The 112,455-nt window shown below is 63.5% G+C and carries 113 protein-coding genes, 4 tRNA genes and 1 rRNA gene (1 of these 118 only partly in view); 38 read left to right on the top strand and 80 right to left on the bottom strand.

Going from position 1 to position 112,455, the window contains the following annotated elements:
- Positions 1–1,020, bottom strand: partial view of a UDP-N-acetylmuramate:L-alanyl-gamma-D-glutamyl-meso-diaminopimelate ligase gene (gene mpl, locus CAG41_RS13365; RefSeq protein ID WP_085585949.1) — the 5' portion only. 330 nt of this gene lie to the left of the window's left edge; 1,020 of the gene's 1,350 nt are visible here — the first part of the coding sequence; the start codon lies at positions 1,018–1,020; its stop codon lies beyond the left edge, outside the window.
- A gap of 93 nt (positions 1,021–1,113) precedes the next feature.
- Positions 1,114–3,030, bottom strand: a complete 1,917-nt coding sequence (locus tag CAG41_RS13360) for a sigma-54-dependent Fis family transcriptional regulator (protein WP_085707085.1) — start codon at positions 3,028–3,030, stop codon at positions 1,114–1,116.
- A gap of 328 nt (positions 3,031–3,358) precedes the next feature.
- On the opposite strand from CAG41_RS13360, the gene CAG41_RS13355 reads away from it, so the two are divergent.
- The 9 genes from CAG41_RS13355 to CAG41_RS13315 all read left to right on the top strand — a co-directional run bounded on the left by CAG41_RS13355 (position 3,359) and on the right by CAG41_RS13315 (position 12,670).
- The gene (locus CAG41_RS13355; protein WP_085585945.1) at positions 3,359–4,879 is read left to right on the top strand and encodes an aldehyde dehydrogenase family protein; all 1,521 of its coding nucleotides are present in this window, start codon (positions 3,359–3,361) and stop codon (positions 4,877–4,879) included.
- Positions 4,880–5,081: 202 nt separating this feature from the next.
- Positions 5,082–6,452 (top strand): ethanolamine permease, encoded by a 1,371-nt coding sequence (gene eat / locus CAG41_RS13350; protein ID WP_085585943.1) that lies wholly within the window; start codon positions 5,082–5,084, stop codon positions 6,450–6,452.
- 106 nt (positions 6,453–6,558) lie between these two features.
- Positions 6,559–7,953 (top strand): ethanolamine ammonia-lyase subunit EutB, encoded by a 1,395-nt coding sequence (locus tag CAG41_RS13345; RefSeq protein ID WP_085585941.1) that lies wholly within the window; start codon positions 6,559–6,561, stop codon positions 7,951–7,953.
- Positions 7,954–7,958: 5 nt separating this feature from the next.
- Positions 7,959–8,783, top strand: coding sequence for an ethanolamine ammonia-lyase subunit EutC (gene eutC / locus CAG41_RS13340; protein ID WP_085586016.1), 825 nt, complete (start codon positions 7,959–7,961; stop codon positions 8,781–8,783).
- A 116-nt stretch (positions 8,784–8,899) separates the two neighbouring features.
- A complete protein-coding gene (locus CAG41_RS13335; protein WP_085585939.1) occupies positions 8,900–9,361 on the top strand; it encodes an N-acetyltransferase in 462 nt (153 codons plus the stop codon).
- A 256-nt stretch (positions 9,362–9,617) separates the two neighbouring features.
- A complete protein-coding gene (locus CAG41_RS13330; protein WP_085585937.1) occupies positions 9,618–10,274 on the top strand; it encodes a DedA family protein in 657 nt (218 codons plus the stop codon).
- A gap of 4 nt (positions 10,275–10,278) precedes the next feature.
- A complete protein-coding gene (locus CAG41_RS13325) occupies positions 10,279–11,091 on the top strand; it encodes a zinc-dependent peptidase (protein WP_085585935.1) in 813 nt (270 codons plus the stop codon).
- 100 nt (positions 11,092–11,191) lie between these two features.
- Positions 11,192–11,719, top strand: a complete 528-nt coding sequence (ppa, locus tag CAG41_RS13320) for an inorganic diphosphatase (RefSeq protein WP_085585933.1) — start codon at positions 11,192–11,194, stop codon at positions 11,717–11,719.
- A gap of 207 nt (positions 11,720–11,926) precedes the next feature.
- Positions 11,927–12,670 (top strand): helix-turn-helix transcriptional regulator, encoded by a 744-nt coding sequence (locus CAG41_RS13315; protein ID WP_085585931.1) that lies wholly within the window; start codon positions 11,927–11,929, stop codon positions 12,668–12,670.
- 935 nt (positions 12,671–13,605) lie between these two features.
- Here the strand turns inward: CAG41_RS13315 and CAG41_RS13300 are convergent.
- On the bottom strand, positions 13,606–14,418 hold the full coding sequence (locus tag CAG41_RS13300) for a YfaP family protein (protein ID WP_085585921.1): 813 nt from the start codon (positions 14,416–14,418) through the stop codon (positions 13,606–13,608).
- A 3-nt stretch (positions 14,419–14,421) separates the two neighbouring features.
- The gene (locus tag CAG41_RS13295) at positions 14,422–15,846 is read right to left on the bottom strand and encodes a DUF2300 domain-containing protein (protein ID WP_371917480.1); all 1,425 of its coding nucleotides are present in this window, start codon (positions 15,844–15,846) and stop codon (positions 14,422–14,424) included.
- Here CAG41_RS13295 and CAG41_RS29165 point away from each other — a divergent pair.
- Positions 15,745–16,050 (top strand): hypothetical protein, encoded by a 306-nt coding sequence (locus tag CAG41_RS29165; RefSeq protein WP_371917479.1) that lies wholly within the window; start codon positions 15,745–15,747, stop codon positions 16,048–16,050. The genes CAG41_RS13295 and CAG41_RS29165 overlap by 102 nt on opposite strands.
- Here CAG41_RS29165 and CAG41_RS13290 read toward each other — a convergent pair.
- The 4 genes from CAG41_RS13290 to CAG41_RS13275 are packed head-to-tail and all read right to left on the bottom strand — an operon-like array spanning position 16,043 to position 23,784.
- Positions 16,043–20,617, bottom strand: a complete 4,575-nt coding sequence (locus tag CAG41_RS13290; protein ID WP_085707083.1) for an alpha-2-macroglobulin — start codon at positions 20,615–20,617, stop codon at positions 16,043–16,045. The genes CAG41_RS29165 and CAG41_RS13290 overlap by 8 nt on opposite strands.
- A complete protein-coding gene (locus tag CAG41_RS13285; protein WP_371856128.1) occupies positions 20,614–21,279 on the bottom strand; it encodes a DUF1175 domain-containing protein in 666 nt (221 codons plus the stop codon). Before CAG41_RS13285 ends, CAG41_RS13290 begins: the two co-directional genes overlap by 4 nt.
- Complete coding sequence (locus CAG41_RS13280; protein ID WP_085585912.1) at positions 21,249–22,955, bottom strand: DUF2138 domain-containing protein; 1,707 nt, start codon at positions 22,953–22,955, stop codon at positions 21,249–21,251. The genes CAG41_RS13285 and CAG41_RS13280 overlap by 31 nt, the downstream gene beginning before the upstream one ends.
- A gap of 37 nt (positions 22,956–22,992) precedes the next feature.
- On the bottom strand, positions 22,993–23,784 hold the full coding sequence (locus tag CAG41_RS13275; RefSeq protein WP_085585910.1) for a YfaP family protein: 792 nt from the start codon (positions 23,782–23,784) through the stop codon (positions 22,993–22,995).
- Between the two features lie 467 nt (positions 23,785–24,251).
- Between CAG41_RS13275 and CAG41_RS13270 the strand changes: the two genes are divergently transcribed.
- The 4 genes from CAG41_RS13270 to CAG41_RS13255 all read left to right on the top strand — a co-directional run bounded on the left by CAG41_RS13270 (position 24,252) and on the right by CAG41_RS13255 (position 29,396).
- The gene (locus tag CAG41_RS13270; protein ID WP_085585908.1) at positions 24,252–24,494 is read left to right on the top strand and encodes an exodeoxyribonuclease VII small subunit; all 243 of its coding nucleotides are present in this window, start codon (positions 24,252–24,254) and stop codon (positions 24,492–24,494) included.
- Positions 24,491–25,378, top strand: coding sequence for a (2E,6E)-farnesyl diphosphate synthase (ispA, locus tag CAG41_RS13265; protein ID WP_085656265.1), 888 nt, complete (start codon positions 24,491–24,493; stop codon positions 25,376–25,378). Before CAG41_RS13270 ends, ispA begins: the two co-directional genes overlap by 4 nt.
- A gap of 91 nt (positions 25,379–25,469) precedes the next feature.
- Positions 25,470–27,368, top strand: coding sequence for a 1-deoxy-D-xylulose-5-phosphate synthase (gene dxs, locus CAG41_RS13260; RefSeq protein WP_085585904.1), 1,899 nt, complete (start codon positions 25,470–25,472; stop codon positions 27,366–27,368).
- Positions 27,369–27,512: 144 nt separating this feature from the next.
- Positions 27,513–29,396, top strand: a complete 1,884-nt coding sequence (locus tag CAG41_RS13255) for a TonB-dependent receptor domain-containing protein (RefSeq protein ID WP_085707082.1) — start codon at positions 27,513–27,515, stop codon at positions 29,394–29,396.
- Positions 29,397–29,550: 154 nt separating this feature from the next.
- Here the strand turns inward: CAG41_RS13255 and CAG41_RS13250 are convergent, their stop codons facing one another.
- The 12 genes from CAG41_RS13250 to nrdR form a co-directional block, all read right to left on the bottom strand.
- The gene (locus CAG41_RS13250; RefSeq protein WP_085694682.1) at positions 29,551–30,351 is read right to left on the bottom strand and encodes a cobalamin-binding protein; all 801 of its coding nucleotides are present in this window, start codon (positions 30,349–30,351) and stop codon (positions 29,551–29,553) included.
- Positions 30,351–30,770, bottom strand: a complete 420-nt coding sequence (locus CAG41_RS13245) for an MFS transporter (protein ID WP_085633564.1) — start codon at positions 30,768–30,770, stop codon at positions 30,351–30,353. Before CAG41_RS13245 ends, CAG41_RS13250 begins: the two co-directional genes overlap by 1 nt.
- A complete protein-coding gene (gene ribA / locus CAG41_RS13240) occupies positions 30,767–31,384 on the bottom strand; it encodes a GTP cyclohydrolase II (protein WP_085585896.1) in 618 nt (205 codons plus the stop codon). The genes CAG41_RS13245 and ribA overlap by 4 nt, the downstream gene beginning before the upstream one ends.
- 141 nt (positions 31,385–31,525) lie before the next feature.
- On the bottom strand, positions 31,526–32,272 hold the full coding sequence (locus CAG41_RS13235) for an ABC transporter substrate-binding protein (protein ID WP_085638965.1): 747 nt from the start codon (positions 32,270–32,272) through the stop codon (positions 31,526–31,528).
- Positions 32,273–32,300: 28 nt separating this feature from the next.
- Entirely contained in the window at positions 32,301–32,804 is a 504-nt protein-coding gene (locus tag CAG41_RS13230; RefSeq protein WP_085585892.1) for a phosphatidylglycerophosphatase A, read from the bottom strand.
- Positions 32,801–33,766, bottom strand: coding sequence for a thiamine-phosphate kinase (gene thiL, locus CAG41_RS13225; protein WP_085633563.1), 966 nt, complete (start codon positions 33,764–33,766; stop codon positions 32,801–32,803). The genes CAG41_RS13230 and thiL overlap by 4 nt, the downstream gene beginning before the upstream one ends.
- Positions 33,767–33,783: 17 nt before the next feature.
- Complete coding sequence (gene nusB / locus CAG41_RS13220) at positions 33,784–34,284, bottom strand: transcription antitermination factor NusB (protein WP_085585888.1); 501 nt, start codon at positions 34,282–34,284, stop codon at positions 33,784–33,786.
- Positions 34,281–34,757 carry a 6,7-dimethyl-8-ribityllumazine synthase gene (ribE, locus tag CAG41_RS13215; RefSeq protein ID WP_003228649.1) on the bottom strand — a complete coding sequence of 159 codons (477 nt, stop codon included), beginning with the start codon at positions 34,755–34,757 and terminating at the stop codon, positions 34,281–34,283. The genes nusB and ribE overlap by 4 nt, the downstream gene beginning before the upstream one ends.
- A 91-nt stretch (positions 34,758–34,848) precedes the next feature.
- Positions 34,849–35,940, bottom strand: coding sequence for a bifunctional 3,4-dihydroxy-2-butanone-4-phosphate synthase/GTP cyclohydrolase II (gene ribBA, locus CAG41_RS13210; protein WP_085585886.1), 1,092 nt, complete (start codon positions 35,938–35,940; stop codon positions 34,849–34,851).
- 31 nt (positions 35,941–35,971) lie between these two features.
- Entirely contained in the window at positions 35,972–36,637 is a 666-nt protein-coding gene (locus CAG41_RS13205) for a riboflavin synthase (RefSeq protein WP_085633561.1), read from the bottom strand.
- A gap of 47 nt (positions 36,638–36,684) precedes the next feature.
- The gene (gene ribD, locus CAG41_RS13200) at positions 36,685–37,815 is read right to left on the bottom strand and encodes a bifunctional diaminohydroxyphosphoribosylaminopyrimidine deaminase/5-amino-6-(5-phosphoribosylamino)uracil reductase RibD (protein WP_085633559.1); all 1,131 of its coding nucleotides are present in this window, start codon (positions 37,813–37,815) and stop codon (positions 36,685–36,687) included.
- Complete coding sequence (nrdR, locus tag CAG41_RS13195) at positions 37,812–38,276, bottom strand: transcriptional regulator NrdR (protein WP_007906838.1); 465 nt, start codon at positions 38,274–38,276, stop codon at positions 37,812–37,814. The genes ribD and nrdR overlap by 4 nt, the downstream gene beginning before the upstream one ends.
- Before the next feature lie 128 nt (positions 38,277–38,404).
- Between nrdR and CAG41_RS13190 the strand changes: the two genes are divergently transcribed.
- From CAG41_RS13190 to trxA, 3 genes are all read left to right on the top strand, one after another.
- A complete protein-coding gene (locus CAG41_RS13190) occupies positions 38,405–38,869 on the top strand; it encodes a YbaY family lipoprotein (protein ID WP_085585880.1) in 465 nt (154 codons plus the stop codon).
- The gene (locus tag CAG41_RS13185; RefSeq protein WP_085585878.1) at positions 38,866–39,519 is read left to right on the top strand and encodes a methyltransferase; all 654 of its coding nucleotides are present in this window, start codon (positions 38,866–38,868) and stop codon (positions 39,517–39,519) included. Before CAG41_RS13190 ends, CAG41_RS13185 begins: the two co-directional genes overlap by 4 nt.
- 68 nt (positions 39,520–39,587) lie before the next feature.
- Entirely contained in the window at positions 39,588–40,460 is an 873-nt protein-coding gene (gene trxA / locus CAG41_RS13180; RefSeq protein ID WP_085585876.1) for a thioredoxin, read from the top strand.
- A 4-nt stretch (positions 40,461–40,464) separates the two neighbouring features.
- Here the strand turns inward: trxA and CAG41_RS13175 are convergent, their stop codons facing one another.
- Positions 40,465–40,818: a hypothetical protein gene (locus CAG41_RS13175; protein ID WP_085585874.1), complete on the bottom strand. Its 354-nt coding sequence runs from the start codon at positions 40,816–40,818 to the stop codon at positions 40,465–40,467.
- A gap of 134 nt (positions 40,819–40,952) precedes the next feature.
- Between CAG41_RS13175 and CAG41_RS28825 the strand changes: the two genes are divergently transcribed.
- The 8 genes from CAG41_RS28825 to CAG41_RS13130 all read left to right on the top strand — a co-directional run bounded on the left by CAG41_RS28825 (position 40,953) and on the right by CAG41_RS13130 (position 47,244).
- Complete coding sequence (locus CAG41_RS28825) at positions 40,953–41,534, top strand: PAAR domain-containing protein (protein WP_256575572.1); 582 nt, start codon at positions 40,953–40,955, stop codon at positions 41,532–41,534.
- A complete protein-coding gene (locus CAG41_RS13160) occupies positions 41,531–42,481 on the top strand; it encodes a CHAP domain-containing protein (RefSeq protein WP_085633553.1) in 951 nt (316 codons plus the stop codon). The genes CAG41_RS28825 and CAG41_RS13160 overlap by 4 nt, the downstream gene beginning before the upstream one ends.
- Complete coding sequence (locus tag CAG41_RS13155; RefSeq protein ID WP_085707081.1) at positions 42,478–43,044, top strand: hypothetical protein; 567 nt, start codon at positions 42,478–42,480, stop codon at positions 43,042–43,044. The genes CAG41_RS13160 and CAG41_RS13155 overlap by 4 nt, the downstream gene beginning before the upstream one ends.
- A gap of 157 nt (positions 43,045–43,201) precedes the next feature.
- Positions 43,202–43,795, top strand: a complete 594-nt coding sequence (locus CAG41_RS13150) for a DUF2796 domain-containing protein (protein WP_085633549.1) — start codon at positions 43,202–43,204, stop codon at positions 43,793–43,795.
- 29 nt (positions 43,796–43,824) lie between these two features.
- Positions 43,825–44,535 (top strand): ABC transporter ATP-binding protein, encoded by a 711-nt coding sequence (locus CAG41_RS13145; protein ID WP_085585865.1) that lies wholly within the window; start codon positions 43,825–43,827, stop codon positions 44,533–44,535.
- Between the two features lies 1 nt (position 44,536).
- Positions 44,537–45,802: an FtsX-like permease family protein gene (locus tag CAG41_RS13140; protein WP_085633547.1), complete on the top strand. Its 1,266-nt coding sequence runs from the start codon at positions 44,537–44,539 to the stop codon at positions 45,800–45,802.
- An 11-nt stretch (positions 45,803–45,813) separates the two neighbouring features.
- The gene (locus CAG41_RS13135; protein WP_085585861.1) at positions 45,814–46,332 is read left to right on the top strand and encodes a DUF3299 domain-containing protein; all 519 of its coding nucleotides are present in this window, start codon (positions 45,814–45,816) and stop codon (positions 46,330–46,332) included.
- Positions 46,333–46,545: 213 nt separating this feature from the next.
- The gene (locus CAG41_RS13130; RefSeq protein WP_085585859.1) at positions 46,546–47,244 is read left to right on the top strand and encodes an OmpW family protein; all 699 of its coding nucleotides are present in this window, start codon (positions 46,546–46,548) and stop codon (positions 47,242–47,244) included.
- Positions 47,245–47,488: 244 nt separating this feature from the next.
- Here the strand turns inward: CAG41_RS13130 and CAG41_RS13125 are convergent, their stop codons facing one another.
- Positions 47,489–48,418, bottom strand: coding sequence for an NAD-dependent epimerase/dehydratase family protein (locus CAG41_RS13125; RefSeq protein WP_085585857.1), 930 nt, complete (start codon positions 48,416–48,418; stop codon positions 47,489–47,491).
- The gene (locus CAG41_RS13120) at positions 48,411–49,295 is read right to left on the bottom strand and encodes a sugar nucleotide-binding protein (RefSeq protein ID WP_085707080.1); all 885 of its coding nucleotides are present in this window, start codon (positions 49,293–49,295) and stop codon (positions 48,411–48,413) included. Before CAG41_RS13120 ends, CAG41_RS13125 begins: the two co-directional genes overlap by 8 nt.
- A 298-nt stretch (positions 49,296–49,593) precedes the next feature.
- Here CAG41_RS13120 and CAG41_RS13115 point away from each other — a divergent pair, with 298 nt between their 5' ends.
- From CAG41_RS13115 to CAG41_RS13095, 5 genes are all read left to right on the top strand, one after another.
- On the top strand, positions 49,594–53,883 hold the full coding sequence (locus tag CAG41_RS13115; protein ID WP_085694688.1) for a DEAD/DEAH box helicase: 4,290 nt from the start codon (positions 49,594–49,596) through the stop codon (positions 53,881–53,883).
- 130 nt (positions 53,884–54,013) lie between these two features.
- Positions 54,014–55,219 carry an MFS transporter gene (locus CAG41_RS13110; RefSeq protein ID WP_085656272.1) on the top strand — a complete coding sequence of 402 codons (1,206 nt, stop codon included), beginning with the start codon at positions 54,014–54,016 and terminating at the stop codon, positions 55,217–55,219.
- Positions 55,220–55,564: 345 nt separating this feature from the next.
- On the top strand, positions 55,565–56,362 hold the full coding sequence (locus CAG41_RS13105) for an endonuclease/exonuclease/phosphatase family protein (protein ID WP_085638987.1): 798 nt from the start codon (positions 55,565–55,567) through the stop codon (positions 56,360–56,362).
- Positions 56,359–57,642 (top strand): cardiolipin synthase ClsB, encoded by a 1,284-nt coding sequence (gene clsB, locus CAG41_RS13100; protein WP_085585847.1) that lies wholly within the window; start codon positions 56,359–56,361, stop codon positions 57,640–57,642. The genes CAG41_RS13105 and clsB overlap by 4 nt, the downstream gene beginning before the upstream one ends.
- Positions 57,639–58,622 (top strand): lysylphosphatidylglycerol synthase domain-containing protein, encoded by a 984-nt coding sequence (locus CAG41_RS13095; protein ID WP_085707079.1) that lies wholly within the window; start codon positions 57,639–57,641, stop codon positions 58,620–58,622. Before clsB ends, CAG41_RS13095 begins: the two co-directional genes overlap by 4 nt.
- Positions 58,623–58,688: 66 nt before the next feature.
- On the opposite strand, the gene CAG41_RS13090 is transcribed toward CAG41_RS13095, so the two are convergent.
- From CAG41_RS13090 to CAG41_RS13075, 4 genes are all read right to left on the bottom strand, one after another.
- Positions 58,689–59,447 carry a S9 family peptidase gene (locus CAG41_RS13090; RefSeq protein WP_085585843.1) on the bottom strand — a complete coding sequence of 253 codons (759 nt, stop codon included), beginning with the start codon at positions 59,445–59,447 and terminating at the stop codon, positions 58,689–58,691.
- Positions 59,410–60,546 (bottom strand): DUF3182 family protein, encoded by a 1,137-nt coding sequence (locus tag CAG41_RS13085; RefSeq protein ID WP_085694689.1) that lies wholly within the window; start codon positions 60,544–60,546, stop codon positions 59,410–59,412. The genes CAG41_RS13090 and CAG41_RS13085 overlap by 38 nt, the downstream gene beginning before the upstream one ends.
- Before the next feature lie 175 nt (positions 60,547–60,721).
- Complete coding sequence (locus tag CAG41_RS13080) at positions 60,722–64,105, bottom strand: hypothetical protein (protein ID WP_085707078.1); 3,384 nt, start codon at positions 64,103–64,105, stop codon at positions 60,722–60,724.
- A gap of 42 nt (positions 64,106–64,147) precedes the next feature.
- Positions 64,148–65,143 (bottom strand): GlxA family transcriptional regulator, encoded by a 996-nt coding sequence (locus CAG41_RS13075; protein WP_085585837.1) that lies wholly within the window; start codon positions 65,141–65,143, stop codon positions 64,148–64,150.
- A 101-nt stretch (positions 65,144–65,244) separates the two neighbouring features.
- Here CAG41_RS13075 and CAG41_RS13070 point away from each other — a divergent pair, with 101 nt between their 5' ends.
- From CAG41_RS13070 to CAG41_RS13040, 7 genes are all read left to right on the top strand, one after another.
- Positions 65,245–65,799, top strand: a complete 555-nt coding sequence (locus CAG41_RS13070; RefSeq protein WP_085585835.1) for a cysteine hydrolase family protein — start codon at positions 65,245–65,247, stop codon at positions 65,797–65,799.
- A gap of 153 nt (positions 65,800–65,952) precedes the next feature.
- Positions 65,953–66,621: a YjfI family protein gene (locus CAG41_RS13065; RefSeq protein ID WP_085585833.1), complete on the top strand. Its 669-nt coding sequence runs from the start codon at positions 65,953–65,955 to the stop codon at positions 66,619–66,621.
- A gap of 17 nt (positions 66,622–66,638) precedes the next feature.
- Positions 66,639–67,337, top strand: a complete 699-nt coding sequence (locus tag CAG41_RS13060) for a PspA/IM30 family protein (protein WP_085585831.1) — start codon at positions 66,639–66,641, stop codon at positions 67,335–67,337.
- Between the two features lie 215 nt (positions 67,338–67,552).
- Positions 67,553–68,203, top strand: coding sequence for a DUF2491 family protein (locus tag CAG41_RS13055; protein ID WP_085585829.1), 651 nt, complete (start codon positions 67,553–67,555; stop codon positions 68,201–68,203).
- A gap of 13 nt (positions 68,204–68,216) precedes the next feature.
- A complete protein-coding gene (locus CAG41_RS13050) occupies positions 68,217–68,642 on the top strand; it encodes a DUF350 domain-containing protein (protein WP_085707077.1) in 426 nt (141 codons plus the stop codon).
- A 17-nt stretch (positions 68,643–68,659) separates the two neighbouring features.
- Positions 68,660–69,349, top strand: coding sequence for a DUF1190 domain-containing protein (locus CAG41_RS13045; RefSeq protein WP_085707076.1), 690 nt, complete (start codon positions 68,660–68,662; stop codon positions 69,347–69,349).
- A 2-nt stretch (positions 69,350–69,351) separates the two neighbouring features.
- Positions 69,352–70,509, top strand: a complete 1,158-nt coding sequence (locus tag CAG41_RS13040; protein ID WP_085707075.1) for a glutathionylspermidine synthase family protein — start codon at positions 69,352–69,354, stop codon at positions 70,507–70,509.
- A gap of 102 nt (positions 70,510–70,611) precedes the next feature.
- Here the strand turns inward: CAG41_RS13040 and CAG41_RS13035 are convergent, their stop codons facing one another.
- Positions 70,612–71,136, bottom strand: coding sequence for a single-stranded DNA-binding protein (locus tag CAG41_RS13035; RefSeq protein WP_085585822.1), 525 nt, complete (start codon positions 71,134–71,136; stop codon positions 70,612–70,614).
- Positions 71,137–71,145: 9 nt separating this feature from the next.
- Entirely contained in the window at positions 71,146–72,543 is a 1,398-nt protein-coding gene (locus tag CAG41_RS13030) for an MFS transporter (protein WP_085585820.1), read from the bottom strand.
- Between the two features lie 191 nt (positions 72,544–72,734).
- Here CAG41_RS13030 and uvrA point away from each other — a divergent pair, with 191 nt between their 5' ends.
- The gene (gene uvrA / locus CAG41_RS13025; protein ID WP_085585818.1) at positions 72,735–75,569 is read left to right on the top strand and encodes an excinuclease ABC subunit UvrA; all 2,835 of its coding nucleotides are present in this window, start codon (positions 72,735–72,737) and stop codon (positions 75,567–75,569) included.
- Between the two features lie 63 nt (positions 75,570–75,632).
- Here the strand turns inward: uvrA and bfr are convergent, their stop codons facing one another.
- The 51 genes from bfr to rrf all read right to left on the bottom strand — a co-directional run.
- Complete coding sequence (bfr, locus tag CAG41_RS13020) at positions 75,633–76,097, bottom strand: bacterioferritin (RefSeq protein WP_085585816.1); 465 nt, start codon at positions 76,095–76,097, stop codon at positions 75,633–75,635.
- Between the two features lie 149 nt (positions 76,098–76,246).
- Entirely contained in the window at positions 76,247–77,701 is a 1,455-nt protein-coding gene (locus CAG41_RS13015; RefSeq protein ID WP_085585814.1) for a catalase, read from the bottom strand.
- Positions 77,702–77,940: 239 nt separating this feature from the next.
- Complete coding sequence (rplQ, locus tag CAG41_RS13010) at positions 77,941–78,327, bottom strand: 50S ribosomal protein L17 (protein WP_007955635.1); 387 nt, start codon at positions 78,325–78,327, stop codon at positions 77,941–77,943.
- 42 nt (positions 78,328–78,369) lie between these two features.
- Positions 78,370–79,371, bottom strand: a complete 1,002-nt coding sequence (rpoA, locus tag CAG41_RS13005; RefSeq protein WP_003186012.1) for a DNA-directed RNA polymerase subunit alpha — start codon at positions 79,369–79,371, stop codon at positions 78,370–78,372.
- Positions 79,372–79,393: 22 nt separating this feature from the next.
- Positions 79,394–80,014 (bottom strand): 30S ribosomal protein S4, encoded by a 621-nt coding sequence (gene rpsD, locus CAG41_RS13000; protein WP_011063772.1) that lies wholly within the window; start codon positions 80,012–80,014, stop codon positions 79,394–79,396.
- Between the two features lie 18 nt (positions 80,015–80,032).
- Positions 80,033–80,422, bottom strand: a complete 390-nt coding sequence (rpsK, locus tag CAG41_RS12995) for a 30S ribosomal protein S11 (RefSeq protein WP_002555466.1) — start codon at positions 80,420–80,422, stop codon at positions 80,033–80,035.
- Positions 80,423–80,452: 30 nt separating this feature from the next.
- Entirely contained in the window at positions 80,453–80,809 is a 357-nt protein-coding gene (gene rpsM, locus CAG41_RS12990) for a 30S ribosomal protein S13 (RefSeq protein WP_003186020.1), read from the bottom strand.
- A 130-nt stretch (positions 80,810–80,939) separates the two neighbouring features.
- Positions 80,940–81,056 carry a 50S ribosomal protein L36 gene (rpmJ, locus tag CAG41_RS12985; protein ID WP_002555468.1) on the bottom strand — a complete coding sequence of 39 codons (117 nt, stop codon included), beginning with the start codon at positions 81,054–81,056 and terminating at the stop codon, positions 80,940–80,942.
- A 27-nt stretch (positions 81,057–81,083) separates the two neighbouring features.
- Positions 81,084–82,412, bottom strand: coding sequence for a preprotein translocase subunit SecY (gene secY / locus CAG41_RS12980; protein WP_003228718.1), 1,329 nt, complete (start codon positions 82,410–82,412; stop codon positions 81,084–81,086).
- Entirely contained in the window at positions 82,413–82,850 is a 438-nt protein-coding gene (rplO, locus tag CAG41_RS12975; RefSeq protein ID WP_003228720.1) for a 50S ribosomal protein L15, read from the bottom strand.
- A 3-nt stretch (positions 82,851–82,853) separates the two neighbouring features.
- Positions 82,854–83,030, bottom strand: a complete 177-nt coding sequence (gene rpmD / locus CAG41_RS12970) for a 50S ribosomal protein L30 (RefSeq protein WP_026144795.1) — start codon at positions 83,028–83,030, stop codon at positions 82,854–82,856.
- 2 nt (positions 83,031–83,032) lie between these two features.
- Positions 83,033–83,533, bottom strand: a complete 501-nt coding sequence (gene rpsE, locus CAG41_RS12965) for a 30S ribosomal protein S5 (RefSeq protein WP_085585812.1) — start codon at positions 83,531–83,533, stop codon at positions 83,033–83,035.
- Positions 83,534–83,536: 3 nt separating this feature from the next.
- Entirely contained in the window at positions 83,537–83,887 is a 351-nt protein-coding gene (rplR, locus tag CAG41_RS12960; RefSeq protein ID WP_085585810.1) for a 50S ribosomal protein L18, read from the bottom strand.
- A gap of 10 nt (positions 83,888–83,897) precedes the next feature.
- The gene (gene rplF, locus CAG41_RS12955) at positions 83,898–84,431 is read right to left on the bottom strand and encodes a 50S ribosomal protein L6 (protein WP_085585808.1); all 534 of its coding nucleotides are present in this window, start codon (positions 84,429–84,431) and stop codon (positions 83,898–83,900) included.
- Positions 84,432–84,443: 12 nt separating this feature from the next.
- Positions 84,444–84,836 (bottom strand): 30S ribosomal protein S8, encoded by a 393-nt coding sequence (gene rpsH / locus CAG41_RS12950; RefSeq protein WP_003228724.1) that lies wholly within the window; start codon positions 84,834–84,836, stop codon positions 84,444–84,446.
- 208 nt (positions 84,837–85,044) lie between these two features.
- The gene (gene rpsN / locus CAG41_RS12945; protein ID WP_022641375.1) at positions 85,045–85,350 is read right to left on the bottom strand and encodes a 30S ribosomal protein S14; all 306 of its coding nucleotides are present in this window, start codon (positions 85,348–85,350) and stop codon (positions 85,045–85,047) included.
- Positions 85,351–85,363: 13 nt separating this feature from the next.
- Complete coding sequence (gene rplE / locus CAG41_RS12940) at positions 85,364–85,903, bottom strand: 50S ribosomal protein L5 (protein WP_022641376.1); 540 nt, start codon at positions 85,901–85,903, stop codon at positions 85,364–85,366.
- A gap of 20 nt (positions 85,904–85,923) precedes the next feature.
- Positions 85,924–86,238 carry a 50S ribosomal protein L24 gene (rplX, locus tag CAG41_RS12935; RefSeq protein WP_003186046.1) on the bottom strand — a complete coding sequence of 105 codons (315 nt, stop codon included), beginning with the start codon at positions 86,236–86,238 and terminating at the stop codon, positions 85,924–85,926.
- Between the two features lie 11 nt (positions 86,239–86,249).
- On the bottom strand, positions 86,250–86,618 hold the full coding sequence (gene rplN, locus CAG41_RS12930; protein WP_024778329.1) for a 50S ribosomal protein L14: 369 nt from the start codon (positions 86,616–86,618) through the stop codon (positions 86,250–86,252).
- Positions 86,619–86,641: 23 nt separating this feature from the next.
- Positions 86,642–86,908 carry a 30S ribosomal protein S17 gene (rpsQ, locus tag CAG41_RS12925; RefSeq protein WP_003194644.1) on the bottom strand — a complete coding sequence of 89 codons (267 nt, stop codon included), beginning with the start codon at positions 86,906–86,908 and terminating at the stop codon, positions 86,642–86,644.
- A 2-nt stretch (positions 86,909–86,910) separates the two neighbouring features.
- Positions 86,911–87,102 carry a 50S ribosomal protein L29 gene (gene rpmC / locus CAG41_RS12920; RefSeq protein WP_002555481.1) on the bottom strand — a complete coding sequence of 64 codons (192 nt, stop codon included), beginning with the start codon at positions 87,100–87,102 and terminating at the stop codon, positions 86,911–86,913.
- Entirely contained in the window at positions 87,102–87,515 is a 414-nt protein-coding gene (rplP, locus tag CAG41_RS12915; protein ID WP_003228729.1) for a 50S ribosomal protein L16, read from the bottom strand. The genes rpmC and rplP overlap by 1 nt, the downstream gene beginning before the upstream one ends.
- A 12-nt stretch (positions 87,516–87,527) precedes the next feature.
- A complete protein-coding gene (gene rpsC / locus CAG41_RS12910; RefSeq protein ID WP_003176422.1) occupies positions 87,528–88,214 on the bottom strand; it encodes a 30S ribosomal protein S3 in 687 nt (228 codons plus the stop codon).
- A 13-nt stretch (positions 88,215–88,227) separates the two neighbouring features.
- Complete coding sequence (gene rplV / locus CAG41_RS12905) at positions 88,228–88,560, bottom strand: 50S ribosomal protein L22 (protein ID WP_003304070.1); 333 nt, start codon at positions 88,558–88,560, stop codon at positions 88,228–88,230.
- An 11-nt stretch (positions 88,561–88,571) separates the two neighbouring features.
- Positions 88,572–88,847, bottom strand: a complete 276-nt coding sequence (gene rpsS / locus CAG41_RS12900; RefSeq protein ID WP_085585806.1) for a 30S ribosomal protein S19 — start codon at positions 88,845–88,847, stop codon at positions 88,572–88,574.
- Between the two features lie 16 nt (positions 88,848–88,863).
- On the bottom strand, positions 88,864–89,688 hold the full coding sequence (rplB, locus tag CAG41_RS12895; protein WP_011063775.1) for a 50S ribosomal protein L2: 825 nt from the start codon (positions 89,686–89,688) through the stop codon (positions 88,864–88,866).
- 14 nt (positions 89,689–89,702) lie between these two features.
- Positions 89,703–90,002: a 50S ribosomal protein L23 gene (rplW, locus tag CAG41_RS12890; protein WP_002555488.1), complete on the bottom strand. Its 300-nt coding sequence runs from the start codon at positions 90,000–90,002 to the stop codon at positions 89,703–89,705.
- Entirely contained in the window at positions 89,999–90,601 is a 603-nt protein-coding gene (rplD, locus tag CAG41_RS12885; RefSeq protein WP_007924200.1) for a 50S ribosomal protein L4, read from the bottom strand. The genes rplW and rplD overlap by 4 nt, the downstream gene beginning before the upstream one ends.
- Positions 90,602–90,613: 12 nt before the next feature.
- Positions 90,614–91,249, bottom strand: a complete 636-nt coding sequence (rplC, locus tag CAG41_RS12880) for a 50S ribosomal protein L3 (RefSeq protein WP_085585804.1) — start codon at positions 91,247–91,249, stop codon at positions 90,614–90,616.
- Between the two features lie 80 nt (positions 91,250–91,329).
- Entirely contained in the window at positions 91,330–91,641 is a 312-nt protein-coding gene (gene rpsJ / locus CAG41_RS12875; RefSeq protein ID WP_003186070.1) for a 30S ribosomal protein S10, read from the bottom strand.
- A gap of 156 nt (positions 91,642–91,797) precedes the next feature.
- Positions 91,798–92,991 carry an elongation factor Tu gene (gene tuf, locus CAG41_RS12870; protein ID WP_085585788.1) on the bottom strand — a complete coding sequence of 398 codons (1,194 nt, stop codon included), beginning with the start codon at positions 92,989–92,991 and terminating at the stop codon, positions 91,798–91,800.
- Positions 92,992–93,021: 30 nt separating this feature from the next.
- Positions 93,022–95,154: an elongation factor G gene (fusA, locus tag CAG41_RS12865; RefSeq protein ID WP_085585802.1), complete on the bottom strand. Its 2,133-nt coding sequence runs from the start codon at positions 95,152–95,154 to the stop codon at positions 93,022–93,024.
- Between the two features lie 30 nt (positions 95,155–95,184).
- A complete protein-coding gene (rpsG, locus tag CAG41_RS12860) occupies positions 95,185–95,658 on the bottom strand; it encodes a 30S ribosomal protein S7 (RefSeq protein WP_016772941.1) in 474 nt (157 codons plus the stop codon).
- Positions 95,659–95,766: 108 nt separating this feature from the next.
- Positions 95,767–96,138: a 30S ribosomal protein S12 gene (gene rpsL, locus CAG41_RS12855; RefSeq protein WP_003186084.1), complete on the bottom strand. Its 372-nt coding sequence runs from the start codon at positions 96,136–96,138 to the stop codon at positions 95,767–95,769.
- Positions 96,139–96,354: 216 nt separating this feature from the next.
- A complete protein-coding gene (rpoC, locus tag CAG41_RS12850; RefSeq protein ID WP_085585800.1) occupies positions 96,355–100,554 on the bottom strand; it encodes a DNA-directed RNA polymerase subunit beta' in 4,200 nt (1,399 codons plus the stop codon).
- 63 nt (positions 100,555–100,617) lie between these two features.
- Positions 100,618–104,691 carry a DNA-directed RNA polymerase subunit beta gene (gene rpoB / locus CAG41_RS12845; protein WP_085585798.1) on the bottom strand — a complete coding sequence of 1,358 codons (4,074 nt, stop codon included), beginning with the start codon at positions 104,689–104,691 and terminating at the stop codon, positions 100,618–100,620.
- A 218-nt stretch (positions 104,692–104,909) separates the two neighbouring features.
- Complete coding sequence (gene rplL, locus CAG41_RS12840; RefSeq protein ID WP_085585796.1) at positions 104,910–105,281, bottom strand: 50S ribosomal protein L7/L12; 372 nt, start codon at positions 105,279–105,281, stop codon at positions 104,910–104,912.
- Between the two features lie 80 nt (positions 105,282–105,361).
- Positions 105,362–105,862 (bottom strand): 50S ribosomal protein L10, encoded by a 501-nt coding sequence (gene rplJ / locus CAG41_RS12835; RefSeq protein ID WP_085585794.1) that lies wholly within the window; start codon positions 105,860–105,862, stop codon positions 105,362–105,364.
- Positions 105,863–106,059: 197 nt separating this feature from the next.
- Positions 106,060–106,755: a 50S ribosomal protein L1 gene (gene rplA, locus CAG41_RS12830; RefSeq protein ID WP_085585792.1), complete on the bottom strand. Its 696-nt coding sequence runs from the start codon at positions 106,753–106,755 to the stop codon at positions 106,060–106,062.
- Positions 106,755–107,186, bottom strand: coding sequence for a 50S ribosomal protein L11 (rplK, locus tag CAG41_RS12825; RefSeq protein WP_003176435.1), 432 nt, complete (start codon positions 107,184–107,186; stop codon positions 106,755–106,757). Before rplK ends, rplA begins: the two co-directional genes overlap by 1 nt.
- Before the next feature lie 117 nt (positions 107,187–107,303).
- Entirely contained in the window at positions 107,304–107,837 is a 534-nt protein-coding gene (gene nusG / locus CAG41_RS12820) for a transcription termination/antitermination protein NusG (RefSeq protein WP_007957598.1), read from the bottom strand.
- Between the two features lie 9 nt (positions 107,838–107,846).
- A complete protein-coding gene (gene secE / locus CAG41_RS12815; RefSeq protein ID WP_085585790.1) occupies positions 107,847–108,215 on the bottom strand; it encodes a preprotein translocase subunit SecE in 369 nt (122 codons plus the stop codon).
- A 45-nt stretch (positions 108,216–108,260) separates the two neighbouring features.
- Positions 108,261–108,336: transfer RNA gene (locus CAG41_RS12810), tRNA-Trp, on the bottom strand.
- 53 nt (positions 108,337–108,389) lie between these two features.
- Positions 108,390–109,583 (bottom strand): elongation factor Tu, encoded by a 1,194-nt coding sequence (tuf, locus tag CAG41_RS12805; protein WP_085585788.1) that lies wholly within the window; start codon positions 109,581–109,583, stop codon positions 108,390–108,392.
- An 83-nt stretch (positions 109,584–109,666) separates the two neighbouring features.
- Positions 109,667–109,742 (bottom strand) — tRNA-Thr (locus tag CAG41_RS12800).
- A gap of 26 nt (positions 109,743–109,768) precedes the next feature.
- Positions 109,769–109,842 (bottom strand) — tRNA-Gly (locus CAG41_RS12795).
- Positions 109,843–109,867: 25 nt separating this feature from the next.
- Positions 109,868–109,952: transfer RNA gene (locus tag CAG41_RS12790), tRNA-Tyr, on the bottom strand.
- Between the two features lie 143 nt (positions 109,953–110,095).
- Entirely contained in the window at positions 110,096–110,533 is a 438-nt protein-coding gene (locus CAG41_RS12785; protein ID WP_085585786.1) for a hypothetical protein, read from the bottom strand.
- A gap of 7 nt (positions 110,534–110,540) precedes the next feature.
- Positions 110,541–111,290, bottom strand: a complete 750-nt coding sequence (locus CAG41_RS12780; RefSeq protein ID WP_085633527.1) for a pantothenate kinase — start codon at positions 111,288–111,290, stop codon at positions 110,541–110,543.
- A complete protein-coding gene (gene birA, locus CAG41_RS12775; RefSeq protein WP_085586008.1) occupies positions 111,280–112,233 on the bottom strand; it encodes a bifunctional biotin--[acetyl-CoA-carboxylase] ligase/biotin operon repressor BirA in 954 nt (317 codons plus the stop codon). Before birA ends, CAG41_RS12780 begins: the two co-directional genes overlap by 11 nt.
- A gap of 133 nt (positions 112,234–112,366) precedes the next feature.
- Positions 112,367–112,455 (bottom strand): 5S ribosomal RNA (gene rrf, locus CAG41_RS12770); the annotation flags it as partial.

Raw genomic sequence — 112,455 nt, 5'->3', positions numbered from 1 at the left:
GGTGGTGGCGATGGCGGTCGGATGGTGGGCGAAGTCATCGTAGATGGTGATGCCGCGCACCTCGGCGACCTTCTCCATCCGGCGCTTGACGCTCTTGAACGCGCTCAGGCCGGCGATGGCCATCGACGGCACCACGCCGACATGGCGGGCGGCGGCGAGGGTCGCCAGGGCGTTGGCGACGTTGTGCTGACCGGTCAGCTCCCACTCGACCACGCCTTGGGACTGGCCGTCGAACATCACTTCGAACGCCGAACCGTCGTCCTTGAGCAGCTTGACCTGCCACTGGCCGCCGGCGCCGGTGGTCTGCACCGGCGTCCAGCAACCCATCTCGATCACCCGCTGCAACGCAGGCTCGGTGGTCGGGTGGATCACCAGGCCTTCGCTCGGGATGGTGCGAACCAAGTGGTGGAACTGCCGCTCGATGGCCGCCAGGTCAGGGAAGATGTCGGCGTGATCGAACTCAAGGTTGTTGAGGATCGCGGTGCGCGGACGGTAGTGGACGAACTTGGAGCGCTTGTCGAAGAAGGCGCTGTCGTACTCGTCGGCCTCGATCACGAAGAACGGCGTGCCGCCCAGCCGCGCGGACACCGAGAAGTTCTGCGGCACGCCGCCGATCAGGAAGCCCGGGCTCATGCCCGCGTGCTCCAGCACCCAGGCGAGCATGCTGCTGGTGGTAGTCTTGCCGTGGGTGCCGGCGACGGCCAGCACCCAGCGCCCCTGGAGGACGTGGTCGGCCAGCCACTGCGGGCCCGAGACATACGGCAGGCCCTTGTTCAGCACATATTCCACGGCCGGATTGCCACGGGACATGGCGTTGCCGATCACCACCAGGTCCGGCGCCGGATCGAGCTGCGCTGGGTCGTAGCCCTGGGTCAGCTCAATGCCTTGGGCCTCGAGCTGCGTGCTCATCGGCGGATAGACGTTGGCGTCGGAGCCGGTGACGTGATGGCCCAGCTCTTTGGCCAGAACCGCCATCGAGCCCATGAAAGTCCCGCAGATACCCAGAATATGAATGTGCATAGTCGACCTCGTAAAACATGGCCGCAGGGTAGCGCAGGGTGGGGCAAATGGCACCTTGTGTTTGTGGCGGGGAGCAAGCTCCCTCGCCACCGGTCAGGCGGAACGGGCGATGCCGTGCTTGCGCATTTTCCTGTACAGGGTGTTGCGGCTGATGCCCAGCTGCTGCGCCGCATGCGTCATGTGCCAGCGCGTCTGCTCCAGCGCACTGAGCAAGGCCACCCGCTCCGCGTCGTCCAGCGGATGCCCGGACAATGCCTCGACCGGTTGCACCGCCGCAGGCCGCGCCTGGCGGATCATCGCCGGCAGGTCGTCCAGCCTGATCCGCCCGTCCTCGCACAACGCCGCCAGGGTGCGCAGCACATTGCGCAGTTGCCGCACGTTCCCCGGCCAGTTGAACGCCAGCAGCGCCTGACGCGCCGCCTCTTCGATCACGACCGACTCCCCGCCCGCCTCTTCGGCCAGCAGGAAGTCCAGCAACTGCGGTTTGTCGCTGCGCTCGCGCAATGCCGGCAACGTCACCTCCAGACCGTTGAGCCGGTAATACAGGTCCTCGCGAAAGCCGCCGTCCTCGACCCGCTCCAGCAGGTTGCGGTGGGTGGCGCTGATGATCCGCACATCGACCGCTTCGGCCTCGCCGCCGATCGGTACCACCTGGCGATCCTCCAGCACCCGCAGCAGGCGGGTCTGCAAGGCCAGCGGCATGTCGCCGATTTCGTCCAGGAACAGCGTGCCGCCGTCGGCCTGCTGCAGCTTGCCGCGCATGCCTTCCTTGCGGGCGCCGGTGAAACTGCCGCCGCGGTAGCCGAACAGTTCGCTCTCGATCAGGCTTTCGGGGATCGCCGCGCAGTTGAGGGCGACGAAGGCCTTGGCGCTGCGCTGGCTGGCCAGGTGCACGGCCTTGGCCACGGCCTCCTTGCCGGAACCGGTCTCGCCGTTGATCAGCAGCGGCACGTCGCGCTCGAAGACGCGCAACGCCTTGCGAAAGTCCGCTTGCAGTCCGGCATCGCCCAGGCAAATGCCCGGCAGGCTCGGCGCCGGCGGCTTGACCGGAGCCGGCACGGCCGGTAGCGGCCTGCGCGACTCGCCCCGCAGCACCGCGAATAGAGGGCGCCCGTCGCGGGTGCGCAGCGGCCAACTGGCGCTCGCGTGGGCGCTGGCCCGGCCCAGCAGCTCATCCAGCGAACAGTCGAAGAACGCCTCCACCGGCTGGCCGAGCAGACCGCCACGGATGTGCCCGAGCAGGTTCAACGCGCTCTGGTTGACCGCGCTGATCCGCCCTTCCCCGTCGAACGCCAGCAGACCTTCGCTGAACAGGCCGACGGATTCGGCCTGCAAGTGAAAGCGCAGCAGCCATTGATTGTCGAAGCAGCGCAGGAAATAGCAGCTCTCGATCATCTTCGCCGACAGGTTGACCAGCGCCATGGTGTGGAATTGGCTCTGGCGCGAGACGTCCGGCCGGGCCGACGACACGTCGAGCACCGCCAGCAGCTCGCCGTGGGGGTCGAACACCGGGCTGGCGGAACAGGTCAGGCCGGTGTGCTGGCCGCGAAAGTGTTCGCCCTGGTGAATGGTCAACGCCTGGCGCTCCACCAGGCAGGTGCCGATGCCGTTGGTGCCTTCGCAGGCTTCGCTCCAGTCGGCGCCGAGCCAGAGCCCGGCGCGTTCGAAGCTCTTGCGTTCGGCCGGGTCGGTGACGCAGTTGAGGATCACCCCGCGGGCGTCGGTCAGCAGCACCGCATGGCCGGCGCCGGACAGTTGCTGGTGCAGGCTGCTCATTTCGGTGCCGGCGATCTGCAGCACCTGCTGCAGGCGTTCGCGGCTTTCGAGGACGCGACCGTGCTCAAGCACGGTCGGCGCCATGGCCAGGGCCGGATCGAGGTGGTAGTCCTCAAGGCAACGCAGCCACGAACGGGCGATCGACGGATCGGCGCCCGGCCCGTGCAGGCGCGGCTTGCCCTGGGTGACGGTGAGCACCTGCCGGACGTGGCGGCTCAGATGGTTGTCGTGCATTTCTTATTGTTCTCCCCGCGGCTTGCGGCGAAGGCGCTTGCACCCTCATCGCAGAGTGACCTGCATGGCGATTCGAGGCCCAGCATCCTCCAGCCACCGGCGCTTTGCAATGCTGGCGGAACCGCCCGGTCACAGGTTGTGCCGCAGGCGGTACAAACTGTCACGCCACCTGTACCGCAATCGCCACAAGCGCCGGCCGCCTGTCCGGCAAAACCGGCGCAAGACCTTGATTTGCCTGACTTGCACGGCGCTGGCCCGACCTTTGCTCTACGCTTAAAGCAAGCGCACATGCGCCTCCCGACAAATACAAAAGCAAGGAGAAACCATCATGCGTTACGCTCACCCGGGTACTGAAGGCGCCAAGGTCTCGTTCAAGAGCAAGTACGGAAACTACATCGGCGGCGAGTTCGTCGCGCCTGTCAAAGGCCTGTATTTCACCAACACCTCGCCGGTCAACGGCCAACCGATCGCCGAATTCCCGCGTTCCACCGCCGAAGACATCGACAAGGCCCTGGACGCCGCCCACGCCGCCGCCGATGCCTGGGGCGCCACCTCGGCGCAGGCCCGTTCGCTGATCCTGCTGAAGATCGCCGACCGCATCGAACAGAACCTCGAACTGCTGGCGATCACCGAGACCTGGGACAACGGCAAGGCCATCCGCGAGACCCTCAACGCCGACATCCCGCTGGCCGCCGACCACTTCCGCTACTTCGCCGGGTGCCTGCGCGCCCAGGAAGGCAGCGCCGCCGAGATCGACGGCAACACCGTGGCCTATCACATCCATGAGCCGCTGGGCGTGGTCGGCCAGATCATCCCGTGGAACTTCCCGCTGCTGATGGCCGCCTGGAAACTCGCCCCGGCCCTGGCCGCCGGCAACTGCGTGGTGCTCAAGCCTGCCGAGCAGACGCCGCTGGGCATCAGCGTGCTGATGGAACTGATCGGCGACCTGCTGCCGCCGGGCGTGCTCAACGTGGTGCAAGGGTTCGGCAAAGAGGCCGGCGAAGCCCTGGCCACCAGCAAGCGCATCGCCAAGATCGCCTTCACCGGCTCGACCCCGGTCGGCTCGCACATCATGAAGTGCGCCGCCGAGAACATCATTCCGTCCACCGTGGAGCTGGGCGGCAAGTCGCCGAACATCTTCTTCGAAGACATCATGCAGGCCGAGCAAAGCTTCATCGAGAAGGCCGCCGAAGGCCTGGTGCTGGCGTTCTTCAACCAGGGCGAGGTCTGCACCTGCCCCTCCCGCGCCCTGGTGCAGGAGTCGATCTACCCGGCGTTCATGCAAGAGGTGATGAAGAAGATCAAGCAGATCAAGCGCGGCGACCCGCTGGACACCGACACCATGGTCGGCGCCCAGGCGTCCGAGCAACAGTTCGACAAGATCCTCTCCTACCTTGAGATCGCCGAGAAGGAAGGCGCCGAGCTGCTCACCGGCGGCAAGGTGGAAAAACTCGACGGCAGCCTGTCGACCGGCTACTACATCCAGCCGACCCTGCTCAAGGGCACCAACAAGATGCGCGTGTTCCAGGAGGAAATCTTCGGCCCGGTGGTGAGCATCACCACCTTCAAGGACGAAGCCGAAGCCCTGGCGATCGCCAACGACACCGAGTTCGGCCTCGGCGCCGGCGTCTGGACCCGCGACATCAACCGCGCCTACCGCATGGGCCGCGGCATCAAGGCCGGCCGCGTATGGACCAACTGCTACCACCTGTACCCGGCGCACGCCGCGTTCGGCGGGTACAAGAAGTCCGGCGTCGGCCGTGAGACCCACAAGATGATGCTCGACCACTACCAGCAGACCAAGAACCTGCTGGTCAGCTACGACATCAATCCGCTGGGCTTCTTCTAAAGAACCGGGGCGGCGCCGCAACCCCGGTGCCGCCTTCCCGACCGCCTCGCGGGCACGCCCGCGAGGCGCCCTGAATGACCACCACCCAAGGCCTGGCCGCTCTGGCACGGCCCTTGCGTACCCGTCATCCAGGATCCGCCCTGCATGCGCCACACCTGAAAGTCCAACAGACCGAACAATAAAAAGAGTGAAGAGAGGACTTATGACTTCCACCACACAGCTCAAACCCACCCTCGGCACCCTGCACCTGTGGGGCATCGCCGTCGGCCTGGTGATTTCCGGCGAGTACTTCGGCTGGAGCTACGGCTGGGGCACCGCCGGCACCCTGGGCTTTCTGGTCACGGCCCTGATGGTCGCGACCATGTACACCTGCTTCATCTTCAGCTTCACCGAGCTGACCACCGCCATCCCTCATGCGGGCGGGCCGTTCGCCTACAGCCGCCGGGCCTTCGGCGAGAAAGGCGGGCTGATCGCCGGGATCGCCACCCTGATCGAATTCGTGTTCGCCCCGCCGGCCATCGCCATGGCCATCGGCGCCTACCTCAACGTGCAGTATCCGGGGCTCGACCCGAAAGTCGCGGCGGTCGGCGCGTACTTCGTGTTCATGACCCTGAACATCCTCGGCGTCAGCATCGCCGCCACCTTCGAGCTGGTGGTCACCGTGCTGGCGGTGGCCGAGCTGCTGGTGTTCATGGGCGTGGTCGCGCCGGGCTTCAGCTTCAGCAACTTCGTGCTCAACGGCTGGTCCGGCGCCAACGAGTTCAGCCTGGCCTCGGTGCCGGGGATCTTCGCCGCCATCCCGTTCGCGATCTGGTTCTTCCTCGCCATCGAAGGCGCGGCCATGGCGGCCGAGGAAGCCAAGGATCCCAAACGCACGATTCCGCGGGCCTACGTCAGCGGGATCCTGACCCTGGTGTTCCTCGCCATCGGCGTGATGGTGATGGCCGGCGGCGTCGGCGACTGGCGCCAGCTGTCGAACATCAACGACCCGCTGCCTCAGGCGATGAAGGCGGTGGTGGGCAACAACTCGACCTGGATGCACATGCTGGTGTGGATCGGCCTGTTCGGCCTGGTGGCGAGCTTCCACGGGATCATCCTCGGCTACTCGCGCCAGTTCTTCGCCCTCGCCCGCGCCGGCTACCTGCCCAAGGGGCTGGCCAAGCTGTCGCGCTTCCAGACCCCGCACCGGGCGATCATCGCCGGCGGCGTCATCGGCATCGCCGCGATCTACAGCGACGGCCTGGTCAACCTGCAAGGCATGAGCCTGACGGCGGCGATGATCACCATGTCGGTGTTCGGCGCCATCGTGATGTACATCATCAGCATGCTCAGCCTGTTCAAGCTGCGCCGCACCGAACCGAACCTGGAGCGCACCTTCCGCGCGCCGGGCTATCCGGTGGTGCCGGCCATCGCGCTGTTCCTGGCGGTGGTGTGCCTGGTGGCAATGGCATGGTTCAACGCCCTGATCGGCTGCGTGTTCCTCGGGTTCATGGCCGCCGGCTACCTGTACTTCCAGCTGACCGCCAAGCAACGTTCCGAAGCGCCGGCGGACGCTATGCTCGAAGGTGTATGAGATGCACCGGCACCGGGCCGCGCGCCCGGTGTCTGCCTTATAGAAGTGCATGCAGTCCCTCCCGCAGGGAACAGAGTCATCCACAGATTCAGGAGGAACGCGCCCCATGGCCGCATTCGCCCATACCGTCGGCGCCCAGACCTACCGCTTCGACAGCCTCAAGGAGGTGATGGCCAAGGCCAGCCCCGCCCGCTCCGGCGACTTCCTGGCCGGGGTCGCCGCGCTCAACGACGGCGAACGGGTGGCCGCGCAGATGGCGCTGGCCGACATCCCGCTCACGCACTTCCTCCAGGAAGCGCTGATCCCTTACGAGTCCGACGAAGTCACCCGGCTGATCATCGACAGCCACGACAGACAGGCCTTCGCCGCCGTCAGCCACCTCACCGTCGGCGGCTTTCGCGACTGGCTGCTCAGCGAAGCCGCCGACGAAGCCAGCCTGCGCGCCCTCGCCCCCGGCCTGACCCCGGAGATGGCCGCCGCCGTGTCGAAGATCATGCGCGTGCAGGACCTGGTGCTGGTGGCGCAGAAGATCCGCGTGGTCACGAAGTTCCGCGGCACCCTGGGCCTGCGCGGACGCCTGTCCACGCGCCTGCAGCCGAACCACCCGACGGACGAGCCCGCCGGGATCGCCGCGAGCATCCTCGACGGCCTGCTGTACGGCAACGGCGACGCCATGATCGGCATCAACCCGGCCACCGACAGCATCGCCTCGATCTGCGCGATGCTGGAGATGCTCGACGCCATCATCCAGCGCTACGACATCCCCACGCAGGCCTGCGTGCTGACCCACGTCACCACCTCCATCGAGGCGATCAACCGGGGCGTGCCGCTGGATCTGGTGTTCCAGTCCATCGCCGGCACCGAAGCGGCCAACGCCAGCTTCGGCATCAACCTCAATGTGCTGCAGGAAGGCTACGAAGCAGGCTTGAGCCTGAACCGCGGCACCCTGGGGCAGAACCTGATGTATTTCGAGACAGGCCAAGGCAGCGCGCTGTCGGCCAACGCCCACCACGGCGTCGACCAGCAGACCTGCGAGACCCGGGCCTACGCCGTGGCGCGGCACTTCAAGCCGTTCCTGGTGAACACCGTCGTCGGCTTCATCGGCCCGGAGTACCTCTACAACGGCAAGCAGATCATCCGCGCCGGCCTCGAAGACCACTTCTGCGGCAAGCTTTTGGGCGTGCCGATGGGCTGCGACATCTGCTACACCAACCACGCCGAAGCCGACCAGGACGACATGGACACCCTGCTGACCCTGCTGGGCGTGGCCGGGATCAACTTCATCATGGGCATCCCCGGCTCCGACGACATCATGCTCAATTACCAGACCACCTCCTTCCACGACGCCCTCTACGCCCGCCAGACCCTGGGCCTGAAGCCGGCGCCGGAGTTCGAGCGGTGGCTGGCGAACATGGGCATCTTCACCCAGGCGGACGGCACGGTCCGCTTCGGCAACCAACTGCCGCCGGCCTTCCGCCAGGCGCTGGCGCAACTGGGATGAGCCTCATGGAAAAACCGCCCGTCGATCCGCAAAACCCCTGGCTGGCCCTGCGCAACCTGACCCCTGCACGCATCGCCCTGGGCCGCACCGGCACCAGCCTGCCGACCCGCGCGCAGCTGGACTTCCAGTACGCCCACGCCCAGGCCCGGGACGCGGTGCACCTGCCGTTCGACCACGCCGGGCTCGCCGGGCAACTGAACGGACGCGGGCGCGACAGCCTGCTGCTGCACAGCGCCGCGAGCGACCGCAACAGCTACCTGCAACGCCCGGACCTTGGGCGCAGGCTCAGCGAACCGTCGGCGCAGGCCCTGCGCGAATACGCCGCCGCCCATCCCGGCGGCGTCGACCTGGCCATCGTCGTGGCCGACGGCCTCTCGGCGCTGGCCGTCCATCGCCACACCGTGCCGTTCCTCACGCGCCTGGAAGAGCAGATGGGCGCCGACGGATGGTCATGCGCGCCGGTGATCCTGGTGGAACAGGGCCGCGTGGCCATCGGCGACGAGATCGGCCAACTGCTGGGCGCCAAAATGGTGGTGATGCTGATCGGAGAGCGCCCGGGCCTCAGTTCGCCGGACAGCCTGGGTTTATATTTCACCTACAATCCTAAGGTCGGCCTCACCGATGCCTACCGCAACTGCATCTCCAACGTGCGGCTGGAGGGCTTGAGCTACGGCATGGCGGCCCACCGTTTGCTGTACCTGATGCGCGAAGCCTGCCGGCGGCAGCTCTCGGGCGTGAACCTGAAGGACGAAGCGCAGGTTCAGACACTGGAGTCGGAAGACGGAACAGACATGAAAAGCAATTTCCTGCTGGATCCGCCCCCGGCCTGAACCGTTTCCGCATTGCCTTCGAGCGTCGGTTTGAGGCAGGATCGACGCACGGCCGCCCGGGTTTCCCATTGCCGTCAGCGCACGTGAAGACAGCCAATTGAAGGACGAGACCTACCATGCGGATTATCCAAGCGACCCTCGAACACCTGGATCTGCTGACCCCGTTGTTCGTCAAATACCGCGAGTTCTACGGCTCGCTGCCTTATCCGGACTCGTCCCGGGCGTTCCTGGAAAAGCGCCTGCGGCGCAAGGAGTCAGTGATCTACCTGGCCCTGGCCGATGACGACGACCGCAAACTGATGGGCTTCTGCCAGCTCTACCCGAGCTTCTCCTCACTGTCGCTCAAGCGCGTGTGGATCCTCAACGACATCTACGTCGCCGAAGACGCCCGCCGGCAACTGGTGGCCGACAACCTGATCCGCACGGCCAAGAAAATGGCCAAGGACACCCAGGCCGTGCGCATGCGCGTGTCCACCAGCAGCAACAACGAAGTGGCGCAGAAAACCTACGAGTCCATCGGCTTCAAGGAAGACACCGAGTTCAAGAACTACGTGCTGCCGATCAGCGACGAGCTTTGAACGCCTACCGATGACGGAGCCGGCTCCTTTTGCGAGGGAGCCGGCGCCCGCTCAAGCGCTCCCTCGCCACGGCCCCGCCAGACTGACAATTCCTCACACCGCGACATTCCCCGCTACAAAACCAACACGCTTTTCACGTCTCAAACCGTATAATCCCGACCTTTCCGGCTTGTAAGAAAAACTACACCTGCGTGTAGCCTTTCACGAAGTCATCCGCACAGGCCTGCCGAGTCGGGCCGTCACCACAGGTGCCCACATGGATTTCAACCCGATCGACCTGATCCTGCATCTCGACGTCTACCTCGACATGCTGGTGACCAACTACGGCACCTGGATCTACGCCATCCTGTTCATGGTGATCTTCTGCGAGACCGGCCTGGTCGTGATGCCTTTCCTGCCGGGCGACTCCCTGCTGTTCATCGCCGGCGCCGTGGCGGCAGGCGGCGGCATGGATCCGGTGCTGCTGGGCGGCCTGCTGATGCTGGCGGCGATCCTCGGCGACAGCACCAACTACGTGATCGGACGAACGGCGGGCGAGAAGCTGTTCAGCAACCCGAACTCGAAAATCTTCCGCCGGGACTACCTGCAGCAGACCCACGACTTCTATGACAAGCACGGCGGCAAGACCGTGACCCTGGCGCGCTTCCTGCCGATCATCCGCACGTTTGCGCCGTTCGTCGCCGGCGTGGCGAAGATGCCTTACCCGCGCTTCTTCGCGTTCAGCGTGTTCGGCACCGTCCTGTGGGTCGGCGGCCTGGTGACCCTGGGCTACTTCTTCGGCAACGTGCCGTTCATCAAGAAGAACCTGTCGTTGCTGGTGGTCGGCATCATCCTGCTGTCGCTGGTGCCGATGATCATCGGTGTGGTGCGCAGCCGCCTCGGCGGCGCCGGCTCCAAAGCCGCTTCGCGCTGATCCCGTGTGGTCGCTGAGCGCCTGGCGACGCCGGCGCATCCTGGCCAGGCACCCGATTGCCGATGACCTCTGGCAACGGGTGCGCCATCAGCTGAGCTTCCTCGACGGCATCAGCGCCGACGAAGACCGCTGGCTGCGCGAGGCCAGCGTGCTGTTCCTTGAGGACAAGCACCTCACCGCGCTGCCCGGCGTCGAGCTGCACCAGGAGCAGCGCCTGCTGCTCGCCGTCCAGGCCCAGTTGCCGCTGCTGCACCTGGGCGACCTGAACTGGTACCGGGGCTTCCACGAAATCATCCTCTACCCCGACGACTTCCTCAGCCCCCAGCGCCACCGCGACGCCGCCGGCGTGGAGCACGAGTGGGACGCCGAGCACAGCGGCGAAGCCTGGCAACACGGGCCGGTGATCATGGCCTGGCCCGGCGTGATGGCCAGCGGCGGCTGGGAAGGCTACAACCTGGTCATCCACGAACTGGCGCACAAGCTCGACATGCTCAACGGCGACGCCAACGGCCTGCCGCCGCTGCACGCCGACATGCGGGTCAAGGACTGGGCGACGGTCATGCAGGCGGCCTACGACGATCTCAACCGCCAGCTCGACCGCAACCCCGACGCCGAAACCGCCATCGACCCCTACGCCGCCGAGAACCCGGCCGAGTTCTTTGCCGTCACCAGCGAGTACTTTTTCAGCGCCCCGGACCTGCTGCACGAGAGTTATCCACAGGTGTACGCGCAGCTGCGGCTTTTCTACCGCCAGGATCCGTTGGGCAGGCTGCGGCAACTTCAGGCGCACGACCCGGTCTATCAGGCTCACGACTGAGGCGGCACGTGGCACCGGCAACAGAATGTGCCTATAATCGCCGCCACTTTTTGGTCAATCCGGCCAAGTGTTTTTGGTCAACTAACGGGGGCACCGCCCAATGAGCTACAGCAAGATCCCGGCTGGCAAAGACCTGCCGAACGACATCTACGTCGCGATCGAGATCCCGGCCAACCACGCGCCGATCAAATACGAAATCGACAAAGACAGCGATTGCCTGTTCGTTGACCGTTTCATGGCCACCCCGATGTTCTACCCGGCCAACTACGGTTACATCCCGAACACCCTGGCCGACGACGGCGATCCCCTGGACGTGCTGGTCGTGACCCCTTACCCGGTCGCCCCAGGTTCGGTGATCCGCGCCCGTCCGGTCGGCATCCTGAACATGACCGACGATGGCGGCGGCGACGCCAAGGTCGTTGCCGTTCCTCACGACAAGCTGTCCCAGCTGTACGTTGACGTGAAGGAATACACCGACCTGCCGCCGCTGCTGATCCAGCAGATCGAGCACTTCTTCGCGAACTACAAGGATCTCGAGAAGGGCAAGTGGGTCAAGATCGAAGGCTGGGACGGCGCCGATGCCGCCCGCGCCGCGATCACCAAGTCGGTGGCCGCCTACAAGGGCTAAGCGCACCGCTTGAAGAAAACCCCGGTCGATCCGGGGTTTTTTGTGCCTGTCGATCCGGCTTTTCAACAGCGCGTTTAACACGAGACGCCACGGTTGCCGGCTGTTTAAACTTTCCAAAATGCAACTTACATCCGGTCTTAAATTGCCGCCCATTTTGAACGGCCGGTTTATTCAAACCGCTCTGGCACGGCCGTAGACTCTGTGTTCATGAGAAAGAACACTAGCGGTCCACGATTCAAGGCACTCCTGGAAGCTGCGAACATCACCACCACGGGATTCGCCAGGTTCTGGGGCACGGAAGCCCAAAACATCCATAACTGGTACACCCGCGGCGTACCGGCCTACCGCATGGAAGAAGTCGCGCGCCTGCTGTCGGTCAACAGCGACTGGCTCAAGACCGGCGAAGGCCCGAAGGACTCCACCCGCGTGCGCTCGCCCGACGCCGGCGACGCCCTCGACGCCCAGGCCCTGCGCGGCGTCTACGCCGTGGTCGATCACCTGGACATCGCCTTGCCTCTCTACAAGGAAGTCCCCACCGCCGCCGGCTCCGGCAAGACCCACGTCATCCGCGACCCGGACCAGACCGTCCGCCTGCCACGCAGCCACCTCGACGCCCTGGAGATCAAGCACACCGACGCCATCTGCGCCCACATGATCGGCAACAGCATGGCCGAAAAGATCGAAGACGGCTCCGCCCTCGCCATCGACCGCAGCCTCACCCAGGTGGTGGACGGCGAAATCTACGCCATCGAGCACGACGGCATGCTGCGCATCAAGTACCTGCACCGCATGCCCGGCAACGCCCTGCGCCTGCGCAGCCACAACAGCGCCCAGTACCCGGACGAAATCTTCCGCGCCGCCCAGATCGAAGAGCAGCGGATCCACGTGCTGGGCTGGGTGTTCTGGTGGTCGACCCTGAACAAGCGCCGGCCGGTGGTGCCGTTCCTCTGAGCGCCGGGCACCCGCCGCCCCAACAAGGAGCCTCTGAAAAACCGTACAAATGCCGGATTTCTCCCGATTGGATCGCTCTATTCCGCACTCCGGGCTGGGAATCCCCCGCAAAACTCAGTATCCTGCGCCCCACCTCAGCGCATCGGCCCGCCCAGCGGCCCGGATGACGCCCGACGCGGCAGACCACTGTCTGACCAAGTCCCACAGCCGGACGCAAGATCCGGGTGTACGTTTTGAAGGCTGGCGCGGCTTACCAAAAATAGGCCAAGCCAGTCCCCGAGAAGCCGGCCACAAGCCGGCTTTTTAATGCCTGCCGAAAAGCCACGCCCATTCGAGCCGCTTGCCTGCCCCTTGTGGGAAACGTCCTGAAAGGGGCCGGGCCGCTTGCGCCTCGCATAGGGGCTGATTAACCTTCAGCCGCCACTGCCGGCCTCAGAATGGCGTCTGACGAAACAGAAGGACAAACGCCGAATCCCACCCCAAGGATGTTCAGCATAGATGCTCCCTACCGCACGCCTTCGCTTGATGGCTGCCTGCGCCGCAACAACCCTGTGTCTTTCAGGTTGCGTCGGTGCAGTCGTATCGCTACCGGAAAAGTCGACAATCCAGACTGACGCCTACCGAGCGCAAAGCGCCCGGTCCGTTGCGCCGCCAATCAGCAGAACAGAGCAATCGCCACCCTCCCGTGAATGGTGCGGGGTGACCGTCTGGGCACTGGTGGTGCCAGTGCCGCTGAAGCTGCCGGTGTGTGCGTCCTATGAGGAGCAGGCCTTCGGCAATGACCAATCCGGGAATGAGACCGTGCTTCTCCACACGAAACAATCGGTTCCATCCCCTTTCTACGCTTGCGGGCCTTTCATGATGCTCGGCCCGATCGTTCATGGTTACCGGGGCAACGCTTTGTGTGGTGTGTTTCCCGACTGATCAGGTAGCGCTCACGGATAACTGAACGACTTCACCAGCGTCAGTTCCCCCACCGCCCGCATCGGCACCACGAACGTCTCCATCTTCTCGCTCGGCGTGCCTTCTTCGGTGATCACCGTCACCTGCGCCGTAGTCAGCGGCTGCACCGCCTCGTCGCCGCCTTCGTCGTCCCCGCGGTAGCCGCCGCCGTAGTAGTTCACATAGACCAGGTACTGGCCCTTGATCGGCGCGGGCATGGCGAAGATTTCCGGGCCGTAGCCGGTGGTGACGTCGACGTCGAGGGCGGCGCCGTTGGGGGCGGTGCGGTCGCCGTACCAGATGTGGGCGCCGTCGGGGGTGACGAGGTGCAGGTCGAGGTCGGTGCCGTCGCTGTCCCAGGCCAGCAGCACGCGCAATTTGGCCGGGGTGGCGCCGCCGCTGGCGTTGAGGAACTGGGTGCGGTGACGCTGCTGACCGTCGGGGCTGCGGACTTCGACGCTGTTGCTGCCGTTGGGGAAGGAGAACGGGCGGTCGAAGCGGCCGGCGTCATCGATCTTCAGCGGCATGCTGACGCCGTTGACGATCAGCCGTCCCGGTGCGTTGCCCTTGGGCGCTGCCTTGATCTGGCCGCTGATGCGCGCGGTATTGGCTTGGCCGGCCTTGGTGTTGACCGACGAGGCCGGGTAGTTGACGGTCTGGCGGAAGCTTTCGCCTTCGCCCTCCGGAGCGCCGGTGCGCCAGCCGCCGACCGGGGTGTCGAGTTTGACGCCGTCGGCGGCCGTCGCCGGCGACAGCGCGGCGAAGGCACAGAGCAACAGCAAGACCTGTGGATAACGGAGTGTCATGGTCTATTCCAGCAAAAGGTGACGGGCAAGCCCTTCGATGTAGGTTTCGTCCTGGCCGTTGGGGTGTGCCTCAAAGGCCAGGTGCAGGTATTCGTGGGTCAGGTCGAGGCGGTCCTGCAGGGTGAGGACGCCGCGCACATAAATGCGCTGGCGTTCGCGGTCGACGAACGGCCGTCCGAACGCGAGCTTGCAGACCGCAAAGGTGCTGACCTCGTTGTAGCCGGTTTCGCCTTCCAGCCTCGGGCGCCAGCCGCGCCGCTGCTTCTGCAGCCAGTCCTGGGCGGCGGGCAGCGCCTCGCAGGAGGCGACCGGGTTGTCCCAGCGGCTGAGGCTGGCGCGCGGATAGGCGTGCAGCAGGATCGCGTCATAGCGCTGGCCCGCGTTGGCCTGTTCGACGGCCTGCTGCCAGGCGAGCCTGTCCGGGCCCGGCTGGTCGGAGTGGTAGGTGACGGTGCTGCCGGCCAGCACCAGGTCCGCCGTCCACGCCGCGATCCCGCGTGACTCGGCGGACGCCGGACGCGGCGCCACCCGCTGGCGGTTGCTGCTGTCGTCGATGCTCAGGCATTCGCCGCTGCGCGCGGCGTTCTGCAGCAGGTAGGTGCGGATCGCCACGGCCAGGGCCTTGGCGGCTTCGGCGGGCTCGGGCTTGGCTTCGCGGTCGAGGACGCGGGCGACGTACTCTTCCCGGTCCAGCCGCGCCACCAGCCTGTCGTTGAGCAGGAACAGTTCGCCGGCGCTGTGGATATCCAATGCATTGCCGTTGGCGAACTCGACGCGGTAGTCGCCCGCCAGCGGGCCGGAGGTCACAGCGTGCCCCGCCGACATCACGCGCGCAAGCGGGTAGCGCGAGAACAGCCCCACTTCGACGCAACGCCCGGACTCCGCCGGCCACGCAGCCGGCAGCACCGAAGCCAGCGCCTGCCCGTAGTGCCGCAACACCATTTGGCTGGTGCCGCGCCCGCCCGCCCACACCGGCGCACCGTCCGCCGTCCAACCGGCGAACCCGCCCTGCCTCGACGCGGCGTCCTGGTCGCCGAGCCAACTCCAGGTCTTCACCCGCAGGCGTGCGCCCAGCTCGCCGACGGCATTGCCGTCCGCCGCGCCCAGCACCACATCGAGCAGTACCCGGCGCATCTGCGCCTGGGCGGGAACGGAGGCCAGCACCCGCAGCAGTTCGGCCACGGAAACCCGTTGCGCCGGCTGTACCGACGACAGGTCCAGCAACCATCCCGGTGCGTTGCGCGCCTGCCAGTAGCTACGCCAATCGGCAGCGGAAATGCCCAGCCGCGCCGGCTCGAAATACAGCCCGCAAGACTTCACCAACGCCTGATCGCGCTCGACCTTGCCGCCGGCGGAGCAGCAGTAGACTTCCTCTTTCGACTGCCCGCGGCATTCATAGGCCGGCTCCTGGGCGCCGGTGTCCGCCAGCCAGGCGTAGACGAACAGTTTCCACAGGCTGCCCAGCGGCGCCTGCAACGTCTCGGGCAACGGCTCACGGCTGATCAGTTGCGTGCGGTTCAGCGACAGCAGCTCGCCCTTGTACGCCAGGCGCAACGGCTCGTCCTGCGCCGTCGCCAGCGCAGGAACCAGACACAACAGCAGCCAGACCAGCGGCCGGCTCATGTCAGTTGACCGTAACCTGACCCAGGGCCGCTTTCGCTTCCTGGGCCTGATGCTGCGGCGCATACACCTGGGTGAAACGCGCCGGCGGCAGGTTGAACTGGCCCTTCTGCGAGAAGCGCACCAGATGCCGCAGGCGCAGCTCGCCGCTCAAGGCATCCACCGGCACCGCGTAGGCCAGTTGCCCCGGTTCGAAGCGGGCCTTCTCCAGGGCGGTCGGTTCGGTGCCGTCCTTGCCCTGCAGCTTGATGCCCCAAGTGGTGCGCTCGACATCGGCGCCCGGCGGCAGCGGCACTTCGAGCATGCCGTAGCGCAGCGGTCGGGCGGCTTTGCCGGTGAGGATCACTTCGTCCAGGTACAGGCTGTCGCTGGACAACGGCTTGGTGCCCACCGGCTCCAGCTTGAAGGTGAACGCTTCGTCGCCCGGCACCAGGCGCGACAGGCGCCGGGTGACGGTCACGGCCATCGGCTCGACCGAAGGTTGCGCGGTCTTGAAGCTCAACGCCGCACGCAGCGGACGCTCCTGCGTGCCGGACACCGACAGCACCGCCGGTACCGGCGCGGCGCCCTGCCAGGTCCAGAACATCTCGCCGCTCGCACCGTACTGTTTCTTCCAGCCTTCGCCCGGCGCCAGCGCGATGGTCGGCGACGCCTGCTCGATGCTGCGTTGCAGCCAGGTCAGTGCCAATGCGCGCTCCAGGGTCGATTGCTGCGGCAACAGGCGTTGCAGCAACGCCTTGGCCCGCGCCTGATCGAACGCCTGCTGCGACAGGTTCAGGGCTTCGGCGAACGGCTGCGAACTCACCGCCAGCCGTTGCTGCGCCGCGTCCACCTGACGGTTGAACGCTTCAGGCAACGCGACTTTCACCTGTTTGGCCAACGAGGCGGTCAGCACCCGTGCCGCCGCCAGCCCCAGCGCCGAATCCGGATCGCCCATCACCAGGCTGTCCTCGCCGTCGTCCATCAGGGTTTCGGCATTGCCTTCGCCGGCCTTGGCCAGGTCTTCCATCAGGCCACTGAGCAGCGTGTTGACCGGCAAGTGCATCTGCCGGGCGAACGACAGGATCAGCGCCCGTTGCAGCAGCGGCGTGTTCGGCGCCTGTTTGGCGTAGACCTCCAGCACCCGCTGCCAGTGCTCCGGCGGCAGGGTCAGCGCCAGCGCCTGGCTGGCGTTCCAGTCGGCGTAGTAGGCGTAGGCGGTCAGGAACGCGTCCGGCTCGCCGTCGAAGCCCCACCAGGTGAAGCTCGCCGACGGCCCGGCCATCTGCACCAGGCGCAGGCGGCTGTTCTGCATGATCAGGCGCAGGCGGTCGCGGATCTGCGGGCTCGACGCCAGCGACGGATAGGCGATGCTCAGCGGCAGCAGGCGGCTGGCGGTCTGCTCGACGCCGCCGTACGGGTAGCTCAGCAGATCGTCGAGGGCCGAGCGGAACAGCGCTTGCGGGCTGTCATCCAGGCGCAGGCGGATATCCGTGGCGTCCGCCGGCAGGCTCAGCGGCGTGTCGCCGGCGGCCACGTCCAGGCTCTGGGTCTGGGTGACCTGCCAGCCTTCGCCGGTCGCGGTCAGGCGCACGGCGAGGGAGTCGGCGGTCTTGCCGTCCTGCACCAGCTCCGCCGTCCACTCGCCGGACGCCAGGGCGAACGCCGGCAGCGGCAGGTAGTTGATGCCGTTGTCGAGGGTCACCGGTAGGCGCTGCTCAGTGCCGGCGTAACGGGTCACCAGTTCGGCCTTGACCGGTTTCTCGGCCTGGCTGAAGGCGAACACACCCAGTTGCGGCCGGTCGCCCTTGCGGAACGTGCTGGGCCCGCTCCACTTCAGGTACAGCGGTTTTTCCGAACGGACGAACTGCTTCTTCTGCCCCACCAGGCCGTCATCGGCGATGACCCGTGCGGTGATGCGCCAACGGGTCAGCGAGTCCGGCATCTTGAAGGTGAAACGAGCCTTGCCGTCGGCGCCGGTCAACAGCTCCGGCTGCCAGGCGGCGGTGTCGACGTCTTCGCGGCGCGGACGCTCCAGCACCTTCACGCCGCGCTCGCTGCGGTTGGCCTTGCCCGGTGCGCCGGGGCTGCCCGGCAGCGCCACGTCGTAACTGATGAACGACAGGCTGGCGCTGGTGCGCACGTTGTTGCGGCGCGGGTGGTAGAAGAACTGGTCGATGGTCGGCGCGATCTCCGGCTGCAGCGCGTAGACCATTTCATCGACGACGCTGACCGTCAGGTGAGCCGGCACCGCTTTGCCGGCGAACTGGGTGGACAGGTCCACCGTCACCGTGTCCCCCGGCAGGTAAACGGGCTTGTCGGTGCTGATCGCGACGTCGATCTGCGGCGCGGCCACTTTGATCCCGGCGTTCTGGAAGCTGTATTGACCGCCCTTGGTGTACAGCGCCGAGAAGGTCATGTTCGGCGCAAAGGTGTCCTTCACCGGGATGCGCGCGCGGTACTGGGTGTCGCTGAGCTTTTCCAGCTTCAGCCAGTCGCCGCCCTTGGCCAGCAGCGCAGTGGCCTCGACCTTGTCGCGCTCCAGCGACAGCAGCGCATCGCTGACCGGTTCCGGGAAGGTGATCAGCGCCAGCGCTTCGTCGCCGGCCTTGTACTCGGGTTTGTCGAGGACGATCTCCACGGTGCCCGGCACTGCTTTCACGCCTTCGCCGGTCACCGAATGGCCGGTGGCGCCGAGCACCCGGCCGTGCTGATCCTTGAGCGTCAGGTTGTAGGTGCCCGGGCGCTCGAAGGCCAGGCTGAAGCCTTTGTCGCTGGCCGCCAGCTTGCCTTCGCCGGTGCTCTGGTCTTCCAGGCGCACCCAGCTGTAGCCGCTCGGCGTCACGGCCTTGGCCGGTTCGCTGCCGCCCTCGTTGACGTAGCTGAACGCGACCTTGTCGCCCGCCGCGCTGAACCGCTGCGGCGCGCTCAGGCGGAAACTGGCCGCGCCCCGGTCGATGAGGATTTCCTTGGTGGTCTTGACCCGGTACGCCGCGCCGTCGCTGGCGAACACGGTGAGCATGTAGCGGCTCGGCTTGTCGGCGGCCGGCAGGTCCAGGGTCGCGTTGCCTTTGCCGTCGGTGGTCAGTTCGGTGCTGGTCAGCTCCACCGGGAACTGCCCCAGGTATTGCAGCTCGTTGTCGACCATCGACAGCTGCTGGGCCCGCAGGCTCAGGGTCAGCTTGGCGTTGGCCACCGGTTTGCCGTCCGGGTAGAGCAGCACCAGGCTGCCCTTGACCGGCTCGCCGGTGCGGTAATCCTGCTTGGCCAGGTTCAGCGAGATCTCGAAGTGCGGCTTGATGTACTCCGCCACCCGGAAGGCGCTGCTGTAGGCCTGGTCCTTGTAGTTGAAGCGCAGCTCGTAACCGCCGGCCACGGCGTTGTCGGGCAACTGGAAGCGGCCCTGGGTGCCGGCCTTCGAATCGAGCTTCAGGTCGAGGGTCTGCAGCTCGGTGCCGGTGGCGTCGAGCACGCTGACGCTGACGTCCGCCGCGCCCGGCGGCACCGAGTCCCGCGCGTTCTTGAACTCGCGGCCGACGATCTTCAGCGACACCCAGTCCCCCGGCCGGTACAGCGGCCGGTCGGTGAACGCGTAGAGTTTGGTGTCGTAGATCTCGCTGTCGTAGTAGAAGTTCTCGGAGACGAACACCCCGCCCTCTTCGTCTTCGCCGATCACGAACGAACGCTCGGGGCTGACGTGCTTCAGACGCAGCAACCCATCGGCATCGGTGGCGCCGCTGCTCATCACGCCCAGGCCGTCGGTCCACAGCACGTTGGCCTTGGCCACCGAACTGCCTTCATGCTTGCGCGCCGCCCACACCAGCAACTCGTCGCCGGCGATCTTGCTCACCGCCACGGTGTTGGAGACGAACACCATGGTGGTCGCCCGGTACTTGCCCACCAGCGCTTCGACCAGGTACAGGCCCGGCTTCAGCTGGCCCAGCGGAATGTAGACGTTGCCCGGCGCGACGCTGACGAACTCGCTGGACGAACCGGCCAGCTTCACCCCTTCCGGCGGCTGGATCGGCTTGGCCTGCCACAGCGGATAACGGAATTGGGTGACCACCGGCAGGCCCGGGATCAGGGCGAACTGCGGCTGGGCGTCATACGGCGTCGGCGCGGCGATGGCGTTGCCCATCTTCAGTTCCGGCACCTCGTCGGTGACCTGCTTGCGCGACTCGTAGGAGAACGCCCGCTGCATCACCCGACGGGACTTGCGGTACCAGTTGTCCCACAGGTACGCCAAGGTGTTGGACAGGCCCTCACCCTTGAACTGGCCGTCGCTGACCACCCGGTGCAGGTTTTTCTGGCGCTTGAGGAAGTCCAGCGGCTTGTCGATCCGGTACACCCGGATATCGGCGCCGCCGTAGGGCTCCATGCGGAACCTGCGGTAATCGCGGCCCGGCGCTTCCAGGCGCACCATCGCCTGTTCGTCGCTGGCGAAACTGCTGTCGGCCAGCAGGAAGAAACTTTCGCCGGCCACCGGCGTGTAGCCGCTGGGGGCCACGGTGTCTTCGGCGTTCACGGTCGCCAATGGCAGCAGCAGCGCCAGCAGCAGAGGGATTTTCGAGCAAATGCGCAGCATGCGGGCACCGGTCATTGGGAGAGAAAGTTCAGTCGATAGACGCCGATGAAGTTGGGGTTGGCTGCGTCGGGAATCCATCGGGTGTCCTTCCATGTCATGAGTTGTTGCAGGCTTGCGGAGCGCATGCCGTTGTCGGTCGGGGTGGTGGTGCCGGTGTGGTAGGCGATGTAGCGGCCCATCCAGATCATCAGGTGCTGGTCGTCGCCCTGATCGAAGAACATCAGGTCGCCCGGCCGCGCCTGGGACACGTCGCGGCCCACCAGGCGGCTGTTGAACTGGATCAGCTTGATCGCGTTGACGTAGGGCCCGACCTTGCCGCCGCCCTGCTGCCACTGCTGGGCGAGCTTGCGCTGGTCGGCGCTCAGCGCCAGCTCCGGCGGCAGGTAGCGGTTGGACAGGCCGTTGCTGCGCAGCCACTTGTCGTCATGCACCTTCAGCGCTTCGTTGGCGGCGAAACGCACCAGCCCTGCGCAGTCCTGCTGATACCAGCGCGGGCTCGGGCCCTGGCTCAGCTGTTCCTGGGCGATGCGCACGAACCAGGCGCGGAACACCTGGGATTGCTGCGGATCGAGCGCAGGGGTTTCCATGGCGCCAGCCTCGGCGCAGAACAGCAGCGCCAGCAGGCCGAGGCGGCGGATCAGTCCGGTCACAGTGCTTTCCACTCCAGCGGCAGCCATTGCCAGTGGCCGTCGGGCTCGCTGCCCTCAGGCAGGGTCAGGGCGTATTTGCCGTAGCCGCCGAGGGTGCGCAGTTTCGGGATCAGGTAGGTCTGCGCGGCGTTGTAGAACACCGGCTCCATGTCCTGCGGCAGGCTGTCGAGGGTTTCCTGCTGCATCAGTTGGGCGATCGAGTCCGGGCCGAAGTAGATCGGCATCAGCACATCCTTGGGCAGCACGTCGGCCATCGGCGGGAAGCGCTTGTCGAGGGTGCCGAGGGCCTTGTCGACCAGTTTGTCGTCGAGGGAGAACAACAGGGTCGAGCCGTGGCGCGCCAGGCTGACCTTCATGAAGGCCCGGCCGGTGATGGCGTCGGGGTTCTCGGCGTCCTTGGCCGCATAGGGGCCGAAGTTCGAGCTGACCTGCCGCTGCCACAGGTGGCTCTGGCCTTCCTGCTTCTCCACCACCGGGAACGCGTGTTCGTCGACGTTGCCTTCATAGGCACCGACCATCGAACCGAACAGCGCACCGAGGTCGCCGTCGAGCTTGTCGCCGTCGTTCAGGCTGGCCACCAGCAGCGGCGTGTACAACCGCGAATCGGCGTACCAGCACAGCCCCGCCGCGCCGGCCACGTGTTCGGTGAGTTTCTGTGCGGCGGCCTCTTCGGCGCCCAGCTTCACCAGCAGCGGCTTCTGCGGTTCGGCGGCCACCGGCAAGGTCACGCAGGCGCTGGCGCCCAAGGGCATGGCCTGCCACACCGGCTTGAAGTCGAAGTCCGGCTGATTGTCGAGTTCGTCCATGGCCAGGAAGCTGTGCCAGCCCTTGTCGTCCATGTCGAAGCGCAGGCCGGCGAAGTTCGGGATGAAGCGCTGGTAGCCCATCGCGAGCACACTGGCGTTCACCGACAGGCGCTGCTTGATCTCCGGCGCCTTGGCCGCCAGGCCGAAGGCCTCGGGGAACAGCTTCTGGCCGCCCAGCAACGCCGCGAGCGCTTCGGGCGACACGTGGCCCGACTCCTCGGACGCGCCGCTCTGCGGGTCGTAGTACTTGGCCGGGTTGGACAGCACCACCAGCTTGTCGCCATGGGAGGCGAACAGCAGCGATTTGCCGGCGTTGTAGCTGAGCTGGTACAGCGGCACCGTGTCGCCGCCGACCTTGAGCTCGCCCAACTGGCCCAGCTGCGAGTCGTCCAGCGCCACTTTCGCCAGCGGCTCCAGCACCTTGGCCAGGCCGCCGCGGTCCATCACCAGCAGGAAATCCTTGAGCCGGCCGTCGGCCCCGCGCCACAGCGCCACGTCCGCCGGCTGGTCGAACAGTTGCTCGATCAGGCTGTCCTGCAGCTTCAGGTCATGTTCGTAGACGATCCGCCGCAGGCTGCCGATCAGGCCGAGGCGGTCGGCATGGCTCTCGTAATAGAAGACGAAATCCTCGGTGAGCGTGGCCTTGAGGAACGGCACCGCCAACAGGTCCTTGGGCAACTGGCTCAGGGAGCGGGTCTCCAGCAGCGCGTCGGGACGGCTCATGCCCAGCTTGTCGCTCGCCAGTTCCGCCGGCGGCGCCTTGGGCTTGTGCAGCAGCCAGCCCAGGCCACCCGCCACGCCGGCCACCAGGCACAGCCCGGCCAGCAGCAGCGGCCAGCGCCGGGAAGGTTGGCCGGTCGGTGTCGGGACGGCCGGAGAAGCAGCGTTATCACTCATGTTCACAAAACCCGAGATTCATCCGTGGACGGGATGCTTAATAGTTGAAAGTCTTGACCAGCAGCAGATCACCGATCGCCCGCAGGGGCACGATGAACGTTTCGCGTTTTTCGTCGACAGTGTTTTCCTGGGTCACCAGCGTGATTTGCGAGGTGATGACCTCGTTCTGGTTGCTGGCCTCCTCGAAGTTATAGCCGCCGTCGCCGAAGTTGCCCCAATAGTTGACGTAAACCAGATAGGTGCCGTGCAGCGGCGCGGTCATGGTGAACATTTCCGGGCCCGGGCCGTCGACGCCGTCCGGATCCAGGCCGCCGCCGTTGCTCAAGGCCGGGCGCGCCCAGAAGGCATGCTGGCCGTCCGGCGTGACGATGTGCAGGTCGAGCTCGGCCTTGGGGTCGTCCCAGCCCAGCACCACGCGGATCCGCGCCGGCGTGCGCAGGTCGTTGGCCTCATAGAACTGGACGCGCTTGAGCGACTGCCCTTCGGCGCTGCGCACCTCGACGCTGTTGGAGCCGGCGCCGAAGGCGTAGGGCCTGGCGAAACGCCCGTCATCGTCGGTGTACAGGTTCAGCGGATTGCCGTTCACCGCCAGGGTATGCGGCCCGCGCTGGTGGCCGAGGGCCTTGAGCTGGCCCTGGATCATCGTGCGGTTGCGCTGGATGCCGCGGTCGATGGGCGGCGTGGGGTAAGCCACCTGGGGGTTTTCCGTGCGGTCGAGCAGGCCGTGGTAGCGCCAGCCGCCCTGGGGCTCCGACAGCTCGGCGCTCGGCGCAGCCAGCAGCGCGGGCGCGCAGACCAACCCGATCAGCAGCAAAAGAAACGAACGCACGTGATGCCTCCTGCCATGCCTGACGAAACCTTGCGCCCGATCCTCGGCGCTTCACAGTGGCGCGTACTGCGTTTCGTCTGAAAGCCCCTGAAAACGGGGACGTAGAAGGCGCGAAGATTAACGATTCGGCCGTTGTTTAACAATCGGACACATCTGGATTTGCGGCAAGAATCACGCACATTTACGGTGCGTGAGCCGAATAGCGGACTTATTCGGCTCACGAAATGAGCCGAATAAACATTTGCCCAGCCAAAGCACATCAATTCGCAGCAAGAGAGCTCGCTCCCATCAGGTTGCGAATCGACCCCGAACCCCAGAATCCGGCCCTGAATTCGGCCACGCCCGGGACAGCTGCGCAGCCCGGCGGGAACACGCGCCCTCGCCATGGGGAACGCCCCGCTCATTTGCCCCTGCCCCCCCTATCTGCTAGTGTCGCGCCGGTTTAACGTCTACCGGAAACCGCCGCCATGGCCCGCAAAAAAGCTGCACTGGATTTCGAACAGTCCCTCGCCGACCTGCAAACGCTGGTGGAGCGTCTGGAGAACGGCGAACTGTCGCTGGAGGACTCGCTGGCCGCCTTCGAGCAGGGCATCGGCCTGACCCGCGACTGCCAGGCGGCGCTGGCCCAGGCCGAGCAGAAGGTGCAGATCCTGCTGGAGCGCGACGGCGAACTGGCCGAAGCCCCGTTCGATGCGGACTTGCCGGAATGATCGCCGCGTATTCGGCCGCCAGCCAGGCACGGGTCAACACGGCGCTGGAGATCCTGTTCAAGGCGCCTTTGCCGGAGCTGGCGCGCCTGTATGAGGCGATGCACTACAGCGTGATGATCGGCGGCAAGCGCGTGCGTCCGCTGCTGGCCTACGCCGCCTGCGAAGCCCTCGGCGGCAAGGCCGAACAGGCCAACGGCGCGGCCTGCGCGGTGGAGCTGATCCACGCCTATTCGCTGGTGCACGACGATTTGCCGGCGATGGACGACGACGACCTGCGCCGCGGCCAGCCCACCACCCACAAGAAGTACGACGAAGCCTGCGCGATCCTCGCCGGCGACGGCCTGCAGAGCCTGGCGTTCAGCGCCCTGCTCGACCCGCGCCTGAGCGACCTGGGCGCCGACATCCGCCTGCAGATGGTCACCGCCCTCGCCCACGCCGCAGGTCCCGCCGGCATGGTCGGCGGCCAGGCCATCGACCTCGGCTCGGTGGGCCTCAAGCTCGACCAGAAGGCCCTTGAGCAGATGCACCGGCACAAGACCGGCGCGCTGATCGAGGTCAGCGTCAGGCTCGGCGCCCTAGCCAGCGGCCGCGCCGAGAAGGACGAGCTCAAGGCCCTGCAGACTTATGCACAGGCCATCGGCCTGGCGTTCCAGGTGCAGGACGACATCCTCGACGTCGAAAGCGACACCGAAACCCTCGGCAAGCGCCAGGGCGCCGACATCGCCCGCGACAAGCCGACCTACCCGGCCCTGCTCGGCCTCGACGCGGCCAAGGCCTATGCGCTGGAACTGCGCGATCAGGCCCTGCACGCGCTGCGACCGTTTGACGCGGCCGCCGAGCCGCTGCGCGACCTGGCCCGGTACATCGTCGAGCGCCGCCACTGACGGCAGATCCGCCAAAAAGGACCTACGCGTGGGCAGGGGGCGATGCATCAGGTAAACTGCCGCATCTTTTATACCTATAACGATTCGCCTGATGCCCACGACGTTTCATGAGATTCCCCGCAAGCGCCCGACCACGCCCCTGCTCGACCGCGCGAACACGCCGGACGGCCTGCGCCGGTTAGGCGAAGCCGAGCTGGAGACCCTGGCCGATGAGTTGCGCCTGGAACTGCTCTACACGGTCGGCCAGACCGGTGGGCATTTCGGTGCCGGCCTGGGCGTCATCGAGCTGACCATCGCGTTGCATTACGTGTTCGACACCCCGGACGACCGGCTGGTGTGGGACGTCGGCCATCAGGCGTATCCGCACAAGATCCTCACCGGCCGCCGCGAGCGCATGGGCACCCTGCGCCAGAAGGACGGCATCGCCGCCTTCCCGCGCCGCTCCGAGAGCGAGTACGACACCTTCGGCGTCGGCCACTCCAGCACCTCGATCAGCGCCGCGCTGGGCATGGCCATCGCCGCCCGCCTGCAGAACAGCGACCGCAAGGCGATCGCCGTGATCGGTGACGGCGCGCTGACCGCCGGCATGGCGTTCGAGGCGCTGAACCACGCGCCGGAAGTGGACGCCAACATGCTGGTGATCCTCAACGACAACGACATGTCGATCTCGCGCAACGTCGGCGGCCTGTCCAATTACCTGGCCAAGATCCTCTCCAGCCGCACCTACGCGAGCATGCGCGAAGGCAGCAAGAAAGTGCTGTCGCGCCTGCCCGGCGCCTGGGAGATCGCCCGCCGCACCGAAGAGTACGCCAAGGGCATGCTGGTGCCCGGCACCCTGTTCGAAGAGCTGGGCTGGAACTACATCGGCCCGATCGACGGCCACGACCTGCCGACCCTGATCGCCACCCTGCGCAACATGCGCGACCTGAAGGGCCCGCAGTTCCTGCACGTGGTCACCAAGAAGGGCAAGGGCTTCGCTCCGGCGGAGGTCGACCCGATCGGCTACCACGCCATCACCAAGCTCGAACCGCTGGACGCCCCGGCCGCTGCGCCGAAGAAGGCCGGCGGGCCGAAGTATTCCGGCGTGTTCGGCGAATGGCTGTGCGACATGGCCGCCGCCGACCCGCGCCTGGTGGGCATCACCCCGGCGATGAAGGAAGGCTCGGACCTGGTGGCGTTCAGCGAACGCTTCCCGCTGCGCTACTTCGACGTGGCGATCGCCGAACAGCACGCCGTGACCCTCGCCGCCGGCATGGCCTGCGAAGGCGCCAAACCGGTGGTGGCGATCTACTCGACGTTCCTGCAGCGCGGCTACGACCAACTGGTCCACGACGTCGCGGTGCAGAACCTTGACGTGCTGTTCGCCATCGACCGCGCGGGCCTGGTGGGCGAAGACGGCCCGACCCACGCCGGCAGCTTCGACCTGTCGTACCTGCGCTGCATCCCGGGCATGGTCATCATGACCCCGAGCGACGAGAACGAACTGCGCAAGATGCTCAGCACCGGCCACCTGTACAACGGCCCGGCGGCGGTGCGCTACCCGCGCGGCACCGGCCCGAACGCCACCATCGAGAAGAGCCTGGAACCGATCGAGATCGGCAAGGGCGTGGTGCGCCGCGAGGGCAGCAAGGTCGCCCTGCTGGTGTTCGGCGTGCAACTGGCCGAGGCGCTGAACGTCGCCGAGAAACTGGACGCCACGGTCATCGACATGCGCTTCGTCAAACCGCTGGACGAAGCGCTGGTGCGCGAAGCCGCCGCCAACCACGACCTGCTGGTGACCATCGAGGAGAACTCGGTGATGGGCGGCGCCGGCAGCGCAGTCAGCGAGTTCCTCGCCCGCGAGAACGTGCTCAGGTCGATCCTGCACCTGGGCCTGCCGGACATCTACGTCGAACACGCCAAACCGGCGCAGATGCTCGCCGAGTGCGGGCTGGACGAGGCCGGGATCGAAGCGGCGGTGCGCGAGCGCCTGCAACTGCTCGACCGCTGAACACACCCTCCCTGTGGGAGCGGGCTTGCCCGCGAAGAGGCCGGCACATCCAACATCTGCGTTGAATGTGCCGACGCCTTCGCGGGCAAGCCCGCTCCCACAGTGTTTTGCGGTGTCATAAATGTTGTCTCCAATGGACTGCCCATGAAGTTTTCGCGCCTCGCCCTGCCCCTCCTCCTGCTCCCCGCCAGCCCGGCATTCGCCGACGCCTTCGAACGCGACGAAGCCCTGAAGCTGCCGGACGTGCTGATCAGCGCCAACCGCCAGGTCGAGGCGCGCAACGACAGCAGCGCCGCCAACACCGTGTTCACCCGCGACGACATCGAGCGCCTGCAGCCGCAGAGCGTCACCGACCTGCTGCAACGGGTGCCGGGCGTGCAGGTTACGCAGTCAGGCGGGCGCGGCAGCCAGCCGGGGATCTACATCCGCGGCACCCAATCGGCCCAGAGCCTGGTGCTGGTGGACGGCCAGCGCATCGGCAACGCCACCTCCGGTGACAGCAACCTGCAGCACCTGAACATCGAACAGATCGAGCGGGTGGAAGTGCTGCGCGGCTCCCGCTCGGTGATCTACGGCAGCGATGCGATCGGCGGGGTGATCCAGATCTTCACCCGGCGCGGCGCCGAGCCAGGCTTGCAGCCGCGGATGCATGTCGGTTTCGGCAGCAATCAGACCTGGGAGCGCAGCCTCGGCCTGTCCGGCGGCGATGAGAAAACCCGCTTCAACCTCGGCGCGAGCCTGGACGAGACTGCCGGCATCGACCGCACCCATGAGTCGTACTCAAGCGACAGCGACCACGACGCCTACCGCAACCAGTCCCTCAGCCTGAGCCTGAGCCACGCCCTGAGCGACGACGTCGAAGTGGGCGCCAACCTGCTGGACAACCGCGGCAAGAACGAATTCGACAGCCCGTTCGGCCGCTACGACTTCCAGACAGACACCAGCTATCAGCAGCAGCCCTACAGCGACTTCGCCGTCAGCAGTTTCAGCGGTTACGTGGACGCGCGGCTCAATGAGCGCTGGAAGTCCCGCCTGGAGCTGGGCCACAGCGAAAACCGCGACAAGACCCTCGACAAGCTCAGCGACGAACGCTCGGTGTTCAACACCTACCGCGATTCGGTGAACTGGCAGAACGACCTGACACTCGACGCCCGCAACAGCCTGATCCTGGGCGGCGACTGGTACGAAGACCGGGTCAACAGCAGCACCTCGTTCGACGAGGACAGCCGCTGGAACCGCGCCGCCTTCATCCAGCACCGCTACCAGGCCGACAGCTTCTCCACCGAACTGGGCCTGCGCCGCGACCAGAACCAGCAGTTCGGCGGCCAGAACAGCTGGAGCGGCACCCTCACCGTGCCGGTGAACCCGGACAACGACCTGTTGCTGAGCTACAGCGAAGGCTTCCGCGCCCCGACCTTCAACGACCTGTACTACCCGGGCTTCAGCAACCCGGACCTGAAACCGGAAACCTCGAAAAGCTACGAGCTGCAATGGCGCAGCCAGTTGAGCGACAGCAGCCGCCTCGAAGCGTCACTGTACCGCACCGACCTTGAGGACGCGATCATTTCCGGCAGCAACTCACGGCCGCAGAACGTCGCCTCGGCGCGGATCAACGGCTTCGAAGCGGCGCTGAAACAGGAACTGTACGGCTGGCAGAGCAACCTCGGCGTGGCGGTCATCGACCCGCGCGACCGCGACAGCGGCCACACCCTGGCCCGCCGCGCCCGCCGCACGCTGAGCTGGGACCTGGATCGGCAATTCGACCGACTCGGCCTCGGCGCCTCCTGGCAGGCGGTCAGCGGCAGCTACGACGACCTGAACAACCAGCATGCCCTGGGCGGCTATGGCCTGCTCGGGCTGCGCAGCAGCTGGGCGCTGAGCCGGGAGATCAAGCTGGACCTCAAGGTCGACAACCTGCTGGACAAGGACTACAGCCGGGTGCTGTACAGCCACGGCAGCAGCCAGTACGGCTACCGCGAGGAAGGCCGGGCGTGGATGTTCGCAGTGACCTGGACGCCGCAGCTCTGAGCGGAACTGCGGCGGGTTTTTGACTGCCGCTATCGCCAGCAGGCTGGCTCCCACCGTTTTCGCGGTGACCGCAGATTCTGCGTACATCCGAGATCCCCTGTGGGAGCCAGCCTGCTGGCGATGGCTCCACCCAGGGCACCGCTACGCAAAAACCTCAACGCCCGGGCGCAATCAACCGGCAGAGCTTGGCGGTCGCTTCGATCATCTGCCCGCTCGGCCGCTCAAGGCCCTTGTCGCTCACCCGCAGCAATTGCCCCTGACGCACCGCCGCCACCTGCGGCCAGGCTTTCCAGGCATCGAGCTGCGTCTGCTCGCCGGCCAGGATCACTTCGGGATCGCGCTGCAGCACCGCCTCGACGCTGACCTGCGGCGCCGGCAAACTCAGGTCGGCGAACACGTTGCGGGCACCGCACACCGCCAGCGCATCGCTGATGATCTGCCCGCCGCCGACGGTGTACAGCGGCTTGTCCCAGACCTGGTAGAACACCCGCAGAGGGCTTTCCCGGCGATAGCGCGTGCGGAGCGCTTCAAGGTCTTTGCGCAATGCCGCCACCCGTTCGATCCCGCGCTCAGGCCGGCCAAGCCGCCGGGCGATGGCATCGATCTGTTCGAGCAGTTGGTCAAGGCTGTGGGGTTCGGCCACGAAGGTCGGGATGTTCAGCCGTTTGAGCTGCTCGCGCTGGGCCGGGCCGACGCTGCCGGGCCAGAGCAGCAGCAAATCGGGCTGGAGGCTGAGCAAGCGCTCCATGTCGAGCTGCCCGTAGCGCCCCACCGAAGGCACTTGCTTGAGCGCGTCCGGCCGCTCGCCGGCATCCAGAACGCCCACCAGCAGGTCGGCCGAATCCAGTTCAACGACGATTTCCGACAGGGAAGGCGCGAGGCTGACCACCCGCAGGTCGGCCAGGGCCCCGCCGCTGGCGGCCAGCAGCAGAACCGCCAGCCAGAGGCGCCGCATCAACCGAGCTGACGCGGAATGCGGTAGAGGTAGAACAGCACGGCCGTGGACAGCGCCAGCAGCATCAGCGGCACGGCTTCGAGGCCGACGAACACCGCCAGCGCGCCGATCCAGGCCGGCAACGCCGCCGCCAGGAACGCCGTACGGCGACGGGCCGCCAAGGCGATCCACGCGCCGGGCTCTTCGGGGGTGTCGAGGGATTTCTGGGTGGCGATCAACGCATGCTTGTAGCGGCCGAAGAACTTCAGGCTGACGAACATCGACGCCACGCCGGCGATGAACAGCGGCATCGCCAGCACCGGCAAGACCGCCTCGCCCTGGCCGAACACGCCGTTGATCACGAACAGCGGCAGCAGCGCCAGCGCCAGGTATTTCCACCAGGCCACCGACAGGCGGCGACGCACCTGACCGCGGGTCACGCCCGGTCGACCTCGCCCTGGTGCTCGTTGCCCATCATGTGGTCGAGCTTGCTGGCCTTGGTCGCCAGGTAGAGTTTGTTGTGCGGGTTGTGGCCGGTGTGCAGCGGCACGCGCTCGGCGACGACGATGCCCATGTCGGTCAGCGCCTTGACCTTGCGCGGGTTGTTGGTCATCAGGCGCAGCGACTTGACGCCCAGGTGCTCCAGCATCGGCAGGCACATGGCGTAGTCGCGCTGGTCGGCGGCGAAGCCAAGGCGCTCGTTGGCCTCGACGGTGTCGGCGCCGCCGTCCTGCAGTTCGTAGGCGCGGATCTTGTTCAAGAGACCGATGCCGCGGCCTTCCTGGCGCAGGTACAGCAGCACGCCACGGCCTTCGCGGGCGATGGCGCGCAGGGCGGCTTCCAGTTGCGAACCGCAGTCGCAGCGCTGGCTGAACAAGGCATCGCCGGTCAGGCATTCGGAATGCAGCCGGCCCAGCACCGGGGCACCGTCCGCGATCTCGCCCAGGCTCAGCACGACGTGCTCGCGGCCGGTGGCTTCATCGAGAAAACCGTGCATGGTGAATTGCGCAAAAGGCGTTGGCAGCTTGGAAGCGGCGACAAAAACGACAGGCACCGGTGTGCTCCTGATCTGAAAAGTCTGAAGATTCGCTGGGCGGCATTGTAACAGCAGGTTCCGACAGACGCTTAGGCTGAATTGTCGGCCATATTCATCAAAAAGTTTGATGCGAGGATGGTCATGGCGAGGGCGGGCACGTCAGCCGTTCGGATCGAACGGATACGGCTGTTTCCAGCGCTCGAAGACCGCCTTGAGCTCGCCCGTCTTGACCAACTGCTCCATGCGCCGGTCATACAGCGCCATCAGGGCGCGGCCCTGGGGTGTGTCGGCGAACCCCAGGTACAGCGGCAGCTCCGCCAGATGCGAATAGCGGTACTGCGCCGGATCGTCGGCGTCCTTGAGCACCGCTTCGATCTCGGTCAACGCATCGATGTAGAAATCCACCCGACCCTGCTTGAGCATCGACAGGATCCCCGTGCGCCGCTCGATCTGGTTGTAGCGCTTGATGTTGGGCAGGTAGTTCTCGTAGCGGTAGCCCCGCACCCAGGCCAGGCGGTACTTGCCCAGGGAGGCCTGGGTCGGCGCCGGATTGCTTGCCAGCCCCAGGGCGTAGATGTGGTCGGAGTCGAAGTTCCAGCGCGGGTACAGCACCTGCTCGGCTTCATCGCGGTAGGAGCCGACCAGGGCGTCGACCTCCTTGAGCTGCACCAGCCCCACCGAACGGGTGTACGGCACGGTGCGGATGTCCAGCGTCACGCCGGCCGGCTCGAACACCAGCCGCAGCACGTCCCAGGCCAGACCGTGGCCGTCGGCGGCGGTGTAGTCTTCCCATTCCTCGCTGGCCAGGTGAATGACCGCAGGCGGTGCATCCTCGGCCCGGGCCAGGCAAGCGCCCCCGAAACCGAGCCAGACAACAACCAACAGCGCCAACCAGCGTCGAGCCATCCTTAGTCCCCCGTGCACGCCTGAGCGCTCAGGCGAAAATCCACACCAGTCCCTGCATCGCAAGCCAAGCGAACACGCCGGCCAGCACGTCGTCGAGCATGATCCCGACGCCGCCGTGCACATGCCGGTCCACCCAGCGGATCGGCCACGGCTTGAGTATGTCGAAGAAGCGGAACACCACAAACCCGGCCAGCAGCCAGTACCAGCCTTCCGGCACCAGCCACAGGGTGATCCACATCCCGACCATCTCGTCCCAGACGATGCCTTCGTGGTCATGCACCCGCAGGTCGTCGGCCACCTTGCCGCACAGCCAGAAGCCGAACAGCATGGTGATGCCCAGCATCAGCCAGTAACCCCAGTCGGGCAACATCTGCCACAACGGAATAAAGGGTAGCGCAACCAGCGAGCCCCAGGTGCCCGGCGCCTTGGGCAAGGTGCCGGAACCGAATCCGAAGGCCAGGAAATGCCACGGATTGCGCCAGACCGACGGCGGAACGCATTCGGCCGGAACCTGTTTCGGGTGATCTGTCACGGTGACTCCTGAAAATGTTGATAACCCCGGATCTGCGGGGTGATGTCGCGTCCGTCGCGGTCGAGCAGCGCCACGCCCTGCCCCTGCGCCACGCGGCCGATCACATGCACCGGCCACCCGTCGGCCAGCAGCGCCGGCAATTCGACGGACGGCAAGGTGAAGGCCAGCACGTAGTCGTCGCCGCCGCTCAGGGCCGCACGCTCGGCGCCCGGTTGGCCGAGGAACGCCACCAGTGCGTCCGACAGCGGCACCCGCTCGCGCTCCACCTCCAGCCGCACGTTCGACGCCAGGGCGATGTGCCCGCAGTCGGCGAGCAAGCCGTCGGAGATGTCCAGCGCCGCCGTGGCCTTGCCGCGCAGCGCCTGGCCCAAGGCCAGTTGCGGCTGCGGCGACCAGTAGTGCGCCAGCAGCGGTCCTGCGACATCGGCCGCCGCCTCGCGCTGCCCCAGCACCAGCGGCAAGGCACCGGCGGCATTGCCCAGCTCGCCGCCGACGCACAGCAGGTCGCCTGGGCGCGCGCCGCTGCGGGTCAGGGCCTGGCCCGCCGGCACGCGGCCGAACACGGTCATGGTCAGGCTCAGCGGCCCACGGGTGGTGTCCCCGCCCACCAGCGCCACGCCGCAGCCCTGGGCCATCTGGCTCAAGCCGCGGGCATAGGCCTGCAGCCAGTCGGCGGTCACCGAAGGCAGGGTCAGGGCAAGGGTAAAGGCAACGGGCGTGGCACCCATGGCAGCGAGGTCGCTGACCGCCACGGCCAGCGAACGCTGACCGAGCAGGAACGGATCGCAGGGGTCGGCGAAATGCACGCCGGCCACCAGCGTATCGGTGGAAACCGCCAGCTGTTCCCCGGAAGGAACCGCCAGCAAGGCGCAGTCGTCGCCGATCCCCAGGGCAACGCCCTCGCCGCCCTGCGCACAGGGCGCGGCGGCGAAGAAGTTGCGGATCAGCTCAAACTCGCCCATGAGGTCTCAAGCGCCGGTCAGCGCTTGAACGCCTTCACTTCAGCTTCACGCAGGCGCGGGGCCAGTTTGTCCAGCACGCCGTTGACGAACTTGTGACCGTCGGTCGAACCGAAGACCTTCGCCAGTTCGATGCCTTCGTTGATCACCACGCGGTAAGGCACGTCGACGCGCTTGAGCAGCTCCCAGGTGGACAGGCGCAGCACCGCCAGCTCGACCGGATCCAGCTCTTCGATGGCCAGGTCCAGGCAAGGCGTGAGCGCGTTGTCGATCTCGGTGCGGTTGGCCGGAACCCCGTGCAGGATCTCGCGGAAATACGCGCCGTCGACATCGGTGAAATCGTTGTCGACCCGAAACTGTGCCTCGATCTCGTTCAACGAAGCCCGGGCCATGTGCCACTGGTACAGCGCCTGCGTCGCGAGCTGACGGGCTTCGCGGCGCTTGGCGCTCTTCGAGGGCTTGCCGGCGTTCGCTGGTTTGGGATCGCGCGGGTTGAAACGATCGCTGTCGTCGCTAATCACTTGGCCTCCAACTGCGCCAGCAGGCTGACCATTTCCAGGGCGGACAGGGCAGCTTCGGCACCTTTGTTGCCGGCCTTGGTGCCGGAACGTTCGATGGCTTGCTCGATGGAATCGACGGTCAGCACGCCGAAGGCGACCGGTACGCCGAACTCCATGGAGACCTGGGCCAGGCCCTTGGTGCATTCGCCGGCCACGTATTCGAAGTGCGGGGTGCCGCCACGAATGACCGCGCCCAGCGCGATGATCGCTGCGAATTCGCCTTTCTGGGCGACTTTCTGCGCGACCAGCGGAATTTCGAAGGCGCCCGGTGCGCGGATGATGGTGATGTCGCTTTCGCTCACGCCGTGGCGAACCAGGGCATCGACTGCGCCGCTGACCAGGCTTTCAACCACGAAGCTGTTGAAACGGCCCACTACCAAAGCGTAGCGGCCTTTTGGAGCGATGAAAGTACCTTCGATGGTCTTCAGGGTCATTCGTCAGATCTCTTAAAGAGCCGGGACGCGTCTGTTACGCGCCCCTCAGGGATATTTGAACCGCGAATCAAGGGCCGGAAACAACCGGTCATCATTCGGAGGGCACGTATTCTACAACTTCCAGATCGAAACCGGATATCGCGTTGAACTTCATCGGCGCGCTCATCAGGCGCATCTTGCGCACGCCCAGGTCGCGCAGGATCTGCGAACCGGCGCCGACGATGCTGTAGGTGGTCGGCTTTTTCGCCGCCGCCTGATCGCCGGTCTCGCGGATGTGCGCCAGCAGCACGTCGCCGTCGAGCGGGTGACCGAGCAGCAGCACCACGCCGCTGCCGGCCTCGGCCACGGCGGCCATGGCGGCGCGCAGGCTCCAGCGGCCCGGTTGCTTGACCATCAGCAGGTCGCGCAGCGGATCCATATTGTGCACGCGCACCAGGGTCGGCTCTTCGGCGCAGACGTTGCCCAGGGTCAGGGCCATGTGCACGTCGCCTTCGACCGAATCACGGTAGGTGACCAGGTTGAACTGGCCCAGTTCGCTGTCCAGCGGCTGCTCGGCGATCCGCTGAACGGTACGTTCGTGGATCATCCGGTAGTGGATCAGGTCGGCGATGGTGCCGATCTTGATGTTGTGTTCGGCAGCGAAGGTTTCCAGTTCCGCGCGGCGGGACATGGTGCCGTCGTCGTTCATCACTTCGCAGATCACCCCGCTCGGCTCGAAACCGGCCATGCGCGCCAGGTCGCAGGCGGCTTCGGTGTGGCCGGCGCGGGCCAGGGTGCCGCCGGCCTGGGCCATCAGCGGGAAGATGTGGCCGGGGCTGACGATGTCTTCGGCCTTGGCGTCCTTGGCGGCCGCCGCCTGCACGGTGCGGGCGCGGTCGGCGGCGGAGATGCCGGTGGTCACGCCTTCGGCGGCCTCGATCGACACGGTGAACTTGGTGCCGAACCCGGAACCGTTGCGCGGCGCCATCAGCGGCAGCTTCAGGGTCTCGCAGCGCTCGCGGGTCATCGGCATGCAGATCAGGCCGCGGGCATGCTTGGCCATGAAGTTGATGTGCTCGGCCTTGCAGCATTCGGCGGCCATGATCAGGTCGCCTTCGTTCTCGCGGTCTTCGTCATCCATGAGGATGACCATCTTGCCTTGGCGGATGTCTTCAACCAGCTCTTCGATGCTATTGAGCGCCACAAGGCACCCCCATTCTTTCAGAAATTGAGTTTCAGGATTTGAGATAGCCGTTGGCGGCCAGGAAGCTTTCGGTGATGGTGCCGCCGGCGCTCGGCTCGGCGGCCTTGTCGCCCAGCAGCAGGCGCTCCAGGTAGCGCGCCAGCAGGTCGACCTCCAGGTTCACCCGGCGGCCCGGCTTGTAGGACGCCATGATGGTTTCGCTCAGGGTGTGCGGAATGATCGTCAGCAGGAACTCGGCGCCGTCGACCGCGTTCACCGTCAGGCTGGTGCCGTCGACGGTGATCGAGCCCTTGTGGGCGATGTACTTGGCCAGTTCCTTCGGCGCGCGGATGCGAAATTCCACGGCGCGGGCGTTGTCGCTGCGCGACACCACCTCGCCGACGCCGTCGACGTGGCCGCTGACCAGGTGCCCGCCCAGGCGGGTGGTCGGGGTCAGGGCCTTTTCCAGGTTGACCGGGCTGCCGCTCTTGAGGTCATTCATGGCGGTGCAGTCGAGGGTTTCGCGGCTGACGTCGGCGGCGAAGCCGTTGCCCGGCAGTTCGACCGCCGTCAGGCAAACGCCGTTGACCGCGATGCTGTCGCCCAGCTTGACGTCGCTCAGGTCGAGCTTGCCGGTTTCGACATGCACCCGCACGTCACCGCCCTTGGGGGTCAGTGCACGGATGCTGCCGATGGATTCGATGATGCCGGTGAACATGGGGTTCTCCTTGAGAACGGCGCCTGCGCTAACGCGATGGCCGGTAATTATACGCTCGCGGCAGGCAGAGGGATTGCGGTGACTCGCCAGTCATCGCCCACCGCGCGGATTTCGCTGATTTTCAGTTCCGGCGCGTCCTTCATATACGCCAGCGGCCAGTCGAGCAGCGGACGCGCCGCAGAGCCCAAGAACTTGCCGGCGATGAAGATCACGAACTCGTCGACCAGCCCCTGCTGCGCAAAGGCACCGGCCAGGCGCGGCCCGGCTTCGACCAGCACTTCGTTGACGCCGCGGCCGGCCAGTTCGGCCAGCAGCCGGCGCAGGTCGACCTGGCCGTCATCGCCCGGCACGTGCAGGCATTCGGGGCCGTCGACGTGCTGCTCTTCCACGGCCGCGCAGGTGGCGACCAGCGCGGGACCGGCCTTGAAGAACGGCGCATCCAGCGGCACCCGCAGGCGGCCGTCGACCAGCACCCGCAGCGGCGGCCGGCTCATGGCCAGCGCGGTCTGCGCCGCATCCAGCCCCAATTCGTCAGCCCGCACGGTCAAGCGTGCGCCATCGGCCAGCACCGTGTCGGCGCCGGTCAGCACCACGCTGGCCTGGGCCCGCAGGCGCTGCACCGCCGAGCGCGCGGCGGGGCCGGTGATCCACTGGCTCTCGCCGCTCGCCATGGCCGTGCGGCCGTCGAGGCTCATGGCCAGCTTGACCCGCACGAACGGCAAGCCGTGCTCCATGCGCTTGAGAAAGCCTTCGTTGAGCTTGCGCGCCTCGCCTTCCAGCACCCCGCTGGCGGTGGCGATACCGGCGTCGGCCAGGCGTTGCAGGCCCTGGCCTGCGACCTGCGGATTCGGATCCTGCATCGCCGCCACCACCCGCCCGACGCCGGCCTTGACCAGCGCGTCGGCGCACGGCGGCGTGCGGCCATGGTGGCTGCACGGCTCAAGGGTGACGTAGGCGGTGGCGCCCCGGGCCTGCTCGCCGGCGGCGCGCAGGGCGTGGACTTCGGCGTGGGGTTCGCCGGCGCGTTCGTGCCAGCCTTCGCCGACGATCTGCCCGTCGCGCACGACCACGCAGCCGACCCGCGGGTTCGGGTGGGTGGTGTAGTGGCCCCTGCGCGCCAGCTCCAGGGCCCGGGCCATGAAGTGCGCGTCGAGGATGGCCTGTTCGGCGGCGGTCATTCTTTCACCGGTTCGCGGGCCAGGCGGTCGATCTCTTCGCGGAACTCGTTGAGGTCCTGGAAGCGGCGGTACACCGACGCGAAGCGGATGTAGGCGACTTCGTCGAGTTTTTTCAGTTCGGCCATCACCAACTCACCCACCACGAGGGACTTGACCTCGCGCTCGCCGGTGGCGCGCAGCTTGTGCTTGATGTGCACCAGGGAGGACTCGAGGCGCTCGACGCTGACGGGACGTTTCTCCAGCGCACGCTGCATGCCGGCGCGCAGTTTCTCTTCGTCGAAGGGTTGGCGGCTGCCGTCGGTTTTGATCAGGCGCGGCAACACAAGCTCGGCCGTCTCGAACGTCGTGAAACGTTCGCCGCAGGCCAGGCATTCACGCCGGCGGCGCACCTGCTCGCCCTCGGCGACCAGACGCGAGTCGATGACCTTGGTGTCGTTGGCACCGCAGAAGGGACAGTGCATGGTGGCTGGCAACAAAAAATGGGAGGGCCATGGTAGCGCATCCCCGTGGCAAGACAAGCCATAGGCTTTGCGGTATACAGACTGCCATGATCTGACGATCCATGGATTTCACTTTTACGGAGCCGCCAATGCCGTTACGTCCGCTCGTTTTGCTCAGTCTCTTCGGCCTGCTGGTGGCCTGCGGCAGCGATGCGCCCAAGCCCCAGCCGCCGACACCGGGCCCTGCGCCGCAGCAGGCGCAGAAAAAGGCCCGGGAAGCCGCCGACCTCGGCCCGCTGCCGGCCTACCAGCGCGAGCTGAGCGGCACCCTGCAAGGCGTGCCCGCCGGCGCCGAAGTCGAACTGGCGCTGCTGGTGATCGACGAGAAGGACCGGCCGCAGCAACTGCTGGCCAGCGCCACGCTGATCGGCAACGACCGGGCGCTGCCGTTCCACCTGCGCTTCAACCCCGACGCCTTCCCCGCCGGCGCCCGGGTCGAGCTGCGAGGCCGCGCCAGCCAGTCCGGCCAGTTGATCCTGCACCTGCCGTCGCAGGCCATCACCCAGCCGACCACCCAGGCACTGGGCCCGCTGCAGTTCGTCAAAGCGCCATGAATGCACCGTTCGACCTGCAGCAGGCCTTGAGCGGACTGCTCGGCGACGCCCGGCTGGTGGCTTGCCCGCTGCCGGGCACCGATCTGCGCCTGTGGCTGATCGACGGCGACAACATGGCCCGGGAATTCACCCCGGACGAAACCCGCCGCATCCTCCACGAGCCGCCATACTGGAGCTTCTGCTGGGCCAGCGGCCTGGCGGTGGCGCGTTACCTGGCCGAACATCCCGAATGGGTCAGGGGCAAGCGCGTGCTGGACTTCGGCGCAGGCTCCGGCATCGCCGGGATCGCCGCCGTGAAGGCCGGCGCGCTGGAAGTGGTGGCCTGCGACCTCGACCCGTTGGCGATTGCCGCGTGCCGGGCCAACGCAAGCCTCAACGGCGTGGAGATGGGCTACTCGACGGACTTCTTCGCCGAGGCGGATCGCTTCGACCTGATCCTGGTCGCCGACGTGCTCTACGACCGGGCCAACCTGCCGCTGCTCGACGCGTTCCTCAGCCGTGGGCGCGAGGCCTTGGTGGCCGACTCCCGGGTGCGCGACTTCCGCCATCCGCAGTACACCCGCATCGAGATGCTGGAGGCCATGACCCTGCCGGATCTGGCCGAACCGGAAGAGTTCCGGCATGTCAGCCTTTACCATGCGCGGCGCTAGCCAACCGCTTCCGGCCACACCCCGCCACCCCGTATAGTTGCCCCATCCACGCTTTCACGAGAGCCCCCATGAGCGAGCAAACGCCCTACATCTTCGACGCCACGACCGCCGATTTCGACCGGTCGGTGATCGAGAACTCCTTCCACAAACCGGTGCTGGTGGATTTCTGGGCCGAATGGTGCGCGCCGTGCAAGGCGCTGATGCCGATGCTCCAGGGCATCGCCGAGAGCTATCAGGGCGAGCTGCTGCTGGCCAAGGTCAACTGCGACATCGAGCAGGACATCGTCGCCCGCTTCGGCATCCGCAGCCTGCCGACCGTGGTGCTGTTCAAGGACGGCCAGCCGGTGGACGGTTTTGCCGGCGCGCAGCCCGAGTCCGCCGTGCGCGCGATGCTCGAGCCCCATGTGCAGATGCCGCCGCCGGCCGCCGCCGACCCGTTCGAACAGGCCCAGGCGCTGTTCGACGCCGGCCGGTTCGCGGACGCCGAAGCGGCGCTGGTCGCGATCCTGGGCGAAGACAACACCAACGCCAAGGCGCTGATCCTGTATGCCCGCTGCCTCACCGAACGCGGCGAGCTGGGCGAGGCGCAGACCGTGCTCGACGCGGTCAAGAGCGATGAGCACAAGGCCGCGCTGGCCGGGGCCAAGGCCCAGATCAAGTTCCTCGGCCTGGCCCGGGACCTGCCGGACGCCGCCGAGCTCAAGGCGCGCCTTGCGCAGAACCCGCAGGACGATGAAGCGGTGTACCAACTGGCGATCCAGCAACTGGCCCGCCAGCAATACGAAGCGGCACTGGACGCCCTGCTCAAGCTGTTCATCCGCAACCGCAGCTACGGCGAAGGCCTGCCGCACAAGACCCTGCTGCAAGTGTTCGAACTGCTGGGCAACGATCACCCGCTGGTGACCGTCTACCGGCGCAAGGTGTTCGCGGCGCTGTACTGACCGGTCACTCGGTCCAGCTGTAGAGCGGCGTATCCCCGCCGCTCGCCACCTTCACCTGCGACGAGTGGCGCAGCCGCACCAGCAGGCGCTTGCCCGCCGCGGCGCTGCCGGTCAGCCCTTCCAGTTGCTCCAGCAGGTCCGGCCCGCTGAGCTGCCCGGCCTTGCGCAGCAGCTCCTGCGCGGTCTGCCACAATGCGTCGTCCTGATTCGACGGTTTCGCCGCAGGCGTTGCGGCGGCCTGCGGCGCCGCCTGCAAGGATGCGCCGAAGTGCGTACCGAGCCGCGCCCAGTCGCCGTCATCCAGTTCCAGCGTCAAGTCCACCGGCACATCGCCGACGGTTCCGCGTATCCGCAACATAAGCTTCGCTCCCGCATCTGTATGGCCGGCATGCTCCCATGGCCGGTGCGCAACGCCAAGCGCACGATGAGCGGCCTCCGGGCAGATTCTCCGGGAGCGTCTATATTTCTGTTTTTTCCATGGGAAGGATGCCCATGTCCGCAGGCAGGAAACTGGCCTCCAAGGGAGCCCCCACCTCTACCGGTGGCGTGGTGCTCGAAGGCAATGAAAATCTCAGGATCGAAGGGCAGATCATCGCCTCCATCGGGCAGCTCGCCAGTTGCCCGGCCTGCAGCGCGGGCCAAGGGCCGATCGTCGCGGTGGGAGAGCGCACCCTGATGCTGCCCGCAGGCCCCGCGGCGCTTGAGGGCGACTACGTCGCCTGCGGCTGCCCGCCCATGGCCAACAAGGTACTGACCCAACAGCACAGCGGCTACGCCGGCATCGGCCGGCCGGCGCCCATCGACATGGGCCCGCCCATCGCCGCCCTGGCCTCCCGCCGGTATCTGCAGGTGATCGTCGAGCGCCAGGACGACACCGAGAAACCGGGCCTGGCCTACCGCCTCAAGGACAAGAACAAGGCCGCCATTCTCGAAGACAGCACCTGCACAGCCACCGGCGAAGGCTGCGAACACGCCGTGGAGAACCCCGAAGACTACGACACCCTGCTGGTCGGCGAAGACGCCGAGTGGTCGTTCTATGTCTACGAAGAGCCGCTGGATCAGGAGGCGTCATGAAATCGGAAATCAGACTGGTCTTTAAGGACTTCCTGATGCAGGCGCCCCGGGGCGTGAAGTTTCAGCTGCTGATCGACGGCAACGTCATCGACGACGCGATCACCCAAGCGGACGGCCCCGACCAGACGTATCTGCTGCAGCCGGACAAGGTGCAGACCCTCGTCACCATCAAGGACACGGGAAAGACCAAGACCATCAAGACCCGCGACAGCCATGAAGTCAGCCTGCGGGTCGTCGGGACTTCCGGCGCGCAGAAGGCGCTCAACACCGCCACGCTGACCCCGGGCACACGCCTGACGATGGTGGCCGTGTCGCCCTGGGTCAGGGTGCCCTTGTCCACCACCGGCGCCGTCACGAACGATGTTTTCTATGAGGTGGAATACGGGGTCAAGCGCAAGAACCAGACCCGCACCGTCAAGGTGATGATCCAGGACATGCCGCGCCGGATACTGCTCGCGGCCCTACAGCACCGGGGCTCCACGGCATGGGCCGGCAAAACGAGCAAAAGGTCGCTGGAGCACCCGACGCTCAAGCAGAGCGTGGAGTTCGCGGCCGGCACCAACAAATGCAACCTGTTCGTGTACGACGTGCTGACCTCCATCGGGGTCAACGTGGCGCTGATCGAGCACGGCAAATCGAAGTACTTGCCGGGCGTCAAGAACCTCAGCCCGCCGCTGGCCGGCGAGTGGGCCGACGACACCCGGCTGCTCAACAGCTGGAAGGTGGAGCGTTCGGCTTTACCCGGCGACATCGGCGCGTATGCTGTCAATTATTCCAACGCGAGCGGTCACGTCGGCTTTATCCTGGCACAGGGCGTGTGCATTTCCGCCGGCTGGGAGAGGGTCGAAGTCAACGACGCCGGCTTCCGGCAGATCGCCGGCAACGGCATCGACAGCGACCATGACTTCACCATTTTCCGACGGTACAAGCACAGCACACCCCAATGAAACGACTCTTCTGGATTTTCCCGGTGCTTGCGCTGGCGCTGATCGCGGCCTGGCGGTCCTGGTCGCCCGCCGACCTGACGGCCTGCCCGCCCGGCGACGGCGCGCCGGGGCCCCTGAGCGCCTTCGTCCACGGCTACTTCGAGCGCAACGGCCGGGTGGACTGGCGCGAACTCGACAACCGCTTCGACGTGCTCTCCACGCCCCAGGGCCGCGTGATCGCCGATCAACCCCAAGCCTATGCCTGCGAGGCCGTGCAGATCCTGCAGAACCCGGCGTTCAGCCAGAGCGAGAAGGTCTACGCCACCGCGCTGATGTTCCGGCTGCCGATCAGCCAGTACCTGGGCTTCATGGAACGCAGCCACCAGCTGTACGAACAGGCCAGCATCGACCGGGAGGTGCTGACGCTGGTGGTGCACCCACGCGGCACGGCCGTCGATTACTGGTGGCTGCCGGCCTGGCGCCAGCGCTTCAACCGCGATGCGCCGGACGTGCTGGAGCCCGGCTTCATCCGTCAGGTGCTGTCGGGCCGTTACTGGTTCGACTATCCGGGCAACGGGTTCTGACCGTCCGGACGCCTTCGAACACCTGAGCGTTGCCCGCGACCTGGCGCGGGCAACGTGCGCTCATGTCTTGCGCAATGCGGGGCGGGCGGGCAAACTCTCCGCACTTTCGTTATAAGATTACATAACAAACTCTTCACTTTACTTTCCGGAGACCGCCATGCGCCGTCTGCTGCTCGCTTTGCCGTTTGCCCTGTTGCCGCTGGCCGTCGCCCAGGCCGCCGACGAGCACGACCATGACCACGAACACGGCAGCCTCGGTGCCCACGAGCATGGCGTCGGCCGCCTGAACGCGGCGCTCGACGGCCAGACCCTGGAGCTGGAACTGGAAAGCCCGGCGATGAACCTGGTCGGCTTCGAACATGCCGCCACCAGCGAAGCCGACAAGGCCAAGGTCGCCGCCGCCCGCGCGCAGCTCGAGCAACCGCTGGCGCTGTTCAGCCTGCCGGCCGCCGCCGGCTGCAAGGTCACCCGCCAGGAACTGGAAAGCCCGCTGTTCGGCGACAAGCCCGACGCCGACGACGACCATGACGAGGAAGCCGACAAGGACGGCCACGAGCATCACCACGACCACAGCGAGATCCACGCCCACTACCAGTTCAGCTGCGCGACGCCGGGTACGCTGAAGGCACTGGACCTTTCGAAGGTGTTCAGCACCTTCCCGGCCACCCAGAAAATCCAGGTGCAACTGATCGGCCCAAGCGGTCAGCAAGGCACCGAAGTGACGGCCAAGGCCGCGGCCCTGAAGTTCTGAACCCACCCCAACCCTGTGGGATCGGCACCATGACCCAAGCACTCATCGAACTGTCGGACCTGGGCTTCAGCTGGCCCGGCCACCCGCCGCTGCTGGACATCCCGGCGTTCCGTCTGGAGGCCGGCGAGACCTTGTTCCTCAAAGGCCCCAGCGGCAGCGGCAAGACCACCCTGCTCGGCCTGCTCGGCGGGGTGCAGAAGCCCGGCCGCGGCAGCATCCGCCTGCTCGGCCAGGAACTGACCGACCTCGGCGCCGGCGCCCGCGACCGCTTCCGGGTCGATCACACCGGCTACATCTTCCAGCAGTTCAACCTGCTGCCGTTCCTGTCGGTGCGCGAGAACGTCGAGCTGCCCTGCCACTTCTCGAAGCTGCGGGCGCAGCGGGCCAAGCAGCGCCACGGCAGCGTCGACCAGGCCGCCGCCACCCTGCTCGCCCACCTGGGCCTGAACGATAAAGGCATCCTTGGCCGCCGCGCCGACTCGCTGTCCATCGGCCAGCAGCAACGGGTGGCGGCGGCACGGGCCTTGATCGGTCAGCCGGAACTGGTGATCGCCGACGAACCCACCTCGGCGCTGGACCACGATGCCCGGGAAAACTTCCTCCGCCTGCTGTTCGCCGAATGCCGCGATGCCGGATCGAGCCTGCTGTTCGTCAGCCACGACCAGAGCCTGGCCCCGCTGTTCGACCGTCACCTGTCCCTGGCCGAACTCAATCGCGCCGCCACGTCCGCCGAGGTCTGAGATGTATCTGTTCCGCCTGGCCATGGCCAGCCTCGCCAACCGCCGCTTCACCGCCCTGCTGACCGCGTTCGCGATCGCCCTCTCCGTCTGCCTGCTGCTGGCGGTGGAACGGGTGCGCACCGAGGCCAAGGCCAGTTTCGCCAGCACCATCAGCGGCACCGACCTGATCGTCGGTGCCCGCTCGGGCTCGGTGAACCTGCTGCTGTACTCGGTGTTCCGCATCGGCAACGCCACCAACAACATCCGCTGGGACAGCTTCGAGCGGTTCGCCAACGACCCGAAAGTGAAATGGGCGATCCCCATGTCCCTCGGCGACTCCCACCGGGGCTACCGGGTGATGGGCACCACCGGCGCCTACTTCGAGCATTACCTTTACGGCCGCCAGCAGCACCTGGCCCTGGCCGACGGCCGTGCCTTCGCCACCGATCCGTTCGAAGTGGTGCTCGGCGCCGAAGTGGCCGAGGCGCTGCACTACAAGCTCGGCGACAAACTGGTGCTGGCCCACGGCGTGGCGGCGATCAGCCTGGTCAAGCACGACGACAAGCCGTTCACGGTGGTCGGCATCCTCCAGCGCACCGGCACGCCGGTGGACCGCACGCTGCACATCAGCCTGGGCGGCATGGAGGCGATTCACATCGACTGGCACAACGGCGTGCCGGCCCGGGGCAACGGGCGGATCAGCGCCGACCAGGCGCGCAACATGGACCTGACGCCCCAGGCGATCACCGCATTCATGCTCGGCCTCAACAGCAAGATCTCCACGTTCGCCCTGCAACGGGAGATCAACGAATTCCGCGGCGAACCGCTGCTGGCGATCCTGCCCGGCGTGGCCCTCCAGGAGCTGTGGAGCCTGATGGGCACCGCCGAAAAGGCCCTGTTCGTGGTGTCGCTGTTCGTCGTGCTGACCGGGTTGATCGGCATGCTCACGGCGATCCTCACCAGCCTCAACGAACGCCGCCGGGAGATGGCGATCCTGCGTTCGGTGGGCGCACGGCCCTGGCACATCGCAAGCTTGCTGGTGCTGGAAGCCTTTGCCCTGGCGCTGGCCGGGACAGTGGCCGGGCTGGCCTTGCTGTACGCCGGCATCGCCGTGGCGCAAGGTTACGTGCAGGCCAACTACGGGCTGTACCTGCCGCTGGCCTGGCCGAGCGAGTATGAATGGACGCTGCTCGGTGGCATTCTGGCGGCCGCGCTGCTGATGGGCAGCGTGCCGGCCTGGCGCGCCTACCGCCAATCCCTGGCCGATGGCCTGTCGATCCGACTATGAGGATGTCCCCCATGCCCCGCGCCGCGCTCGCGCTGCTGTTGCTGATGGCCCTGCCCGTGTGGGCGGCCGCGCCGAAAGACCTGACCTGGTCGGAGATGATCCCGCCGGACGCGCCGGCGGAGACGCCGAACATGACGCCGCTGCACGACCTGTCGAAGATGGGCGACGCGCTGTCCGCCGAGTCCGCCCCGGCGGCCAAGCAGGACATGCCCAACGCCCCGGTGGTGCAGAGCCTCGACGGGCAGAACGTGCGCCTGCCGGGCTACATCGTGCCGCTGGAGGTCAGCGAGGAAGGCCGCACCACGGACTTCCTCCTGGTGCCGTACTTCGGCGCCTGCATCCACGTGCCGCCACCGCCGTCGAACCAGATCGTGCACGTGAAGAGCGAGCTGGGCGTGAAGCTCGACGAGCTGTACCAGCCCTACTGGGTCGAGGGGCCGCTGCAGGTCAAGCCGTCCACCAGCGAACTGGCCGATGCCGGGTATCAGATGGCGGCGGACAAGATCTATGTCTATGAACTGCCGGAGTGAATCCGCCGGCTGCGGCGAGGCCTGGGCGCTCGCCATCGCCAGCAGGCTGGCTCCCACAGGGATCGGTGTTCAGGCACAAATCCAAGCGGGGGCCGGCGAAGTTCCGCAGAAAAAACGACGATCACTGTTTCATTGAGCTGAATCAAAAGACCGTATCAGACGGCTCCGTACCATTTGGACATCGAACCTTTTCAACGTCCTTTTGGAGCCCCCATGAACAAGTCCTTGCTCAGCGCCTCGCTGTTTGCATTTGCGCTCGCAGCCCCGCTCGCCCATGCCCACGAAGCCGGCGACATCATCGTTCGCGCCGGCGCGATCACCGTCAACCCGAAGGCCGACAGCTCCAGCGTCAAGGTCGACCAGGGTCCGTTGAGCGGCGCCAACCTGGGCGGCAAGGCGACCATGAGCAGCGACACTCAGCTGGGCCTGAACTTCGCCTACATGATCACGCCGAACCTGGGCGTCGAGCTGCTCGCCGCGACCCCGTTCGAACATGACGTGAAGCTCAAGGGCACGGGCCTGGCCGCCGCCAACGGCAAGCTCGGCACCCTCAAGCACCTGCCGCCGACCCTGAGCCTGGTCTACTACCCGCTGGACTCGAAATCGGCCTTCCAGCCGTACATCGGCGGCGGCATCAACTACACCTGGATCTACGACGAACACGTCGGCAGCCAGGCCCAGTCCAACGGCTTCAGCAACTTCAAGGCGAAGAACTCCTGGGGCCTGGCCTGGCAGGTGGGCGCCGACTACATGCTGACCGACAACATCATGCTCAACGCCCAGGTGCGCTACATCGACATCGACACCCGCGCCACCGTGGAGAACAACGCCGTGGCCCCGGGCACCCGCGCACGGGTGAACGTGGACGTCGATCCGTTTGTGTACATGGTCGGTCTGGGCTACAAGTTCTAAGAACGTTCACGTGGTGGTGGATGAGGGCTAATGCGGCGAGGGGACTCGTTCCCGCCGGGCTGCGAAAGCGGCCCCGGACCGGACAGAAGCGGTGCTTCAGAAAAACCGCGTTGACCGGATCTGCGACTGCTGCGCAGTCGAGCGGGAGCGAGCTCCCTCGCCACAGGGATCGCATCGGGCTTCACCGCGATACCCCGCCCGCAAAAAAGGCGCCTGCAAAGGCGCCTTTTTTGTTTGTGGCGGCTTAGCGGCCCAACAGCCGCGCCAGGCCGACGCTCATCGGCGTCTGCGCCGGCAGTTCGAAGCGCTCCAGCAAACGCCGGTTGTCGGCCCGCGAGTGGCGGATGTCGCCGGAGCGGGCCGGGCCGTAGCTCACGGTCGGCAGTTGCCCGACGACCTTTTCCAGCTCGGCCAGCATCTGCTTGAGGTTGGTCGCGCGGTTCCAGCCGACGTTCACCGCACCCGGCTGCGCTTCGGGCTTCTCGATGGCCTGCACCAGCACATCGACCAGATCCTCGACGTAGAGGAAATCGCGGGTCTGCTCGCCGTCGCCGAACACGGTGATCGGCAGGCCCTTCTGCGCCCGCTCGCTGAAGATGCTGATCACGCCGGAGTACGGCGAGGACGGATCCTGGCGCGGTCCGAAGATGTTGAAGAAACGGAAGATCACCGGTTCCAGGCCGTGCTGGCGCCGGTAGAAATCAAAGTAATGCTCGCCCGCCAGCTTGTCCGACGCATAGGGCGTCAGCGGGGCCTTGGGGGTGTCTTCGTCGATCGCCTGGCCTTCGCCGTTGTTGCCGTACACCGCCGCGCTGGAGGCGAACAGCACACGTTTGACGCCGGCCACACGCATGGCCTCGCAGACGTTGAGGGTGCCGATGAAGTTGCTCTGGTGGGTCTTCACCGGGTCGTCCACCGACGCCTGCACCGAGGCCACAGCGGCCAGGTGGGCGACCGCGCTGCAGCCCTGCATCGCCGTGGCGACCAGCGCCGCGTCGGCGACATCGCCGACCACCAGTTCGACCTTGGGGTTGTCCAGCGGCAGGTTGCTGCGCTTGCCGGTGGACAGGTCGTCGAGCACCCGCACCGAACGGCCCTTGGCGAGCAGTGCGTCGACCAGGTGCGAGCCGATGAAACCGGCGCCGCCGGTGATTAAAACAGGGCCTTCAGCCATGACGGTAAAACCTATCCAGTAAGCCCGGGAGCGCGGCGCGCCAGGCGCGCGGCTTGATCCCGAAGGTGTGCAGAATTTTCTTGCAGGCCAGCACCGTGTGCTGCGGCTCTTCGGCGGCGTCGGGACGCGCGGCGTGGGCCTGGGCGGTCGGCGCCTCGACGGCCAGCGGATGCAGGCCGCGCGCTTCGGTCAGGATCGCCTGGCCCAGCGCCAGCGGCGTGGTCGCCTCCTGGCCGGCGTAATGGTACGTGCCCCACAACGGCGCCGCGCAATCGAGTTGCTTGAGCACCGAAATGATCACCCGTGCCGCGTCGTCCACCGGGGTCGGATTGCCCCGGCGGTCATCGGCCAGGAGCAGTTCGTCCGGCTGTTCGGCGCGAGCGAGGAAACGGCCCAGCGTGCCCTCTGGGCTGTCGTCCAGCAGCCAGCCGAAGCGCAGCAGCACATGCTGCGGGCAAGTGGCACGCACGCTCTGTTCGATGCGCCACAGGGCCTGGCCGCGCAGGCCCAGCGGCACCGGTTCGTCCTTTTCGCTGTAAGCGGTGGCGCGGGAGCCGTCGAACACCCGGTAGCTGGAGGGCTGCAACAGGATGATGTTGTGGTGCTGGCACAGTTCGGCCAGACGCTCGATGGCGCGTTCCTGCCCGGCCAGGCGGCTTTCGCTGACGGCCTCGGCCTGGAACCAGTCGAAATAGTAGGCGAGGTTGATCAACGCGTCGGGACGGGTGTCGTCGAGCAGTTGGGTCAGGCTCGCGGCATCCCAGCCGTCTTCGGGCGGGCGGGGGGCGAGGAAACCGATGTCTTCCTCTGCACCGAGGCGAATCAGCGCCTGCCCAAGGGCATTTCCGCCGCCCAGTAACATAAGGCGCATTCGCATAGAGTCAGCAGGCCCAGTCTGATGGGAAACATGGCGATGGCGGCGGCGCGGCTGGCGCCGCCGCCGGTCATTGCCGGAATCGTTGCATTTTGCGGGTTTAGTGCGCAACCGTCACCCGCAAAGTGTAGATCCCCCCGGTTTTGTGGTGCGGCGACAGGCCCCATCGCCAGCAGGCTGGCTCCCACAAGGGACGGGCGTCGTCCCCCCGAAAACCTGTGGGAGCCTGCCGGCGATCGGTGTCGCCGAAGATCCCCAGCGGTACTTGCATCTTCGAACGCCCGCCCGCATAACTGGCCCCATGAATCTGCCCCTCCCCGCCGACAGCGCCCTGGCAGGCTTTCATCCCGCCGTCAGCGCCTGGTTCGCCAGCACCTTCCCGACGGTCACCGCCGCCCAGGCCCGCGCGTGGCCGCTGATCCGCCAGCGCCGTTCGACCCTGATCGCGGCGCCCACCGGCTCCGGCAAGACCCTCACCGCCTTCCTCGCCGTGCTCGACGACCTCGTGCGCCGTGGCCTGGAAAACCCGGACGGGCTGCCGGACGCGACCCTGGTGGTCTACGTGTCGCCGCTCAAGGCGTTGTCCAACGACATCCGCATCAACCTGCAGGATCCGCTCGCGGGCATCACCGAGCAATTGCGCCGGATGGACCTGCCGGCGCTGGAGATCACCACCGCCGTGCGCACCGGCGACACTCCGCAGAACGACCGCGCCGCGATGCGCAAGCGCGCGCCGCACATTCTGGTGACCACCCCCGAATCGCTTTACGTGCTGCTCGGCTCGGAGTCCGGGCGGCAGATGCTCGGCACCGTGCGCACGGTGATCGTCGATGAGATCCACGCCATGGCCGCGAGCAAGCGCGGCAGCCACCTGGCCCTGAGCCTTGAGCGTTTGCAGGCCTTGTGCCCGGAGCCGCTGTTGCGCATCGGCCTGTCGGCCACCCAAACGCCCATCGAGACGGTGGCGCGGTTCCTGGCCGGCCACGGCCGCCCCTGCGAGATCATCGACATCGGCCACGCCCGGCCGAGGGACTTGGGCATCGAAGTGCCGCCCGTGCCGCTGTCGGCCGTGATGGCCAACGACGTCTGGGAACTGGTCTACGAGCGCCTCGCCACGTTGGTGCGCGAACACCGCACCACCCTGGTGTTCGTCAACACCCGGCGCCTGGCCGAACGCCTGAGCCGGCACTTGAGCGAGCGTCTGGGCAAGGACGCGGTGGCGGCGCACCACGGCAGCCTGGCCAAGGAATCCCGGCTGGAGGCCGAACAGCGGCTCAAGCGCGGCGAGCTGCGCGTGCTGGTGGCCACCGCCGCGCTGGAGCTGGGCATCGACATCGGCGAGGTCGACTTGGTGTGCCAGATCGCCTCGCCGCGCTCGATCGCCGCGTTCCTGCAAAGGGTCGGGCGTTCCGGGCACCAGGTCGGCGGCACGCCCAAGGGCCGGCTGTTCGCCACCTCCCGCGACGACCTGATCGAATGCGCGGCCCTGCTCGACTGCGTGCGCCGGGGCGAACTCGACCGCCTGCACATCCCCGAAGCGCCGCTGGACGTGCTGGCGCAGCAGATCGTCGCCGAAGTCAGTTGCCGGGAATGGGACGAAGCCTCGCTGCTGACGCTGCTGCGCCAGGCCGAACCCTATGCCGGCCTCGACGACAAGCACTATCAGGCGCTGCTGACGATGCTCGCCGAAGGCTACAACGGCCGCCAGGGCATCCGCAGCGCCTACCTGCACCGCGACGCCGTCGGCCGCACCCTGCGCGGCCGGCGCGGCGCGCGGCTGACCGCCGTGACCAGCGGCGGCACCATCCCGGACAACGCCGACTACAGCGTGCTGCTGGAGCCCCAGGGCCTGAATGTCGGCAGCGTCAACGAAGATTTCGCCGTGGAGAGCATCGCCGGCGATGTGTTCCAGCTCGGCAACACGTCCTACCGCATCCTGCGGGTGGAGACCGGCAAGCTGCGGGTCGAGGACGCCCAGGGCCAGCCGCCGACCATCCCGTTCTGGCTCGGCGAAGCGCCGGGACGCAGCGCCGAACTGTCGGCGGCGGTGGCCCGCCTGCACGCGCAGCTCGACGCCTTGCTCGGCGCCCACCCTGGCGACCTGCAACCGGCCCTCGACTGGCTGACCGCGACCCTCGGCCTGAACCCCGAAAGCGCCGAGCAACTGGTGGACTACTTGGCCCGCGCCCGCCAATCCTTCGGCGCCCTGCCCTCCCAGGACACGCTGCTGATGGAGCGCTTCTTCGACGAGTCCGGCGGCACCCAACTGATCATCCACTCGCCGTTCGGCAGCCGCATCAACCGCGCCTGGGGCCTGGCCCTGCGCAAGCGTTTCTGCCGTACCTTCAACTTCGAGCTGCAGGCGGCCGCCAGCGAAGACGCCATCGTGCTGTCGCTGTCCACCAGCCACAGCTTCGCCCTCGACGACGTCTGGCGTTACCTGCGCAGCGACAGCGCCGAACACGTGCTGATCCAGGCGCTGCTGGACGCGCCGCTGTTCGGCGTGCGCTGGCGCTGGAACGCCGGGGTGGCGCTGGCCTTGCCGCGCTTCGTCGGCGGGCGCAAGGTCGCGCCGCAGCTGCAGCGGATGAAAAGCGAAGACCTGATCGCCAGCGTGTTTCCCGACCAGATCGCCTGCCTTGAGAACCTCGCCGGCGAGCGTGAGATCCCGGACCATCCGCTGGTCGAGCAGACGATCGACGACTGCCTGCACGAAGCGATGGACACCGAAGGCTGGCTCGCCCTGCTGCGGCGCATCGAGTGCGGCGACGTGCGCCTGGTCAGCCGCGACCTGCCGGCGCCCTCGCCGCTGGCCGCCGAGATCCTCAGCGCCCGCCCCTACACCTTCCTCGATGACGCACCGCTGGAGGAGCGCCGCACCCAGGCGGTGCTCAACCGCCGCTGGAGCGATCCGCAGTCCACCGACGACCTCGGCGCCTTGGACGCCGAGGCGATTGCCGCCGTCGCGCAAGAGGCCTGGCCGGCACCGGGCAACCTCGACGAAATGCACGAAGCGCTGATGAGCCTGGCCTGCGTCAGCGACCGCGAGGCCCAGGCCGATCCACGCTGGCCGCAATGGCTGGAAGCATTGGCCGACAGCGGCCGCGCCTGCCGTTTGCGGATCGGTGCGCAGCAGGAACTGTGGCTGGCGCGGGAACGCCTCGCTTGTCTGCTGGCGCTTTATCCACAGGCCGAACGGCATCCGGCGCTGGAGCCGCTGCCCGGCTTCGACGAAGCCTGGACGGCCGATGACGCGCTGGTCGAGGTGATCCGCGCCCGGCTCGGCGGCTTCGGCCCGTTGCCGGTGGAGGCCATCGGCGAACCGCTGGCGCAGCCGGCCTCGCTCATCCGGCAGGCCCTGGCCCGGCTGGAGCACGAGGGCTATGTGCTGCGTGGCCGTTTCACCCCGGGGCTGGACGTCGAAGAGTGGTGCGAGCGGCACCTGTTGGCGCGGATCCACCGCTACACGGTCAAGCGCCTGCGCCGGGAAATCGAACCGGTGACGCTGCAGGACTTCATGCGCTTCCTGTTCGACTGGCAGCACCTGTCCGCCGCCACCCAAGGCCAGGGCAACGCCGTGCTGCCGGCCATCGTCGCCCAGTTCGAAGGCTACCCGGCGGCCGCGTCGGCCTGGGACAGCGACCTGCTGCCGGCCAGGCTCAAGGACTATTCGCCGGGCTGGCTGGACGAGCTGTGCCGCAGCGGCAAACAGGTGTGGATGCGCCTGAACGCCCGACCGGCCTCGGGCGCCAGCGCCCTGCGCAGCACGCCGGTGGTGCTGCTGCCGCGCAGCCGGGTGGGGCTGTGGAGCGGGCTGACCGAGCAGACGCCGAGCGATGAACTGTCGCCCAAAGCCCAAAAAGTGTTCGAGGCCCTGAGCCTGCACGGCGCGCTGTTTTTCGACGAACTGATCCACGAAGCGCACTTGCTGCGTTCGGAACTGGAGATCGCCTTGCAGGAACTGGTGGGCGCGGGCCTGGTGAACGCCGACAGCTTTGCCGGTCTGCGGGCGCTGACCGCTCCGGCCGGCAAACGCCCGCAACGCAGCCACCGGCGCGGGCGCGGCGCCTTCGCCGGCGGCATGGACGATGCCGGACGCTGGGCCCTGCTGCGGCGCGGCGCGCCTGTGGATAAACCCAAAGCCCTGGAACACATCGCCATGACCCTGCTGCGCCGCTACGGCGTGGTGTTCTGGCGCTTGCTGGAGCGCGAAGCGGACTGGCTGCCGAGCTGGCGCGAGCTGCTCCACACCTTTCATCGCCTGGAGGCCCGGGGCGAAATCCGTGGCGGGCGCTTCGTCAGCGGCCTGGCGGGCGAGCAGTTCGCCCTGCCTGAAGCGATCCCGCTGCTGCGCGAGGTCCGCCGCCGGCCCCACGACGGCAGCCTGGTGGCGGTGTGCGGGGTCGACCCGCTGAACCTGGCCGGTACCCTGTTGCCGGGCGCGAAAGTGCCGGCGCTGGCGGGCAACCGGCTGGTGTACCGAGACGGCGTGCCAGCCGCCGCCGAGATCGCCGGCAAACAGCAGTACTGGCTGGAGCTGGCGCCGGACGACATGACGGCGCTGCGCAACAAACTGATCCAGCACCGCTAGAAACGCCCGGTCACGGGGTTCGCCGGGATCTTTGCTTCGCCGGCAAATATCAAATGCCCGCCCCTGTATTTTTCCGCAAGGCCCCAACCCCGACACTGCGCTCCATCCAATTCCCTACCGGAGTGCAGTCATGCCCATTGCCTTGCTCGCGCTGACGCTCAGCGCATTCGCCATCGGGACGACCGAGTTCGTCATCGTCGGCCTGCTTCCCACCATCGGCGCCGACCTGGGCGTCAGCCTGCCGTCCGCCGGGCTGCTGGTCAGCCTGTACGCGCTCGGGGTCGCCGTCGGCGCCCCGGTGCTCACCGCCCTCACCGGCAAAGTCCCGCGCAAGCTGTTGCTGCTGTCGTTGATGGTGCTGTTCACCCTCGGCAACCTGCTGGCCTGGCTGGCGCCGACCTATGAGTCGCTGGTGCTGGCGCGGATTGTCACCGGCCTGGCCCACGGGGTGTTCTTCTCCATCGGCTCGACCATCGCCACCAGCCTGGTGCCCAAGGAAAAGGCCGCCAGCGCGATCGCGGTGATGTTCACCGGCCTGACCGTGGCGCTGGTCACCGGAGTGCCGCTGGGCACGTTCATCGGCCAGCATTTCGGTTGGCGCGAAACCTTCCTCGCCGTGTCGGCGCTGGGCGTGGTCGCGTTCATCGGCAGCCTGCTGTACGTGCCCAAGTCCATCGCCCACAGCCAACCGGCGTCGCTGGTGCAGCAGTTGCAGGTGCTCAAGCAGCCGCGCCTGCTGCTGGTGTACGCCATGACCGCCATCGGCTACGGCGGCTCGTTCATCGCCTTCACCTTTCTGGCGCCGATCCTTCAGGACATCTCCGGCTTCAGCGCCGGGGCGGTCAGCCTGGTGCTGCTGGTGTACGGCGTGTCCGTCGCGGCGGGCAACCTCTGGGGCGGCCGTCTGGCGGACCGGCGCGGGCCCATCGGCGCCCTGAAGATCATCTTCGCCCTGCTCGCCGCCGTGCTGTTCGCCCTGACCTTCACCGCCGCCAACCCATGGCTGGCCCTGGCCACCGTGCTGGTGTGGGGCGCCGTCGCGTTCGGCAACGTGCCGGGCCTGCAGGTGTACGTGGTGCGCCAGGCCGAGCATCACACGCCACGGGCGGTGGACGTGGCGTCGGGGCTGAACATCGCCGCGTTCAACCTGGGAATCGCCGGCGGGGCGTGGGGCGGCGGGCTGATCGTCGAACACCTGGGCCTGATCCACACCGCGTGGATCGGCGGCCTGGTGGTGCTGGCGGCCCTGGCGCTGACGGCGTGGAGCGGCCGGCTGGATCGCCTGGGGCCGGTGCATGCCGAGCCGACGGCGGGCCGCGTGGTCGTCGGGCACTGAGTTCTCCTGGCTGTGGTTTGCCAGTGATGACGGGCGGCCCGAGGCATTGATGCCGGACCGGCCGCCGTCATCGCGGGCAAGTCGAGTCGTCGCACCGCCGCTCCCACAGGAATTGCGGGGGGCAGCTGAACCTGTGGGAGCCAGCCTGCTGGCGATGGCGTCAGCGAAGGCACCACAGGGGCCAGGCCCCTTGCTCCCAAGGGCGTTCTACCGCCCGTAGCCCCGCCGAAACTTTCCCGCCCTGCCGCCAGTCCTCCACAGACAGGGCCTGCAAACGGCCTTCGGACGGGAGGACGGCATGGCGGCGAATCCAATCGAATACCCAAGGCATCGCGGGGTGCGGCCATGAGCATCCCTGAGCCGATCGGCGTCACCGACGAGCAGGCCACGGTGTCCGTCACCACGTGCCGGTTCACGGTGCTCACCGTCAACACCCACAAGGGTTTCACCGCGCTGAACCGGCGCTTCATCCTGCCGGAGCTGCGCGAAGCGGTGCGCAGCGTGTCCGCCGACGTGGTGTTTCTGCAGGAAGTCCACGGCACCCATGAACACCACCCCAAGCGCTTCGCCGACTGGCCGACCATGCCGCAGTACGAGTTCCTCGCCGACAGCCTGTGGCCGCAGTTCGCCTACGGGCGCAACGCGGTGTACCCGGAGGGCGACCACGGCAATGCGCTGCTGTCGAAATTCCAGATCGTGCGCCATGACAACCTCGACGTGTCGATCAGCGGCCACGAGAACCGCGGGCTGCTGCATTGCGTGCTGCGCCTGCCGGGGGACGACCGTGAACTGCATGCGTTCTGCGTGCACCTGGGCCTGCGCGAAAGCCACCGCACCCGCCAGTTGATGCGGCTCGCCGAATACCTGGCCGGACTGCCCGACGACGCGCCGTTGATCGTCGCCGGCGACTTCAACGACTGGCGCCAGCAGGCCGATGCGCTGCTCGGGCCCTGTGGCCTGCGCGAGGTGTTCGCCGAGCGCCACGGCAAACCCGCACGCAGTTTTCCCGCCCGCCTGCCGGCGCTGCGCCTGGACCGCATCTACGTGCGCAACCTGAAGGCCAGCCGCCCACAAGTGCTGGCCAACCGGCCCTGGTCACACCTGTCCGACCATGTGCCGCTGTCCGTGGAGATCGAAGCATGAGCAGCGCACCGCTGGAGAAATCCACACTTGCGTCCCTGCCCGCCGCCCCGGTGCGCGAGCCCGGCGCCGTCGAGGTCGACTACGGCTGGCAAGGCAACAATCGGGTCGAACTGCTGGTGAACGGCGAAGCCTACTTCCCCCGGGTGTTCGCCGCGTTGCGCGGGGCTCAGAGCGAAATCCTGCTGGAGACGTTCATCGTGTTCGAGGACAAGGTCGGCCTCGAACTGCAGCAGATCCTCATCGACGCCGCCCGGCGCGGTGTGCGCACCACCGTCAATTTCGACGGGTTCGGCTGCGGCGAGTTGAGCGCCGGCTACCTCGCGGCGCTCAGCGAGGCCGGCGTGCACCTGCAGATCTTCGACCCGGCGCCCAAGCGCCTGGGCATCCGCACCAACTGGTTCCGGCGCCTGCACCGCAAGATCGTGGTGGTCGACGGCCAAATCGCGTTCATGGGCGGGATCAACTTCTCCGGCGACCACCTGGCGGACTTCGGCCCCGAAGCCAAGCAGGACTATTCGGTGCAGATCCAAGGGCCGGCGGTGGCCGACATCCACCACTTCGCCCTGCTGCAGAGCGGCCGCCCGGGCCGGGCGCGGTTCTGGTGGCTGCGCCGCCGCGACCGCCGGGCGCAACTGGCCCTGGACGGGCACGACGGCCAGGTGCGCCTGGTGTTCCGCGACAACGACCGGCACCCCCGCGACATCGAAGACGTGTACTTGCAGGTGCTGCGCAGCGCCCGGCGCCGGGTGGTGATCGCCAACGCGTACTTCTTCCCCGGCTACCGGCTGCTGCGCGAGATCCGCAATGCAGCCCGGCGCGGCGTCGAGGTGCGGCTGATCCTCCAAGGCCAGCCGGACATGCAAGTGGCCAAACTCGCCGCACGCCTGACCTACGACTACCTGCTGCGGGCCGGGGTGCAGATCCACGAGTACTGCGAGCGCCCGTTGCACGGCAAGGTCGCACTGGCGGACGAGGACTGGAGCACCGTCGGATCGAGCAACCTCGACCCGTTGAGCCTGTCGCTGAACCTGGAGGCCAACGTGCTGATCCGCGACCGCACGTTCAACCGCGAACTGCACGAGCACCTGGAACAGCTCAGCCGCGACCACTGCCGGGCGGTCGATCCCGCCAGCGTGCCGCGCGGGCGGCTCTGGCGCATGACCGTGGGCTTGCTGGTGTTCCACTTCCTGCGCCACTTCCCGGCCATGGCCGGTTGGCTGCCGGCGCACAAGCCCAGGTTGGCGCCGTTCACCCACACACCCGGCAGCGAAATCCGATGAGCCGCCCGACTGCCGAAGCGGCGCATCCGGCAGCGCCGGCCCGCTCCCGCTGGCACCGCTGGAAGCGCCCGCTGACGCTGCTGTTCTTCCTGGCGCTGATCGTGCTGCTGACGATGTTCGCCAGCCGCATCGAATGGGCCGAGGTGCTGCAGACCCTGGCCGACTTCAAGGCCCGCACGCTGCTCATCGCCTCCAGCCTGACGCTGCTGAGCTTTCTGGTGTACGCCAGTTTCGACCTGATCGGCCGCACCTACATCCGCCAGGACCTGACCTGGAAACAGATCCTGCCGGTGGGCCTGATCAGCTACGCCTTCAACCTCAACCTCAGCGCCTGGGTCGGCGGCATCGCCATGCGCTACCGGCTGTACTCGCGGCTGGGCGTCAGCAAGGGCAACATCGCCAAGATCCTCGGCCTGAGCCTGGCCACCAACTGGTTCGGCTACATGACCATCGCCGGCGTCGTGTTCAGCAGCGGTCTGGTGAGCATGCCGCCGGGCTGGAAACTGAGCAGCGATGCGCTGCACGGGGTGGGCGCCCTGCTGTTGCTGGCCAGCACCGGCTACCTGGCGGCGTGCCGGTTCTCCCGGCGCCGGGAATGGTCGGTGCGGGGCGTGGAAATCAACTTGCCGTCGCTGCGCATGGCGGTGCTGCAACTGCTGCTGGGCGCCCTCAACTGGTCGCTGATGGCTGCGGTGATCTTCACCCTGCTGCCGGGCAAGCTCGACTATCCGCTGGTGCTGGGGGTGCTGCTGATCAGCGCGATCGCCGGGGTCGTCACCCACATTCCGGCGGGGCTCGGCGTGCTGGAGGCGGTGTTCGTCGCCCTGCTCCAGCACGAGGCGTCGCGGGGCAGCCTGGTGGCGGGGCTGCTGGCGTACCGGGCGATCTATTTCCTGCTGCCGCTGCTGATCACGGTGGTGATGTACCTGGTGGTGGAGGCCAAGGCCAAGGCGCTGCGGATCGAGAGAAAGGCCTCCTGAGGACCGCGTCATCGTTCCGAGGAAGCCAGCCTGCCGGCGATGGCGCCAGCAGGCATTACGCCTGATTCAGCGGGACTGGATGATGCTCAGCCGCTCACCCACCACCATCTCGGTGATCCAGTCGACCAGGATCGAGGTGTAGGCCTGCTGCGACACCGGATCGCTCAGCCCGTGGTCGGCGCCGTCGATGATGCGGTGGGTCAGCGAATGGGTCTGCTGGCACGCGGCGCGGTAACTCATGATCGTGGCGTGGGGCACGTAGTCGTCGGTCTCCGACTGCACCAGCAGCACATCCCCGGTGAACTGCGAACAGGCGTGCAGCGCCCGGTTGCTGCCGGCCGGCACCAACGTGGCGCGGTAATCGCGCAGGTCGGCCTTGTCCAAGTCACGCTTGGGCAGGTGCCACTGCTCGTCGCGGTACAGCGCCGGCACCCGCAGCGCCAGCCAGCGCACCGGGCGCAGCGAGGTGAGGATCGCCGCCAGGTAACCGCCGTAGCTGGTGCCGACCACGGCGATGGCCGAGGTGTCGAGCGCCGGGTGGGCCAGCAGTCGGTCGTAGGCCGCGATCAAGTCGCGCAGGTTGTCTTCGCGGGTGACCCGGCTCAAGGGAATGCCGGTGCCGCCGGTGTGGCCGCGCAGGTCGAAGGTCAGGCACACGCAGCCCAGCCCCGCGATGCCCTTGGCCCGTTCCAGGTCACGCTCCTGGCTGCCGCCCCAACCGTGCACGAACAGCACGCCGGGCACCTTGGATTTGGGACTGAGGAACGTCCCGCTCATCTGTTCGTCGTCAATGTCGATTTGAATGCTTTCGCTTCTGGCCGTCATAGGCGTTGACCGTCACGTATTTGAGGAGGAAACCGCTGTGCTCCGCCGGCCCCCGGTAGACCTCGATGGCGTCCGCCGGCAGGGCCTGGTCGGTGTAGGTTTCCACGGATGAGACATACACCGCCGGCATCTGCGGATCGTTGATGAAACACTGCAGCGCCGCGACTTCAGCGCTGCTCGCGCCGCCCATGCGCCAGGATTGCTCCAGCACGCCGCTGCGCGGCTTGCCGGCGCTGTCCAGGCCTTGGGCGATGTCGTAGTTGCGACGCGAGGCGTAGAAGCGCGGGTACGCCTCATCGGCGGCGCGGTCGAACACCTGGGCCTGGCCGACGGCCAGCCGCACGTCATCTGCCAGATCCAGCGCCAGCAGGGCTTCGTAGCCGCCGCGCACCGCCAGCAGGTTCGAGCCGCCGTAGACGGCTTCGCCTGACGCGTCTTCGGTCAAGTACTGATCGCCGCAGTAACTGAGCACCGTATCGCCGATGAACGACTGGCCGACGCTGTGGGTGACCACCTCGCTCAAGTCCTGCTCCAGCACCACGCCGTCGCCGAACAGCGTTGCGGCGTCCGGCCGGGCGAGGACTTCGTCGAGGGCGTCGAGGCTGGCGATCACCTCCTGTCCCCGTCCGGCGCAGGCGTGGATCGGCTTGAGGCGGATCGGCCCGCCGTACAGCAGGTGCTCGGCGGCGGGCCGCGCATCTTCGAGGGCGAACACGCTCAGGCCGTCGAGCACGACCGTGCGCACCCGCTCGGAAAACAGCGGCGACCACCCCGCCGGCGCATGGGCCTGATGGCTGCGCAGTCCGTGGCTGATGGCTTTGGTGCAGATGAAATCGTGCTCGACGTAGCCGCCCCATAGGTCGTCCGGGCCGTGGATGCCCAGGTTCCGAGCCGCCTCAGGGCCGACGACAGTCTGGGTCGGCAGCAGGTACAGATCGCGGCCACGGTGCGTGGCCGGATCGAAGGCACCGCCGAACTTCAGCCCGAGTATCTGCGCCAGCCAACGGGCCAGCGCGGTGTTGGTCTGCACCTCATGCTGCGGCGCATCGGGCCGCACCGAATGAGCGACCACCAGTTTCCTGCGGGATGTCGGGGCCATGGGCTCCCCTTCCGGCGGTTCGATGGATTCAGTCGGAAGCGGTGCAGGGATCAGGCCAGGTGCCGCCCCCGAAAAAAACCAACGGATTCAGGCGCCCGCCCACGGGCTGATGGCGCTGCGCCTGTCGCATTTTGCACGACTCGCCGAAAGTGCACGGCATTCTGCACGAAAGGGGTCACAAAGCCGTTTCGCCCCCCAGGAGAGATCGGGCGGCATCCACGACCCCTTCGATCCGCTGAGTTTGCGCCCCCCTGAACCCTGCCAGCAGAACCGCTCTGTCGCTGGGCACGTCGGCCTGTTTACCCATCATCCGAGAGAGCCACCGCGGCGCATCGGGGTGACCGATCTGATCGGACAGCAGTTTCACCTGCAACAGTTCGAAGTTCTCGGGATCCGTCTCCCGCTCGACCAGCGTGTCAATCATCCGGGTACGCAAACGTTGACCCTCGATGCCCGACGCCCCCTTGTCCGTGCCGGTGCAGGCGTAAATGATTTGCCTGCGGGCATCCACGTCGTCCGAGCAGAGGATGCGCTCAGCCATCTCGAACACGCCTGGCCATGCCGCATCGTGACCGATCGCTTTGCGGATGTAGCTTTCGAGGATCAGCGCCAGCTGGCACGCGGCCTCGGGCAACTGCTCAAGCACTTGGGTGAAAAGCGGCTCCAGCGCAGTGAAATGGGCACCCGCCTCTTCAGGAGTTCCCAGTCCGTAATGAAAGCCGCTCAATGCCTGCACATCGGCTTCGCGCTGCAGCACCCGCTCGAACACACGCTCGGCGAATGCCTGGAACTGCGTGCCCGAATAACTCAGGCACACGGCCACATCGACATCAGCCAAATCCGGTGCGTTGATCAGTTCCCGCACCGACGCCGCATCGCCTCCTCGCGCCAGCATGCGCAGACAGGTGGTGCGCAGCTCGGGGTCGTCCGTTGCCGCCATCAACCCCGATGCGGCCTGCGCGATTTCCGGGGAGACCGCAAGTGCGGACAGGCCCCGGGCCAGCGCCTGCTTGTGCCTCACCTCAAATAGAGGCGAAGCCTGCACTTGCGCCATCAGGCCGAGCACTTGCCCGGCGTATTCTCTGGCGAGCATTGCCATCATGTCCGCGCTTTCCTTGCCCTCTGACTGAGTCAAAGCCTGGAGCGCCGCCCAGGTGCAGGTCTCGGCGCCGAGAAAGAACACCCCCTGGGCGAGGTGCCCGAGTTTGGCCTCGTCGCAATCCTCGAGGGCCGCCTGCGAGTCAAAGCGCTCGACGAGAAAACGCCAGGCATCCGACTGCGGATCCTGTATGGCGGTCAGCATCCGTTCGCGCCAGGGCGTCACATGAAACCCGGGAACCCTGTCATGTCGCTGCCAATGCTTGTGGCGCCAGTCGTACCCCGATTCCGTCGTCGCGAGTGTCCAGAGCAGACGAACCCGTTGTTCGGCGTTCCAGCGCCCTGATGCCATCAAGTCAAGCAATGCGTTGTCGGACTCAAGCAGCATCAGGATGCTGTTGCCTGTGTAGCCCTCACCCAGCTTCGTCGCCAAAGGCTCCAGCGAGCGCCAATCGGACAACGCCTCAAATGTCGAACAGACCAGGCTGCGGGCGATGCCGAAGCGCTCATGCCCGGCGTACTCGACCAGGTGCTCAAGTTGTTCGATGGCCCGACCCGCATCGCGCCGGGCCAGGTCAGCCAGGGCAAAGCGCAAGGCGCCCACCTTCAGGGGGAACGCCTTGACCCGATCCAGCCCGGCGATGGTTTGCGGCACATCCACATGGTGCCCCTGAAGGCGCTCCGAGATCTCGTCCGGCTCGATGCGGAACACACCTTGGTTCTGGACAATGAAGTTGGCCCGCTTGAGGGCCTCATAGGCTGAGGGGTCGAAGCCGGGCATGCCAAACACTTCTTGCTTGGCCAGCACCCCTTGCTCCGAATTCGCCAAGGCCCGCGAAAGGCGCTCGACAAACAGGCTCAACTGTTCCTCCAGGATCGTGTGTTCATTGATCACCTGACTCATGCGATGTTCGATGAAACGATCGAAGATCTGCGTCTGCTCAAGCTCATCGTCACTGCGCGCGCGGATCTGCGCACAGAACGACATCATGCTCGGATGCCGGTAGCGCGCGAGTCCGACATCCCCCAACAGAACGGCGGCGGCGAAAGCCTCCTCCTTGGAGAATTCCTGGAGCCGGATTTGCCAGCCCCCCTTCTGCGGTCGATAGACCAACGAAGAAAGCTCCAGCGGGGCCTTCAGGCGATCCATCGTTTCCTGACGCCCGGTCAGCACCAGTTGCAGTTGCGATTGGGTCAGTTGCGCCAGGCTGGCGTCCATCCATTGGCTCAGATGCCCGCTGAACGAAGACGCCCGGTCCAGGCCATCGATGATCACCAGCAGCGGCGTGTGCTTGAGCCACTGCGCCAGCTCGGGCGCTTGCAGGGGATAACCGCCGTGCTCTTGGACATACCCGACGATGAGCCGGCTCAGACTGTCATTCAGGCTCGCATCGCCGACCGCCAGGCTTTCCGCCCCGATCAGCAGGGTCGGCCGTTTCGTCACGGTTCGGCCGCGTTGCGCGCACCAGGAAGTTTTCCCCTGACCCGAGCCGCCCACGATCACCATCAAGGAGCTGGGCGCCTCGCAGAACTGTTCCAGGTGCCGATCCAGATCCACGCGCGGCACATAAAGATGGGGTATGAATTTCCCCAGCCCCAGCAATTGGTCGATCCGCTGCTCGGTCATGCCCCGGAGTATGTCTTCGAGCCGAACCTGCATCCCGGCCAACGACAACCGGTGATGGGACACATCGATGCGCTCGCGCCGCAGGATGTTCCAGAGTCCGGGACGATCCACGGACTTGCGGTTTTTTGCCATGTCGAGGCAGGTGACATTCAACAGGGTCCACGTTTGCGAAGCCTGCTGCGGATCGACGACCTGACGCAGTTTCTCTATCGCGTGATGCTGCTCCAGATCCAGGAGCGTGTCGAAGACCGACAGGTGGGTGCAGCCCAGAAACCCGCGAAAGCCCTCCTCGATGTCCGCATCCGTCTTTTTCAGTCTTTTCGACTCGTCGACGAAACAGGTTCTCAACCGCTTGAACGCCGCCCCCGTCGCCTCGCTGGTCACGCACCCTTCAAGCTTTGCGTCGCTGGCCAGATCGCGGCACGTGTTCAGCACTTGCTGCACGGCCACCCGTACCGTGCCCGACGCGGAGGAGTCCGTCGCGATGACCAGCCGATCTTCGGTGCGGGAGAAACCGTCGCTCCAGAACTGCCGGACCATCTGGTCCATCGCCTTTTTGAACTCAGGCCCCATCACCAGGCCGTGCTTGACCTGAATGTAGACCGAGCCTTCGGGCAGCAGCCGCAGCACCAGGTCGTCAACCTGCGTGGAGCTCTCACAGGTGATCGAGACAATGCTGTGCCGGTCGCTCAGTTTCCAGGGCAACGACGCCGCATGGCCCAGCAGCATCTCGACGGCGCACCATGCTCCGACCGAGCCGGCATAGACCGCCCCGCCGGTGCTGGCGGCGCCGCCGGCGGAACCTCGTGGGTTGCTGTCGGGAGAATCGTTCATGAACATCCTTGTCGGTATCGCCTGAGTCGGGGCCGATGGCCGTCAAGCACGGCCCGGTGATGGCGGCATGCTACCAAATCTCTTCCGGTAATCGCTCGGCGCCAGTCCGGTGATCTTCTTGAACGTGCCCCGGAACGCGCCGGGGTCCTGATACCCCACCGTCCACGCGATATGGTCGATGGTGCCGTTGGTGAATTCGAGCAGCTCCCGGGCCTTGCCCACCCGCAGGTGCTGGCAGTACTCGGTGGGTTTCAGGCCGGTGGCCGCGCGGAAACGGCGCAGGAAGGTGCGTTCCTCCAGGGCGGCGCGTTCGGCCATGGCCGCGAGCGACACATCGGTCGCACCGGTGCCTTGCAGCCAGTGCTGCACCTTGAGGATCGCCGCGTCGCCATGGTTGAGGATCGGCGCGAAGTTGCTGCCGCATTCGCTGGCGCTGTCGCTGTGTTCCACCACCAGGAACCGTGCGGTGGCGCTGGCGACGCTCGGCCCCAGCAACCGGTCGACCAGCCGCAGCCCCAGTTCCGACCAGGCCATCAGCCCGGCGGTGGTGATCAGGTCGCCGTCATCGACGATCGGCGTGTCGGCCTTGAGCTCGATGGCTGGATAACGTTCGGCGAACGCCTTGGCTGCCGTCCAGTGGGCGGTGGCGCGGCGGCCGTCCAGCAGGCCGCTTTCGGCCAGCAGCCAGGAGCCTACGCAGACACCGCCAAGCGTCGCGCCAGCGGCGTGTTGCTGCCGTATCCACGGCATCAGCCCGCCCGGCACCGTCGCCGCATCGAAGCCGCCGATGGAGGGAGGAATCGTCACCGCCACCAGCCCGGCATCCGGGCCGGGGCGGCTGTCGTAGACCCGCGCCGGCGCATGTTCGTCTGCCGCCCGCCAATGGCTGACCCGCAGCAGCGGGCGCTGCACGGTCTGATGTTCGGCGGCGATGGCGTCGGCCACCGCGAACAGGTCGGTCAGGCCATGCACCGCCGCCATCTGCGCGCCGGGGTAGATCAGCACCCCGAGCTCGACGACGGCCCTATCTGCGCCCATTGTCAGTTTTCCCCTGTGTAATGTCGGGGCGGCCAATCCTCGGAACGCGCCCCGTCGCCAATACTGAACCCACAGACACGCCAACCTTCGAGGACACACCCATGGCCAAGCAAGCGCTCATCCTAGTCGATATCCAGAACGACTACTTCCCCCAAGGCAAATGGACGCTGACCGGCGCCGACGCCGCCGCCGACAACGCCGCGCAATTGCTCGCTACGTTCCGCGAGACGGGCGACGCGGTGATCCACATCCGCCACGAATTCACCTCCGCCGACGCGCCGTTCTTCACCCCCGGCTCCGACGGCGCCAAGCTGCACCCCAAAGTGCTCAACCGCGCCGGCGAGCCGGTGGTGCTCAAGCATTTCGTCAATGCTTTCCGCGACACCGAACTGCAGGCGCTGCTCGACGGGCAAGGCATCAAGGAACTGGTGGTGGTCGGCAGCATGAGCCACATGTGCATCGACGGCATCACCCGGGCCGCCGCGGACCTGGGCTACGGTGTCACGGTGATCCACGACGCCTGCGCCACCCGCGACCTGGAGTTCAACGGCCTCACCGTGCCGGCCGACCACGTCCATGCCGCCTTCATGGCGTCGCTGGCCTTTGCCTACGCCAGCGTGGTGTCCACCGCCGAGTTCCTGTCGGCCAACCGCTGACCGCTGTTTGAAACAACCGGAAAAACCTTGGCCCGCCCTGTTGCGGGCCTTCTTTCGTGCAGCGGAAAAAATCTCACGCGTGAGCCATTGATGGCACTTTGGATTGGCTGTAGTGTGGCTCACGCGTGAGATGTTCATAACGGAGTCATCGCCATGAAAAGCCGCTCCCCCGATGCGGAACCGAAAAGCCCGAAGGGAGTGCGCTCGACACCGTCCGCGAAGAAACCGTCGAGCTTCTACATGAAGCAGATGCGCGCGGGCCTGGCGGCCGCCGGTTATGTGAAACACGAAGCTTGGGTGCTTCCCGAGAACCGGGGCGTGCTCAAGCAAATGGAGCAACAGCTACGCCAACCGATTCTGGCTGGCTCATTCATGTCGGAGAATTACATGAGCGCAGGCAACAACTGGAACATCGATAGCCTCTACACCGCCTTCAAGGCGCTGGACGAGGTCGCTTCGCAGGAGATCACGCTGTCTCTGATCCAGAGCTCCGAACCCAGCCTCAAGCTGGAGATGAACGACTTCGGCGGCCTGCCGATTCACATCGCCATCGCCGGTGCGCAGATCATCGTCGACACCGTGCTGGTGGACATCGACTCGATCACCGACGTGCGCGCCTTCAACGACGCCGTGCTGCGCAGCCGGGAAATGTTCCCGCTGTCGTCCATCGGCATCGAGTCCATGCCCAACGGCCAGACCGTCTACAACATGTTCGGCGCCCTCAGCGCCGAGTCGAGCCTGACCAACGTGGTCACCGAGGTGAAGACCCTGGTCGACAACGTGCAGCGCGCCAGCGAAGCCTTCGCGCACTTCTTCAAGTAACCAACAGGGAAAATCCAATGACTCAGTCCATCTGGAGCAAGTTGTTCACCGCACTGCGCGGCGGCGCCAACGAAGTCGGCGAAGCGATCGTCGACCAGCAGGCCCTGCGCATCCTCGACCAGGAAATCCGCGATGCCGACAGCGCCCTGTCCAACGCCCGCCGCGAGCTGGTCACCATCATGGCCAAGCACAAGCTGTCCGCCGACCGCGTGAGCGAGTACGACGCCAAGATCAAGGACCTGGAAGCCAAGGCCGTGTCGGCCCTGAACGCCGGCCGCGAAGACCTGGCGCTGGAAGTGGCCGAAGCGATCTCGACCCTGACCAACGACCTCGACGCCGAGAAGAAGCAAAGCGACGAGTTCGGCACCTACGCCGAGAACATGCGCAAGGACATCAACAAGGCCGAGGCGCGGATCAAGAGCCTGCGCCAGCAAGTGGACATGGCCAAGGCCCGCGAAAGCGTGCAGAAGGCCCAGGTCAGCGCGTCCATCGCCAGCGGCGGCGCCAACGGCAAGCTGGAGACCGCCGTCGGCACGCTGAACCGTCTGCAGGCCAAGCAGCAACAGCGCGCCGCCGAGCTCAGCGCGGCGGACGAACTGGCCGATGCCTCGACCGGCAACGACCTGGACCGCAAGCTGCGCGAAGCCGGCATCACGCCGAACGAAGGCAGCGCCAACGCGATCCTTGAGCGCCTGAAGCAGAAGTCGGCCCAGTAAACCGGCTGCACCACCTGTGGGAGCGGGCTCGCTCCCACAGCGTTGCGCAAGATCCGGAACCGGCGGGAGCCCGCCTGCTGGCGATGGCGCCGGCGGAACCACCGCCTCAATCAGTCCCCCATCGGCAAATCCCTCTGCTCGTTCAGCCCGCAGCCCGGTACACTAGCCGCGTTTTTCGCTGACGATCACCTCCACCCGCCTCAAGGACAGTACCCATGGGATGGTTCAAAGACTTGCTGGGCACCAGCAACTGGCAGACGGCACCGCAAGCGTCCGGACCGTCAGACGGCCCGCTCGGCTTGGCGCAGGGCAAGGCAATCCGTTTCGACTCGACCCTGGGGCTTCTGCTCGACGGCAGCTCGTCGGTGCGGGTGCCCGACGCCCAGGCGATCTGGAGCGCCGGCTGGATCGACCTCGGCCAGTCGAACAAGCTGCACCGCTACTACCTGGACAACGAAGATTTCTGGCTGCAGGTCCACGTGACCGGCGACGACCAGATCGAATCGGTGACGCTGTTCAACTACGTCGACTACGTGACCGTCAACAGCGACGCGGAACTGCAGCGCCTGGCCGGCGCCCAGAGCCCCGTCGGCCTGCCGACCTACTCCCTCGACGGCGTGTCGTTCAGCCGTGAGTGGGGCACCGAACGCGGCCAGACCGAACTGGTGCCGCTGACCGAACACGTCGCCAACCCGGACGAAACCTACACCATCGAACACCACTCGATGCTCTACGCCCGGGAAACCGGCCTGACCGAGCGTCGCGAACTGCTGCTGTTCTCCGTCGAACAGGACGAAGAAGGCACCGTCAGCCTGAGCACCTCGCTGGGCATCTCACTGTACACCACCGACCTGAGCACCGTTTAAAAGGAAGTTTGCCATGCTGGAAGCGCTGTCCGTTTCCCTGAACAAGACCGCACTGGTCGGTTTCGTCGTCTACCTGATCGGCGCCGTGCTGCTGTTCATGCTGTTTCAGTTCGTCTACACCCGCATCACCCCGCACAAGGAATTCGAGCTGATCCGCGCCGGCAACAGCGCGGCGGCCATCGCCCTGGCCGGCGCGATCATCGGTTTCGCCATCCCGGCCAGCAACGTCATCGCCTACTCGATCAACCTCCTGGATTTCGTCCTCTGGGCGGTGATCGCCGCTGCCGTTCAACTGCTGGCGTTCCTGGCCTCCGGCCTGGTGCTCAAGGGCACGTCCCAGCGCATCGCCAACGGCGAAATCGCCTCCGGCATCTATGTCGCCGCCGTGGCGATCAGCGTGGGCATGCTCAACGCTGCGTGCATGACACCGTCCAACTGACCGGCAGGGAGCCTGTGATGAAACGAAGCAAGTACGTCCAGATGTCCCTGGCCGCCTCGGTGGCGCTGGCCATCTCCGGCCAGGCAGGTGCGGTGGAGCAACCGCGCAGCTTCCAGAGCGTGGAACAGTGCGTGGATGCCGACGTGGCGGCGGACATTTGCTCGGACGCGTACGTCGCGGCCCTGGCCGAACACCGGCGCATCGCCCCGGCCTACGACGACAAGGCCGCCTGCGACGCGGACTTTGCCGCCGACTGGTGTCAGAAGAATTCCGCCGGCCGGTTCGTGCCCAAGCTCGGCGGCTTCAAGGTGCCGCGCAACGGCGAAGCGATGCAGGATCTGGATGCGATCGCCGATGCGCCGATGCCGGCCGGCGAAGCCCAGGCCGCCCAAACGACCCATGTCACCCACTCGTCCGGCGGCTCGGGCAACGGTTTCCTCACCGGCCTGCTGATCGGCAATGCGTTGAGCAACAGCCGTTCGACCTACAGCCCGCCGCCGGTCTACCGCGAACGCAACACGCGCCAGACCTATGACACCTCGACGCTGAACCGGCGGATCGAATCGGCGCCGGCCAGAAGCCGGCAGGACTACGACAGCGACTACCGCAAACCGGTCAACGTGGCCTCGGCCACCTCCCGCGGCGGCTTCGGCAGTCAGTCCAGCGCCCGCAGCGGGTGGGGCGGATGGGGTCGCTCGAGCAGCTGACCATGGAAAAGATCCTGTGCGCCGAGCGCCCCGACTGGAAACAGACGGCCGAAAGCCTCGGCTTTCTGTTCCACACCATCGACGATGAGCCTTACTGGGACGAAAGCGCCTACTACCGCTTCACCCTGGCACAGATCGAAAACGACCTTGAGGACCCGACCGCCGAACTGCACGAGATGTGCATGGATCTGGTGGATCGGGTGGTGCACAGCGAAGAACTGCTGGATCGCCTGAGCATTCCCGCACCGTACTACGACATGATCCGAACGTCCTGGCTGGAAGGTCATCCGCATCTGTACGGGCGCATGGACTTCTCCTACAGCGGCAACGGCCCGGCGAAACTGCTGGAGCTCAACTACGACACCCCCACCAGCCTGTACGAAGCGGCGGCGTTCCAGTGGGGCTGGCTGGAACAGGGCATCGAGCGCGGGACGCTGCCGGCGCACGCCGACCAGTTCAACAGCATCGACACCCGGCTGCACGAGGCCTTCGCCCATCTGCGGCTGAAACGGCCATTCTATTTCGCCTCGATGAAAGGTTCGGTCGAGGACAAGGGCACCACGGACTACCTGCGCCTGATCGCGGAAAAGGCCGGCATCGAATCGCGCCACATCGACATCGAAGACATCGGCCTGAGCGCCGACGGCCGCTTTGTCGACCTGGAGGATCGCTGGATCCCCCACCTGTTCAAGCTGCACGCCTGGGAATTCATCTTCCACGAACCGTTCGGCGCGGCGATCGCCCAGTGCGACACACAGTTCTTCGAGCCGGCGTGGAAGGCCATCCTCTCCAACAAGGGCGTCTTGCCGTTGCTGTGGGAAATGCACAACGGCCATCCCAACCTGCTGGCCGCCCACCTCGATCCGAACCCGGCCGCTGCGGTGCCCAAGGGCTGGGTGCGCAAGCCGTACTTCTCCCGGGAAGGCGCCAACATCGAACTGCAGACCGCTGAAGGCCTGACCGTCAAAGAGGACGGGCCCTACACCGATGCGCCGTTCATCCTGCAGGAACTCGCGCCTTTACCGAAGTTCGGCGACAGCTACACGCTGATCGGCTCCTGGGTGATCGGCGACCAGCCGGCGGGGATCGGCGTACGGGAAGACAACAGCCTGATCACCAAGGATTCGAGCCGGTTCCTGCCGCACGTGATCCTCGACTGAACGGCCCTGCGGCGTCAGCCAAGGCACCGCCTCCCCCCAACGAAAAAGGCCCGTCGTGTTCAACGACGGGCCTTTTTCATTCAGCGCAGATGCAGCAGCGAATCAGAACGGAATGTCGTCATCGAAGCTGTCGAAGTCCGGAGCCGGCTGCGGTGCGGCCTGCTGCGGCGCCGGGCGCTGCTGCGGAGCCGACTGCTGAGGACGCGGAGCCTGCTGGCGCGGGGCCGACTGCTGGTAGTTGTTGCCGCCGCCCTGCTGGTAGTTGTTCTGGTCGCCCTGCTGCGGACGGCCGCCCAGCAGCTGCATGGTGCCCTGCATGTCGACGATGATTTCGGTGGTGTAGCGCTTGATGCCGTCCTTTTCCCACTCGCGGGTCTGCAGTTTGCCTTCGATGTAGACCTGCGAACCTTTGCGCAGGTACTCACCGGCGATCTCGGCGACCTTGCCGAACATCGACACGCGGTGCCACTCGGTGCGCTCGACCTTCTGGCCGGTCTGCTTGTCGGTCCACTGCTCGCTGGTCGCCAGACTCAGGTTGGTCACGGCGTTACCGTTGGGCAGGTAGCGTACTTCGGGATCCTGGCCGCAAGTGCCGACCAAGATGACTTTGTTAACCCCACGGGCCATAACGTTCTCCTAGGCTTCGCAAGCCGCCTCGGCCGGGTTGTTCACCAGGCGTTCGAGGGTGGTGCGATCCACTAATTCTTTATCCAGTTTGATGTAGACCGCCGCTTCGTCGGCGACGATCACTGCATCTGTTACCCCTACGAGGGCCTTGAGGCGCTCGACCAGACCCGCTTCGCGGATCGCCTCGGGCGACAACGGCAAGCGCAGGCTCGTCACGTAGGGTGGTTCGCGCATGGTAACAGCAAAGGCCAGCCAAAGTGCAGCGAGGCCGGCACATCCGAGGAAGACAACCGACAGACCGCCATGCTGGAACAGCCAGCCGCCGAGGATCCCGCCCAGGGCGGAACCCAGGAACTGGCTGGTGGAGTACACGCCCATGGCCGTGCCCTTGCCGCCCGCCGGCGACACCTTGCTGATCAGCGACGGCAAGGACGCCTCCAGCAGGTTGAACGCGGTGAAGAACACCACCGTGCCGATCACCAGCGCCCGCAGGCTGTCGCCGAACTGCCAGAAGAATAGCTCAGTGAGCATCAGCGTCAGCACGGCGCCGAGCAAAACTCGTTTCATTTTGCGTCGCTTCTCGCCGTAGATGATGAACGGGATCATGGCGAAGAACGAGATCAGTAGCGCGGTGAGGTAGACCCACCAGTGCTGTTCCTTGGGCAGCCCGGCCTTTTCCACCAGGGCCAGGGGCAAGGCGACGAAGCTCGACATCAGCATCGCGTGCAGCACGAAGATGCCAAGGTCCAGGCGCAGCAGGTCCGGATGCTTGAGCGTCGGCAGCAGCGCCTGGCGGGCCACGCCGGACTCGCGGTGGCTCAACGGCCCGGTGGAGCGCGGCACCATGAACAGGATGATCGCGATGCCGACCAGCGCCATCGCGCCGGTGGCCAGGAACAGCCCGGACAGGCCGAACGCGCGGGTCAGCAGCGGCCCGACCACCATGGCCACGGCGAACGACAGGCCGATGGTCATGCCGATCATGGCCATGGCCTTGGTGCGGTGCTGTTCGCGGGTCAGGTCGGAGAGCAGCGCCATGACCGCCGCGGAAATCGCCCCGGCGCCCTGCAGGATCCGCCCGGCGATCACGCCCCAGATCGAATCGGCCTGGGCGGCCAGCACGCTGCCGAGGGCGAAGACCACCAGCCCCAGGTAGATCACCGGCCGGCGGCCGATGCGGTCGGAAATGATCCCGAACGGGATCTGGAAAAGCGCCTGGGTCAGACCGTAAGCGCCGATCGCCAGCCCGATCAGGGCCGGGGTCGCTCCCGCCAGGTCCATGCCATAGGTCGCCAGCACCGGCAGCACCATGAACATGCCGAGCATACGGAAGGCGAACACCAGGGCCAGACCGCTCGCCGCGCGGGTCTCGCTGCCACTCATGCGTTCGCTGTGGGGATCGTGCATGGAAAAACCTCGTGTGAACCGGCGGCGATTCTACCAGTCCCACCGATTGACGGGATATATCGCGACGCTATGACGCGTGCAGATGAAATTCTCTTCATGCAAGGGAAAAATCCCTTCGCCCGATAGTGTGCATCCATCCAGTATTTAGCCTTATACTCCTGTGTTTTCGACGCCCGCCGAGCGAGGCCACTTTGGACAAGATCCTGATTCGTGGGGCCCGTACCCACAACCTGAAGAACATCGACCTGACCCTGCCGCGGGACAAGCTGATCGTCATCACCGGCCTGTCCGGATCCGGCAAGTCGTCCCTGGCCTTCGACACGCTGTACGCCGAAGGCCAGCGCCGCTATGTCGAGTCCCTGTCGGCCTACGCCCGGCAGTTCCTGTCGATGATGGAAAAACCCGACGTCGACACCATCGAAGGCCTGTCGCCGGCGATCTCCATCGAACAGAAGTCGACCTCGCACAACCCGCGCTCCACGGTCGGCACCATCACCGAAATCTACGACTACCTGCGCCTGCTCTACGCCCGTGTCGGCACGCCGCGCTGCCCGGACCACGACATCCCGCTGGAGGCGCAGACCGTCAGCCAGATGGTCGACCTGGTGCTGGCCGAGCCCGAAGGCAGCAAGCTGATGCTGCTGGCCCCGGTGATCCGCGAGCGCAAGGGCGAGCATCTGTCGGTGTTCGAAGAGCTGCGCGCCCAGGGCTTCGTCCGGGCCCGGGTCAACGGCAAGCTCTTCGAGCTCGACGAGTTGCCGAAGCTGGACAAACAGAAGAAGCACACGATCGAGGTCGTGGTCGACCGCTTCAAGGTGCGCGCCGACCTGCAGCAGCGCCTGGCCGAGTCGTTCGAGACCGCACTGAAGCTGGCGGACGGCATCGCCCTGGTGGCGCCGATGGACGACGAACCGGGCGAGGAGATGATCTTCTCCGCGCGCTTCGCCTGCCCGGTCTGCGGCCACGCCATCAGCGAGCTGGAGCCGAAGCTGTTCTCCTTCAACAACCCGGCCGGCGCCTGCCCGACCTGCGACGGCCTGGGCGTGAAGCAGTTCTTCGACATCAAGCGCCTGGTCAACGGCGAACTGACCCTGGCCGAAGGCGCCATCCGCGGCTGGGACCGGCGCAACGTCTATTACTTCCAGATGCTGGGTTCCCTGGCGTCCCATTACGGGTTCAGCCTGGAGCAGCCGTTCAACCAGCTGTCCGCCGAGCACCAGAAGTACATCCTGCACGGCAGCGGCTCGCAGAACGTCGACTTCAAGTACCTCAACGACCGCGGCGACATCGTCAAGCGCTCGCACCCGTTCGAAGGCATCGTGCCGAACCTGGAGCGCCGCTACCGCGAGACCGAGTCGGCCAGCGTGCGCGAGGAGCTCGCCAAGTTCCTCAGCACCCAGGCTTGCCCGGATTGCCGCGGCACCCGCCTGCGCCGCGAAGCGCGGCACGTGTGGGTCGGCGAGAAGACCCTGCCGGCGGTGACCAACCTGCCGATCGGCGACGCCTGCGACTATTTCGGCGACCTGAAGATGACCGGCCGCCGCGGCGAGATCGCCGACAAGATCCTCAAGGAGATCCGCGAGCGCCTGCAGTTCCTGGTCAACGTCGGCCTCGACTACCTGTCGCTGGACCGCAGCGCCGACACCCTGTCCGGCGGCGAGGCCCAGCGGATCCGCCTGGCCAGCCAGATCGGCGCGGGCCTGGTCGGCGTCCTGTACATCCTCGACGAACCCTCCATCGGCCTGCACCAGCGCGACAACGACCGCCTGCTGGGCACCCTCAAGCACCTGCGCGACATCGGCAACACGGTGATCGTGGTCGAGCACGACGAAGACGCGATCCGCCTGGCCGACTACGTGGTGGACATCGGCCCGGGCGCCGGCGTCCATGGCGGGCAGATCGTGGCCGAGGGTTCGCCGGACGAAGTCATGGCGCATCCGGAATCCCTGACCGGCAAGTACCTGTCGGGTCGGGTCAAGATCGAAGTGCCGGCCAAGCGCACGCCGCGCAACAAGAAGCAGGTGCTGTCGCTCAAGGGCGCCCGCGGCAACAACCTGCGCAACGTCGACCTGGAAATCCCGATCGGCCTGCTGACGTGCGTGACCGGCGTGTCCGGCTCGGGCAAATCGACGCTGATCAACAACACGCTGTTCCCGCTGAGCGCCACCGCGCTGAACGGCGCCACCACCCTGGAAGCGGCGCCGCACGACAGCATCAAGGGCCTGGATCACCTCGACAAGGTGGTCGACATCGACCAGAGCCCCATCGGCCGGACGCCGCGCTCCAACCCGGCGACCTACACCGGGCTGTTCACGCCGATCCGCGAACTGTTCGCCGGCGTCCCCGAGTCCCGCTCCCGGGGCTACGGGCCGGGGCGCTTCTCGTTCAACGTCAAGGGCGGGCGCTGCGAGGCCTGCCAGGGCGACGGCCTGATCAAGGTGGAGATGCACTTCCTGCCGGACATCTACGTGCCGTGCGACGTGTGCAAGAGCAAGCGCTACAACCGCGAGACCCTTGAGATCAAATACAAGGGCAAGAGCATCCACGAAACCCTCGAAATGACCATCGAGGAAGCGCGGGAGTTCTTCGACGCGGTGCCGGCCCTGGCGCGCAAGCTGCAGACGCTGATGGACGTGGGGCTGTCGTACATCAAGCTCGGACAGTCGGCGACGACCCTGTCCGGCGGCGAGGCGCAACGGGTCAAGCTGTCCCGCGAGCTATCCAAGCGCGACACCGGCAAGACCCTGTACATCCTCGACGAGCCGACCACAGGCCTGCACTTCGCCGACATCCAGCAACTGCTCGACGTGCTCCATCGCCTGCGCGACCACGGCAACACCGTGGTGGTGATCGAGCACAACCTGGATGTGATCAAGACGGCCGACTGGCTGGTGGACCTGGGGCCGGAAGGCGGATCGAAGGGCGGACAGATCATCGCCACCGGCACGCCGGAAGAAGTCGCCGAGATGCCGCAGTCGCACACCGGCCACTACCTCAAACCGTTGCTGATCCGCGACCGGGCCTGATCCCCGGGCATGAAAAAGCCCCGGTCACCGTGAGGTGGCCGGGGCTTTTTTACATCGCAACCCTCAAGCGTGGGATTGCAGGTAGTTCTCGAGACCGATCAGCTTGATCAGGCCCAACTGCTTTTCGAGCCAGTAGGTGTGGTCTTCTTCGGTGTCGTTGAGCTGAACCCGCAGGATCTCGCGGCTGACGTAGTCCTTGTGCTGCTCGCAGAGTTCGATGCCTTTGCACAGCGCGGCGCGAACCTTGTACTCCAGGCGCAGATCCGCTTCGAGCATTTCCGGCACGGTGGTGCCGACATCCAGGTCATCCGGGCGCATACGCGGAGTGCCTTCAAGCATCAGGATCCGGCGCATCAGCGCGTCTGCGTGACCGGCCTCTTCTTCCATCTCGTGGTTGATCCGTTCGTAGAGCTTGGTGAATCCCCAGTCCTCATACATCCGCGAGTGAACGAAATATTGGTCACGCGCGGCCAGTTCGCCGGTCAGCAACGTGTTGAGGTAATCGATAACGTCTGGGTGGCCTTGCATCGCCCTACATCTCCCTTCCTGAAAGTCTGTAGTTTGAACCAACCTGACTGGAAGGTCACCCGCTTCGCGCAATAAAAGCGAGGATATTCTTAGAAAACCAGCCTAAATAACGCAAAAACCGCCCTAATGAGGGCGGTTCTGCTTCTCGTTTAGACTTCGCTCAGCTGTACGTTGAGCAGCTTTGCGATCGCTTCTCCATACGCCGGGTCGGCCTTGAAGAAATGCTGCAGCTGGCGGTCGACGACATCGCTCGACACACCGGCCATTGCCCCGGCGATGTTGCGGGTCAGCAACGCCTTCTGCTCGTCGCTCATCAGCCGGAACAGCGCACCGGCATGGCTGTAGTAGTCGGTGTCCTCACGGTGATCGTAGCGATCCGCAGCCCCACTAAGGACCAATGCCGGCTCCGCATAATGCGGTGCCTGCTTCGGCGACTCCACGTAGCTGTTCGGCTCGTAGTTGGGCGCAGCCCCGCCATTGCTGCCGAAGGCCATGGAACCGTCGCGCTGATAGGTGTTCACCGGGCTGCGCGGCGCATTCACCGGCAGTTGCTGGTGATTGGTGCCGACACGATAGCGGTGCGCATCGGCGTAGGCGAACACGCGACCTTGCAGCATGCGATCCGGCGACAGGCCGACGCCGGGCACCATGTTGCTTGGGCCGAACGCCGCCTGCTCGACCTCGGCGAAGTAGTTCAGCGGGTTGCGGTTGAGCTCGAGCTCGCCGACCTCGATCAACGGAAACTCCTTCTGCGACCAGGTCTTGGTCACATCGAACGGGTTCTCGTAATGCGCGGAGGCCTGGGCCTCGGTCATGATCTGAATGCACACGCGCCATTTCGGGAAATCACCGCGCTCGATGGCTTCGAACAGGTCACGCTGGGCGTAATCAGGATCGGTGCCGGCCAAACGGGCCGCGTCCGCCGGCGCCAGGTTCTTGATGCCTTGCAGGGTCTTGTAGTGCCACTTCACCCAATGACGCTCGCCGTTGGCATTGATCAAGCTGTAGGTGTGGCTGCCGAAACCGTGCATGTGACGGTATCCGTCAGGAATGCCGCGGTCGGAAAACAGGATTGTGACCTGGTGCAGCGCCTCCGGGGAATGCGACCAGAAATCCCACATGGCCTGTGCACTTTTCAGGTTGCTCTGCGGCAGGCGCTTTTGGGTGTGGATGAAGTCCGGGAACTTCAATGGGTCGCGAATGAAGAACACCGGCGTGTTGTTGCCGACGATGTCCCAGTTGCCTTCCTCGGTGTAGAACTTCAACGCGAAGCCGCGGGGATCGCGCTCGGTGTCCGCCGATCCGCGTTCACCGCCGACAGTGGAGAAGCGCAGGAATGTCGGGGTTTGCTTGCCGACCGCCGAGAACAGACTGGCCCGGGTGTACTGGGTGATGTCACGCGTGACCGTGAAGGTACCGTAAGCCCCCGAGCCTTTGGCGTGCACACGACGCTCCGGAATGTTTTCGCGGTTGAAGTGGGCAAGCTTCTCGATCAGATGAAAGTCATCCAACAGCAATGGGCCGCGCGGCCCGGCGGAACGGGAGTTCTGGTTGTCGGCGACAGGTGCGCCACTGGCGGTCGTAAGCGTCTTGCTCTGGCTCATGCGATCTTCTTCCTCTGTCAGTCTGGAACTGCCGGCTAATCGGCTTGGTGGGGAGTATTGACCATCACTTTGATAGCTACAAATTCATAAACTTGCAGGCAGCAATAGATATTTGCAATTACAAATCCCACGCCATAGTGACAACGGAAAGCAGCCATTGGCTTGTACGCAAGACGCATTTCTTGCGGGCACAAAAAAACCGGGCACCAGGCCCGGTTTTCTTGTTTCAGACTGACGTCTTACTCAGCGGATACAGCTTCGCCGCCGACAGCGCGATCAACCAGCTCGACGTACGCCATAGGAGCGTTGTCGCCAGCGCGGAAACCGCACTTGAGGATGCGCAGGTAGCCACCCTCACGGGTAGCGTAACGCTTGCCCAGATCGTTGAAGAGCTTGCCGACGATCGCTTTCGAACGAGTACGGTCGAAAGCCAGACGACGGTTAGCAACGCTGTCTGTCTTGGCCAGAGTGATCAGCGGCTCGGCAACGCGGCGCAGTTCTTTGGCTTTTGGCAGAGTAGTTTTGATCAGCTCGTGCTCGAACAGCGACACCGCCATGTTCTGGAACATAGCCTTACGGTGGGAGCTGGTGCGGCTCAGGTGACGACCACTTTTACGATGACGCATGGTTCATTCCTTACCAAACACAACGTTCGGTGATTACGACGATCAGGCAGTCGCCTTGTCGTCCTTCTTAAGACTTGCAGGCGGCCAGTTGTCGAGGCGCATGCCGAGGGACAGACCGCGGGAGGCCAGAACGTCCTTGATTTCGGTCAAGGATTTCTTGCCCAGGTTCGGAGTCTTCAACAGCTCTACTTCGGTGCGCTGAATCAGGTCGCCGATGTAGTAGATGTTTTCCGCCTTAAGGCAGTTGGCCGAACGTACAGTCAGTTCCAGATCGTCAACCGGGCGAAGCAGGATCGGATCGATCTCGTCTTCCTGCTCGACAACCACTGGCTCACTGTCACCTTTGAGATCGACGAACGCAGCCAACTGCTGTTGCAGGATGGTTGCAGCACGACGGATGGCCTCTTCAGGATCCAGGGTACCGTTGGTTTCCAGATCAATAACCAGCTTGTCCAGGTTGGTGCGCTGCTCGACACGGGCGTTTTCCACCACGTATGCGATACGGCGAACCGGGCTGAACGAAGAGTCGAGCTGCAAGCGACCGATGCTGCGGCTTTCGTCTTCATCGCTTTGACGCGAGTCGGCCGGCTCATAACCACGACCACGAGCTACGGTGAGCTTCATGTTCAGGGCGCCGTTGGACGCCAGGTTAGCGATTACGTGATCGGGGTTAACGATCTCGACATCATGATCCAGCTGAATATCGGCAGCGGTAACCACCCCCGAACCCTTCTTCGACAAGGTCAGCGTAACTTCGTCACGGCCATGCAGCTTGATAGCCAGACCTTTAAGGTTCAACAGGATTTCAATTACGTCTTCCTGTACACCTTCGATGGCGCTGTACTCGTGGAGCACACCGTCAATCTCGGCCTCGACTACTGCGCAGCCGGGCATTGAGGACAACAGGATGCGGCGCAGCGCGTTGCCCAGGGTGTGGCCAAAACCACGCTCGAGAGGCTCGAGGGTGATCTTGGCGCGGGTTGGACTGACAACCTGCACATCAATATGGCGGGGTGTCAGGAACTCATTTACCGAAATCTGCATGGATGCACCTATTTTCTAGCCCTTACTTGGAGTAGAGCTCGACAATCAGGCTTTCGTTGATGTCGGCGGACAGATCACTGCGAGCTGGAACGTTCTTGAAAACGCCCGACTTCTTCTCAGTGTCTACTTCTACCCACTCTACGCGGCCACGTTGAGCACACAGATCGAGAGCTTGGACAATGCGAAGTTGGTTTTTTGCTTTCTCGCGAACAGCGACCACGTCACCAGCACGAACCTGGTAGGACGGAACGTTTACGGTCTGACCGTTAACGCTGATCGACTTGTGCGATACCAGCTGACGGGATTCGGCACGGGTGGAGCCGAAGCCCATACGGTATACGACGTTGTCCAGACGGCATTCGAGCAGTTGCAGCAGGTTTTCACCGGTTGCACCTTTCTTGCCAGCGGCTTGCTTGTAGTAGCCGCTGAACTGACGCTCGAGAACGCCGTAGATACGACGAACCTTCTGCTTCTCACGCAGTTGGGTGCCGTAGTCGGACTGGCGACCGCGGCGCTGGCCGTGGATACCAGGTGCTGCTTCAATGTTGCACTTCGATTCGATCGCGCGCACGCCGCTCTTCAGGAAGAGATCGGTGCCTTCGCGACGAGCCAGTTTGCATTTTGGACCAATGTAACGAGCCATTCTTTACAATCTCCTGGATTACACGCGGCGCTTCTTCGGCGGACGGCACCCGTTGTGCGGGATTGGCGTCACGTCGGTGATGCTGGCGATCTTGTAGCCACAGCCGTTCAGAGCGCGGACTGCGGATTCACGACCTGGACCTGGGCCCTTGACGTTCACGTCGAGGTTTTTCAGGCCGTATTCCAGCGCAGCTTGACCAGCACGTTCAGCAGCTACTTGAGCCGCGAACGGGGTGGACTTGCGGGAACCGCGGAAACCCGAACCACCGGAGGTAGCCCAGGAAAGAGCGTTACCTTGACGGTCGGTGATGGTCACGATGGTGTTGTTAAAAGAGGCATGGATGTGGGCGATGCCATCAACCACTGTCTTTTTAACTTTTTTACGAGGACGAGCAGCAGGTTTTGCCATGATTAAATTCCTGTCGATTCGCTGGGGCGATTACTTGCGGATCGGCTTACGCGGACCTTTACGGGTACGCGCGTTGGTCTTGGTACGCTGACCGCGTACTGGCAGACCACGACGATGACGCAGACCGCGATAGCAACCGAGGTCCATCAAGCGCTTGATTTTCATGTTGATTTCGCGACGCAGGTCACCTTCAGTGGTGAACTTCGCGACTTCGCCACGCAGCTGTTCAATTTGCTCGTCGCTCAGATCCTTGATCTTTGCTGCTGGGTTTACCCCAGTCACCGCACAGATTTTCTGCGCGGTAGTGCGACCGACACCATAGATGTAGGTCAGCGAGATAACAGTATGCTTGTTATCTGGAATGTTAACGCCTGCAATACGGGCCATTCAGTGGGACTCCAATTGACAGCTACCTACGCCCCGGAAGCCAAGAAATAGGGCGCGAGATAATATCGCTGTAATAACAAATAATCAACCCGGCAGCACACTAGCTGCCGGGCTTGAAGCACGATCACACTCAGCCTTGGCGCTGCTTGTGACGCGGTTCCGCGCTGCAAATTACTCGAACAACACCTTCGCGGCGAATAATCTTGCAGTTACGGCACAGCTTTTTCACCGATGCACGAACTTTCATCACCAACTCCTCGAACCTTATGGGTACTCAGCGCAACATGCCGCTGCCGTAACCCTTCAGGTTGGCTTTCTTCATCAGGGATTCGTACTGGTGCGAAACGAGGTGCGATTGTACTTGGGACATAAAGTCCATCACAACCACGACCACGATCAGCAACGAGGTCCCGCCAAGGTAGAACGGAACGTTTGCCGCAACCACCAGGAACTGGGGCAGCAGGCACACGGCCGTCATGTAAAGAGCACCGAACATGGTCAAGCGAGTCAGAACGCCATCAATGTAGCGCGCAGACTGCTCACCTGGACGGATGCCCGGAATAAAGGCACCGGACTTCTTCAGGTTTTCCGCTACGTCTTTCGGATTGAACATCAACGCCGTATAGAAGAAGCAGAAGAAAATAATCCCTGCACTAAACAGCAGAATATTCAACGGCTGACCAGGAGCGATCGACTGCGAGATGTCCTGCAACCAGCCCATACCTTCAGACTGACCGAACCAGGCACCCAACGAAGCCGGAAACAGCAGAATGCTGCTTGCGAAAATAGCCGGAATGACACCGGCCATGTTCACTTTCAGCGGCAAGTGGCTGGTCTGCGCAGCAAAGACCTTGCGGCCCTGCTGACGCTTGGCGTAGTGAACGGCGATACGACGCTGACCACGCTCAATGAACACCACGAAACCGATAATCGCTACTGCCAGCAGACCGATGGCAACCAGGGCGAAAATGTTGATGTCACCCTGACGCGCAGACTCGAAAGACTGCCCGATCGCTCTCGGAAGACCGGCGACGATACCCGAAAAAATCAGCATCGAGATACCGTTGCCTACACCACGCTCAGTAATCTGCTCACCCAGCCACATCATGAACATCGCGCCAGCCACAAACGTGGATACCGCGACGAAATGGAAGCCGAAGTCACCAGTGAACGCAACGCCCTGCCCCGCCAGGCCAATGGACATGCCAATTGCCTGGACGAGAGCTAGGACGACGGTGCCGTAGCGGGTGTACTGGCTGATCTTGCGACGGCCAGCTTCACCTTCCTTCTTCAACTGCTCCAGCTGCGGGCTGACGGCGGTCATCAGCTGCATGATGATCGATGCCGAAATGTACGGCATGATCCCCAGTGCAAAGATGCTCATCCGCTCCAGCGCGCCGCCGGAAAACATGTTGAACAAGCTAAGAATGGTCCCCTCATTCTGTCGAAACAGGTCTGCGAGACGGTCCGGGTTGATACCTGGAACCGGGATGTGTGCGCCTATTCGGTAGACGATGATCGCCAGGAACAGAAAACGCAGACGAGCCCAGAGTTCAGACATACCGCCTTTGCCGAGCGCAGAGAGAGCACCTTGCTTAGCCATTTATTCCTCGAACTTGCCGCCAGCTGCTTCGATAGCCGCGCGCGCACCTTTGGTGGCGCCGATTCCCTTGCCGATAGTGACAGCGCGAGTCACTTCACCGGACAGCATGATTTTCACGCGCTGTACGTTGACGTTGATCACGTTGGCATCTTTCAGGGACTGCACGGTGACGATGTCGCCTTCCACTTTGGCCAGCTCGGACAGACGCACTTCTGCGCGGTCCATGGCTTTCAGGGAAACGAAACCGAACTTCGGCAGGCGACGGTGCAGCGGCTGTTGACCGCCTTCAAAGCCTGGAGCGATGGTGCCACCGGAACGGGAGGTCTGACCTTTGTGACCACGGCCACCAGTCTTACCCAAACCGCTACCGATACCACGGCCCGGACGATGCTTTTCGCGACGGGAACCCGGCGCTGGACTCAGATCATTGAGTTTCATCGATTAACCCTCGACACGCAGCATGTAGTAGGCCTTGTTGATCATCCCGCGATTCTCGGGAGTATCCTGGACTTCTACAGTGTGACCGATGCGACGCAGACCCAGACCCTTCACGCACAGTTTGTGGCTAGGGATGCGGCCGCTGGTGCTTTTGATCAGCGTTACTTTTACGGTAGCCATGATCAGACGATCTCCTCAACGCGCTTGCCACGCTTGGCGGCAATGGATTCAGGAGACTGCATGGCCTTCAGACCCTTGAAAGTGGCGTGAACCACGTTTACAGGGTTGGTCGAGCCGTAGCACTTGGCCAGAACGTTCTGAACGCCAGCAACTTCGAGAACGGCACGCATTGCGCCGCCAGCGATGATACCGGTACCTTCAGAAGCAGGCTGCATGTACACCTTCGACGCGCCGTGGGCGGACTTGGTGGCGTACTGCAGGGTGGTGCCGTTCAGATCAACCTGGATCATGTTGCGGCGAGCAGCTTCCATTGCCTTCTGGATCGCAGCAGGCACTTCACGCGACTTGCCACGGCCGAAGCCAACGCGACCCTTGCCATCACCCACCACGGTCAGCGCGGTGAAAGTGAAGATACGGCCGCCTTTAACGGTTTTGGCTACGCGGTTAACTTGAACCAGCTTCTCGATGTAGCCTTCGTCGCGCTTTTGGTCGTTATTTGACATAACTTAGAACTCCAGCCCAGCTTCACGAGCAGCATCAGCCAGCGCCTTAACGCGGCCGTGGTACTTGAAGCCAGAGCGGTCGAAAGCCACCTGCGAGACGCCCACGGCCTTAGCACGCGTAGCGACCAGCTGGCCAACCTTAGTGGCCGCGTCGATGTTGCCGGTGGCACCATCACGCAGTTCTTTATCCAAAGTCGAGGCGCTGGCCAGGACTTTGTTGCCGTCGGCCGAAATGACCTGGGCGTAGATGTGCTGCGAAGAGCGGAACACGCAGAGACGCACGACTTCGAGTTCGTGCATTTTCAGGCGTGCTTTGCGAGCGCGACGCAGTCGAGTAACTTTTTTGTCGGTCATTTGCTATGCCCTACTTCTTCTTGGCTTCTTTACGACGGACGACTTCGTCCGCGTAGCGCACACCTTTACCTTTGTAAGGCTCTGGTGGACGGAAGTCGCGGATCTCGGCGGCCACTTGACCTACCAGCTGCTTGTCGATGCCCTTGATCAGGATATCGGTCTGGCTAGGAGTCTCAGCAGTGATGCCTGCCGGCAGTTCGTAATCCACAGGGTGCGAGAAGCCAAGAGCCAGGTTCAGAACCTGACCTTTTGCTTGCGCCTTGTAACCAACACCGACCAGCTGGAGCTTGCGCTCGAAGCCTTGGCTTACGCCTTGGACCATGTTGTTTACCAACGCACGAGTGGTACCGGCCATTGCGCGGGTCTGTTGATCGCCATTGCGAGCAGCGAAACGCAGCTCACCGGCTTCTTCAACGATCTCAACGGACGAATGGACGTTCAGTTCGAGAGTGCCCTTGGCACCCTTCACCGAAAGCTGTTGGCCTACGAATTTGATTTCGACGCCGGCCGGCAGCTTAACGGGGTTCTTAGCGACGCGAGACATGCTTATCCCCCCTTAGAACACTGTGCAAAGAACTTCGCCGCCGACACCGGCAGCGCGCGCAGCACGATCAGTCATCACACCTTTGTTGGTGGAGACGATAGACACGCCGAGGCCGCCACGTACTTTTGGCAGATCTTCGACGGACTTGTACTGGCGCAGGCCTGGACGGCTGACGCGCTTGACTTCCTCGATGACCGGACGGCCCTCGAAGTACTTCAGCTCGATGGACAGCAGAGGTTTGGTTTCGCTGCTGATCTGATAACCCGCGATGTAACCTTCGTCCTTCAGGACTTTTGCTACAGCCACCTTCAGCGTGGAAGACGGCATGCTTACGACGGACTTTTCAGCCATCTGGGCATTACGGATTCGAGTTAGCATGTCCGCTAACGGGTCCTGCATACTCATGGGCTAGACGCTCCTAAAACAGAAAAATTAGCCTTGCGGCTACTACTTGTCGCCGAGAAACTCCGGGCACAAAAAACACGGGCTCAGGCGAGCCGGTCATTCTAGACACCCCCCGGAAATGAATCAAGCCCCAAAAGGGGCTTGACTCAAGTTCAAGACCACCGGCGGTCAGACTCTTTCGAGCGAACCACCGGGGTTTTGAAGGCGCTTACCAGCTGGCTTTCACCAGACCTGGCACGTCACCACGCATGGCAGCTTCACGCAGCTTGTTACGGCCCAGGCCGAACTTGCGGTAAACGCCGTGCGGACGACCGGTCAGGCGGCAACGGTTACGCATGCGCGAGGCGCTTGCGTCACGTGGTTGCTTCTGCAGGGCTACGGTAGCTTCCCAACGCGCTTCTGGACTTGCGTTCAGATCGACGATGATAGCTTTCAGCGCTGCACGCTTGGCGGCGTACTTGGCAACAGTGAGCTGACGCTTCAGCTCACGGTTCTTCATGCTCTTCTTGGCCATTTTCCTACTCCAATCAGTTGCGGAACGGGAATTTGAAAGCACGCAGCAGAGCGCGGCCTTCGTCATCGTTCTTGGCAGTGGTGGTCAGGGTAATGTCCAGACCGCGCAGAGCATCGATCTTGTCGTAGTCGATTTCCGGGAAGATGATCTGCTCTTTCACGCCCATGCTGTAGTTGCCACGACCGTCAAAGGACTTGGCATTCAGGCCGCGGAAGTCGCGAACCCGAGGCAGGGAGATCGACAGCAGACGATCCAGGAACTCGTACATACGCTCACGGCGCAGGGTCACTTTGACACCGATCGGCCAACCTTCGCGGACTTTGAAGCCTGCGATGGATTTACGAGCGTGAGTCACAACGACTTTTTGGCCGGTGATCTTTTCCAGGTCAGCTACCGCGTGCTCGATGACTTTCTTGTCACCGATCGCTTCGCCCAGACCCATGTTCAGAGTGATTTTGGTAACGCGCGGAACTTCCATCACGTTCGAAAGCTTAAGTTCTTCCTTAAGTTTCGGTGCGATTTCCTTCCGGTAAATCTCTTGGAGTCGTGCCATGGTCTTCTACCTAGCAGTGTTCAAGCATCAACCGCTTTTTGGGTCGACTTGAAGACACGAATTTTCTTACCGTCTTCTACTTTGAAACCAACGCGGTCAGCCTTGTTGGTTTCGCCGTTGAAGATGGCGACGTTGGAAGCGTGCAGTGGCGCTTCTTTCTCGACGATACCGCCCTGTACGCCCGACATCGGGTTAGGCTTGGTATGACGCTTGACCAGGTTCAGACCACCGACAACCAGACGGTTGTCAGCGAGAACCTTCAGCACCTTACCGCGCTTACCTTTGTCTTTGCCGGCGATCACGATGATCTCGTCGTCACGACGAATCTTTTGCATGTCGGATCTCCTTACAGCACTTCTGGGGCGAGCGAGACGATCTTCATGAACTTCTCGGTACGAAGTTCACGGGTCACTGGCCCAAAGATACGGGTGCCGATCGGCTCTTGCTTGTTGTTCAGCAGAACAGCAGCGTTGCCATCAAAGCGGATAATGGAGCCATCAGCACGACGTACGCCGTGACGGGTACGGACTACGACAGCAGTCATTACCTGGCCTTTTTTCACTTTACCGCGAGGAATCGCTTCCTTCACGGTAACCTTGATGATGTCGCCAATGGCAGCGTAACGACGATGGGAGCCACCCAGCACCTTGATGCACATAACGCGGCGAGCGCCGCTGTTATCGGCCACATCGAGCATGGATTGAGTCTGAATCATATAATTTCTCCGACCCCTAGCCCTTAGACTTCCACAGCGCGTTCGAGAACATCAACCAGCGCCCAAGACTTGGTCTTGGCCATCGGACGAGTTTCACGAATAGTGACTTTGTCGCCGATGTGGCACTGATTGGTTTCGTCGTGCGCGTGCAGCTTAGTCGAACGCTTAACGTATTTACCGTAGATCGGGTGCTTAACGCGACGCTCGATCAGAACGGTGATGGTTTTGTCCATCTTGTCGCTGACAACACGGCCAGTCAGCGTACGGACAGTTTTTTCGGCTTCAGCCATGATCACTTACCTGCCTGCTGGTTGAGCACAGTTTTCACGCGAGCGATGTCACGCTTAACTTGCGAGAGCAGATGAGACTGCCCCAACTGGCCAGTTGCCTTCTGCATGCGCAGATTGAACTGGTCGCGCAGCAGGCCGAGCAGTTGCTCGTTCAGCTGCTGTGCGGATTTTTCACGAAGTTCATTCGCTTTCATCACATCACCGTCCGTTTAACAAAGGAGGTGGCGAGCGGCAGCTTTGCAGCAGCCAGGGCGAAAGCCTCACGCGCCAGCTCTTCAGAAACACCCTCGATTTCATACAGGACTTTGCCTGGCTGAATCTGGGCAACCCAGTATTCGACGTTACCCTTACCTTTACCCATCCGAACTTCGAGTGGTTTTTTGGAGATAGGCTTGTCCGGGAATACACGGATCCAGATCTTGCCGCCACGTTTTACGTGACGGGTCAGGGCACGACGTGCCGACTCGATCTGACGAGCGGTGAGACGACCACGAGCAACAGACTTCAGCGCGAACTCGCCGAAGCTGACTTTGCTACCGCGCAGTGCCAGACCACGGTTGTGGCCGGTCATTTGCTTGCGGAACTTCGTACGCTTTGGTTGCAACATTTGGCGTACCCCTTACTTAGCAGCTTTTTTACGAGGCGCTGGTGCTTGCGGCTTCAGCTCTTCCTGGCGACCACCAATCACTTCGCCTTTGAAGATCCAAACCTTTACACCGATCACACCGTAGGTGGTGTGAGCTTCGTAGTTGGCATAGTCGATGTCGGCACGCAGGGTGTGCAGAGGCACACGACCTTCGCGATACCATTCAGTACGTGCGATTTCAGCACCGCCGAGACGACCGCTCACTTGGATTTTGATGCCTTTGGCACCAATGCGCATGGCGTTCTGTACGGCGCGCTTCATGGCGCGACGGAACATCACACGACGCTCCAGCTGCTGAGCTACGCTCTGGGCAACCAGCATACCGTCGAGCTCCGGCTTGCGGATCTCTTCGATATTGATGTGCACAGGCACACCCATTTGCTTGGTCAGGTCCTGACGCAGTTTTTCAACATCTTCACCTTTCTTCCCGATAACGATACCTGGACGAGCGGTGTGGATGGTGATGCGTGCAGTTTGAGCCGGACGATGAATATCGATACGGCTTACGGACGCGCTTTTTAGTTTGTCTTGGAGGTACTCACGCACCTTCAGATCAGCGAACAGGTAGTCCGCATAAGTCCGACCGTCTGCGTACCAGACGGAGGTGTGCTCCTTGACGATTCCCAGGCGAATGCCAATGGGATGTACTTTCTGACCCATCTCTTCGACTCCGTTACTTGTCAGCAACCTTGACAGTGATATGGCAAGACCGCTTGACGATGCGATCAGCACGGCCTTTGGCACGCGGCATGATGCGCTTCAGCGAACGCCCTTCGTTGACGAACACGGTGCTGACCTTCAGGTCATCAACGTCTGCGCCTTCGTTATGCTCGGCGTTGGCTACGGCCGACTCCAGCACTTTCTTCATGATCTCGGCGGCTTTCTTACTGCTGAAAGCCAGCAGGTTGAGCGCATCGCCCACCTTCTTCCCGCGGATCTGGTCGGCGACCAAGCGGGCTTTCTGGGCGGAGATTCGAGCGCCCGACAACTTAGCGGCTACTTCCATTTCCTTACCCCTTAACGCTTGGCTTTCTTGTCTGCCACGTGCCCGCGATAGTTGCGGGTACCGGCGAACTCGCCCAGTTTGTGGCCGACCATGTCTTCGTTGACGAGAACTGGGACGTGCTGACGACCGTTGTGTACTGCGATGGTCAGACCGACCATTTGTGGCAGGATCATCGAACGACGCGACCAGGTCTTAACTGGTTTGCGATCGTTCTTTTCCGCCGCCACTTCGATCTTCTTCAGTAGGTGAAGATCAATAAATGGACCTTTTTTCAGAGAACGTGGCACTGTCGTATCCCTCTATTTACTTGCGACGACGGACGATCATTTTGTCGGTACGCTTATTACCACGAGTCTTCGCGCCCTTAGTCGGGAAGCCCCATGGCGATACCGGATGACGACCACCAGAGGTACGACCTTCACCACCACCATGTGGGTGGTCAACCGGGTTCATGGCAACACCACGAACGGTTGGGCGAACGCCACGCCAGCGTTTGGCACCGGCTTTACCCAGCGAACGCAGGCTGTGCTCGGAGTTCGAGACTTCGCCCAGGGTCGCACGGCATTCAGCCAGGACTTTACGCATTTCACCGGAACGCAGACGCAGGGTTACATAAACGCCTTCACGAGCGACCAGCTGAGCCGAAGCACCAGCGGAACGTGCGATCTGTGCGCCTTTACCTGGCTTCAGTTCGATGCCGTGTACGGTGCTACCAACTGGAATGTTGCGCAGCTGCAGAGCGTTGCCCGGCTTGATCGGTGCCAGGGCACCTGCGATCAGCTGGTCGCCAGCGCTCACGCCTTTAGGGGCGATGATGTAGCGACGCTCGCCATCTGCGTACAGCAGCAGGGCGATGTGAGCGGTACGGTTTGGATCGTATTCGATACGCTCGACAGTGGCAGCGATGCCATCTTTGTCGTTGCGACGGAAGTCGACCAGACGGTAATGCTGCTTATGACCACCACCAACGTGACGAGTGGTGATGCGGCCATTGTTGTTACGACCACCAGACTTCGATTTTTTCTCGAGCAGCGGTGCGTGAGGAGCGCCTTTGTGCAGCTCCTGGTTGACCACCTTGACCACAAAACGGCGGCCAGGGGAAGTCGGTTTGCATTTAACGATTGCCATGATGCACCCCTTCCTTACTCAGCACTGCTGCTGAAATCGAGATCTTGGCCTGGCTGAAGGGAGATAACTGCCTTCTTCCAGTCATTACGCTTGCCCAGACCGCGAGCGGTACGCTTGCTCTTACCCAGAACGTTCAGGGTAGTCACGCGTTCTACTTTCACGCTGAACAGGCTTTCGACGGCCTTCTTGATTTCCAGCTTGGTTGCGTCAGTGGCAACCTTGAAAACGAACTGGCCTTTCTTGTCTGCCAGAACCGTAGCCTTCTCGGAAACGTGCGGGCCAAGCAGAACTTTAAATACGCGTTCCTGGTTCATCCCAGCAGCTCCTCGAATTTCTTCACGGCCGACACGGTGATCAACACCTTGTCGTATGCGATCAGACTAACTGGATCGGAACCTTGCACGTCACGTACATCTACGTGCGGCAGGTTGCGAGCAGCCAGGTACAGGTTCTGGTCAACAGCGTCCGACACGATCAGAACGTCGGTCAGGCTCATGTTGTTCAGCTTACCCAGCAGATCTTTGGTTTTCGGAGTTTCAACAGCGAAATCCTGAACCACGACCAGACGATCAGTACGCACCAGCTCAGCAAGGATGGAACGCATTGCTGCGCGATACATCTTCTTGTTCAGCTTCTGGGAGTGATCTTGTGGACGAGCTGCGAAGGTGGTGCCGCCGCCGCGCCAGATTGGGCTACGGATAGTACCGGCACGAGCACGGCCAGTACCTTTCTGACGCCATGGGCGCTTGCCGCCACCGGAAACGTCGGAACGGGTCTTCTGCTGCTTGCTACCTTGACGGCCGCCAGCCATGTAGGCCACGACTGCTTGGTGAACCAGCGTCTCGTTGAACTCGCCGCCAAATGTCAGTTCGGAAACTTCGATCGCTTGAGCGTCATTTACATTTAATTGCATGTCAGCTTCCCCTTAACCGCGAGCCTTGGCTGCTGGACGTACAACCACGTTGCCGCCAGTAGCGCCAGGAACAGCGCCCTTGACCAACAACAGATTGCGTTCAGCGTCCACGCGCACTACTTCGAGGGACTGTACGGTCACGCGCTCAGCGCCCATATGACCGGACATTTTCTTGCCCTTGAATACACGACCAGGAGTCTGGCACTGGCCGATAGAGCCTGGGACGCGGTGGGATACGGAGTTACCGTGGGTGTTATCTTGCCCGCGGAAATTCCAGCGCTTGATCGTACCCTGGAAGCCTTTACCCTTGGACTGACCGGTCACGTCGACCAGTTGACCAGCGGCGAAGATTTCAGCGTTGATCAGGTCGCCGGCCTTGTATTCGCCTTCTTCAAGACGGAATTCCAGGACGGTACGACCGGCAGCAACGTTCGCCTTGGCGAAGTGGCCTGCCTGAGCAGCTGTTACGCGCGAAGCACGACGCTCGCCGACAGTGACTTGCACTGCCCGATAGCCATCGGTTTCTTCAGTTTTGAACTGGGTGACGCGATTCGGCTCGATCTCGATGACCGTGACCGGAATGGAGACACCTTCTTCGGTGAAAATACGGGTCATACCGCATTTACGACCGACTACACCAATAGTCATGTTGTAAACCTCATGAGTGTACGGGGCTTTCACCCGCTATGGCCGCCCATTTCAGAGCGTTACACGACCAAGACCAAGTCTTAGCCGAGGCTGATCTGCACTTCCACACCGGCCGCAAGATCCAGCTTCATAAGCGCGTCAACGGTTTTATCCGTTGGCTGGACGATGTCCAGTACACGCTTGTGAGTGCGGATTTCGTACTGGTCACGCGCGTCTTTGTTGACGTGCGGGGAAACCAGAACGGTAAACCGCTCTTTACGGGTAGGCAGTGGAATAGGACCACGCACTTGAGCACCAGTACGTTTCGCGGTTTCCACGATTTCCTGGGTTGATTGGTCGATCAGGCGATGGTCAAAAGCCTTCAACCTGATACGGATTTGCTGATTTTGCATTGGATTTCAGACTCCGGCTGCTATTCCCACCGGGCGCAATACGCCCGTTAAAAGGAGGCGCAATTCTATAGACGCCCCATATAGGTGTCAACCCAATAAAAAAGCCCCCGCTGAGCGGAGGCTTTTTCATTTCATCAAGCTGACTCTAAAAGAGACTTACTCGATGACTTTGGCTACGACGCCGGCGCCGACGGTACGACCGCCTTCACGGATAGCGAAGCGCAGACCGTCTTCCATTGCGATGGTCTTGATCAGGGTAACAGTCATCTGAATGTTGTCACCTGGCATTACCATTTCAACGCCTTCCGGCAGTTCGCAGTTACCGGTCACGTCAGTGGTACGGAAGTAGAACTGTGGACGGTAGCCTTTGAAGAACGGAGTGTGACGACCGCCTTCTTCCTTGCTCAGCACGTAGACTTCTGCGGTGAACTTGGTGTGCGGCTTGACCGAACCTGGCTTGACCAGAACCTGGCCACGCTCAACGTCGTCACGCTTGGTGCCACGCAGCAGAACGCCGCAGTTCTCGCCAGCACGACCTTCGTCGAGCAGCTTGCGGAACATTTCAACGCCGGTGCAGGTAGTTTTCTGAGTGTCGCGCAGGCCGACGATCTCAACTTCTTCCTGGATGCGGACAACGCCACGCTCAACACGACCGGTCACAACAGTACCGCGACCCGAGATCGAGAACACGTCTTCGATCGGCATCAGGAACGGCTTGTCGATGGCACGCTCAGGCTCTGGGATGTAGCTGTCCAGAGTCTCAACCAGCTTCTTGACAGCGGTGGTGCCCATTTCGTTGTCGTCTTTGCCTTCCAGCGCCATACGGGCCGAACCAACGATGATCGGGGTGTCGTCGCCTGGGAAGTCGTAGGTGGACAGCAGGTCGCGAACTTCCATCTCAACCAGTTCCAGCAGCTCAGCGTCGTCTACCAGGTCAGCCTTGTTCAGGAAAACCACGATGTACGGAACACCTACCTGACGGGACAGCAGGATGTGCTCACGGGTTTGCGGCATCGGACCATCGGCGGCCGAGCAAACCAGGATCGCGCCGTCCATCTGGGCAGCACCGGTGATCATGTTCTTGACGTAGTCGGCGTGACCTGGGCAGTCAACGTGCGCGTAGTGACGAATGTTCGAATCGTACTCTACGTGAGCGGTGTTGATGGTGATACCACGAGCCTTCTCTTCCGGGGCGCTGTCGATCTTGTCGAAGTCAACAACGGCCGAACCGAAAACCTCGGAGCAAACACGGGTCAGAGCAGCGGTCAGAGTGGTTTTACCGTGGTCAACGTGACCGATGGTGCCAACGTTGACGTGCGGTTTGCTACGTTCAAATTTTTCTTTAGCCACGACAATAAACTCCTAGCCTAAAGGGCTGAATCAGCCTTGTTTTTTAACGAGAGCTTCGACGATGTTCGACGGAGCTTCGGAGTATTTGGAGAATTCCATGGAGTAGCTCGCGCGACCCTGAGACATGGAACGGACGTCGGTCGCATAACCGAACATCTCACCCAGTGGAACTTCAGCACGGATTACCTTACCGGACACCGAGTCTTCCATACCCTGAATCAGACCACGACGACGGTTCAGGTCACCCATCACGTCACCCATGTAGTCTTCTGGGGTTACTACTTCAACCTTCATGATCGGCTCAAGCACAACACCGCCGCCCTTCTGGGCCAGCTGCTTGGTCGCCATGGAGGCCGCCACCTTGAACGCCATCTCGTTGGAGTCGACGTCGTGGTAGGAACCATCGAACACGGTAGCCTTCAGGCCGATCAGCGGATAGCCGGCAACGACGCCGTTCTTCATCTGCTCTTCGATACCCTTCTGGATAGCCGGGATGTATTCCTTCGGAACCACACCACCCACAACTTCGTTGGTGAAGACCAGGCCTTCGGTGATGTTGCCCTTCTCGTCAACGTCTGGCTCCGAGAAACGGATCCAGCAGTGACCGAATTGACCGCGACCGCCGGACTGACGAACGAACTTGCCTTCGATCTCGACGTTGCTCTTGCTGATCTTCTCGCGGTACGAAACCTGCGGCTTGCCGATGTTGGCCTCGACGTTGAACTCGCGCTTCATGCGGTCAACGAGGATGTCCAGGTGCAGCTCACCCATACCGGAGATGATGGTCTGGCCAGTCTCTTCGTCGGTCTTGACGCGGAACGACGGGTCTTCCTGAGCCAGCTTGCCCAGTGCGATGCCCATCTTTTCCTGGTCCTGCTTGGTTTTCGGCTCTACAGCCACCGAAATCACAGGCTCAGGGAAATCCATACGCTCAAGGATCACTTGCTTCTCGAGATCGCACAGGGTGTCACCGGTGGTGACGTCCTTCATGCCGATCAGAGCGGCGATGTCGCCTGCGCGCACTTCCTTGATCTCTTCACGCTGGTTGGCGTGCATCTGCACCATACGACCAACGCGCTCTTTCTTGCCCTTGACCGAGTTGATGACGGAGTCACCGGAGGTCAGGAAGCCCGAGTAGACGCGGACGAAGGTCAGAGTGCCCACGAACGGGTCGGTGGCAATCTTGAACGCCAGGGCCGAGAACGGCTCGGCGTCGTCGGCGTGACGCTCGATCTTCGGAGCGTTTTCGTCTTCGACGTTGTCCGGGTGGATGCCCTGGATTGCAGGAATCTCGGTCGGAGCAGGCAGGAAGTCGATAACGGCGTCGAGAACCAGGGGAACGCCCTTGTTCTTGAACGAAGAACCGCAGACCGCAGGAACGATCTCGCTCGCCAGGGTACGGGCGCGCAGACCAGCCTTGATCTCTTCGACGGACAGGTCACCTTCTTCAAGGTACTTGTTCATCAGCTCTTCGTTGGCTTCGGCCGCAGCCTCGACCATGTTGTTGCGCCATTCGTTGGCCAGCTCAACCATATCGGCAGGAATCTCTTCCTCGCGATAGGTGGTGCCTTTGTCGTCTTCGTTCCAGTAGATAGCCTTCATCTTGATCAGGTCGACCTGACCCTGGAAGTTATCTTCTGCACCGATGGCCAGCTGAACCGGAACCGGGGTGTGGCCCAGACGGTTCTTGATCTGGCCGACAACGCGCAGGAAGTTCGCGCCGGCACGGTCCATCTTGTTCACGTAAACAACACGTGGAACGCCGTACTTGTTGGCTTGACGCCATACGGTTTCGGACTGAGGTTCAACACCGGAGGTGCCGCAGAAAACAACGACCGCGCCGTCGAGTACGCGCAGCGAACGTTCTACTTCAATGGTGAAGTCTACGTGGCCGGGGGTATCGATGACGTTTACGCGGTAGTTGTCGTACTGACCACGGGAACCTTTCCAGAAAGTGGTAACGGCAGCGGAGGTAATGGTGATACCCCGCTCCTGCTCCTGCACCATCCAGTCGGTGGTCGCGGCGCCGTCGTGCACCTCGCCCATCTTGTGGCTCAGACCTGTGTAGAACAGGATCCGCTCGGTAGTGGTAGTCTTGCCCGCGTCAACGTGGGCGCAAATACCAATGTTACGGTAGCGGTTGATTGCTGTAGTACGAGCCATAAAGCCCTCGCAAAATGAATGATGCTGATATTAGAAGCGGTAGTGCGAGAAAGCCTTGTTGGCTTCGGCCATACGGTGCACGTCTTCACGCTTCTTAACTGCTGCACCTTTACCTTCAGCAGCATCCAGCAGCTCGCCAGCCAAACGCAGGGCCATGGACTTCTCGCCACGCTTGCGGGCGAAGTCTACCAACCAGCGCATTGCCAGAGCGTTACGACGGGAAGGACGAACCTCGACCGGAACCTGGTAAGTAGCACCACCAACGCGGCGCGACTTCACTTCGACCAGCGGAGCGATGGCGTCGAGTGCTTTTTCGAAGAGTTCCAGGGGATCGGTGCCAGCCTTACGGGCCGCAACGGTTTCCAGGGCACCATAAACGATACGCTCGGCAACGGCTTTCTTGCCGCTTTCCATAACGTGGTTCATGAATTTGGCGAGGATTTGGCTTCCGTATTTCGGATCGTCCAGAATCTCACGCTTGGCTGCTACGCGACGTCTTGGCATTGATAAGCCCTCAAACGGTCTTCAGGTTAGCTCGGGACAGATCCTTCGGATGCGTGCCCGACCTTACTCTTATCGACTCAATAAAATGAATAACTGCAAAGCGGCCGATTACTTCGGACGCTTGGTACCGTACTTCGAACGACCCTGGTTACGGCCTTTAACGCCGGAAGTATCCAAGGAGCCGCGAACGGTGTGGTAGCGAACACCTGGCAAGTCTTTTACACGACCGCCACGGATCAGAACCACGCTGTGTTCTTGCAGGTTGTGGCCTTCACCGCCGATGTACGAGGAAACCTCGAAACCGTTGGTCAGACGCACACGGCATACTTTACGCAGTGCCGAGTTAGGTTTTTTCGGCGTAGTGGTGTACACGCGGGTGCACACGCCACGACGTTGCGGGCAGTTCTGCAGCGCAGGCACGTCGGATTTCTCGACGATACGCTTACGCGGCTGACGTACCAGCTGGTTGATAGTTGCCATCTACTAGCTCCACTGTTGTCTTGCGACGCTATTGTCTTGCAAGAAAAGCAAAATGGCGGGAACGGATTCCCGCCAAATTTAGGGGATCAAGAGTCTAAAGAGGATCTTGTCCCCAGTCAAGGCAAGGCCCCGGCCTCCCCGCCCATCGAAACTCGACAAAATGTCTCGATTCGATGAACGGAGCGGTCAGGGCCTTACGCTCATTTACCGCAGAACTCAGTTACCGCTCGAGTTCAGCGCTTCGGTCAGTGCAGCTTCCACTTCACTGGCGCTTACGCGCAACGGTTTGTCCGCATCACGGCGACGCTTGCGCTCGCTGTGGTAGGCCAGACCGGTACCGGCCGGGATCAAACGACCCACGACCACGTTTTCTTTCAGGCCGCGCAGGTAATCGCGCTTGCCGGTGACGGCCGCTTCGGTCAGCACCCGGGTGGTTTCCTGGAAGGAAGCCGCCGAGATGAACGATTCGGTCGACAACGACGCCTTGGTGATACCCAGCAGAACACGGGTGAACTTGGAGACGAACTTGTCTTCCGCGTTCAGACGCTCGTTCTCCACCAGCACCTGGGTCAGTTCCATCTGGTCGCCCTTGATGAAGCTGGAATCGCCCGACTCGGAGATCTCAACCTTGCGCAGCATCTGACGCAGGATGGTCTCGATGTGCTTGTCGTTGATCTTCACGCCTTGCAGACGGTAAACGTCCTGGATCTCGTTCACGATGTACTTGGCCAGCGCGCTCACACCCAGCAGACGCAGGATGTCGTGCGGATCGCTCGGGCCGTCGGAGATCACTTCGCCGCGGTTCACCTGTTCGCCTTCGAACACGTTCAGGTGACGCCACTTCGGAATCAGCTCCTCGTACGGATCGCTGCCGTCGTTCGGGGTGATGACCAGACGGCGCTTGCCCTTGGTCTCTTTACCGAACGCGATGGTGCCGCTGACTTCCGCCAGGATCGACGCCTCTTTCGGACGACGGGCTTCGAACAGGTCGGCAACACGCGGCAGACCACCGGTGATGTCACGGGTCTTCGAAGTCTCTTGCGGGATACGCGCGATAACGTCACCGATCGCGATCTTCGCACCGTCCGCAACACCGACCAGGGCGTTCGCCGGCAGGAAGTACTGAGCGATAACGTCAGTGCCTGGCAGCAACAGATCCTTGCCGTTGTCGTCGACCATCTTCACCGCAGGACGGATGTCCTTGCCGGCAGCCGGACGGTCTTTGACGTCGAGCACTTCAATGTTGGTCATACCGGTCAATTCGTCGGTCTGACGCTTGATCGTGATGCCCTCTTCCATGCCCACGTAGGTCACGTTACCTTTCATTTCGGTCACGATCGGGTGAGTGTGCGGATCCCACTTCGCCACGATGGCGCCAGCGTCGACCTTGTCACCTTCCTTGACCGAAAGCACCGCACCGTACGGCAGCTTGTAACGCTCGCGCTCACGACCGAAGTCGTCGGCGATCGCCAGCTCACCGGAACGGGACACGGCAACCAGGTTGCCGTCCACACGCTCAACGTGCTTCAGGTTGTGCAGACGGACGGTACCGCCGTTCTTCACCTGAACGCTGTCGGCAGCGGAAGTACGGCTTGCCGCACCACCGATGTGGAACGTACGCATCGTCAGCTGGGTACCCGGCTCACCGATGGACTGGGCAGCGATGACGCCGACCGCTTCACCGATGTTCACCTGGTGACCACGGGCCAGATCGCGGCCGTAGCACTTGGCGCAGATGCCGTAACGGGTTTCGCAGCTGATCGGCGAACGCACGACCACTTCGTCGATGCTGTTCAGCTCGATGAACTCGACCCACTTCTCGTCGACCAGGGTGCCGGCAGGAACGATGACGTCCTCGGTGCCCGGCTTGAACACGTCACGGGCAACCACACGGCCCAGTACGCGCTCACCCAACGGTTCAACAACGTCGCCGCCTTCAATGTGCGGCGTCATCAGCAGACCGTGTTCGGTGCCGCAGTCGATCTCGGTCACGACCAGATCCTGCGCCACGTCAACCAGACGACGGGTCAGGTAACCGGAGTTCGCTGTCTTCAACGCGGTATCCGCCAGACCTTTACGAGCACCGTGGGTCGAGATGAAGTACTGGAGTACGCTCAGACCTTCACGGAAGTTCGCGGTGATCGGCGTCTCGATGATGGAGCCGTCCGGCTTGGCCATCAGGCCACGCATACCGGCGAGCTGACGAATCTGTGCTGCGGAACCCCGCGCACCCGAGTCGGCCATCATGTACATCGAGTTGAACGATTCCTGCTCGACTTCGTCGCCGTGACGGTCGATGACTTTCTCTTTCGAGAGGTTGGCCATCATCGCCTTGGAGACTTCGTCGTTCGCTTTCGACCAAAGGTCGATCACTTTGTTGTACTTCTCGCCCTGGGTCACCAGGCCGGAGGCGTACTGGCTCTCGATCTCTTTCACTTCGTCGGTGGCGGCACCGATGATGCGGGCTTTCTCATCCGGGATAACGAAGTCGTTAACGCCGATGGAAACGCCGGAAATGGTCGAGTAGGCAAAACCGGTGTACATCAACTGGTCGGCGAAGATCACGGTCTCTTTCAGACCCACCACGCGATAGCACTGGTTGATCAGCTTGGAGATCGCCTTCTTCTTCATCGGCAGGTTGACGACGTCGAACGACAGGCCTTTCGGCACAACCTGGAACAGCAGCGCACGGCCGACGGTGGTGTCGACGATACGGGTGTTGTTCACGCTGTTGCCGTCACGGTCGTTCACGGTTTCGTTGATACGAACCTTGATCTTGGCGTGCAGCGCGGCTTCGCCGGCGCGGAACACGCGGTCGACTTCCTGCAGATCCGCGAACACACGACCTTCGCCCTTGGCGTTGATCGCTTCACGGGTCATGTAGTACAGACCCAGTACCACGTCCTGCGACGGCACGATGATCGGCTCACCGTTGGCTGGCGACAGGATGTTGTTGGTCGACATCATCAGCGCGCGCGCTTCCAGCTGGGCTTCCAGCGTCAGCGGCACGTGCACGGCCATTTGGTCACCGTCGAAGTCGGCGTTGTACGCGGCGCAGACCAGAGGGTGCAGCTGGATGGCCTTACCTTCGATCAGTACCGGTTCAAACGCCTGGATGCCCAGACGGTGAAGGGTCGGTGCACGGTTGAGCAGGACCGGGTGTTCGCGGATCACTTCAGCGAGAACGTCCCAAACCTCCGGCAGCTCGCGCTCGACCATTTTCTTGGCGGCTTTGATGGTGGTCGCCAGACCGCGCATTTCCAGCTTGCCGAAAATGAACGGCTTGAACAGCTCCAGAGCCATCTTCTTCGGCAGACCGCACTGGTGCAGGCGCAGGGTCGGACCTACGGTGATCACCGAACGGCCCGAGTAGTCAACGCGCTTACCGAGCAAGTTCTGACGGAAACGACCTTGCTTACCCTTGATCATGTCGGCCAGGGATTTCAGAGGACGCTTGTTCGAGCCGGTGATGGCGCGACCGCGACGGCCGTTGTCGAGCAGTGCATCGACAGCTTCCTGCAGCATGCGCTTTTCGTTGCGCACGATGATGTCCGGAGCGGACAGGTCGAGCAGGCGCTTCAGACGGTTGTTACGGTTGATCACCCGACGATACAGATCGTTGAGGTCGGAAGTCGCGAAGCGACCGCCGTCCAGCGGAACCAGCGGACGCAGGTCCGGCGGCAGAACCGGCAGAACGGTCAGCACCATCCACTCAGGCAGGTTGCCGGAGCCTTGGAAGGCTTCCATCAGCTTCAGGCGCTTGGACAGCTTCTTGATCTTGGTTTCGGAGTTGGTTTGCGGAATCTCTTCGCGCAGACGGCCAATCTCGTGTTCCAGGTCGATAGCGTGCAGCAGCTCGCGGACGGCTTCGGCACCCATGCGGGCGTCGAAATCGTCACCGAACTCTTCCAGCGCTTCGAAATACTGCTCGTCGTTCAGCAGCTGACCCTTTTCAAGGGTGGTCATGCCCGGGTCGATGACGACGTAGCTCTCGAAGTAGAGAACGCGCTCGATATCACGCAGGGTCATGTCCATCAGCAGGCCGATACGGGACGGCAGCGACTTCAGGAACCAGATGTGGGCAACCGGCGAAGCCAGTTCGATGTGCGCCATGCGCTCACGACGAACCTTGGCCAGCGCGACTTCAACGCCGCACTTCTCGCAGATCACACCACGATGCTTCAAGCGCTTGTACTTACCGCACAGGCACTCGTAATCCTTTACCGGGCCAAAGATCTTGGCGCAGAACAGGCCGTCACGCTCAGGCTTGAACGTACGGTAGTTGATGGTTTCCGGCTTTTTAACTTCACCGAACGACCACGAACGGATCATCTCAGGCGAGGCCAATCCGATGCGGATGGCGTCGAACTCTTCGACTTGACCCTGGTTTTTCAGCAAATTCAGTAGGTCTTTCAAGGCCTTTCCTCCTGGCGGAGCAGAGAGCGGGCAATCCTGCCCCGCTCTCGATCGCGTCACGTGTTATTCGGTTTCCAGATCGATATCGATGCCGAGGGAACGAATTTCCTTGATCAACACGTTGAAGGACTCGGGCATGCCCGGCTCCATACGGTGATCGCCGTCCACGATGTTCTTGTACATCTTGGTCCGGCCGTTCACATCGTCCGACTTCACTGTGAGCATTTCTTGCAGGGTGTAGGCAGCACCGTAAGCTTCCAGTGCCCAGACCTCCATCTCCCCGAAACGCTGACCACCGAACTGCGCCTTACCACCCAGCGGCTGCTGGGTAACCAGGCTGTACGAACCGGTAGAACGCGCGTGCATCTTGTCGTCTACCAAGTGGTTCAGTTTCAGCATGTACATGTAGCCAACGGTGACCGGGCGCTCGAACTTGTTGCCGGTACGGCCGTCGGTCAGCTGCATCTGGCCGCTTTCTGGCAGGTCCGCCAGTTTCAGCATGGCCTTGATCTCGCGTTCCTTGGCACCGTCGAACACCGGGGTGGCCATTGGTACGCCGCCACGCAGGTTCTTCGCCAGATCCAGGATCTCCTGATCGGAGAAGCTGTCGAGGTCTTCGTTGCGACCGCCGATCTGGTTGTAGATCTCGTCCAGGAAGGTACGCAGCTCAGCGACCTTGCGCTGCTCTTCGACCATCCGGTTGATCTTCTCGCCCAGGCCCTTGGCCGCGAGGCCCAGGTGGGTTTCGAGGATCTGACCGACGTTCATACGCGAAGGTACGCCCAACGGGTTGAGGACGACGTCGACCGGGGTGCCGTTGGCATCGTGCGGCATGTCTTCAACCGGCATGATCACGGAGACCACACCCTTGTTACCGTGACGGCCGGCCATCTTGTCGCCCGGCTGGATGCGACGGCGGATAGCCAGGTACACCTTGACGATCTTCAGCACGCCCGGCGCCAGGTCGTCGCCCTGTTGCAGCTTGCGCTTCTTGTCTTCGAACTTGTCGTCCAGCAGACGGCGACGGTCGACGATGTAGGCCTGAGCCTTCTCGAGCTGCTCGTTCAGAGCGTCTTCAGCCATGCGCAGTTTGAACCACTGACCATGCTCAAGACCGTCCAGCACTTCGTCGGTGATGTCCTGGCCTTTCTTCAGACCGGCACCGCCTTCGACCTTGTGACCGACCAGAGCGGCACGCAGACGCTCGAAGGTCGCGCCTTCGACGATGCGGAACTCTTCGTTCAGATCCTTGCGGATCTCGTCGAGCTGGCTCTTCTCGATCGACAGGGCACGGCTGTCACGCTCGACGCCATCACGGGTGAAGACCTGAACGTCGATGACGGTACCCTTGGTGCCGGTCGGCACGCGCAGGGAGGTGTCCTTAACGTCGCTGGCCTTCTCACCGAAGATCGCGCGCAGCAGTTTCTCTTCCGGAGTCAGCTGGGTCTCGCCTTTCGGAGTGACCTTGCCGACCAGGATGTCGCCAGGGCCGACTTCGGCGCCGACATAGACGATACCGGCTTCGTCCAGCTTGTTCAGTGCGGCTTCACCCACGTTCGGGATGTCCGCAGTGATTTCCTCTGGGCCAAGCTTGGTGTCACGAGCCACGCAGGTCAGTTCCTGGATGTGGATCGTGGTGAAGCGGTCTTCCTGAACCACACGCTCGGACAGGCAGATGGAGTCTTCGAAGTTGAAGCCGTTCCACGCCATGAACGCGATGCGCATGTTCTGACCCAGCGCCAGTTCACCCATGTCGGTGGACGGGCCGTCGGCCATGATGTCGCCACGCTGAACCTTGTCACCCTTGCTCACCAGCGGACGCTGGTTGATGCAGGTGTTCTGGTTGGAGCGGGTGTACTTGGTCAGGTTGTAGATGTCGACACCGGCTTCACCGGTTTCGACTTCGTCATCGGCAACGCGAACCACGATACGGCTGGCATCGACGGAGTCGATCACGCCGCCGCGGCGGGCCACGACGCAAACGCCGGAGTCACGGGCAACGTTGCGCTCCATGCCGGTACCCACCAGCGGCTTGTCGGCACGCAGGGTCGGTACAGCCTGACGCTGCATGTTGGAACCCATCAACGCACGGTTGGCGTCGTCGTGCTCGAGGAACGGAATCAGCGACGCCGCGACCGAAACTACCTGCTTCGGCGAAACGTCCATCAAGGTGACGTCTTCCGGCGCCTTGACGGTGAATTCGTTCAGGTGACGTACGGCCACCAGTTCGTCGATCAGGACTTTCTGCTCGTTCATGGTCGCCGAAGCCTGCGCGATCACGTGATCGGCTTCTTCGATGGCGGACAGGAACACGATGTCGTCGGTGACCACACCCTCTTTCACCACACGGTACGGGCTCTCGAGGAAGCCGTACTGGTTGGTGCGAGCGTAAGCAGCCAGGGAGTTGATCAGACCGATGTTCGGACCTTCCGGCGTTTCGATCGGGCAGACACGACCGTAGTGAGTCGGGTGTACGTCACGGACTTCGAAGCCTGCGCGCTCACGAGTCAGACCGCCCGGGCCGAGTGCGGACACACGACGCTTGTGGGTGATCTCGGAGAGCGGGTTGTTCTGGTCCATGAACTGCGACAGCTGGCTGGAACCGAAGAACTCCTTCACCGCCGCAGCCACTGGCTTGGCGTTGATCAGGTCTTGCGGCATCAGGCCTTCGCTTTCGGCCATCGACAGACGCTCTTTGACCGCACGCTCAACACGTACCAGGCCAACGCGGAACTGGTTCTCGGCCATTTCGCCGACGCAGCGAACGCGACGGTTACCCAGGTGGTCGATGTCGTCGACGATGCCTTTGCCGTTACGGATGTCGACCAGGGTCTTCAGGACCGCAACGATGTCTTCCTTGCACAGCACGCCCGAACCTTCGATCTCGGTGCGACCGATACGACGGTTGAACTTCATCCGGCCGACCGCAGACAGGTCATAGCGCTCAGGGCTGAAGAACAGGTTGTTGAACAGGGTCTCGGCAGCGTCTTTGGTCGGCGGCTCGCCCGGACGCATCATGCGATAGATCTCGACCAGCGCTTCCAGTTGGTTGCTGGTGGAGTCGATCTTCAGCGTGTCGGAGACGAACGGACCGCAGTCGATGTCGTTGGTGTACAGAGTCTCGATGCGAACGACGCCGGCCTTGGCGATCTTCACCAGGAGGTCGGTCGACAGTTCGGTGTTGCACTCTGCCAGGATCTCGCCGGTGGCCGGATGAACGATGGCCTTGGCGGTGGTGCGGCCCAGGACGTAGTCCAGCGGCACGTCCAGCTCTTTGATCCCGGCCTTTTCCAGCTGGTTGATGTGGCGGGCGGTAATACGACGGCCCTGCTCTACGATCACCTTGCCTTTGTCGTCCTGGATGTCGAGGACGGCGACTTCACCACGCAGGCGCTGAGGCACCAGCTCCAGGCTCAGGCCTTCGCTCTTCACATGGAATACGTTGGTGGTGTAGAACGCGTCGAGCACTTCTTCGGTGGTATAGCCGAGCGCGCGCAGCAGCACGGAAGCCGGCAGCTTGCGACGACGGTCGATACGCACGAATACGCAGTCTTTCGGGTCGAACTCGAAGTCCAACCACGAACCGCGGTAAGGAATGATGCGCGCGGAATACAGCAGTTTGCCGGAGCTGTGCGTTTTGCCACGGTCGTGGTCGAAGAACACGCCCGGGGAACGGTGCAGCTGGGAAACGATCACACGCTCGGTACCGTTGATCACGAAGGTACCGTTCTCAGTCATCAGGGGGATTTCACCCATGTAGACTTCTTGCTCTTTGATGTCCTTGATCGCTTTGTTCGACGATTCTTTGTCGAAAATGATCAGGCGCACTTTTACCCGCAAAGGTACGGCGAAAGTCACACCGCGCAATACGCATTCTTTGACATCAAATGCCGGCTCGCCCAAGCGATAGCCGACGTACTCCAGCGCAGCATTGCCGGAGTAGCTGATGATCGGGAAAACGGATTTGAAGGCCGCATGCAGGCCCACGTCGCGGAACTGATCTTTAGTCGCTCCCGCTTGCAAGAATTCACGATACGAATCCAGCTGGATGGCCAGGAGGTACGGCACATCCATGACGTCCGGCAACTTGCTAAAGTCCTTGCGGATACGTTTTTTCTCAGTATATGAGTAAGCCATCAGCGTTCCCCAGCTTGGTCACCTGCTTGTTTGGCCCCTCCCGGCGGGAGCAGCCAGAAAATCGTGCAAACCCCTTGGTTTGCGCCACCGCATCGGGTGGTGGATCCGCTATCGGCGCCGGCCTGGCCGGCTGCCAATAACGGAAAAAGGCCGGTGGCATAAGCCACCAGCCATCAGCCTTTCGCTTGACGCTCGGGCTGGAGGAGCAAAGTCGATGCTTACTTCAGCTCGACTTTAGCGCCTGCTTCTTCCAGCTTCTTCTTAGCGTCTTCAGCGGCTTCTTTCGAAACGCCTTCAGCTACAACCTGAGGAGCGCCGTCGACTTTCTCTTTGGCTTCTTTCAGGCCCAGACCGGTCAGTTCACGAACTGCCTTGATCACGTTCACTTTCTTGTCGCCGGCTTCAACCAGGACAACGTTGAACTCGGTTTGCTCTTCAACGGCAGCAGCAGCGCCAGCAGCTGGACCAGCGGCAACAGCGGCAGCAGCGGTAACGCCGAAGGTTTCTTCCATCGCTTTGATCAGCTCAACGATTTCCAGAACGGTTTTCTGGCCGATTGCTTCGATGATTTGTTCGTTAGTCAGAGACATGACTATGAATTCCTGTATTGGGGTGACAGCCTACGCGGCCATCAAATTAAACGTTTGATTTCGAAAGGATCTACGCCGCCTTAGGCAGCAGCAGCTTCTTTCTGGTCGCGCAGAGCTGCCAGGGTACGAGCCAGCTTGCTGGTAGCACCTTGGATAACGCTCATCAGCTGTGCGATAGCCTCGTCGCGAGTTGGCAGGGTTGCCAGCACGTCGATCTGGTTGGCGGCAAGGAACTTGCCGTCGAACGCAGCTGCCTTGATCTCGAACTTGTCCTGACCCTTGGCGAATTCCTTGAACAGACGAGCAGCAGCGCCCGGGTGTTCGTTGGAGAACGCGATCAGGGTCGGGCCAGCGAGCACGTCGTTGAGGACACTGAATTCAGTGTCGGCAACAGCGCGCTTGAGCAGGGTGTTACGTACGACACGTACGTATACGCCAGCTTCGCGAGCCTCTTTACGGAGTCCGGTCATTGCGCCTACAGTCACACCACGGGCATCAGCCACGACAGCGGACAGAGCGACTTTGGCAGCCTCGTTGACTTCAGCGACGATGGCCTTCTTGTCTTCGAGTTTAATTGCCACGGGTAAAACTCCTGCTTGTTACCGTTTCATCTGGCCGAAGCCGGATGTCGTTTTGGTGTCTGATTCGGTAAGGAACCGGGAGCACCATCTGCGTAGGCTTGAGGTTTAAGACTTGCGCCGCCTACGGTCTTGGATAGCCCCCGCCAGGCAGGGACCCCAATCTTCAAGTGGCGCGATCGCTCGCGCCGCTTATTGTCTTACGCGTCCAGCGAGCTTTGGTCGATGACCAGACCTGGGCCCATGGTGGTGCTCAGGGTAACGCGCTTGACGTAGATGCCTTTCGAGGAAGCCGGCTTGATACGCTTCAGGTCAGCGATCAGGGCTTCAACGTTTTCCTTCAGCTTGACGGCGTCGAAGCCGATCTTGCCAACGGAAGTGTGGATGATGCCGTTTTTGTCGGTGCGGTAGCGAACCTGGCCAGCCTTGGCGTTCTTGACAGCGCCAGCGACGTCTGGAGTCACGGTACCGACTTTAGGGTTAGGCATCAGGCCGCGAGGACCGAGAACCTGACCCAGCTGACCCACAACGCGCATGGCATCCGGGGATGCGATCACTACGTCGTAGTTCAGGTCGCCGGCTTTCATTTCTGCAGCCAGATCGTCCATGCCTACGCGGTCAGCGCCGGCAGCCAGAGCGGCTTCAGCAGCCGGGCCCTGGGTGAACACAGCAACGCGAACGGTTTTGCCGGTGCCGTGCGGCAGCACGGTAGCGCTACGAACAACCTGGTCGGATTTACGTGGGTCTACGCCCAGGTTTACAGCAACGTCGAACGACTCGCTGAACTTGACAGTCGACAGCTCGGCCAGCAGAGCGGCGGCGTCTACAATGTTGTAGGCCTTGCCTGCTTCGATTTTGCCGGCGATAGCCTTTTGACGCTTGGTCAGCTTAGCCATTACACACCCTCCACGTTAAGGCCCATGCTACGAGCAGAACCGGCGATAGTACGCACGGCTGCATCCATATCAGCTGCAGTCAGATCCGCGTTTTTGGTTTTCGCGATCTCTTCCAGCTGAGCACGGGTAACAGTGCCAACCTTAACGGTGTTCGGACGAGCGGAGCCGCTGGTCAGACCGGCCGCCTTCTTCAGCAGAACCGAAGCAGGGGTGGATTTGGTTTCGAAAGTGAAGCTACGGTCGCTGTAGACAGTGATGATCACTGGAGTCGGCAGACCTGGCTCAAGACCCTGGGTACGGGCGTTGAAAGCCTTGCAGAACTCCATGATGTTCACGCCGTGCTGACCCAGAGCTGGGCCGACGGGTGGGCTTGGGTTAGCCTGAGCGGCCTTCACTTGCAGCTTGATGTAAGCGGTAATCTTCTTGGCCATGAGGCACTCCAATTACGGGTTCGAACGCCTCGAAAGGCTCCCCGGTTACTTGCGCGTTTATCCCAGTGACGACAAAACCCCACAGCCTACGGCTGCGGGGTTGGGATGCTTGCCCAGTTAGACCTTCTCGACCTGACTGAACTCCAGCTCCACCGGAGTAGAGCGTCCGAAAATGAGCACCGCGACCTGGATCCGGCTCTTTTCGTAGTTAACTTCTTCAACAACGCCGTTGAAATCAGCGAAAGGACCGTCATTGACACGAACAGTCTCGCCCGGCTCGAACAGAGTCTTCGGCTTAGGCTTGTCGCTGCCGTCGGCAACACGACGCAGAATGGCTTCCGCCTCTTTGTCAGTGATTGGCGCAGGCTTGTCGGCAGTACCACCGATAAAACCCATCACCCGAGGAGTATCCTTGACCAAGTGCCAAGTACCCTCGTTCATATCCATTTGAACCAGCACATAGCCTGGGAAGAACTTACGTTCGCTTTTGCGTTTCTGGCCGTTACGCATTTCAACCACTTCTTCAGTGGGAACCAGAATTTCGCCGAAGCCATCTTCCATGCCAGCCAGCTTCACACGCTCGATCAAGGAGCGCATTACATGCTTCTCGTAACCCGAGTAAGCATGCACAACGTACCAACGCTTAGCCACGGGACACCCTTAGCCTACAATCAGGGAAACAAGCCAACCGAGGAGGGAATCAAGCCCCCACAGCAGCAACGCCATAACCAGGACAACAGCTACGACAATCAGCGTAGTCTGCGTGGTTTCCTGACGAGTTGGCCATACGACTTTACGAATCTCGGTACGAGCTTCCTTTGCCAGCGCGAAGAACGACTTGCCTTTTGCAGTTTGCAGACCCACATAGGCAGCAACAGCAGCGATGGCAAGCAGAGCAAGCACGCGGTACAGGATCGGCGAAGCGGAGAAATAATGATTGCCGACAACACCAACAACCACCAAGGCAACCACTACAAGCCACTTGATCAGATCAAAGCGAGAGCTTTGGGCTTCAGCTTTAGGAGTCATCTGTGAAGATCCTGTGAAAAGAAAGCCAGACACACCGAGTGAATCTGGCAGGTCAGGAGGGAATCGAACCCCCAACCTACGGTTTTGGAGACCGTCGCTCTGCCAATTGAGCTACTGACCTAAAACAAAATCAGGCCGACCATTATGCCGGCCCGAAAAAGACATTACAACCGTTTACTCGATAACTTTAGCTACGACGCCGGCGCCGACGGTACGACCGCCTTCACGGATAGCGAAGCGCAGACCGTCTTCCATTGCGATGGTCTTGATCAGGGTAACAGTCATTTGAATGTTGTCACCTGGCATTACCATTTCAACGCCTTCCGGCAGTTCGCAGTTACCGGTCACGTCAGTGGTACGGAAGTAGAACTGTGGACGGTAGCCCTTGAAGAACGGAGTGTGACGACCGCCTTCTTCCTTGCTCAGCACGTAGACTTCTGCGGTGAACTTGGTGTGCGGCTTGACCGAACCTGGCTTGACCAGAACCTGGCCACGCTCAACGTCGTCACGCTTGGTGCCACGCAGCAGAACGCCGCAGTTCTCGCCAGCACGACCTTCGTCGAGCAGCTTGCGGAACATTTCAACGCCGGTGCAGGTAGTTTTCTGAGTGTCGCGCAGGCCGACGATCTCAACTTCTTCCTGGATGCGGACAACGCCACGCTCAACACGACCGGTCACAACAGTACCGCGACCCGAGATCGAGAACACGTCTTCGATCGGCATCAGGAACGGCTTGTCGATGGCACGCTCAGGCTCTGGGATGTAGCTGTCCAGAGTCTCAACCAGCTTCTTGACAGCGGTGGTGCCCATTTCGTTGTCGTCCTTGCCTTCCAGCGCCATACGGGCCGAACCAACGATGATCGGGGTGTCGTCGCCTGGGAAGTCGTAGGTGGACAGCAGGTCGCGAACTTCCATCTCAACCAGCTCCAGCAGCTCAGCGTCGTCTACCAGGTCAGCCTTGTTCAGGAAAACCACGATGTACGGAACGCCTACCTGACGGGACAGCAGGATGTGCTCACGGGTTTGCGGCATCGGACCATCGGCGGCCGAGCAAACCAGGATCGCGCCGTCCATCTGGGCAGCACCGGTGATCATGTTCTTGACGTAGTCGGCGTGACCCGGGCAGTCAACGTGCGCGTAGTGACGAATGTTCGAATCGTACTCTACGTGCGCAGTGTTGATGGTGATACCACGAGCCTTCTCTTCCGGGGCGCTGTCGATCTTGTCGAAGTCAACAACAGCCGAACCGAAAACCTCGGAGCAAACGCGAGTCAACGCAGCGGTCAGAGTGGTTTTACCGTGGTCAACGTGACCAATGGTACCGACGTTGACGTGCGGCTTACTACGTTCGAACTTTTCCTTAGCCATCGAAATCACCCTAGGAGTAGAATTAAGCGAACTACGCAGACCATTAAAACAAAGGCAGATATTTTCATATCTGCCTTATCATATGGAGCTCTTGAGCGGATTTGAACCGCTGACCTCACCCTTACCAAGGGTGTGCTCTACCAACTGAGCTACAAGAGCGTAACACTTTGCACAACCTGCAAACTTGGAGCGGGTAGCGGGAATCGAACCCGCATCATCAGCTTGGAAGGCTGAGGTTCTACCACTAAACTATACCCGCGGAGCCTGCAGCTCACGCTAAAATCTGGTGGAGGGGGAAGGATTCGAACCTTCGAAGTCGTAGACGTCAGATTTACAGTCTGATCCCTTTGGCCGCTCGGGAACCCCTCCTAAGCGAGCCGGCATTCTATACTATGCCAGCCTTCTGTCAAGCATTTTCTCATTTAAAATCTTGAGGTTAGCTGCTTTGACATCGCCCCACCTCTTCAACCTCTTCAGGTCTTCGTTGTGGAGCGGGCGCCATTCTATGCAAACTATTCGGAGGGCGCAACCCCCTCACACATCATTATTTTATGTTTTAACTCATTGAATTCCTTGGAAAGGTTTTGCAGCTGCCCTTCGTCCAGCAAACCCTGGCTTTCAGCTGGGATACGGAACCAATAGGCAGCCTCGGAGGACTCTTTCTGGAGCTGCTGGGCCTTGATGCCCAACTCACCTAGACGCCGACCGAGAAGCTGTGCCTCTTCAGACCTGCCAACGACACCCACGTACAGGCACTCACCATTGGCCGACGTGACATTCTTTTTCTCGCGAGAGACACCCTTGGCCTCACTGAGCAAACGGATATCCTGTTGCGCCCCTCGATAGAGGCTCAGAGTCGTGACGTCCTTTGCGCGCAAAGGTGCTTCCTGCTGATGCCAGACGTAATAAAACACATTGAGAACCAAAAGCAGCAGGAACAACCAACGCATACGTACCTCAGGAAAAAGGACAGGCCATCGCCAAGCCCACGAACACCAAATCGGGAACGACCTTTGCCTCCGGCACTACTCCCGATACTAGGCCAGCATCGCCCCCCGTCACAAATACCGTGAAGTCTTCCCCCCAGTAGGCGCGGGCCAGCTCGATCTGAGTCAATACAAACCCCCTCAGCATCAATGAGCAACCGCGCTCCACCGCCTCCACCGTGCTGCGCCCCGGCGCGTGGCTGACCAATGCGCGCTCGGCCGCCTGATCTCCATAACGAATCTTTCGGGTGTGAGTCCTCAACTGGTTGCGCATGAGCGGCATGCCGGGACAAATGAAGCCCCCCAAGTGTTCACCGTCCGCCGCAACGAAGTCGGCGGTCACCGCTGTACCGAAATCGAGCACCAGACATGCGCCCGAGGCCAGGCGAAAGCCTCCAAGCATCGCTAACCAACGGTCGAGCCCCAGACGCTCATAGTCTTCATATCCATTTCTGACTCCGGACATTTCACGCGCCGGCGCCGCGCACACAACAGGCAAACGGAAATCACGCTCCAGAAGCCTGATGAGATCGCTCGTCTCCTCCGCGGTTCTGACGCTAACCAGGCGGCACCGCTGCAACGAAATACCATCCAGCTCGCGCAAAGCGTCGAGCAGTGCCTGGTCAGAGTCGACAACCCCCTCCTGGATCACCGCGTCGGCCTGGACGGACAACACTCGCCACTTTATAAAGCTGTTACCGCAATCGAGCTCAAGAATCATCACGCAACCTCAAACTGAGCTCACCACCGCTATAAGTCTTTTCCACACCATCCACCTTCAGACGCAATGCACCATGACTGTCAATGCCAAGTGCCACGCCGTCCGTTCGATTGACGCCGGCAGTGAGAGAAACCGGCTGATCCTGCCACAGGTGATTGCTTTCCCACTCTGCCTGGAGCACAGAGAACCCTTCAACCTGATGACGCCGCAGATAAGCCTGAAGCTGATGGCTCAACTCAACCACAAGCAGGTTCCGGTCATGGCTTTTGCCTGACTCAAGCCGCATGGACGTCCATTGCTGATCCACCTCGTTCGTGGCCTGCATATTGACGTTGATACCGATGCCTAGCACTACATGGCAGACATCAGCCGGATCACCGACAATTTCGAGCAAGATGCCGGCAATTTTCTTTCGTCCAACCAGGACGTCATTAGGCCACTTCAACCCCAATCCAGGCACACCCAGCTTGCGCAAGGCCTGCAGAACCGCCAAGCCCACAACAAGACTCAGCCCCTCCAGCTGACGCATGCCGCCATCAATGCGCAAGACGAGGCTGTAATAGAGATTTTCGGCAAACGGACTCACCCACTTGCGACCACGGCGACCGCGGCCCGCCAGTTGCCGCTCGGCCAGCACCAAAAATGGCGCAGGCCGCCCCTCGTCAATCGCACGCAATGCTTGCGCGTTGGTCGAGTCAGTTGAGTCAAGGATGAAAGACGGCCAGTCCTTTAGCTCCTCCGCTATCTTGTGAGGATCAAGCAACGTCAAGGGAGCCGCCAATTGATAGCCCCGCCCCCGGACTTTATGAATGGACAGCCCAAGCTCGCTCTCCAGATGCTGGAGCTGCTTCCATACGGCACTTCGGCTGATGCCTAGTGCGGCTCCCAGGGCCTGACCGGAATGGAACTGGCCATCCTTCAGGAGATTCAACAACGTCAGCATGCGGATCTCGCCTCGTAATGAGGCCCGAATGATAGCCATGCCCTGCACCGTTGCATAGAAACTCGACGTAGGAACTTTCCTGCGGGCAAAACAAAACCCCAACCGCTTTCGCAGTTGGGGTTCCGGAATTTAATCTTGACGATGACCTACTCTCACATGGGGAAACCCCACACTACCATCGGCGATGCATCGTTTCACTTCTGAGTTCGGGATGGGATCAGG

Source organism: Pseudomonas sp. B35(2017) (genome assembly GCF_002113645.1).
In the GTDB taxonomy this organism is placed as follows: domain Bacteria; phylum Pseudomonadota; class Gammaproteobacteria; order Pseudomonadales; family Pseudomonadaceae; genus Aquipseudomonas; species Aquipseudomonas ekonensis.
The sequence above is the reverse complement of the archived record's forward strand: the minus strand, read 5'-3'. Positions and strand labels throughout refer to the sequence as shown.

Coding starts and splice junctions, on each gene's coding strand:
- CAG41_RS13360 (WP_085707085.1), bottom strand. CDS start 3,030: ATGCACGACAACCATCTGAGCCGCCACGTCCGGCAGGTGCTCACCGTC.
- CAG41_RS13355 (WP_085585945.1), top strand. CDS start 3,359: ATGCGTTACGCTCACCCGGGTACTGAAGGCGCCAAGGTCTCGTTCAAG.
- eat (WP_085585943.1), top strand. CDS start 5,082: ATGACTTCCACCACACAGCTCAAACCCACCCTCGGCACCCTGCACCTG.
- CAG41_RS13345 (WP_085585941.1), top strand. CDS start 6,559: ATGGCCGCATTCGCCCATACCGTCGGCGCCCAGACCTACCGCTTCGAC.
- eutC (WP_085586016.1), top strand. CDS start 7,959: ATGGAAAAACCGCCCGTCGATCCGCAAAACCCCTGGCTGGCCCTGCGC.
- CAG41_RS13335 (WP_085585939.1), top strand. CDS start 8,900: ATGCGGATTATCCAAGCGACCCTCGAACACCTGGATCTGCTGACCCCG.
- CAG41_RS13330 (WP_085585937.1), top strand. CDS start 9,618: ATGGATTTCAACCCGATCGACCTGATCCTGCATCTCGACGTCTACCTC.
- ppa (WP_085585933.1), top strand. CDS start 11,192: ATGAGCTACAGCAAGATCCCGGCTGGCAAAGACCTGCCGAACGACATC.
- CAG41_RS13315 (WP_085585931.1), top strand. CDS start 11,927: ATGAGAAAGAACACTAGCGGTCCACGATTCAAGGCACTCCTGGAAGCT.
- CAG41_RS13300 (WP_085585921.1), bottom strand. CDS start 14,418: ATGACACTCCGTTATCCACAGGTCTTGCTGTTGCTCTGTGCCTTCGCC.
- CAG41_RS13290 (WP_085707083.1), bottom strand. CDS start 20,617: ATGACCGGTGCCCGCATGCTGCGCATTTGCTCGAAAATCCCTCTGCTG.
- CAG41_RS13285 (WP_371856128.1), bottom strand. CDS start 21,279: ATGGCTGCCGCTGGAGTGGAAAGCACTGTGACCGGACTGATCCGCCGC.
- CAG41_RS13280 (WP_085585912.1), bottom strand. CDS start 22,955: ATGAGTGATAACGCTGCTTCTCCGGCCGTCCCGACACCGACCGGCCAA.
- CAG41_RS13270 (WP_085585908.1), top strand. CDS start 24,252: ATGGCCCGCAAAAAAGCTGCACTGGATTTCGAACAGTCCCTCGCCGAC.
- ispA (WP_085656265.1), top strand. CDS start 24,491: ATGATCGCCGCGTATTCGGCCGCCAGCCAGGCACGGGTCAACACGGCG.
- dxs (WP_085585904.1), top strand. CDS start 25,470: ATGCCCACGACGTTTCATGAGATTCCCCGCAAGCGCCCGACCACGCCC.
- CAG41_RS13255 (WP_085707082.1), top strand. CDS start 27,513: ATGAAGTTTTCGCGCCTCGCCCTGCCCCTCCTCCTGCTCCCCGCCAGC.
- CAG41_RS13250 (WP_085694682.1), bottom strand. CDS start 30,351: ATGCGGCGCCTCTGGCTGGCGGTTCTGCTGCTGGCCGCCAGCGGCGGG.
- CAG41_RS13235 (WP_085638965.1), bottom strand. CDS start 32,272: ATGGCTCGACGCTGGTTGGCGCTGTTGGTTGTTGTCTGGCTCGGTTTC.
- thiL (WP_085633563.1), bottom strand. CDS start 33,766: ATGGGCGAGTTTGAGCTGATCCGCAACTTCTTCGCCGCCGCGCCCTGT.
- ribE (WP_003228649.1), bottom strand. CDS start 34,757: ATGACCCTGAAGACCATCGAAGGTACTTTCATCGCTCCAAAAGGCCGC.
- CAG41_RS13205 (WP_085633561.1), bottom strand. CDS start 36,637: ATGTTCACCGGCATCATCGAATCCATCGGCAGCATCCGTGCACTGACC.
- ribD (WP_085633559.1), bottom strand. CDS start 37,815: ATGACCGCCGCCGAACAGGCCATCCTCGACGCGCACTTCATGGCCCGG.
- nrdR (WP_007906838.1), bottom strand. CDS start 38,276: ATGCACTGTCCCTTCTGCGGTGCCAACGACACCAAGGTCATCGACTCG.
- CAG41_RS13190 (WP_085585880.1), top strand. CDS start 38,405: ATGCCGTTACGTCCGCTCGTTTTGCTCAGTCTCTTCGGCCTGCTGGTG.
- CAG41_RS13185 (WP_085585878.1), top strand. CDS start 38,866: ATGAATGCACCGTTCGACCTGCAGCAGGCCTTGAGCGGACTGCTCGGC.
- trxA (WP_085585876.1), top strand. CDS start 39,588: ATGAGCGAGCAAACGCCCTACATCTTCGACGCCACGACCGCCGATTTC.
- CAG41_RS13175 (WP_085585874.1), bottom strand. CDS start 40,818: ATGTTGCGGATACGCGGAACCGTCGGCGATGTGCCGGTGGACTTGACG.
- CAG41_RS28825 (WP_256575572.1), top strand. CDS start 40,953: ATGTCCGCAGGCAGGAAACTGGCCTCCAAGGGAGCCCCCACCTCTACC.
- CAG41_RS13160 (WP_085633553.1), top strand. CDS start 41,531: ATGAAATCGGAAATCAGACTGGTCTTTAAGGACTTCCTGATGCAGGCG.
- CAG41_RS13155 (WP_085707081.1), top strand. CDS start 42,478: ATGAAACGACTCTTCTGGATTTTCCCGGTGCTTGCGCTGGCGCTGATC.
- CAG41_RS13150 (WP_085633549.1), top strand. CDS start 43,202: ATGCGCCGTCTGCTGCTCGCTTTGCCGTTTGCCCTGTTGCCGCTGGCC.
- CAG41_RS13145 (WP_085585865.1), top strand. CDS start 43,825: ATGACCCAAGCACTCATCGAACTGTCGGACCTGGGCTTCAGCTGGCCC.
- CAG41_RS13140 (WP_085633547.1), top strand. CDS start 44,537: ATGTATCTGTTCCGCCTGGCCATGGCCAGCCTCGCCAACCGCCGCTTC.
- CAG41_RS13135 (WP_085585861.1), top strand. CDS start 45,814: ATGCCCCGCGCCGCGCTCGCGCTGCTGTTGCTGATGGCCCTGCCCGTG.
- CAG41_RS13130 (WP_085585859.1), top strand. CDS start 46,546: ATGAACAAGTCCTTGCTCAGCGCCTCGCTGTTTGCATTTGCGCTCGCA.
- CAG41_RS13125 (WP_085585857.1), bottom strand. CDS start 48,418: ATGGCTGAAGGCCCTGTTTTAATCACCGGCGGCGCCGGTTTCATCGGC.
- CAG41_RS13120 (WP_085707080.1), bottom strand. CDS start 49,295: ATGCGAATGCGCCTTATGTTACTGGGCGGCGGAAATGCCCTTGGGCAG.
- CAG41_RS13115 (WP_085694688.1), top strand. CDS start 49,594: ATGAATCTGCCCCTCCCCGCCGACAGCGCCCTGGCAGGCTTTCATCCC.
- CAG41_RS13110 (WP_085656272.1), top strand. CDS start 54,014: ATGCCCATTGCCTTGCTCGCGCTGACGCTCAGCGCATTCGCCATCGGG.
- CAG41_RS13105 (WP_085638987.1), top strand. CDS start 55,565: ATGAGCATCCCTGAGCCGATCGGCGTCACCGACGAGCAGGCCACGGTG.
- clsB (WP_085585847.1), top strand. CDS start 56,359: ATGAGCAGCGCACCGCTGGAGAAATCCACACTTGCGTCCCTGCCCGCC.
- CAG41_RS13095 (WP_085707079.1), top strand. CDS start 57,639: ATGAGCCGCCCGACTGCCGAAGCGGCGCATCCGGCAGCGCCGGCCCGC.
- CAG41_RS13090 (WP_085585843.1), bottom strand. CDS start 59,447: ATGACGGCCAGAAGCGAAAGCATTCAAATCGACATTGACGACGAACAG.
- CAG41_RS13085 (WP_085694689.1), bottom strand. CDS start 60,546: ATGGCCCCGACATCCCGCAGGAAACTGGTGGTCGCTCATTCGGTGCGG.
- CAG41_RS13080 (WP_085707078.1), bottom strand. CDS start 64,105: ATGAACGATTCTCCCGACAGCAACCCACGAGGTTCCGCCGGCGGCGCC.
- CAG41_RS13075 (WP_085585837.1), bottom strand. CDS start 65,143: ATGGGCGCAGATAGGGCCGTCGTCGAGCTCGGGGTGCTGATCTACCCC.
- CAG41_RS13070 (WP_085585835.1), top strand. CDS start 65,245: ATGGCCAAGCAAGCGCTCATCCTAGTCGATATCCAGAACGACTACTTC.
- CAG41_RS13065 (WP_085585833.1), top strand. CDS start 65,953: ATGAAAAGCCGCTCCCCCGATGCGGAACCGAAAAGCCCGAAGGGAGTG.
- CAG41_RS13060 (WP_085585831.1), top strand. CDS start 66,639: ATGACTCAGTCCATCTGGAGCAAGTTGTTCACCGCACTGCGCGGCGGC.
- CAG41_RS13055 (WP_085585829.1), top strand. CDS start 67,553: ATGGGATGGTTCAAAGACTTGCTGGGCACCAGCAACTGGCAGACGGCA.
- CAG41_RS13050 (WP_085707077.1), top strand. CDS start 68,217: ATGCTGGAAGCGCTGTCCGTTTCCCTGAACAAGACCGCACTGGTCGGT.
- CAG41_RS13045 (WP_085707076.1), top strand. CDS start 68,660: ATGAAACGAAGCAAGTACGTCCAGATGTCCCTGGCCGCCTCGGTGGCG.
- CAG41_RS13040 (WP_085707075.1), top strand. CDS start 69,352: ATGGAAAAGATCCTGTGCGCCGAGCGCCCCGACTGGAAACAGACGGCC.
- CAG41_RS13035 (WP_085585822.1), bottom strand. CDS start 71,136: ATGGCCCGTGGGGTTAACAAAGTCATCTTGGTCGGCACTTGCGGCCAG.
- CAG41_RS13030 (WP_085585820.1), bottom strand. CDS start 72,543: ATGCACGATCCCCACAGCGAACGCATGAGTGGCAGCGAGACCCGCGCG.
- bfr (WP_085585816.1), bottom strand. CDS start 76,097: ATGCAAGGCCACCCAGACGTTATCGATTACCTCAACACGTTGCTGACC.
- CAG41_RS13015 (WP_085585814.1), bottom strand. CDS start 77,701: ATGAGCCAGAGCAAGACGCTTACGACCGCCAGTGGCGCACCTGTCGCC.
- rplQ (WP_007955635.1), bottom strand. CDS start 78,327: ATGCGTCATCGTAAAAGTGGTCGTCACCTGAGCCGCACCAGCTCCCAC.
- rpoA (WP_003186012.1), bottom strand. CDS start 79,371: ATGCAGATTTCGGTAAATGAGTTCCTGACACCCCGCCATATTGATGTG.
- rpsD (WP_011063772.1), bottom strand. CDS start 80,014: ATGGCTCGTTACATTGGTCCAAAATGCAAACTGGCTCGTCGCGAAGGC.
- rpsK (WP_002555466.1), bottom strand. CDS start 80,422: ATGGCAAAACCTGCTGCTCGTCCTCGTAAAAAAGTTAAAAAGACAGTG.
- rpsM (WP_003186020.1), bottom strand. CDS start 80,809: ATGGCCCGTATTGCAGGCGTTAACATTCCAGATAACAAGCATACTGTT.
- rpmJ (WP_002555468.1), bottom strand. CDS start 81,056: ATGAAAGTTCGTGCATCGGTGAAAAAGCTGTGCCGTAACTGCAAGATT.
- secY (WP_003228718.1), bottom strand. CDS start 82,412: ATGGCTAAGCAAGGTGCTCTCTCTGCGCTCGGCAAAGGCGGTATGTCT.
- rplO (WP_003228720.1), bottom strand. CDS start 82,850: ATGAAACTCAATGATCTGAGTCCAGCGCCGGGTTCCCGTCGCGAAAAG.
- rpmD (WP_026144795.1), bottom strand. CDS start 83,030: ATGGCTACCGTAAAAGTAACGCTGATCAAAAGCACCAGCGGCCGCATC.
- rpsE (WP_085585812.1), bottom strand. CDS start 83,533: ATGTCAAATAACGACCAAAAGCGCGACGAAGGCTACATCGAGAAGCTG.
- rplR (WP_085585810.1), bottom strand. CDS start 83,887: ATGACCGACAAAAAAGTTACTCGACTGCGTCGCGCTCGCAAAGCACGC.
- rplF (WP_085585808.1), bottom strand. CDS start 84,431: ATGTCTCGCGTCGCTAAGAACCCCGTTAAGCTGCCGGCCGGCGTCGAA.
- rpsH (WP_003228724.1), bottom strand. CDS start 84,836: ATGAGTATGCAGGACCCGTTAGCGGACATGCTAACTCGAATCCGTAAT.
- rpsN (WP_022641375.1), bottom strand. CDS start 85,350: ATGGCCAAGAAGAGCATGAAGAACCGTGAGCTGAAGCGTCAGCTCACT.
- rplE (WP_022641376.1), bottom strand. CDS start 85,903: ATGGCACGACTCCAAGAGATTTACCGGAAGGAAATCGCACCGAAACTT.
- rplX (WP_003186046.1), bottom strand. CDS start 86,238: ATGCAAAAGATTCGTCGTGACGACGAGATCATCGTGATCGCCGGCAAA.
- rplN (WP_024778329.1), bottom strand. CDS start 86,618: ATGATTCAGACTCAATCCATGCTCGATGTGGCCGATAACAGCGGCGCT.
- rpsQ (WP_003194644.1), bottom strand. CDS start 86,908: ATGGCTGAAGCCGAAAAAACTGTCCGTACGCTGACTGGCCGTGTTGTC.
- rpmC (WP_002555481.1), bottom strand. CDS start 87,102: ATGAAAGCGAATGAACTTCGTGAAAAATCCGCACAGCAGCTGAACGAG.
- rplP (WP_003228729.1), bottom strand. CDS start 87,515: ATGTTGCAACCAAAGCGTACGAAGTTCCGCAAGCAAATGACCGGCCAC.
- rpsC (WP_003176422.1), bottom strand. CDS start 88,214: ATGGGTCAGAAAGTACATCCCATTGGCATTCGCCTGGGAATCGTCAAG.
- rplV (WP_003304070.1), bottom strand. CDS start 88,560: ATGGAAGTAGCCGCTAAGTTGTCGGGCGCTCGAATCTCCGCCCAGAAA.
- rplB (WP_011063775.1), bottom strand. CDS start 89,688: ATGGCAATCGTTAAATGCAAACCGACTTCCCCTGGCCGCCGTTTTGTG.
- rplW (WP_002555488.1), bottom strand. CDS start 90,002: ATGAACCAGGAACGCGTATTTAAAGTTCTGCTTGGCCCGCACGTTTCC.
- rplD (WP_007924200.1), bottom strand. CDS start 90,601: ATGCAATTAAATGTAAATGACGCTCAAGCGATCGAAGTTTCCGAACTG.
- rplC (WP_085585804.1), bottom strand. CDS start 91,249: ATGACTATTGGTGTAGTCGGTCGTAAATGCGGTATGACCCGTATTTTC.
- rpsJ (WP_003186070.1), bottom strand. CDS start 91,641: ATGCAAAATCAGCAAATCCGTATCAGGTTGAAGGCTTTTGACCATCGC.
- fusA (WP_085585802.1), bottom strand. CDS start 95,154: ATGGCTCGTACTACAGCAATCAACCGCTACCGTAACATTGGTATTTGC.
- rpsG (WP_016772941.1), bottom strand. CDS start 95,658: ATGCCAAGACGTCGCGTAGCAGCCAAGCGTGAGATTCTGGACGATCCG.
- rpsL (WP_003186084.1), bottom strand. CDS start 96,138: ATGGCAACTATCAACCAGCTGGTACGTCAGCCGCGTAAGCGTATCGTC.
- rpoB (WP_085585798.1), bottom strand. CDS start 104,691: ATGGCTTACTCATATACTGAGAAAAAACGTATCCGCAAGGACTTTAGC.
- rplL (WP_085585796.1), bottom strand. CDS start 105,281: ATGTCTCTGACTAACGAACAAATCATCGAAGCAATCGGCCAGAAAACC.
- rplA (WP_085585792.1), bottom strand. CDS start 106,755: ATGGCTAAGCTGACCAAGCGTCAAAAGGCTATCGCCGGCAAAATCGAA.
- rplK (WP_003176435.1), bottom strand. CDS start 107,186: ATGGCCAAGAAGATTACCGCTTACATCAAGCTGCAAGTGAAGGCCGCT.
- secE (WP_085585790.1), bottom strand. CDS start 108,215: ATGACTCCTAAAGCTGAAGCCCAAAGCTCTCGCTTTGATCTGATCAAG.
- tuf (WP_085585788.1), bottom strand. CDS start 109,583: ATGGCTAAGGAAAAGTTCGAACGTAGTAAGCCGCACGTCAACGTCGGT.
- CAG41_RS12785 (WP_085585786.1), bottom strand. CDS start 110,533: ATGCGTTGGTTGTTCCTGCTGCTTTTGGTTCTCAATGTGTTTTATTAC.
- CAG41_RS12780 (WP_085633527.1), bottom strand. CDS start 111,290: ATGATTCTTGAGCTCGATTGCGGTAACAGCTTTATAAAGTGGCGAGTG.
- birA (WP_085586008.1), bottom strand. CDS start 112,233: ATGCTGACGTTGTTGAATCTCCTGAAGGATGGCCAGTTCCATTCCGGT.